Consider the following 90,244-nt stretch of genomic DNA (forward strand, 5'->3'; position numbering starts at 1 on the left):
TGATTGATCGACCAAAATAAAAATACCAGAAATAATATCCTGAAATAAGGTCTGCAACGCTAAACCAACACCAATTAATAAAGCTGCGGAAGCAGCAAACACTGCAGTCACATCTATACCTATAGAGTCAATAGACACTAAAAACACAATTATGTAAATTAACCATCGTGCGAAAGAAAATACGGTAACAAACTTAGCTTTGTCATCGTCAGGTAATTTTTGGGTCATTAATTTTCTAACCCATCGTAATACGTAGGTAGTAAATAATAATATTGCTATAACTAACAACACATACTTTACCTTTATAACACTAATAATCTCGTCGTTAGTATCGGTAAAAGTGAATAGTTTATAGTTTAAAAAATCAACAAATTTTTCCCAAGCAGAGCTTTCTATAATAGCTTCGCCTACTTTTTCTACTTCTTTTTCTATTTTATCTGCAACTTTTTCTTCTTGCATCTTGTAACTAATTAGTATTTAATCCATTTAATTAACTCTTTATAACTTGGTTTTTTACCATACATCAAAATACCAACTCGGTATATTTTTGCAGCAAACCAAACCGTAAACATAAAGGTACTTATTAAAATTAATAATGATAATAATTGTTGCCAAATTGGTACACCAAAAGGAATACGCATAAGCATAACCACGGGAGATGTTAAAGGTATAAATGAAAACACGGTAGACACCGTTCCGTGTGGATCTTCAATTACTGTAAAACCACCAACGTACACCGCTAAAATTAACGGAACAATTATAGGCATCATAAATTGTTGTGTATCTGTCTCGTTATCTACAGCTGCACCAATTGCTGCATACAGTGAGCTATATAGTAAATACCCACTTATAAAAAACAAGATAAATGCAATAATTAAATTGGTTAATGGCAAATTAAAAAACGCATTCATAAATTGTTGCGCTTTTTCCATAGACCCTTCGGAGCCTTGCATAGCTTGTTCCATCATTTCTTGTTGAGGCATTCCCATTTGACCTAAATCTATTCCAAAAATTAAGGACACTAAGACTATTAATCCGCTTCCCAAAATTATCCAGATAATAACTTGGGTAATCCCAACTAAAGAGGTCCCAATAATTTTACCCAACATAAGTTGCATAGGCTTAACAGAAGATATGATGACTTCGATAATACGACTTGTTTTTTCTTCAATAACACTTCGCATAATCATATTACCATAAATAATAATGAACATAAATAAAAGATATCCAGCAATGACACCAAATATGATTTTTATACCGCTATCTAATTTAGACGATTTTATTCCTGCAAAACTTTCTTGTTCTATATCTATATATACTTTTGAAGACTCTATAATCTGTGGGTTTACACCCAAATTTTTCATATTTATAGTCGTAAGTTCCTTCTCTATTTTATCGTCTAGACTATTAATTAATGTTAATGATGGAGAGTCTTCTGAGTAAAACCGAATACTTGTTGAAGCGTCTTTTATACTATCAAATTTTTGAATATGAAGCAGTCCGTAATCGCCTTTTTCTTTAACTATAGTTTTAGCATTTTCTAGTGTAATGGAATCATCAAGTACAGAATATTTTGTGTTTTCTGTATCCTTAAATATATCTTTAACTAAACCTGATTGATCTAAAACTGAGATTTGACGAACCTTACTATTATTCATTTGTGTGAGGTATGCGACAACCGAAATTAATCCAATAATAATTAGTGGACTTAAAAACGTCATAATAATAAAAGCTTTGTTTCTAACTTTTGCTAGATATTCTCGTTTTATAATAAGTGGAAGGTGATTCATAATTAATTATTCTTTACCGTTTGAATAAAAATATCGCTAGCACTTGGGATGACTTCTACAAAATGAGAAATCTGACCTTGGCTTGATAAATAAGCTAATAAATCGTTTGCAGATTCTTGTTCTGATAATTTAATATTTAGCTTTAAATCGTTACCCAACGTTCTAAATTCTGCAGGAGTCACACTAAATTTATTGGTTATTTCTTGTTCTAAATTGCTGTTATTTGGTTTGATACCAATTTCAAATGTGTTGCTTTTATATTGACGTTTTATATCCATTAAATTACCATCTAACACTTTGTTTGATTTGTGGATTAATGCAATATGATCGCACAATTCTTCAACAGATTCCATACGGTGTGTCGAGAAAATAACCGTTGCACCTTCATCGCGTAGTCTTAAAATTTCGTCTTTAATTAGATTAGCATTAATTGGGTCAAAACCAGAAAAAGGCTCGTCAAAAATTAATAGTTTGGGCTCGTGTAATACAGTAACTACAAATTGTATTTTTTGAGCCATTCCTTTAGAAAGCTCTTGTATTTTTTTATTCCACCAATCGCCTATTTCTAAACGTTCAAACCACATTTTAAGTCGTTTTTTGGCTTCAGATTTTTGCATGCCCTTAAGTTGTGCTAGGTATAAGGCTTGCTCGCCTACTTTCATGGATTTATATAACCCTCGTTCTTCTGGTAAATAACCTATATCTCTAATATGGTGATTCTTTAACGGTTCGCCATCTAGTAATACATGACCTTTATCTGGCATTGTAATTTGGTTAATAATCCTAATTAAGGTTGTTTTTCCTGCACCATTAGGTCCTAACAATCCAAATATACTTCCTTTTGGAACTGTAATAGATACATTATTTAAAGCAGTAAAGTTTCCGAAGTTTTTAGAGACACCATGCACTTCTAAAAGGTTACTCATATATTTTTATTATTGGTTATAACGTTAATTTTAGCACGTTTTGTAAATATAGAAAATGTTGAATGAGAAACGTAACTGTTTTGGCTATTTTTAACGTATTTACAAAAGACAGACTAGCCTAGCTAAATTAAACATCGCGAAGTGTATGTAGTTTATAAATTATTGAAAATAAACACAGAAAAGTCCTATAAAAAACAAAACCCACCCTCTAAATAAATAAAGGATGGGAAAAAATTGCTATGAAAAAGAAAAATTATCACTAGACTAGCTAGCGATAAGTCAAATATAAGATTTTTTATTTAATAAGATGTAAAATGAATTAAATAGTTAAACAAAAAGCTAAAAAAGCCCGTTTAAAACGGGCTTTTCACTTTTTATTTTTAAGATTTATTTAAGAAAACATATCTTTTACTTTCTCGAAAAACGACTTGTCACTTCGCTCTGGCTTTGGAGTAAAGTGTTCATCTTCACGCATTTCTTCGAAAAAATCTTTCTGTTTTTTGTTTAACGTTTTTGGTGTCCAAACATTAACATGTACTAATAAATCTCCTTTACCGTACCCATTAATACTTGGTATTCCTTTTCCGCGTAAGCGTAATATTTTTCCGGATTGCATCCCAGCTTCAATTTTGATACGCACTTTTCCTGTTACTGTATCAATTTCTTTAGAAGTTCCTAAAATAGCATCTGGTAAACTTACGTATAAATCGTAGTGTAGATTATCGCCTTCACGTTGTAAGGTGTCGTGTGGTTGCTCTTCAATAGCGACTAATAAATCTCCCGAAATTCCATTTCCTGGTGCTTCGTTACCTTTACCAGACACTTTAAGTTGCATACCATCCACAACTCCTGCAGGAATGTTTACTGGAATGGTTTCTTCTTTTGCAACCATACCTTGCGCATCTGCATCACTAGGTTTTTTATCTATTATTTGTCCTGCTCCACCACAAGTGTTACATGGTGCAGAGGTCTGCATGCGTCCTAAAATAGTATTTGTAACTCTAGTAACTTGTCCAGAACCATTACAAGTACTACACGTTTTGTAGGTAGTACCAGGTGCTTGGACTTTACGTTTTACTTTAATTTTTTTCTCAACACCATTAGCAATTTCTTCTAAGGTAAGTTTTAAACGCACACGTAGGTTACTACCTTTTACACGACGTTGTCCGCCACCACCAAAGCCACCACCAAAACCAGAGAAGCCACCACCAAAGATGTCTCCAAACTGACTAAAGATGTCGTCCATATTCATTCCGCCTCCACCGAAGCCTCCACCACCTTCAAATGCTTGGTGTCCGAATTGGTCGTAACGTGCTTTTTTATTCTCGTCACTTAATACCTCATAAGCTTCTGCAGCTTCTTTAAATTTAGCTTCAGCATCTTTATCATCTGGATTTTTATCTGGATGAAATTGGATTGCTTTTTTACGGTATGCTTTTTTAATCTCAGCTTGTGACGCTGATTTATCGATACCTAATATGTCGTAAAAATCTTTTTTTGCCATGTTATTATATTAGTTTTTAGCTACTTGTTGGTCACACTTAACTAAATAAACTGTATTTTTTTACTGTCCGATAATGACTTTTGGAAAACGTATAACGGTCTCGCCCAATTTATAACCTTTTTCTATGACGTCTACTATTTTTCCTTTTAGGTCTTCTGAAGGTGCGGGGATTTGCGTTACTGCTTCATGATGATCGGCATCAAACACATCGCCTTTATTAACTTCAATTTTTGCTAACCCTTTTTGTTGTAGCGTTTGCAATAGCTTGTTGTAAATTAACAACACGCCCTTACGTAGCTCTTCTGCTTCTTTGTCATCTTCTATATGTAATAAGGCACGCTCAAAATCGTCTAAAACAGGTAACATTGACACCATGACGTCTTTGTTTGCTGTTTGAAACAACTCGATACGCTCTCTAGAGGTACGTTTTTTGTAATTTTCAAACTCGGCAAAAAGACGTAAAAACTTATCTTTTTCTTGTTGTAATTCGTTTTTTAATTGGTCTTCTACAGACAGCTCTTCTTTAGTTTCCTCTTGTACTGTAGTTGTTTCCTCTTGTTTTGAAGCGGTTTTAACGTCCTCTTCTATAATTGTTTCTTTTTTATTTTTCTTGCTCATTGATGTACTTAATTTAAAATACTGTAATAGGATGGCAAAAGTACTGCCATTACTATTAATAATGTCAAAATGTCACACATTTTTTTTAACAAACTTTTAATTAGTTTCCATGGAAGATTATTTATATATTTGCATATCAAATCACTAAAATTAAAAACTTATAACATGAAAAAAATTGTATTAAATCTATTTACTGTAGCACTAATTGGATTAAGCGTTGTTGCTTGTAAAAGTGATGCTAAAGAGGCTAAAACTGGAGAAGCACAAGAAGTAGCAGAAAATAATGAGGCTGCTAAATATAAAGCAGATGCTGAAAACTCGATGATTATTTGGAAAGCTAATAAAGTTGTTGGTGGACACGAAGGAACCATACATGTCTCTAACGGTGTAGCACAATTACAAGGTGACCAATTAGTAGGAGGAAGTTTTATATTTGACTTAAACACTATTGCTTGTACAGACATTCCTGCAGAAGAAAAATCTAACGCAAAATTAGTAGGACATTTAAAAAGCGACGACTTTTTTGATGTAGCCAATCACCCAACTGCAGCTTTTGAAATTACTAAAGTAGACGGTAACACAGTTAGCGGAAACTTGACTATTAAAGGAATTAAAAAGAACATTACCTTTCCTGCAAATGTGACTGTAACTGGTGATGAGATTGCTATAACTAGTGATACATTTACTATTGACAGAACAGAATGGGATATTATGTATAATGCTGGTACCACACCAGATATAGCAGCATCTTTAGGTGACAAAATGATTAAAGACGATATTGAAATTAAAATTATGGTTAAAGCGACTAAAGCGTAATAACTTGTTTAAATATTAAAAAAAGCCACAACGTAAGTTGTGGCTTTTTTGGTTTTTTCTACTTGACTTTGTCATTTTTTTCGGCTAACTTCGTTTAACGATTGATAAAAAATATTGAAACGATTTTTTATCAGAGACATTGCCTTTAATGCAAAAAAACACCGATAAAGATTGAACTATGAATTTCGCAGAACACATTCAAGCAGGAAAAGAACTATTAGAAAAAAAAGACAAAACATCTCTACAAAGAGCATTATTTGAATTTATAAAAGCTGATGAAATGGCTGATGAAATTGAAATGGCAAAACCACAAACACTATATTATTTAGCTTTAATTAATTATTGGATTGGAAATATAGTTTTGTCATATCAATTAGCAAAAAGAGCTGAAAAAAGTATTGATATTGCAATAGATAAAAGTTCAATTAATTTTAAGGATATGAGAACCAATTTAGGCGAAAACCAGATAATTGATTTAATATCCAATATAAAACAACAATTTCCAACACTTATAAACTCAATTTCAATTGAAAATGTTGAATTTAATCCACACGAAATAGATTTCACTATGTTAGACCAAATGAACAATTTTAATGACCAAAATGATTCAGAAGAATCATCTTCTCAAGATAAACTTTCAAACCAATTAGATAACGCTGAAAAACTTGATAGTTATGTAGTAAATACATTAACCGAAAATCAAAAAAGAGGAATTTTATTTGGCTTAATTCTTTTAGCACAAGCTGATGGAGAAGTTCACAATAATGAAACTCATTTCTTAAACCAAACAGCCAACTTATTGGATTATGATATTTATGATAGTGCTTTTGAACATTTTCAATCGCTTGGTGCAGATAAATTATTTGAAACATTAACAACGTTAGACTCAAAGCAAAAAGATTGGTTCATATTTACAGCTTTTGGAATGATAAATGCCGATTTTAAGACAACAACAGAAGAAAATCAAATAATTCGAGTGATTTTTGAAAATATGGGAATTACAAGCGAAATGTTAGATGATAGTATATCAAGACTTGGTTAGAACGTAAAAGCACTAAAAGGCAACACCGTATATAATTTATTGCTGGTTCTAGCCTACTTACGAAAATCCTCGCGGATTTTCTATTCGGTATTTATTTGCTAAATTAGGTGCTTAAAACACGCAACAAACCATATACAAACACGTTAAACGAATTTATAAAAAAGCACAACTCTTAGGTTGTGCTTTTTTTTAACAATAAAATTCCTGCCTACGCAGGAATTTATTACTTTTTAGGGATCTCCTTTAAAATCTCTAATACAAAAGTCCAATATTTTTGAGCAGAACTAATTTGTGCACGCTCGTCAGGACTGTGTGCACCTTTGATATTTGGTCCAAAACTAATCATGTCCATATCTGGATAGTTTTGTCCTAAAATACCACATTCTAATCCTGCGTGGCAAGCAGCAATGTGTGCTTTTTCTCCGTTTAGTTTTTGGTATAACTTATCTAACACTTTTAAAATAGCACTATCCATATTTGGTGTCCAACCTGGATAATCTCCAGAAAATTCGACCTCGCAACCGGTTAACTCAAACGTAGCACGTAGCATATTGGCTAAATCTAGTTTGCTGCTTTCTACAGAGCTACGCGTTAAACAACCAATTTTTATGTGTCCATCTTTTACAATTACACGTGCTATATTATTAGAGGTTTCTACCAATTCTGGGATGTCTGCACTCATCCTATACACACCATTTAACGCAGCATAAATAGCTCTGGTTAACCCTTCTTGCACACCTAAATCCATTATTTTTTCTGGAGTCTCAGTTTTAGACATCACAATATCTAAATCGGGTTCCATGGTTTTAAATTCTGTTTTAATGGTGTTGGCTAAAGTCTCCATGTCGTTTAAAAAAGCAGCTTCATGTATAGCATCAATAGCTACTACTGCTCGACTCTCTCTTGGTATGGCGTTACGTAAACTTCCACCATCAATTTCTGAAATGCGTAATCCAAAATTCTCAAAACCATCAAATAATAAACGGTTCATAATTTTGTTAGCATTACCTAATCCTTCATGGATTTGCATACCAGAATGTCCACCTTGTAAGCCTTTTACTTTAATTTCGAAACCTATCTTAAATTCTGGTGTTTCCTCTTCTTGGTAGGTTCTTGTTGCAGTCACGTCTATACCACCAGCACAACCTACACCAATTTCGTCATCCTCTTCAGTGTCTAGATTTAATAGTATTTTACCTTCTAGTAATCCACCTTTTAATCCCATTGCGCCTGTCATACCTGTTTCTTCATCTATGGTAAATAAAGCTTCAATTGCAGGATGTGGTATGTCTGTGCTTTCTAAAATAGCCATGATGGTTGCCACACCTAAGCCATTATCTGCACCTAATGTTGTTCCTTTTGCTTTTACCCAATCACCTTCCACAACCATTTGGATGCCTTGCGTATCAAAATCAAAATCGGTATCTGCATTTTTTTGATGGACCATATCTAAATGCGATTGCATGACAATGGTCACTCTGTCTTCCATTCCTGGAGTTGCAGGTTTTTTAATAATGACATTTCCTACTTCATCTACTATAGTTTCTAAACCTAATTTGGCACCAAAATCTGTCATGAATTTAATGACGCGTTCTTCTTTTTTTGAAGGTCTTGGTACTGCGTTTAAATCGGCAAATTTATTCCATAATGCTTTTGGCTCTAAAGCTCTAACCTCTTGACTCATTTGTATAATTTTAATTGAATTGCAAAAGTACACAATGCTAAGACATTTAGAAACCATTTAAAAAGAAAAAGACAGTAGTCGCTACTCCTGATGGTAGTGGCATCCTTTTTTTATTTGGTTACTGAGCGTAGTCGAAGTGCCAAATAAAAAAAGATATAACGGACAGCAGGTAGAAACCTTTTAAAAAAACCACAAGGATTGGTCCTTATTTTATTTATTTTTGAATCATGCTGAAAAACAAAAAATTACTGCTTGCTTTATCTGTAGTCCCAATGTATATTTTGGTGAAGATATTAGCGAATTACCCAACTGTTATCGAGCGTTTTTACAGCAATGGGTTGTACCCATACATTTCTAAACTATTTAGATATTTATTGGGTTGGTTGCCTTTTAGTTTTGGCGATTTGGTGTATGGTTTTAGTATTATTTTTATGTTACGTTGGTTGTTTTTAAACCGAAAACGCATGTATAAAGACACTAAAAACTGGCTAATTGATGTGTTTGCAACCTTAAGTGTCGTGTACTTTGCGTTTCATTTATTTTGGGGATTAAACTACTACCGAAACCCGTTACATGTCAACTTAAATTTGGAAGATGAGTACACCACAGAACAGCTGTTAACTGTCACCAAAAAACTAATTAAAAAGTCTAATGCCATACATTTAGAGATTACTAAAAACGATAGCATTAAGGTAGAATTACCATATACAAAAAAAGAGATTTTAAGGTTGACACCAAATAGCTATCAAGCGTTGGATAACACGTTTCCTAATTTAAAATACAGTCCAAAAAGCTTAAAAAAGTCACTATTTAGTGTACCATTAACTTATATGGGATTTAGTGGGTATTTAAACCCTTTAACTAATGAGGCTCAGGTGGATTATTTGATTCCTGTGTATAAATTCCCGACGACTGCTGCACATGAAGTGGCACACCAATTGGGTTATGCTAAAGAAAATGAAGCAAATTTTATTGGCTTTATGGCTACTATAAGTAATGACGACATCTACTTTAAATATTCTGGGTACACTTTTGGATTGCGTCATTGTTTGGGCGAAGTCTTTAGACGTAATCCACAACACTATGATAAGTTGTTACCAACCATTAACAAAGGAATTTTAAAAAATTACCAAGAGGTTAAAGATTTTTGGGTTAGTTATCAAAACCCATTAGAACCTATCTTCAGATCCACCTATTCGTCTTACTTAAAGGCTAACAATCAAGCAAATGGCATGCGTAGCTACAGCTATGTGGTTGCGCTTTTGGTAAATTATCTGGAAGATAAAACCTTATAAAAACGTTAAAAGAGTATTACACTTTTGTTTAAGATAATGGTTATTGTTTATATTTAGTCATTAAACAACCTTAAACTAAATACTAATGATTAAAAAATGGGCCATTCTAAGCCTACTGTTGTGCAGTTATTTTTCTTTTGCACAAGAGTATGTTCCTAAAAATGATGGTGTAAAAACAAACACGTCTAATTACACCGCTTTTACTAACGCAAAAATTTATGTCACGCCAAATCAAATTATAGATAATGGAACTTTACTAATTAAAGATGGTAAAGTTGTGTCTAGCGGAAGCGCAGTATCTATTCCGAAAAACGCTGTTATCATTGATGTCTCTGGTAAAACTATCTATCCGTCTTTTATAGATATTTATACCGATTTTGGTATTAAAAAACCAAGTACACCATCAGGTAATAGTCGTTCTCCACAATATGATGCTAGTCGCGAAGGCTACTATTGGAATGACCATATTAGACCAGACCAAAATGCAGTAGACCATTTTGAGTTTGATAGTAAAAAAGCAGAAGAATTACGTAAAGCAGGATTTGGTGTCGTGACCTCACACATCGACGATGGTATTATACAAGGTACAGGAATGCTAGTAACTTTAGCTCCAGAAGGAAGCGATGCAACACGATTGTTAGACGAAAAAGTTGGGCAATTTTCTGGGACCTCAAAAAGCAAAACCTCTAGACAAGCCTATCCAACCTCATTAATGGGTACTATGGCTTTATTAAGACAAGTTAACCATGATGCAGAATGGTATGCAAAAGGAAATATTAAAGAAAAAGATCGTGCTTTAGAAGCTTACCTTGCTAATAAAAACGTAGTTCAGTTTTTTGATGCTGGTAAAAAAGTAAATGCTTTACGATTTGACAAAATTGGTGACCAGTTTGGTATCCAGTACGTTTTTGTTGGTGGTGGTGATGAATATGAATTAATTAATGATATTAAGGCTACCAACGCAACATTTATCTTACCTCTAGATTTTCCTGATGCTTATGACATGGAAGACCCTTTACTTGCGCAATCTGTAAGTCTTGAAGATTTAAGAGCTTGGAACCAAAGTCCATCAAACCCTAAGGTTTTTGCTGATAATAATATTCCGTTTGCATTAACGACACATCAATTAAAAGGTGCTAAAGAGTTAATGCCAAACCTGCTAAAAGCAATTGAATATGGTTTGGATAAAACAAAAGCTTTAGAAGCTTTAACAATAGTTCCTGCTAGCATCATTGGGAAATCTTCCGAATTAGGTCATCTTAAATCTGGTGCTCACGCTAATTTTTTAATAACCTCAGGAGATATTTTTGATAAAGAAACCACCATTTATCAAAATTGGATTACAGGTGTTAAAGATGAAATAAAACCAATGCACACCAAAGACATACGTGGTCATTATACATTTAATCTGGATAACACCAATTACAACTTAGAGATTTCTGGTGATGAGGATAAATTAAAATCTAAAGTTAAAACAGAAGACAAAGAATATGGCTCTAAATTAAGCTATAAGGACGATTGGATGCAATTAACGTTTGCTACAGCAGACTCAACAAAACAAGAGTTTATAAGGGTAGTTTCAAATATAAAAGATTCCAACAATTTAAATGGTAAAGCCATTTATCCAAACGGAACAGAAGTTACTTTTTTTGCAACAAAGCAAATCAAAGAAGAAAAGGAGGATGTTAAAAAGAAAGACAAAAAAGAAGATGAAACTCCTAAAATATATCCTGTTACCTATCCCAATATGGCGTATGGTATGACTACTTTACCTCAACAAGAAACTTTGTTGTTTAAAAACGTTACCGTTTGGACCAATGAAAAAGAAGGTATATTAGAAAATACAGATGTCTTAATTAAAAATGGTAAAATAGCCAAAATAGGCACTAATCTGACTGATGGAAATGCTAAAGTAATTGATGGAAAAGGAAAACACTTAACCTCTGGAATTATTGATGAGCATTCACATATTGCTACAGAAAGCGTAAATGAAGCTGGTCACAACAGTACAGCAGAAGTAACCATTGAAGATGTTTTAGATGCCGAAGATGTAGACATCTATCGCAATCTTGCTGGTGGTGTAACTAGTATTCAAATATTACATGGATCTGCTAACCCAATTGGAGGACGATCGGCAATTATCAAACTAAAATGGGGAGAAAAAGCTGAAAATTTAGTGTATAATAACAGTCCAAAATTCATCAAATTTGCTTTAGGTGAAAACGTGAAACAAAGTAATTGGGGAGACAATGCTAGAACCCGTTTTCCTCAAACAAGAATGGGAGTTGAGCAAGTCTTTACAGACTATTTCCAACGTGCTAAAGAATATGATGCATTAAAGAAAAGCGGAAAGCCTTACCGTAAAGACTTAGAGCTAGAAGTGATTGCTGAAATATTAAATAAAGAACGTTTTGTATCCTGCCACTCTTACGTGCAAAGCGAAATTAATATGTTAATGAAGGTTGCAGAGAAATACAACTTTAATATTAACACATTTACCCATATTTTAGAAGGCTACAAAGTAGCAGATAAAATGGTACAACATGGTGTTGGAGGGTCGACTTTCTCAGACTGGTGGGCTTATAAATATGAAGTTAATGATGCTATTCCGTTTAACGCTCCAATTATGCATAATGCTGGTGTGTTAGTCGCAATTAATAGTGATGACGCAGAGATGTCAAGACGATTAAACCAAGAAGCAGCAAAAAGTGTTAAATATGGAGACATCAGTGAGGAAGATGCTTGGAAGTTTGTCACCCTAAATCCTGCAAAATTATTGCATATAGATGACAGAGTAGGTAGTATAAAAGTTGGAAAAGATGCAGATGTTGTTTTATGGTCAGACCATCCATTATCTATTTATGCTAAAGCAGAAAAAACAATCATTGAAGGAAAAGTGTATTTTGATTTAGAACGTGATGCACAGTTAAGAGAAGCGATTAAAAAAGAAAAAAACGAGTTAACTATGTTGATGCTTCAAGCTAAAAACAAAGGATTAAAAACGAAGCCAATCGAGAAAAAAGAAAAAGAACTTTTACACTGCGATTCTATTGATCACCAATTTTAGTAATTAGTAATTAGTACAAAGTACTTTTAAATAAAAAATAAAATGTTACACTGAGCCTGTCGAAGTGTTTTAATTATAAGAATCATGAAAAAACTATATATATTACTCCTTGCACTTTGCTTTGCTAACTTTAGTTATGCACAGCAAACTCCTGCAGATAAACAATCACAAGCCATATCTATAGAAGGTGCTACTGCACATTTAGGTAACGGAGAGGTTATTGAAAACGCCTTAATTATGTTTGAAAATGGTAAACTAACATTTGTTGGTAGTGCCAATGCAAAAATTGCTAGAAAAGGTACAGTCATCGATGCTAAAGGAAAGCATGTGTATCCTGGTTTTATTGCACCAAATTCTACATTAGGATTAGTAGAAGTAGATGCAGTAAGAGCTAGTGATGACGATGATGAAGTTGGTACAATGAATCCGCATGTAAGAAGTATTATTGCTTACAACACCGAGTCTAAAGTTGTAGAGTCTATGCGACCAAACGGAGTTTTAATGGCGCAAATCACACCACGTGGTGGACGTATTTCTGGAACTTCAAGTATTGTGCAATTAGATGCATGGAACTGGGAAGATGCAGTTATCAAACAAGATGATGGTATACATTTAAATTGGCCAAGAACATATTCTAGAGGTCGTTGGTGGTTAGGAGAACCTAATGTTTTAAAAGAAAACAAGGATTATGCAAAAGAAGTTGAAGAATTAAATCACTTTTTTGCACAGAGCAAAGCTTATCTTGCTAGTAACAAATCCCCTAAAAACTTACCTTTTGAAGCTTTACAAGGATTAACGGAAGGTTCAAAAAAATTATTTATCCACGTTGATAATGAAAAAGGAATTACCGATGCAATCAATTTTGCTAACACACAAAACATTAAAAATATAGTAATTGTAGGTGGTTACGAAGCTAATAATGTTTCTGATTTACTAAAACAACATAATATACCTGTGTTACTACAACGTGTACACTCTAGACCAAATGGAGATGATCATGATTATGATTTACCATATAAATTAGCGACACAATTAGTAAACTCTGGTGTTTTAGTAGGATTAGAAAACGCTGGTGACATGGAACGTATGAACACTAGAAACTTACCTTTTCTAGCAGGAACAACAGTTGCCTATGGGTTATCCAAAGAACAAGCTTTAAGTTTAATTACATTAAATACAGCAAAAATTTTAGGAATAGATAATACTGTAGGCTCTTTAGAAGTTGGTAAAGACGCAACTTTGTTTATTAGTGAAGGTGATGCTTTAGATATGCGAACTAATAAATTAAGTAAAGCCTATATTCAAGGTCGTGATATTAGTCTAGAGACACATCAAACAGAGTTATATAAACGCTATTCTGCAAAATATAAGCAGTAATATAAATGAATTGAGATGAAATTGTTATTCACTTTAAGTCTAACTTTAATAAGTTATATTGGGTTTTCTCAAGAAGTCATAATTGAAGATAATCAACCAAACACTATTGATTTATCTATAAATTATCAAGGCTTTGAAGACATTTACAATAAACTTAGAGCTATAAGTGAACATATTAATGAAACAACTACCATTATTAAACGTTTTGATGAAATTAGACAGGGTCAATTAATAATCAATACAGAAAACCTAGGACGCTCTTTTGAAGGACTAAAAATGGATGCAAGACCTAGTTTGGATGTCGAGTTACAACGCATCATGTTTACTGGTAATTTTTTTAATACTCAACAACGCACACCTTTGATTGTAAATCATGAATAAGGTCTAAATTTTAATCGTTAATAATTTATGTCAGTCTGAGCGCAGTCGAAGACCTATAAACACCCTAATTTTTAATGTACTTTTATTATGTCTATATTCTAAAATGTTCTGACAACTCCTATTATACAGGAATTACAAATAATTTAGATCAAAGAATAAAAGAACACCAATTTGGAAAACATACAAATTGTTACACTTTTAAACGAAGACCCTTAAAACTAGAATTTTATCAAGAATTTAATAATGTATTGCAAGCTATATATTTTGAAAAGAAAATAAAAGGTTGGACTAGAGCAAAAAAATTAGCTTTAATTACAAATGATGCTGATATGCTTCAAATTTTATCTGAATGCAGAAATGCTACTCATTTTAAATATGAAGGAATCTAGTACTGTATTACACTTCGACTGCGCTCAGTGTGACATCCAAGTTTACATGTATATTTATAAATTACATTAAAACGAATTATTTAACAAAATTACCCTTTTCAGGTTTTTCAAATAAAGAAGCATCTGGAGCTTTTGTTGAGATTTTTACATCAGTAAACACATTTGGTGCTTTTGGTGTGGTTGGTTTATCATCTTTGTACCCATAACCTGTAATAGATTTAGGGACTAATAATCCATTTATTGTTTGCCAATCATTATAGCGTCTAAAATGAAACTCGGTAGTATCAATTCCTGGCACAAAGTTAACCGTATAACCTAACCATTCCATGACATATGTGTTAGGATTATAAAATAATAAATATTGGTCTTCTGGTGTTTCTCCCACTCCGTTTTGGTAAGTTATTTTAATTCCAGGATAGGTAACTCCTTCAAAAACCAAAGGTTCTGTTTCTGAGTAATTAATTCCGTCATCAGACAATATAAAAGGCATAGCATAAAAATAAAACATCAAATTATATCCATATTTAGGGTCGTAACCTTTATAGGCTTGTTCTGTTTTATTAAGTAGCCAAACTTGCTTACCATCAAAACCAATACTATAATTTGGTGCGTCTATTAATGCTTTTCTGTTTAAAAGATTGGTTAGTGTGACCTCTTTACCTTCTGGTTTTTGTTGTGTGTATTCTAAAGATTTCATGGACTTCCATAAATCTATTCCACCATGTGCATCAAACACTTTTGTTAAATGTTCTGGATAAATTGATGTGGTAACATCTAAGGTTTCTTTTGAATAATCTGTAACAGTTGTTGTTTCTGATTTTGGTTCATTTTTACATGACATTACTAGTAGCACGAGTAATAATGGGAAAGCTAATGGTTTCATTTATATGTTGATTTTTTTAATTATAAATCTATGTCGAATTTAATTACTCTTCTTTACAAAAAAAGCTTCAGTAATTACACTGAAGCTTTTTATTTTTAAGAGACACTTCGGTTGCGCTCAGAATGATAAAAAAATAACATGGTCTATATGCTTATTTCACAATGAGTTTTTGAATATGCTCTGTATTGCTGTTTTTAAGTTTTACAAAATACAATCCGCTTTCTAAGTTGCTAACATTAAAAGTATTTGAGGTCTCAGAATTAACTTGAGCAGATAGTACTTGTTTACCCTGAATGTCTATCACTGTCAAGGCGAAGCTTCCGCGTAAAGCGTTATTAAAACGAATAGTAACCTCTGAACTTGCTGGATTTGGATATACATTAAATGCATTAAAACTAAACTCGTCAACAGATAACTGAGGAGTTACAAAAGTGGTATTAAATGTATTTGTAACTACTGCAGCATTGAAATCGAAATAGATTTCGGCAGTATTAGGGATTACAGTTCCAACAGTATAACCAGCTACAGGTTTAATTTTATAAACCACATATCCATGACTTCCACGCTCATCTTGTATTTCTGCTGGAAGGTAGATATTATCAAATGTCCAAGTTAATTGGTTGTCTAATCTGTGCATGACCACATCGTGACTGGCATCCAACATTTGGATAGTGGTGTTGTCTAATAAAGCATCTAAAGTGTTTTCTATTCTAATATTTACCGCTTCTGCTGTTCCTAAATTTTGAAATCTAATGGTGTAATACAAATACTCATCGGTTGTTATAAAATCGTCATAAACTACGTCAGGACCGTAAGATTCTGTAATATCATTAGGATCATAAGAACCCACGACTTCTTGGGTTACAGAAGCTGAATTATTTTCTGCAACAATATCATTGGTTGTGGTGATATAGGACACACTATTGGTTAACATAGTTCCTAAAGCTACAGAAGCTGGAACAGTCAAATCTGCATACATTGTTATAGATTGACCAGGTTGTAAGTTTACAAAATCGTAAATAAATCCTGTAGCAGTTAGTGTGATGGTTCCTGTTGCTGGAGGATTCCAAACATCATCAAAAATTACCGCAGGATCATGCATAAACTCGACACTTCCAGAAGTTACTGTTGTAGCACCTAGGTTTTCTATAACCACATTGTTCCAGTATAAAAACCCTGGTACTGGAGAGATAGAAGGCACTAAATAGACTGCAACGTCTTCGCATTGCGCTATTTCTACAATAGGTATATCGACCACAGTAGTATTACCAGTTGTAGCACTAATATTTTCGAATAATGCTGTTGGTATGCTATAACAGGTTTCGTATCCGGAATTGATAGTAAAGGTGATATCGTAGCTATTAGTTTCGTCATTATTAAAAATGGTGAAGCTTCCAGTTGTAGAGTTAACGGTATTGATAATGGTATCGTCATTGACTTCGTAAGTGAAAAAACCATTAGTAAAAGGGGTGTCATTTCCATTAAAAACACCATCGTTATTGGCATCTAAAAAGGCATTTACCTGAATAAAACTTACTATTGAGGCACAAAACACATCCACATCTAAAGATGTATAATTGTTACTACTACAACTAATAGAGACATCTGAATCTACAGTGAATGATATTGAATCTCCAGTTGATGTAAAGGTTAAACCTGAAATATCTCCAGCATTACCATAAGGTGTACTTGCATTTAGATTTGTTGTTCCATCAGAATCATACACAATAAGTTCGTCAAAATTATTTTCTACTTGTCCTGCATTAAAAACTATAGTTAAAGGTAAACCATCACTACTAGTATATGTAAACAAAGTAGTATCATTATTGTCATAACAATACGTCATGTTTGCAGGTTGATTTGTAGAACAATCTACTATAAAGTTAGTTTGTGGTAGTGTGGTAAAACTGTCTAAACATACCCAATCACTAAACCCATCTGCAGCACAATCCGAACGTACACAGACTTCATAATCTGTATTATAATTTAAGCCTGTTACAACAACTGGTATTGTATTGGTTACAATTCCGCCACCAACAGGCTCTCCTGTCCCAACTGGTTGCACAACATATTCCCAAGCGGTTTCAGTGCCATTTGCTGTCCAAGAAATATCTGCAGTAGATTCTGTAATATTAGTAACCGTAATATTACTTGGCACTACACAAAAAGACCCACAAGTTTGTACGCGTAATAAGTCTATTGCAAGATCACCTTCAAAACTGTTTCCTGTTGCACCATAGCTAATTTCTATGTAAATAATTTGACCTAAATAAGCATCTAAATTAACTCCAATAGGTAACCAGTCTTCTGTTTCAGATGCTTGATACTCTCCAGCCCAAGTAAATAGTGTTGTAAATGGACCTGTAGCATCATTAGAGATTCCAACGTTTAGAGTTCCTATTTCTGCACCATAAGCATGCATATAAAATGATAATTCTGCAGACGTTAATGCATTAGTTAAATCTATTGCTGGACTAATTGCCGATGCTATTGCAGAAGAGTTTCCGCTAGCTTCATATTCTAGATGAGAATTTCCACTAAACGAGGCAAATGGTCCAGTATTTTGCGAGTTTGCATTACCAACAGTCACATCCCATTCGCCATTAGAACCCGTAAATGCTGTTCCTGTCCAACCGCTTGGTGTATCTGTTTCAAAATCTTCAGTAAAAATATATGTAGCTGGTTCAGAACCACAATTAACTCCAACTGGTGGATTAGGAATTGTTCTAGTTGTAAAGCTTTCTTCAGTACATCCAACTGCGTCTCCATTTGCATTGTATGGCACTATTGTAACGTAGTATGTTGTACTAGTTATTAAAGTTGCAGGTGTGTAAGTTAATACGTTTCCAACATCTAATGCGTTAAGCACATCTGTACCACCAGAAGTAGTCCCAATAGATAGTTTGTAACCAACTACAACACCAGTTGCAGAATTCCAAGTTATTGAGGTGTTTTCATTAACATTAACTGCAGCGTTTAATGGTGAACTTAATGTTGTACAACTAGGTACTGAAGACGTATTGACACAAAACACATCAAAATCCCATGGGCTACTGGTACAGCCAATAATAGATCCATCGGATGAAACTCCAATAGTAATAGTACTTCCAGTTGACACATAAGTTAACCCAGTTAAATCACCATTATTTCCATAAGGAGTTTGGCTATTTAAATCTGTAACTCCATCAGAATCTAAAATAATAACTTCATCATAACTATTTTCTGTTAATCCTGAGTTAAATACAACCTGTAAAGGTGAGCCATCACTACTTTCAAAAGTAAATTGTGTGGTATCGTTATTTTCATAACAGAAGGTTGTGTTTACAGATGTTCCGCAAGTTACTTGAGTAGGCGTTACAGAGCAATCGTCTACAATTAAATCAAAACTAGTTATAGAATAACAATCTGTATGATTAGGTCTAACTCTTACGTAAATGGTCTCAGTTTGTAAAGCAGGATAAGTCGTGGAATTAGGTATAGAATTGACATTGTTATCTGCATCTGCTTGAGTTAAGAAAAATGATATTTCATAAGCAAAATTTGCTGGTGCATTTTGTACAATATTAGAGGTATGACCTATCAATGAAACTGCATCATTTAAACACGCAGTTAAAGGGTTTGGTGTACTTAAAACTGGAATATCATAGCTAATTACTTCTATAGTATTTGTGCTTTGGCAACCTGTGTTTGGATCATAAATATCAACTGTATAAGTACCACCAATATTGGTGGTTATAGTAGCAGTATTTTCGCCTGTACTCCATTGATACACATAATTAGGATTAAGATTAGGGTTAAGCACGATGGATTCTCCGTCGCAAATCGCATTATCCACACCAAAATTGGCTACGGTAGATTGGTTGACATATAAATTAAAACTAGTCGTTGCAGTATTACCTGTTGTTAAATCCATAACTGCAGCATAAATAGTTTGTGGATTTGTAGTATTGGTATAAGGACTTGATAATGGATTAACAACCGAAATAGCTTCCTGCTGCGAGGTATGATAAGTTACCTGAAACGAATTTGGGTCTTGACTACCAAGAATGGTATTATCTTGAACCGTTAAATCCCAATCGTAAAAACCATCTAAATTATCATCACAAACTTCTAAATCTGAAGGTTGATTGGCTGTAACTTGTCCAAATGCGGTTATTGAAATTAAAAAAGAGGCAAACAAAAACAGTAATTGTCTAGTCATAAAAGTGAGGGTTAGATTAATGTAATTAAAACAAGTCAATCTAGATTATTCCTACTTTTCAAATAAAAAATTAAGGAATAATTAAATTGAAAAAGTAGAGACTGCAAGAATTAACTTAAATTTGTTTCAGTTTAAATATATGAATTTTAGTTATACTAATGAGTATTAAACAGATAAGCAGCACTCAAAACCCGTTAATTAAGCATCTTGTTTTATTAAAAGATAAATCTAGAGAACGAAAAAAAACAGGAACTTTTATCATTGAAGGCGAACGTGAGCTTCAACTAGCTATTAAAGGACACTATAGCATTGAAACCATTTTATTTTATCCAGAAATTTATGATGAAAAAAAGCTAAATCAATTTTCTGATGACTTGGACATCATTGAAATCTCTAAAGATGTGTATCAAAAATTAGCACATCGTGATACTACTGAAGGGATTATAGCTGTCGCAAAAAGCAAATCAAATGCTATTGAAAACTTAAATTTCAACACTAAAACACCTTTAGTACTTATTGCCGAAGCACCAGAAAAACCAGGAAATATTGGCGCCATTTTACGCACTGCAGATGCAGCAAATGTGGATGCTGTTATTATAGCAAATCCTAAAACAGATTTATACAATCCAAACATTATACGCTCTAGTGTTGGCTGTGTATTTACTAACCAAATTGCTACAGGGACCACCACAGAGATTATCACCTTTTTAAACCAAAATAATATTGCAATATACAGTGCTATTTTGCAAGATGCTGTTAATTATCACGAGCAAGATTACACACAAGCATCTGCAATAGTAGTTGGTACCGAAGCAGATGGTTTAAGCCAAGAATGGCGAGACGCGTCCAATCAAAACATTAAAATCCCTATGCAAGGAGCAATAGATTCTATGAACGTATCTGTTGCAGCAGGTATCCTAATTTTTGAAGCTAAACGTCAGCGTAATTTTAAATAATTTTATGACTCCTACTACTCTATTTTACATTATCATAGCTATAATAGTTATTAATTTTATTATTGATACTATTTTAAATGCGCTTAACGCGAAACATTTTAATGATGTTTTACCTGCAGAATTAGAAGATGTTTATGATACAGAAGAATACAAAAAATCGCAACGTTACAAAGCCACAAACTATACATTTGGTTTGCTTACTTCTGGGTTTTCTTTGGTATTGACCTTAGCGTTTTTCTATTTAGATGGTTTTGCATTTGTGGATCAATTAGCACGACAATTTAGCGATAATTCTATAGTAATTTCCTTAGTGTTTTTTGGAATTATTATGTTAGGTAGTGATCTATTAACCACACCATTTGCATATTACAAAACCTTTGTTATAGAAGAGCAATTTGGGTTTAACAAAACCACAACAACCACTTTTATTTTAGACAAAATAAAAGGTTGGATTATGATGATTATAGTTGGAGGAGCCATATTAGCTGCATTAGCCTGGTTTTACCAACAAACAGGTGAGCAGTTTTGGTTGTATGCTTGGTTACTAATTACTGTGTTTACTGTTTTTGTTAACCTGTTTTACTCCAAATTAATTGTACCCATTTTTAATAAACAAAGTCCTTTAGAGGAAGGTGATTTGCGGACATCAATTTCTGATTATGCTAAATCCGTAGGTTTTAATTTGGACAAAATATTTGTTATAGATGGCTCCAAACGCAGTACAAAAGCTAACGCCTATTTTTCTGGATTTGGAAGCGAAAAACGCGTCACACTTTACGACACACTAATTAACGATTTAGACAACGACGAAATCGTAGCAGTACTTGCACACGAGGTTGGACATTACAAGAAAAAACACATTATATTTAACTTAATAGCATCTGTAATACTTACTGGATTTACCTTATTTATTTTGTCGTTATTGATTGGTAACCCTATACTAAGTCAAGCATTGGGTATTCCTCAACCTAGTTTTCATATTGGATTGATAGCTTTTGGTATTTTATATTCGCCAATATCAGAAATAACAGGATTAATTATGAATTGGTTTTCGCGTAAGTTTGAATATCAAGCAGATAATTATGCCAAAACCACCTTTAAAGCAGAGCCTTTAATAACCTCTTTAAAAAAGCTATCTAAAAATAGCTTAAGTAACTTAACACCACATCCTGCATATGTTTTTATGCATTATTCGCATCCTACTTTATTAGAAAGAATAACCAATTTAAAGGGGTAAACTTTGTCCCTAAAAATTATTATTTAGAATTATTATAAATAATTTGGAAAATCCAAAACACTGAGATATTTTTGCCCAAAATTAACTATTTATATTAAGTCTAAATAAAAATAAATGAAAAATCTATTACTATTATTAACTGTTTTTGTACTCTCATTACCAGCTATTGCTCAAAATGCAACAATTGAAGGAACTATTTTAGATTATAGCCAATCACCATTATTTGGTGTAAATGTGCTTATAAAAAACACAACAAAAGGAACAACATCTAATTATGATGGTAACTTTAAAATTAACAATGTAACTAATGGCGATTATATAATTTCAATGTCTTACTTAGGTTTTAAAACCAAAGAAATTAACGTTACTGTAATAAATAATGAAAATGTCTCTTTAGGATTCATTACCATGTATGAAGGAAATGAAATACTAAATGAAGTTGTTTTAGACATTAACAGAAAAAACAAATTTTCTAGAAAGCAAAGTGCTTATGTTTCTAAATTACCATTAAAAAACATAGACAACTCACAAGTTTATAACACAATTACAAACCAATTATTAATTTCACAGTCTGTAAATACTTTTGAAGACGCTTTAAAAAATGCAGCTGGTATTACAAAATTATGGTCATCTACTGGACGTAGTGGTGATGGTGCAGGGTATTATTCTAGTCGTGGGTTTGCAGTACAACCACAATTGGTAAATGGTGTTGCTGGTATTACTAATGGTTTTATTAACCCATCAAATGTTGAGCGTATAGAGGTTATTAAAGGACCTGCTGGAACATTATTTGGAAGTTCTGTTTCTTCATATGGAGGATTGATTAATATTATTACTAAAAAACCATACAATAAAACTGGTGGAGAAATAACTGTATCTGGAGGATCTTTTGATTTTGCTAAGTTAAATGCAGATGTTAATGTTAGCCCAAGTGATAAACTATCATTTCGTTTAAATACAGGATTTCAACAAGAACATAGTTTTCAAGATGCTGGATTTAAAAAATCTGTATTTATAGCACCTTCAATTTCTTATAAGTTAAATAACAACTTAACTTTTAACTTTTCATATGAAGCCTCAGATAACGAACAAACCAATGAGACCTTCCTATTTCTAAACAGATATGCGCCTTTAGCATTTAACTCTATTGACGAGTTAAATTACAATACAGACTTATCATTTACTAATGATGACGTTAGTATTAAAAATATCACACAAAATTATCGTGGTGAAATCGCTTGGAAAATATCAGACCAATGGTCTTCTCAAACATTAATTTCTGGTGGACTGGCAAAGTCTTTAGGGTATTACACATATTTATGGAATGGATCTGATGCATTATTTAACTTATATGCACAAGATACAGATGCTAGAACCATAACTAGAAATTTACAACAAAACTTTACTGGTACTTTTAAAGTTGGTAACATCCAAAATAAGTTATTAATTGGAGCAGATTATTTAGATTCTAACATCATTGATAACAGCTCAAATTGGGGTTATTTACACACCATTAATATTGCTGGAGATTTAGTGTATGGTGAGCCAGAAATTAACGAAGAAAATTTAAGCACAGCTTTATCGGGTCTTGGTTTTTTAGACAGTGATGTACGTCAAAACATATTAGGTTTTTATATATCTGATGTAGCTACTATTTTACCTAGTCTATCTGTAATGGCAAGTTTAAGGTATGATAGATTTGATTATCAAGGTGACAGACAAACAGATACTGATGATGACACTGAATATACAGAGTCTACATTTTCGCCAAAGTTTGGTATTGTTTATCAACCTATCATTGATCAGTTATCAATATTTGCTAACTACCAAAATGGATTTTCTTATGTAAACCCTCAATACATTACAAATTATGATACTGGTGAAGTTACACTACAATCATATGATGTAGAACAAGCAAACCAATTTGAAGTTGGTATAAAAACAAACTTGTTTAATAATAAGCTAGAAACTACTTTAAGTTATTACAACATAAACGTAGACAACAAATACTATTGGGCTACTCAAACTCAAGATGTAGCTATTAATAGTCAAGGTATAGAATTAGAAGTAAACGCAAATCCAATTGATGGCTTAAACATCCATACTGGTTTTAGCTATAATGATTCTGAAATTACAGATTCTCCTTCTGCTAGATTTTTAGAAGGAAATCGTTACGGAGAATCTGGAGCAGATATAACCTATAACTTCTGGGCAGACTACAAATTTTTTGAAAACTTTGGTGCTGGAGTAGGATTTAATGGTCAGTCAGAATATGATACTATGGTAGACTACAAATCAGTTACAGGTAGTTTTGATATTCCAGCTTACACAATATTTAATGCGTCTTTATACTATGAAACTAATACGTTTAGAGCTAGTATAAAAGCAAACAATATTACAGATAAAACTTATTTCTCAGGATGGAGTACTGTTACTCCGCAGAGACCAAGAACACTTCTTGGAAGCGTTACATTTAAATTTTAAGTTCAATTAGTCTAATTATAAAGGGCAACTGTAACAAGTTGTCCTTTTGATATTTAAAAAAATATGACCTTTAAAAAATTCATTTTTCAATTACATAAAATTTTAGGTTTAGCAACAGGTTTAGTTGTGTTTATTGTAGCTATAACAGGTTGTTGTTGGGCTTTCAAAGAAGAAATTGAGAGCCTTTACAACGACTATAAAAAGGTAGAACCACAAGACAAACCAATTTTAACACCTACACAAGCCAAAGATTTTGCTAAAGCTGTATTACCAAATCACCACATACATGGTACCTTATTTAAAAAAGCTGATGATGCTATTGAGGTTATTTTTTATGATGCAGAACCAGAATTTTATCAGAGTGTTTTTTTAAACCCTTACTCTGGTGAAGTTATACAAGTAGATGACCATATGTCTGGATTTTTTGCTTTTATACTTAAAGGACATATGCGTTTATGGTTACCAAAAGCCATAGGTGAACAAGTTGTAGCTGCTTCAATTTTAATTTTTATTTTAATTATTATTTCAGGTTTTATTTTATGGATTCCAAAAAAGCGTAAAAACTTAAAACAACGTTTAAAATTTGACTGGAAAAAAACAACTAGATGGAAACGTAAAAACTTTGATTTACATACTGTTATTGGGTTTTACATATGCTTTTTTGCTTTAATTTTAGCTTTTACTGGATCTGTAATATCATACAATTGGCTAAAATATGTTGTGTATGTCTCTGCTGGAGGTGATAAAGTACCTGCTTTTATTATTCCTAAAAATAATAGTGAAACCACTAAAAACGATAGTATTAAGCCAATGGATTACTTGATTGTAAAACTAATGAAAGAATCTCCTGATGCTGAAAGTTTTGAATTACACTATCCAACTAATGATGAAGAAAGTATTTATGTGGAAGTCTCTAATAGTAAAGGCTTGTATTATGATTCTGATTATAGATTTTTTGATCAAAATACTTTAGAAGAAATAGAGACTCCTGCCATATACGGAAAATACAAAGACGCAAAATTTGCTGACAAAATACTGCGTATGAATTATGATATTCATATTGGAGCAATAGGTGGTATAGCAGGAAAAATTCTTGCTTTCTTGATTAGTTTACTTACTGCAACTTTACCTGTAACTGGAGTTTTATTGTGGTATGGAAGAAATTACAAAAAAAATAAATCAAAGGTCTAAATTTTAATACTCCTCTTCCAAAGCTCTTTGTAAATTGTAATGCTTAAAGTTAAATCCTGTGTCTTCAATTTTTTTAGAGCTAACACGCTGACTTTCAAATAACAAAATATACATCTCGCCTAAGATTAACTTCATAGCAAATTTTGGAATGTTAGGTAAAAATAAAGGGCGGTTTAATTGTTTTGCGATTGCTTTTGTAAGTTGCTGATTAGTTTTTGGGTTTGGTGCTACTCCGTTATACACACCTTCTAATTTATTTTCTAAAACATGCAAAAATAGATTGGCCAAATCGGTAAGATGTATCCAAGATTGCCACTGCTTACCAGAACCAAATGCTGCACCTGCACCAAATTTAATTGGCTTTGCCATTTCTGGAAGTGCACCTCCTTTGGCTGATAGTACTAATCCTATCCTAACTTTAGCGACTTTTAACTCTAATGCTTTAAAAACATCAACCGCTTGTTCCCACTGCTCCACCACTTGTCCTAAAAAGGACGTGCTTACTTCTGTGTGATCTTCAGCATAATAATTAGTAAAAGAGCTTGGATATATACCAATTGCACTAGCAGACACTAGGTGTTTGACTTGATGCGAGGTGTTTTGAAGGGTATTAAATAATAGCTGAGACGTTTGGGTACGACTGAGTAGGATTTCTTTTTTATAGCTTTCTGTCCAACGTTTAGAAATACTTGCTCCAACTAAATGGATGATAGCTTCTACTCCGTTAAGGCAATCTGTATCTATTTCGTTTTTTGAAGGATTCCAATAAAAACCTGTGTAGTTTTGGTCTTTAGACAACTTAGATTTACTGGTGGTTAAGTAATTTACTGCAATTCCATTGGCGTGACATTGCTTAACAATCTCGCTTCCAATTAACCCTGTTGCACCTGTAATTAGTATTCGCATTAGTTTTTATATAAAAATACGCAATAGTAGAGATTGTAGGTGTGGATTTAAGTTAGGTTTAACACTAAATATTAAAGTTTTGCAACAATATTAATAAGCTTTAAATACAACTAATTACTATTAACTTTTTAATATCACTTTTCACTTTTTACTACTCACTCTTTAACAGCACGTAAAATGTGTCGTTTGCTTGGTGGACCAGGCAATCTGCTAACTTTAAAACCTACACTTTGCATAGCACGTCTAGCATTGCCTTGAGCACAATAGGTCACTAAAACGCCTTGTGTTTTTAATGCAGCATACATAATTTTAAAAATTTTGGCTGTCCATAATTCTGGTTGTGCATCTGGACCAAATGCATCAAAATAAATCACATCATATTGATTAGTAATTTTAAAATTAAAGATGTCCTCTTGACGTTTTTCTAAACTAAATTGTTTAGTTAGTTGATGTTTTTCTTGCCATGATACGTCATGAATTTTATTAAAAATGTCTGTTTTGTGATTTGCCAATAACTGTTCTGGGTAGTTTAATTTTTTGATAATATTTAAAGGTACAGGATTGGTTTCTACACCTAAGTAATCAATGTTTATTGGCAAAGATTCGGTTTTAAGAAGTGTATTAAAGGCATTAAGTCCAGTACCAAAGCCAACTTCTAAAACAGAACAGGATTGTTTTATCTCTTGCCTAATTTCTGAAGACAAAACATATAACAACCCTGTGTTTATGTAAACAAAATCTGACTCTTCTATTGCTCCAAAAACCGAATGATAATGTGTTTGGTACTTTGGATGCAATAAGGTTGTAGACCCGTCTTTTGTAATTTCTATTTTAAGCTTCACTATTTAGTTTCAACTAATAGCACACCATCTGCTTCAAAAGAAAAGGTACGTTTAGGTTCTGTGATTTTTTCTACCTCCTCTTTAGTAGCACCTTTATCTTCTGCATAATGACGTTGCTCGTCAACCGGAACTTCTTTAACATAAGCTAATCCGTTAACAATCACTTCTTGCCCAGCAATATCCTTTGGCATAAAAAAACCATAGTCTTTAAACTTAACCATAACCTCATTACCATCGCCTAAATCTGCTGTCATCCAACATCCTTTGGCTTGACAAACTTCTTTAACTTTCAGGGTTACTTTGGCAGGAATACTATCGCCAACATTCATGTCTTTGTAGTGATTAAACATAGATGCAGATGCAATTGCATCATTGGGTTGAATCTCTTTTCCAAACGATTTGTAATCCACCTCAACAGTTTCTTTAACCATATCGTCTTTTACAGAATCGTCTTGTTTAGTTTCATTTTTACAAGCCATTACTGACACCAATAATGCTATAAGAATTAAATAATTTTTCATCTTATTTTTTATTAAATTATGAATTTCAAAGATAGTATTTTAAGGCGAATACAATACTTTCTAATTTATAATTCTGTATTTTTGTTAGCGAAATTTAACCACATTATATGGCAACTCTAACCAAAAACGAAATTAAAATTACTACATGTGAAACCTCTAAAATCAACTCTATCGATTTTAGTAATCTAGCATTTGGACAGGTGTTTTCTGACCATATGTTAACCTGCGATTTTAAAGATGGTAAATGGCAATCTCCAGAAATTGTTCCTTACGGACCATTAACCCTGGAACCTTCTGCTAAGATTTTTCATTATGGACAATCTATTTTTGAAGGTATGAAAGCCTATAAAGATGCAAATGACAACGTCTTTTTATTTAGACCAATGGACAATATCAAACGTTTAAATATTTCTGCAAAACGTTTAGCAATTCCAGAATTACCAGAAGCATATTTTATGGAAGGACTAAAAGCGCTTTTAGATTTGGATAAGGATTGGATTCCTACTGCAGAAGGTAGCTCGTTATACATTAGACCATTTATATTTGCTTCAGGTGAAGGATTTCACGCTTCTCCTGCTAATGCATATAAATTTATTATAGCAACTGCTCCTTCTGGCGCTTATTTTTCTGGAAAAGTCAAAGTACTTATAGAAGAAAAATACTCGCGTAGTGCTAATGGTGGTGTTGGTTTTGCTAAAGCTGGTGGTAACTATGCTGGACAATTTTATCCAACACAATTAGCTAAAGACAAAGGGTACCAACAAGTAATATGGACCGATGATACATCACATGAATATATTGAAGAAGCTGGAGCAATGAATGTATTTGTTCGTATTAACGATACCTTATTAACATCTCCTGTAAGCGATCGTATTTTAGACGGAATTACAAGAAAAAGTATTTTAGAACTAGCGGAAGCTGAAGGCATTAAAACTGAAGTAAGAAAAGTAAAGGTTTCTGAATTGGTTGAAGCTGCAAAAAATGGTAGCTTAAAAGAAATGTTTGGAGCAGGAACTGCAGCAGTCATATCACCAATCTCTGGATTTGGATTTAGAGGTGAAGATTTTGAAATCCCAGAACAGGATAACTCTTTTGGTTTGCAATTAAAAGAACGTATTGTAGCAATACAGACTAATAAAACTGAAGATCCTTATGGATGGCGAATGAAAGTATAGTTAGCAGTAGTCAGTCTTCAGTAAACAGTAATATTCATAACTTAAAAAAAGCAACTTTTGTTGCTTTTTTTAAGTTATATAAACAAATTAACGAATCCACAAATTACCTTTTTAAAATCGCCTCAATATTAGGTTTAAAATAATTTGGTCCTTTTAGTACTTTTCCATCCTCTCTGTAAATAGGTTCTCCATCGTCTCCTAATTTACTCATGTTACTGCGTTGTATTTCTTCAAAGACTTCTTCAATTTTATCTTGCATACCGTGTTCTATAATAGTACCACACAAAATATAAAGCATGTCGCCTAAAGCATCTGCAACTTCTACTAAGTCATTGTTTTTTGCTGCTTCTAAATACTCTTCATTTTCTTCACGCATCAGCTCGTAACGCAACAGGTTTTTTTCTAATCCTAAATCGGCTTTTGGTGTTTCTCTGTGTCCTATTTTAAAAGCAGTATGAAACGCTTTAACTGCGTCTATTTTATCTTGCATATAATTATTATTTATTCCTTGATGTTAGTGACTAGTTTTATTAATTTTGCTTAAAAATAAATTATGTTTAGTAAAGGACAAATGGTTTTTGGAGTTTTATTCGCAATCGCATTTATTTTAGTGCTGATTAGAATGTATCGCAAAGATTTAAACTTACATAAAATCCATTACAAAGGTGTCCTTTGGATACTACTTGCCTTTATTGGTTTTATTGGGATGATAGTTGCTATTAAAGTACTATTTAAATAAAATAAAAAAAGCCTTAATCAAAATTAGATTAAGGCTTTTTTATTTCGTACTTCGACTACGCTCAGTATAAACTCGCTGTTATAATCTTAATTATCTTCAGGTAAAAAGCTATAGTTTTTACTGTAGTCTAGCATTTGTCCATCAAATGTCTCTGGTTGCGTCACTTTGATTGCTGTAATTTCGCCATCATCATTTGTTTCAGCAACTAAAACAGGATTAACAAATCCGCTATAAGGTGCAGACGTAAATTGCTTGTTACGCTCTAAAACTTCTGCATGTATATCTTGATCTACTTTAACACCATACCCTTCTACTAAAGCCTCTACTGCTTTAAAATCGCCTTCAGATTTAATACGTTGAGTTTCGCGTAACAACTCGCCAAACAACTCGTGTAACTTATCATAATCGTTAATATTAAAATAGGTTTTTCCGTCTCGTGTAACTTTTTCAATAACATTGTTTGCTTTTCCTTTTTCAAAAGCCCAAGCACTTACCCATTGTCTGTTACGCATGTGTGCTTCTTCTACATCGTCTCCTAAATTTAATCTAATTAATTGAGTCATTAATCCGTTACGTATGTAACCATCATAAGCTGCCATTCCTATTTTTTTCCAATCGTCAACCAATCCTAATTCTTGTAATTTAGGGTTATATAAATAGTAAAGACCTACTAAATCTGCACGACCTTCTTCTAAAGTAGATGCATAATTTTTAAGTGTTTCTTTGGTTTCGCCAACCCCTGGATTTAATTGTCCAGATGCGTGACCAATAACTTCGTGTAAAGCAGTGTGTAATTTATCTGCTTGTTGTCCGTATTTTTCTTCTAATTCATACTCTTCTTCATCATGGACAAATTCTTTTAAACGACCAGTACTTCCTGCATTGTTGTAGGCGTGTATGATGTTTCCTAAAGATACCGACTTACTTCCAACTGCAGCACGAATCCAGTTAGCGTTAGGTAAATTAACACCAATTGGAGTGCTTGGTGAAGCGTCTCCAGCTTCTCCAGCAACGTTTACTACTTTATAGGTAACTCCTACAACGTTTTTCTTTTTATGCTCGTCCATTAAAGGTGAATTATCTTCAAACCACTGAGCGTTTTCAGATAATACAGCCATTTTTTGCGACATATCAAAATCGTTGATTTGCACAATATTCTCATAAGACCCTCTGTAACCTAATGGGTCGTTATACACTTCTATAAAACTATTAATATAATCTACATTACCTTCGGTAGCAGCTGTCCAAGCCACATTGTAATCGTCCCATGTTTGTAAATCACCTGTTTTATAATACTCGATTAACAATCCTAAGGCGTCTCCTTGTGCTTTATTTTCGGCAACACCTTTTGCTAATTCTAACCATTTTACAATCTCGTCAATAGCAGAACCATATAATCCTCCAGATTTATATACGCGCTCTTTTAACACACCATTCTCTTTAACTAACTGCGAGTTTAAACCAAACGATAAAGGTTTGTCTGGATTTGGTGATTTCATTTTAGAATAAAACGCTTCTACATCTTCATTAGTCACATTTGGACCATAAAAGTTAACTGCAGACAAGGCAACATTATCCACACCTTTTGCTTGATTAACTTTTTTACTATCTACATCGTTAAAAATAACATCAAAAGCTTCTCCAGCTAATGTTGTGTTAGTTGCAGACATAATTTCTTTTAAATATTCTTGAGAAAACTCAGGTTTTAGCTTGTCGTTAGAATAGTGATGATGGATACCATTACTAAACCAAACACGCTTTAAGTAAGTAGTAAATGCCTTCCAATTATCCGTATTTTTATCACCTTCGTAATTAGAGTAAATATTTTCTAAAGCTTTTCTAATTTTTAGATTGTGTCTGTAATTTTGGTCCCACATAATGTCACGACCTGCTAAACCTGCTTCTGTTAAATAGTAGACAAGTTTTTGTTCTTTTAAAGTTAAATTATCCCATCCTGGAATTTGATATCGTAAAATTTTAATATCCGCAAACTGCTCGACATTAAAGTCAAAGTCTGCTTCGGTTTTTTTATTGTCTTCATTGGTTGACTTATCGGTTTTATCATTACCGCAAGACAAAAATAGAGTTGCAATTAAAGCAACACTTAATAAGTGTTTTATTCTCATAATTAGTTATTTTATTAAAGTCAATAAATATAAGAATTTAACATATTATAATTTGATTATCTTTGAAATAACTAACTTTTTAATTTTATAAAAATGAAATATTTAAAATATATCTTATTTCTATTACTTATAGTCATAATCGCTACTGCAATTTATATTGCTGTACAGCCTAATAGCTACACTGTAACAAGAAGCAAAACCATACAAGCACCTGCTAGTCTGGTATATAATGAAGTTATTGATTTTAAAAATTGGGAAGATTGGAATGCTTGGGTTGAAGAAAAGCCAGAAATGATTTTAACTTTTCCTGAAAAAACTAGTGGTGTTGAGGGATCATATTCTTGGACTGATGATGGTGAAACAGGTACAATGAAAACCATTGCTGCTAATCCAAACACCTCTATTACCCAAGAAATGCAATTTGGAGAATTTCCAAAATCTGATGTTATGTGGGAATTTACACCCAATGAAGATGGTAGTACAGAAGTAAAATGGACCATATCTGGTAAAGATTTACCATTTGGGTTTAAAGCTTACGCAGCTTTTTCTGGTGGAATGGAAAAACAAATTGGACCTTATTACGAGCGTAGTTTAGAACTTTTAGACAGAAAAGTTGTTGAAAGCATGAAACAATTTAATATAAAAGTAGATGGTATTACAGAATATGGAGGTGGTTTTTACATGTATAAAACCACAGCAGCAACAGGTACAAATATTAGCGAAATAATGGGTAGGCAATATGGCGAAATAATGAGTTATATGGCAAAAAATAATATAGTACAAACTGGAATGCCTTTTACTATTTATAACGAAATGAATCCTGAAACTGGTAATATAATTATGAGTCAAGCTATACCTGTGATGAATAAAATTTCTGTCGAAAATGATAGTGAAGTCCTTTGTGGATATATCCCAAAAACTAAAGCTTTAAAAACAACATTAAAAGGTAATTACACTAATTTACCTAAAGCTTGGGAAGCTGCAAATAAATATTTAGCTGAAAATAATCTAGAGCAATCAGAGTTACATCCATTTGAAATATATACTAATGATCCAGGAAATGTTCCAAATCCTTCTAATTGGATTACAGAAATATATATACCAATACAATAAATGAAGCAACTTCTTTTAGTTTTTGTAGGTGGTGGGTTTGGAAGTGTCCTTAGATATATCATAGGTAAATCTTTAAATAGCTCTCAAAATGGTATTCCTTACGGAACGTTTTTAGCCAACGTATTAGGAAGTTTATTAATAGGTATTATTCTTGGTTTAGCCTTAAAAAACAATACGCTTTCAACTAATCAAACATTGTTATTAGCAACTGGATTTTGTGGTGGATTCACCACGTTTTCTACGTTTGCTTATGAAAATCATGTGTTTTTAAAAACAGGAGATTTTACCAGCTTTGCCCTATATACCATTGCTAGTTTTATAGTAGGTTTTTCAGCAGTATTTTTAGGATTGTGGGTAGCTAAGCAATTTTAATGTTTATCGTACTTTTTAACACCTGCTTCAATGTTAACATATAATCTATTTTCATCTGGTACTATTGGACAAGAATACTTTTTATTATAAGCACAATAAGGGTTGTAAGCTTTATTAAAATCTATAACCATTTGATTGTTTTCTGGTAACTTAACCTCAACATAACGACCTCCTTTATAACTTTCTTCACCATTAGTATTATCCATAAAAGGTAAAAACAAAGCTTCTTCTTCACCTAATTGCTCAACCATTTCTAGGTTTTGATAGACATTTAGCTTTAATTCTTTTCCTTTTAATGTAAACGTCACTTCACCATATTTGACATAATCAACTAATCGGTCTGTGGTGGTTTTCATTTTAAAAGAAACCTCATCTGGTGTTCTTTTAAACGAAGCAGTAAGAACGTAAGTACTATCAAACTTAAAAAAATCTAAGCCTCTAAAGTCTTTGCGATCTTGATCTGTTAATGGAGATTTTGCTGCGTCTTTAAAATTTGCATTCATTTCGCGTTGATGCTCAGTCTCGCCTAACAATGGTAATTTATCTTGTGCACAACTTAGTGTAGTGATGGTTAAAAAGAAAATAATTAGAACTCTCATGTTAGATTGTTTGTATTAATAAAATCAAAAATTTCAACTCAAAAATACAACTTATTAAAAATTTGATTAGCTTTGAGTATATAAAATCGTAAAAAATGAATGTAGTCATTACCAATACTAAGCAATATACCACGTGTACAGATACAGGTTGGTCGTCTTATATTTTGTGATGATGTAATTATCAATTAATACAATATAAAAAGTCCAACTTCTACGTTGGACTTTTTTAATTTGGTACAACTTCAAATTAATTATCCAACTCAATTAGAAATTAGACTATGTAAAAAAACAAACCACTAAAACCAATCCAACCAATGAAAACGTTATTAAAAAGATACTTAAGTAATTATAAAGGCATTGCCAAAGAAATCTGGTTTTTATCTTTTGTTACTTTTATTAATCGTGCAGGAGCAATGGTTATTCCGTTCTTGTCATTATATCTTACTGATGTTAAAAGCTTTACTTTACCAGAGGTTGGTTGGATAATGACCAGTTATGGATTTGGATCTTTAGTAGGTAACTTTATTGGTGGAAAATTAACGGATATTATTGGTTATTATAAAACTATTGTTCTTAGCTTGTTTGCTGGTGGATTGGGTTTTATAGGTATCCAGTTTTTAGACAGTTTTAATGCATTGTGTTTAGGTGTTTTCTTTTTGATGCTTGCTGTAGATACTTACAGACCAGCAATATTTGTAGCAACAGACGTTTACAGCATCAATAATAACGTGACAAGAAATATTGGACTTATAAGATTAGCTATTAATTTAGGGTTTTCAATTGGACCTGTTATTGGCGGAATTTTAATTGCTAAAGCCAATTATGCTTCCATTTTTTGGGTGGATGGTATTACTTGTATTCTTGCTGCAACCTCATTAATTGTTTTACTTAAACCTAAAAAAGGAAAGAAAAAAGAAGAAAAAGTTACTGTTGTTAAAGAAGGTGTTTCACCATATAAAAATCCTGCCTTTTTATTGTTCTTTTTTATCATGGTAGTTAATGCTATAGCTTTTGTACAGTATTTTTCTAGTGTTCCTGTATTTTATAAACAACATCATTTTTTAAACGAAGACACCATTGGTTGGCTATTGTTTTTAAATGGAGTTATGATTGTTTTCTTGGAAATGCCTTTAATTGTTTTTCTAGAAAAATTACAAATCACTAAAGTCACAGCTACTATTTTGGGTATTGTTTTTCTAGCCTTTAGTTTTATTATTTTAAACTATTCTGATTGGTTTGGAATTTTAATTATTGGAATGATTTTAATGACTTTAGGCGAAATGATTGGGTCGCCATTTGCAAATGCTTTAGCGCTTGATATGGCACCAATAGGAAGAAAAGGAAGTTATATGGGTTTGTATAGTATGAGTTTTTCCATCTCGCACATCATTGGTCATAATGCTATTATGAATACTATTGACCAATTTGGATTTAAAACAACCTGGTTTTGGCTTTTTGTAGCTTTAATTGTTGTAGCTGCAATCACTTTGTATTTACCAAAAATGATGAAATCTTTAAAAACAGAAGTGAAATGAATTTAAATCAAGTTACCATATCCTCAAAAAATTTAGACAAATCTGTCGCTTTTTATAAGCTTCTAGGACTAAAACTTATAGTTGATGCCTTACCACGTTATGCACGATTAGAGTGTCCTGATGGTGAAGCAACATTTTCTATTCATTTAAATGAAGACATGCAACCCAACCAAAATACAACCGTCTATTTTGAAGATGAAGACTTAGATCATTTAGTTTTAAAACTTAAACAAAAAGGGGTTAATTTTCTTTCAGAACCTAAAGACCAACCATGGTTATGGCGTGAAGCCCATTTACAAGATCCTGACGGAAACGCCATAATACTTTTTAAAGCTGGACAACATAGAAAGTCGCCACCTTGGGTTATTTCTTAACCTCAACAATTCTTGCATTAAACATAAACCAGTCTTGAAAAGCTTTTATCTTAGAATTAAAGGTTTCAGAGAAAATAACAAACTGTGCTTTTGGCGCGCTTTCGCTTAATCTTAAAATATAATTATGGTAGTTGTTTCTGGTAATAAAATCGGCATCATGTATAATAAACAACTTTAGTTCTCCAGAATGCACACTATTTAAATGGTACAGTTTGCTTAATCGTTTTGGTGTAGCAATTAAAATATCAACTCCGTAATAAATTTCTTCACGTTGTTTTTCTAAATCGCTTTCCTCGTAAGCACAATAAATACGTAAATCGGTATTTTTAGTGAATACCTCAAAGCGTTCTTTTAACTCTAAAGTAGTTTGCTTGTCTTGTGCAATAATTAGTGCTCTAGGCGAATCTTCAAACGCAGCAGCATCTAATTTTTGAATGGTGCTAATTATCATTGCTGTAGTCTTACCACAACCTTTTGGGCCAATTGCATACACATCACTTCCTCCTTTTATTAAAGGCATCACTTGTTTTTGAAACGCATTTGTGGTAGCAAAACCTACATTTTCAATTGATTCTTTTAATAATGGATGGTATTTTTTGAAAGACATTTGCTTTTATTTATTACGAAATTACGCATTATTAACTTGATACAAAAAACACCAAAAGCATAATGCTTCTGGTGAGATTTTTTGTTGTTATTTTTTGATTTTACACTTCGACTGCGCTCAGTGTGACACTCAGGATATGCGATTCACACACATTTTCTATGGAAAATGTGGTTCTCTGAGATCCTTCGACTGTGCTCAGGATAAGCGATTCACACACATTTTCTATGAAAAATGTGGTTCTCTGAGATCCTTCGACTGTGCTCAGGATAAGCGATTCACACACATTTTCTATGAAAAATGTGGTTCTCTGCTTACATGTTGCGTCTGTACTGACCTCCTACTTCAAATAAAGCTGAAGTAATTTGTCCTAAACTACATACTTTACAGACTTCCATTAGTGCCTCAAAAATATTTTCGTTTTTAATAGCTCGTTCTTGTAAATCTTTTAACAATGCTTTAGTGTCATTTGCTTTATGAAGGTTTTCCAAAGTTTTAATTTGAAATTGCTTCTCTTCTTCTGTTGCTCTAATAACTTCTGCAGGAATAACTGTTGGCGAACCTTTACTGCTTAAAAAAGTATTGACACCTACTATTGGGAATTCACCATTATGCTTTAAAGTTTCGTAATACAGGCTTTCTTCTTGTATTTTACTACGTTGGTACATGGTTTCCATTGCACCTAAAACACCACCACGTTCTGTAATTCTGTCAAATTCCAACAACACAGCTTCTTCCACTAAATCGGTTAATTCTTCAATAATAAACGACCCTTGTATTGGGTTTTCGTTTTTATTTAACCCTAATTCTTTATTGATTATTAATTGAATAGCCATAGCACGTCTAACCGACTCTTCTGTTGGCGTTGTAATGGCTTCGTCGTAAGCATTTGTGTGTAATGAGTTACAATTATCGTAAATGGCATATAATGCTTGAAGCGTTGTACGTATGTCGTTAAAGTCAATTTCTTGAGCGTGTAAGCTTCGTCCAGATGTTTGAATATGGTACTTCAACATTTGCGCTCTTGCATTTGCACCATATTTGTGCTTCATGGCTTTTGCCCAAATTTTACGTGCTACTCTACCAATTACTGCGTATTCTGGATCGATTCCGTTTGAGAAAAAGAAGGATAAGTTTGGTCCAAACTTATTAATGTCCATTCCGCGACTTAAATAATATTCCACGTAAGTGAAACCATTAGACAAGGTTAACGCTAACTGTGTAATTGGATTAGCTCCTGCTTCTGCAATATGATACCCAGAAATAGATACCGAATAGAAGTTACGCACATTATTCTCGATAAAATACTCCTGCACATCTCCCATTAAACGCAATGCAAATTCTGTTGAAAATATACACGTATTTTGTGCTTGGTCTTCTTTTAAAATATCTGCTTGAACCGTTCCTCTTACTTGGGCAATGGTTTTCTTTTTAATTTCTGCATAAATATCTGCAGGTAATACTTGGTCTCCTGTAACACCAAGAAGCATTAAGCCTAACCCGTTATTTCCTTCTGGTAATTCGCCATTATACTTAGGACGTTCTTTGTCTTTGTAGATTTTTTCAATTTTAGCTTCTACTTCTTTTTCCAGTCCATGTTCTTTAATGTATAATTCACATTGTTGGTCGATAGCAGCATTCATAAAAAAGCCTAATAACATTGGTGCAGGACCATTAATAGTCATACTTACCGATGTCATAACATGTGCTAAATCGAAACCAGAATATAGTTTTTTAGCATCGTCTAAACAGCAGATAGAAACTCCTGCATTTCCAATTTTTCCGTAAATATCTGGACGTAAATCTGGATCGTTTCCATAAAGTGTCACACTATCAAAAGCAGTCGATAAACGCTTTGCTGGTAAACCTGCACTAACGTAGTGAAAACGTCTGTTTGTACGTTCTGGTCCACCTTCTCCTGCAAACATACGTGCTGGATCTTCTCCAGTACGTTTAAAAGGATATAAACCTGACGCATAAGGAAACTCTCCAGGAACATTCTCTTGTAAACACCATTTTAAAATATCTCCCCAAGCTTGGTATTTTGGTAAGGCTACTTTTGGTATTTGTAAATGAGATAATGATTCGGTATGTGTTTCAATTTTTATTTCTTTATCTCTTACTTTAAAAGAATAAATTGGGTTTTTATATTTGTTTACTTTTTCATCCCATCCTGTAATGATTTCCCAGTTGTAAGGATCTAAGTTTAGTTTTACACGGTCAAATTCCTTTATTAGAAGATTAAGTAAGCTTCTTTGAGATTCCTCGTCAGTCATTCCTCCTTCTGTCGGAATGACATTACTAGTGTCATTCTGAGCTTGTTGAAGAATCTCTTCTTGATTTAATCCTAATTTTCCAATAAAAGACATCTCGACTGCGCTCGATGCGACATTAGAAACAGAACAGATAGTTTTATAAATCCCATATAGTTTTTGAGCAACCTCAACTTGCTCTGATGCTTTTTTATCGTAAGCGCGATTGTTTTCTGCTATTTCAGACAAATAGCGAGTTCGAGATGGTGGTATGACAAATATTTTTTCGCTCATTTCCTGAGAAATCTCGAATGTCGATTTTAGATCAGCGTTAGCTTTTTCGACTAATTTATCCATTACCGCTTTGTATAAGGTATTCATTCCTGGATCATTAAACTGTGACGCTATTGTCCCATATACTGGTAATTGATCTTGTGGAATATCCCACAGATTATTATTACGCATGTATTGCTTTTTAACATCACGTAAAGCATCTAAAGATCCACGTTTATCAAATTTGTTAATAGCTACCAAATCTGCAAAATCCAACATGTCGATTTTTTCTAATTGCGTTGCAGCACCAAATTCTGGTGTCATAACGTACAAGGACACATCGCTATGTTCTATAATTTCTGTATCAGATTGTCCAATTCCAGAAGTCTCTAAAATAATTAAATCGTATTCTGCTGCTTTTAAAACCTCAACCGCTTCATTTACATATTTAGACAATGCTAAATTAGATTGACGAGTTGCCAAACTACGCATGTAAACTCTAGAATTATTAATCGCATTCATTCGGATTCTATCACCTAGAAGCGCTCCTCCTGTTTTACGTTTTGAAGGATCAACAGAGACTAATCCTATTGTTTTTTCTGGAAAATCTATTAAAAAGCGACGAACCAACTCGTCCACTAAAGACGATTTTCCTGCTCCACCAGTTCCTGTAATACCTAAAACTGGAGTTTTAGAGCGTTCATTTTTTTTATGAATTTTATCTAATGTATCTTTTGCTACTTCCGGAAAATTTTCGGCAGAAGAAATAACCCTAGCTATGGTTTTAGGATTTTTTGCAGAAAGACTTTCAATATCTACATCTAAAGTGTCTCCAATTGCAAAGTCGGATTGTTCTACCAAATCGTTAATCATGCCTTGTAATCCCATTGCACGACCATCGTCAGGTGAGTAGATACGAGAAATACCATAATCCATCAACTCTTTAATTTCTGATGGTAAGATAACTCCACCACCACCTCCAAAGATTTTAATATGTCCTGCTCCACGCTCTTGAAGTAAGTCATACATGTATTTAAAATACTCGTTATGACCACCTTGATACGATGTTAAACAAATTGCATTAACATCTTCTTGAATGGCAGTATTGACTACTTCGTCCACACTTCTATCATGACCTAAATGAATCACCTCTACACCAGTAGCTTGGATGATTCGTCGCATAATATTAATAGATGCATCATGTCCATCAAATAGAGATGCTGCAGTAACAATTCTTACTTTATGTTTTGGTTTATAAGGAGTTGCTTGTATCATTCTTAAAATATAATCTATTTTGAGGTCGCAATTTACGAAATATTCAAAAAAAATGCTTGATAATACGTAATTATCTAAAAGTTAAAATACAGACCATAATCGGTACTTTTTAAAGTAAATTAGTAGTGCTATTAACTCAAATTATTTGTTGTCACAGAAAGTAAACATGAAAAAAATAACCTTACTCATTAACTGTAAAGATCGATCTGGAATAATTGCAAATGTCACAAATTTTATTGCTAAAAACTATGGTAATATTGTTTACATCGACCAACATGTAGATAGAGAGCAAAATATCTTTTTTATGCGTTTAGAAAGCGAGTTTAAAAAGGACACTTTTACTATGGAGGTTTTTAAAACTAAATTTAAAACAGATTTAGCTGATACCTTTGACATGAAATGGCGTGTTTATGCAGCAGAGGACATCCCAAAAATGGCGTTGTTTGTTTCTAAATACGACCATTGTTTGTATGATATATTAGGTAGATATAATTCTGGTGAGTTAGACGTAGATATTCCTTTTATAGTAAGTAATCATAATGATTTAAAACCTATTGCTGATAGTTTTAATATACCGTTTTACCATATTCCTGTGACTAAAGATACTAAAGCGGAAGCAGAACAAAAGCAATTAGAATTGTGTAAAACATTTGGAATTCATTTTATCGTGCTTGCACGTTACATGCAAATAGTATCTAGCAAAATTATTAACCAGTATCCTAATAAGGTGATTAATATTCATCATTCCTTTTTACCAGCATTTGTTGGTGCAAAACCTTACCATTCTGCTTATAAACGTGGTGTTAAAATTATTGGTGCTACAAGCCATTATGTTACTGAAGAATTGGATGCAGGACCAATCATAGAACAAGATGTTACTAGAGTTTCTCACACACATGCTATTGGAGACTTGATAGCCAAAGGGCGAGATTTAGAAAAAATAGTTTTAGCCAATGCCATCAAACTTCATATTAAACGAAAAGTAATGGTATATAATAATAAAACTGTTATTTTCTCGTAGTTAGAAGTATATTTACTACTTTAAAACATTCAACATGAAAAAAATTTTAACCCTTTTAGTTATTTTAAATGTTACTGCTTGTGCAGAATTAAGAGACGTTGTAAATCAATTACCACAAGGAGGTGGAGTAAGCGAATTAGATATTGCTAATGGTTTGCGTGAAGCTTTAGATTTAGGTATAGATAAACAAGTGTCTAAGCTTACTCAAACTGATGGGTTTTTTAAAAACGAATTGGTTAAAATATTACTACCTGAAGAGTTACAAAAAGTAGATAAAGCACTTAGAGATATAGGATTAGGCAATTTAGCTGATGAAGGTTTAAAAGTATTAAACAGAGCTGCTGAAGATGCTGTTGGAGAAGCCACACCTATTTTTGTCAATGCAGTTAAAGATATTACTTTTACAGACGCTAAAAATATATTATTAGGTAATAATGATGCTGCTACTAACTATCTAAAATCCAAAACAGAAACTGCTTTATATGACAAGTTTAACCCAGTCATTAAAGCATCGTTTAGTAAAGTTGGTGCTGACCAAATTTGGGAGAATTTAATTAATAAATACAATACCATACCTTTTACAAATAATGTAAATCCAGATTTGACAGATTACGTTACTGGCGAAGCATTAAAAGGGGTCTACACAATGATTGCTATTGAGGAACAAGAAATAAGAACTAAAGTAAGCTCTAGAGCAACAGATTTACTTAAAAAGGTGTTTGCATTACAGGATTAGTTATTTTCTTTTATACAATCCATCAAAAGCCACAACAACCTCTGTATTGTTTGTTGTAGTTTCCCAAAGTTGACGTACAGAACCATCATTGTTTAACGTCCAAGTAATCCTATGAAAATAGGGATTCCCTTCTTTATTTTTTAACGTATCAGATTGTAAAATCATTTGATTACCAGTTCTGTTTCCTTTTAGATGTAAAGTACCACCTTGATTATCTATCCAAATTTGTTCCCACTGACCCGTTTTTGAGTTATAAAAATTCTGGCTTGTACCTGTATAATTACCTTTAGCACTCACCCAATTTTCTTGAAGAATACAATTGTCCTGAACTTTTAAAATGGTATTATGTCCAGCTATAGATCCATCTGGATTAGTAACTTGCCACTCTCCTATCCAAAAATCAAAAGCTTGATGTTGTTCTGTACAACAAGCACAATCGTTGTTTTGTGAAATTGCATTGAAAGATATTAGCGCTAAAAAAAGTATGATGACGTGTTTCATTTTTTTAAAAGATTTGTTATAAAGCTATTGAATTTAAATAACTTAATGATAGCTTAATAATTAAATAATATTATCCGCCTTGTATTTTATGATCTTTACAACATAAAAGTTATAAAATACATTTCTTTTATTAAGAGTTAGTTTAGTTAGTTTTTTAGAGCCTATTTTAATCTTAAAATAGGCTCTTTTGTTTTTTTAAGATTTTTTTTTGATTAATTATTTTTTTTATTTAAATAAAAAAAGTAATTTAATTTACTCAAAATCAACCCTTAAGCCCATGAGTCGCCCAGATAAATTGAAAAAACACCAACGTAAGCTTAACAAACGCTACAAGCAACTTGTAGAGCAAGCTTATAACCTACGACAAACAGATCACGAAGCTAGTGATGTATCAGAATACAGAGCTATTAAACTTTTAGATAAACTAAATAAATTGAATTATTTGGTAAGAGAACAATCACAAACGCTCTCTTAGAAGCTTAAAGTAACTAAATGCTTTTATCAACCTAGATCCATACCAAGAAAAAAACTCGCCATCTACAAAAATAGTTTTAGCATGATGACTGTGTCTTCCTAGTTCAAACGCATGTTCTTCTTTAAATGGGTAAGGCTCGTTTGATAATAAGATAATTTCTGGGTCACCTTCCTTTCTAATTTTAGTAATATCAACTTCAGGATAACGCTGTAAATTTGAGTAGATGTTTTCAAATTTATTTAATTTTAAAAGATAATTAATAAACGTATTATTACCAGCTACCATCCAAGGGTTTCGCCAAATAAAATAAGCGGTTTTTAATGTAGGTTTATCTTTTATATAATTTTGAAAGTCTTTTAAATTAAAATTAATTTTATCTATTATTTTTTGTGCATTAGTACGCTTATTAAAGAGCTGTCCATACTGAGAAATCAATTCTAAGCAGTCATTAATAGTAATAATATCTGAAACATGAACATCACAAATCTCTTGGCAGGCTTCTACAATTTCTTTTGTGTTTTCTTCTTTATTACACAAAATAATATCTGGTTGTAAAGCTTTAATTTTTTCAATGTTAATTTGCTTAGTACCACCAACAATTGTTTTTGTACTTTTAAAATGAAAGGGATGCACACAGAATTTTGTAATCCCAACCACAGCATCTTCCAAACCTAAATCAAAGAGTAATTCGGTTTGAGAAGGAACAAGTGAAACTATTCGTTTTGGAGTCGAATTTAGTATTAATTGGTTTCCAAGTTGATCTGTTAGTTTCATTAATGAGATTGCTTCGTTCCTCGCAATGACGATTACATGTTTAAGATTTCTTCCATTTGTTGCTGCAATGCTTTAGCGTTATTAGCAGCAGCTTGAGCAAAATCTTCTTTGTTTGAAGCATAAATAATCCCTCTAGATGAGTTGATTAGCAATCCAACGTTGTCACTCATACCATATTTACAAACGTCTTGTAGGTTTCCGCCTTGAGCGCCAACTCCTGGCACTAGTAAAAAGCTATTTGGGATTATTTTTCTAATGTCAGAAAAATATTCTGCTTTAGTCGCACCAACAACATACATCAGGTTTTCTGAATTCTGGTAAGTTTTTGACGTTTCTAGTACTTGTTTGTATAACTCTTTTCCATCAATAGATTTTGTCTGAAAATCAAATGCTCCAGTATTTGATGTTAAAGCCAACAATATAGTATGCTTGTTTTTAAACGCTAAAAAAGGCTCGACAGAATCTTTACCCATATATGGCGCAATGGTGACGCTGTCAAACGCTAAATCCTCAAAAAACGCTTTGGCATACATGGTACTGGTGTTACCAATATCTCCACGTTTAGCATCTGCAATGGTAAAAATGTCTGGATGGTTTTGGTTTAAATATTGAATTGTTTTTTCTAACGCTTTCCAACCTTTGATTCCATAAGCTTCATAAAACGCAGTATTAGGTTTATAAGCCACACACAAATGATGTGTCGCATCGATGATGGCTTTATTAAATTCAAAAATAGGATCCTCGGTATCTAAAAGATGTTTGGGTATTTTGTTTAAATCGACATCTAATCCTATACAAAGGAAAGATTTCTTTTTTTTGATTTGGTCTGTTAGTTGTTGTGTAGTCATGATATAAAAAAAGCCTCAAAAAATGAGGCTTAGAATTAAATATGTTCGTCGCTAGCTTTTAGTTTTTCAGTATTTTCAGCTAGTTGTAACTCGTCTATAATTTTTTGAATATCTCCATTAACAATATTAGATAAATCGTATAATGTTAATCCAATTCTATGGTCCGTCACACGTCCTTGTGGATAGTTATAGGTTCTAATTTTAGCACTTCTATCACCAGAGGTTACCATAGTACCACGTAACGCTGCATCTTCTTCCATTTTTTTAGCCAACTCCATATCATATAATCTAGAGCGTAATACTTTAAAGGCTTTTTCTTTGTTTTTATGCTGCGACTTTTGATCCTGACACTGTGCCACTAATCCTGTTGGAATGTGCGTTAAACGCACTGCAGAATAGGTTGTATTAACCGATTGTCCTCCAGGTCCAGATGAACAGAAAAAGTCAATACGTACGTCTTTAGGGTTGATTTCTACATCAAACTCTTCTGCTTCTGGAAACACCATAACGGTAGCTGCACTGGTGTGCACACGACCTTGTGTTTCGGTTTGAGGGACACGTTGTACACGATGTACACCTGCTTCAAATTTTAATGTTCCGTAAACATCTTCACCAGAAACTTCAAATTGAATTTCTTTAAATCCTCCATTAGTACCTTCACTATAATCTACAGTATCTACTTTCCATCCTCTACCTTCGCAATACTTGGTGTACATTCTAAATAAATCTCCTGCAAAAATACTAGCTTCATCTCCTCCTGTTCCTGCACGTAACTCGACAACAGCATTTTTAGAATCTTGAGGATCTTTTGGGATTAATAGTAATCTTATTTCTTCTTCAAGTTTAGGAATACCTTCTTTAGCTTCGTCATATTGCATTTTAGCCATTTCTACCATTTCTGGGTCGCTACCATCTGCAATAATCTCTTCAGCTTCCTTTAAATTTTCTGTAAACTCTATATATTGTTCACGCTTGTCCATTAACAAACGTAAGTCTTTATACTCTTTATTTAGCTCCACATAACGTTTCTGATCAGTAATAATATCAGGTTGAATTATTAAATCACTAACCTCATCAAAACGTTGTTTTACTATTTGTAATTTTTCTAACATTTAATTTTTCAAAATTGTGAAACAAAAATACGATAATTTATGGATTTGCAATACTTAAACCTTGTTTGCTTAAAATTAAAATAATAGCGTGATTTTGGCGTTAAAATATCATGCTAAGTCAGTTATTCGCTATACTATTTTACTACCGCACTTTTGCATTATGGTCTTTAGGAATTAATATTTTGTTATTAATTACCGGAAGTTCAACCCTGATTTTGGCATTGATTACCAAACTGTTTTTGGTAGCTTTATTGTTTTATTTGGTTAGCGAAGCTGAAGCAAAACAAAAACTAAGTTTTTATAAAAAATTAGGAATCTCTGATTTAAAATTATTTAGTGTTTTATACCTAATTGATGCTATTATAACTATTGGATTTTTAAGTGTAATAAACGAATTTATATAGCTTCAAATTGATGTTTTTAAATTCAATTCTATGCGACACTCAGCCTAATATTCAAACGTTCCAAACTCACTTTTAATAGTCAGTTTTTTTTCTTCTGAAGCTTCAACACGACCAATAATTTGAGCATTGACATTAAAAGATTTTGATATTGAAATAATATCTTCTGCAATTTCTGGAGACACATATAATTCCATTCTGTGTCCACAATTAAAAACTTGATACATTTCTTTCCAATCTGTTTTAGATTGTTCTTGTATTAATTTAAACAGAGGTGGAATTGAAAACATATTGTCTTTAACAATATGTAAATTATCTATAAAATGAAGAATTTTTGTTTGTGCACCTCCACTACAATGCACCATTCCATGGATGTCCTGTTTATTATATTTAGCTAATATAGCTTTTATAATAGGTGCATAGGTACGTGTTGGTGACAACACTAGTTTACCAGCATCTATAGGCGAATCTGTAACAGCATCTGTTAGTTTAACTTGACCAGAATACACTAAATCCTCAGGGACAGACGCATCAAAACTTTCTGGATATTTTTTAGCTAAATACTTGCTAAATACATCATGTCGTGCAGAGGTTAATCCGTTACTTCCCATTCCGCCATTATATTCTTTCTCATAAGTAGCTTGACCAAAGCTTTCTAATCCTACTATGACATCTCCTGCTTTAATATTTGCGTTGTCTATAACTTCACTTCTTTTTATCCTTGCAGTTACTGTAGAATCAACAATGATAGTTCTAACTAAATCTCCAACATCTGCAGTCTCGCCACCAGTTGAATGTATGGTAACACCAAAAGATTTTAAATCTTCAATCAGCTCTTCTGTACCATTAATGATTGCAGAAATGACTTCGCCAGGAATTAAGTTTTTATTTCTTCCAATTGTAGAAGATAACATGATGTTATCTGTTGCACCAACACATAACAAATCATCAATATTCATGATTAGGGCGTCTTGAGCAATTCCTTTCCAAACGGAAATATCACCAGTTTCTTTCCAATACATATACGCTAAAGACGATTTTGTTCCTGCACCATCTGCGTGCATAATCAAACAATAATCTTCATGGTTAGTAAGGTAGTCTGGTACTATTTTACAAAACGCTTTAGGAAACAGACCTTTGTCTATATTTTTAATAGCGTTGTGTACGTCTTCTTTAGAGGCAGAAACACCTCTTTGGCTATAGCGTTTTGAAATTTCGGAACTCATTGTGTGTTGTTAAGCTACAAAGATATTTATAAATAAAAAGCACACAAATAATATGTGTGCTTTTATAATTAAATTGATATGAATGTGTGAATTACTTCCAATCTGGCATTTTTCCGTTTTCTAAAAATAATGTTCTATTACTTACAGAAGCAATTTCTACTTTAACCAAATTTTGCTGCGAGACACCATCATTAGAGGTGTTTACAAAAATAATTTCTGCTTCATTAGGAGAAAATTTTGGATCTAAATCGTTAGTACCTGCTGGCTTAGATGTAGATATATCTGTTACTACCATTGTATTTATATCATAAATAAACATATGCGAATCTAGTTGTCTGTATTCTGCATTTTGATTACCAGACACATCATACGTGTATAATAATTTAGAGCCATCAAAAGTATAATCTAAACCACCTGCTGCACCAGGAACACCTTGAAGTATATAATCTACAATGCCACCAGAATTAGTCATGGTATAGATTTCTACATTATACCCAACAGAATTATTAGTTTTAACTGCTAAACGTTGTGTTAATTGACACCAATCAACCTCTGTAATAAAATTACCATTTAAGGTTTGATGCACTAAATTTAAACCAGAACCATTACTATTGATTTCGTATAATTTATCAAAGTTTGGATACACTAGCTTAGTATTATTACTTTTCCATTCAAAATCTAACTCTTCTAAATTAAATCCATTAACAGATACTGTATTAGTAATTTGCATAATGTTAGATCCATTTAAATCCATAGTATAAATATGAACTTGTCCACCATTAGATCTTAAAAAAGCTAATTTATTAATATTACTGGCTTTTCTAGGTCTCCAGCTATTATTGCTTGCAGACGTTAACTGATACTCGATACCAGCATCATCTACAGAAAAAATAACATTATTTCCATTTATTTTCCTGGTGAAAAAATGCCTGTTATCTGGAAATTCTAAGGTTTTAAAATTAAATGTTTCGCTTAAAATAGGATCGTTTATATTATCTGAAGCAGAAACTTGCCAGAAATATTTAGTATTATAATCTAACCCTGAAACCGTTAAGGTGGTATCTGTTACATCTGTATACGTTAATACATCTGTATTTTGATCGTTAAAAATTTGGATTTCGTAAATCAAATCATCGTCTTCTGGATCGGAACCTGTCCAAACTAAATCTACAGTTATAGGCTGATTTACAGCATTGTTTTCAGGACTAACTAAGATTGGTGCATCTGGTGCATTATTATTTGCAGTTTCTATATCTAATTCAAAAATTACATTTACGGTATTATCGTCTGTAACTGTTGCAGGTTCAAATTCTGTTAAAAACCCTTCCTTTTGTGCTTGTACAGAATAGCTTCTAACAGGTACATCATTAATTACAAAATTTCCTGAAGCATCAGTAAAAACGATACTAGAACTTGGGTTAGTTGAAACTCTTGTATTTTCTAGAGGTATATTATCTCCTTTAGATACTACTTTTCCTGTAATTGTTCCTGTTCCGCTTAGTGTTATCTTGTCTTCACTACAACTAATTAGCAAAGTAATAATAACAATTAGGCTTATATATTTTGATAGTATTTTCATCTGTTTCAATTATTTAAATGTTAAATTAAAATTTAACAGATTAATTATTTTTTTTGTTTTGACGTTCTGCTCTTTTTTTCTCCTGCATTAACCTTCTATTTTCAAGTTTTTGAGCTTTTAACTCGGCTTTTTTAAGTTTTTCAAGTTCTTTTCTTTGGTTAAATTTGGTTGGAGGTTTGGACAGGTAATAATTAACTCCTAAACCAAATCTATAAAACATATCGTCTACACTACCAGCAACCACACCATCTAATTCATCTGTAAAGGCTAGGTTATGCTCTCCGTAAAGATATACGCCTAAGTTGTCATGTATTAAATATTCTAAACCAAATCCTGCTTGTATTTTAGGGTCTACAGCTTTAAAATAGTTAGATGCATTAGTCCCAACACCTGCAAATAGATAGGGTGTAAAATTATCGTAAGGCAATACTTTGTATTCTATATTTAAATCAAAAGACATAAAGCCTTCATTTAAAATTTCTTTATTTTCTAGATTATATTTGTTGTAAGTAAAATCTAAACTCAAATAGGGGTTTAGAGAGCGTTTAAGTCCTATTTTAGTGTTGAGTTCTGGTTGAGGGTCTGGTAAATCTCCGTTAATTAATGTACCTCCTAATGCACCAGTGATTGCATAATCACCACGACGTTCTGTTAAAAAACGCTCGTATAACTCCGTTGATATTGCTTCATCTTTTTCTGCATCAAAATCTTCAATAAGCTGTGCAGTAGACTCTTCACTTAGTCTTGGCAACCACAATTTGTCTTTTATACCTTCTATAATTAAAGCTTCCACAGCTTTTTCTATAGCTTCTTTCATGGCTAACTGTACTGGTTCGTTTTTTGTAAAACCTATTTCAGTTTCAAGTAAGCGTTGGTATTTTACATATTTAAATAAGTTAGCGGATACTGCTTGAGATAAAATTGTTTTTGAGATGTAAACGGTTTTTAAAATTTTTCCGCTTGACGTAGATACTGCTCTAAGATATACTGTAATTCTGTCTTGTCTGTATTGTGTAGAACTACCAATACCTAAATATCTTGCACCTGCTCCGCCTGTTATAATGTTTGTATCATAAGATATTATTCCACCTTCTAGTAAAACTCCCGCGTATAATAGTGGTGGTAAATTAGGCTCGTTTGGATTTTGGTTTTTTCTGTATTCGTCTCTTGTAGAACGAATGATATTTCTTTCGTTTAAAAGGTTACCAAGGTTTTCTCTCTCTATTACAGTAAACCATTTAGAATCTTCTAATGCTTTAATTAGCATGGTTGTTCCACCTTGTGATACTGCTGTACTAAAGGTGCTACCGTTTTCTACAGCTTTGTATTGCCCAGTTTGATCCTTAAAATTGTATACACCAGCTACAACTGGTTCTTGAGGTAACGGGAATTCTGTTAGTTTACTAGTAACAGGAGTAGTTTCTCCAATCCTTGCCCTTTCTTGTTTGTAAGGTTGATTAAAAAATGCACCACAACCGGTTAAAATTAAAAATAATATGACTGCAATAGCAGGTCTAAAATTTAGCATGATGTGAAGTTAAGTGATTAGTTAGGGACTATAATTTGTGTTTGTTCTCCTGTATCTGTATCCAGAATATTAATGACTAGTCCTTCTGCAGAGTCATAAATCTCTAAAGCTAAGCTACCAAAACTAAAGTTTCCTTCTTGTAACCCATCGCCTAATTGTGTTTGAAATAAAGATCTTGACAATTGACTTAAAATTTGTCTGTTTAAATTTTCTGCAAAAGCTTCTAAAGAGCTTTCGTCATTACCTAAATCGGCACTAGGATCTGTAAACGAGTTTTGTGCATTTGCAGAACTTAGTAACCATTGATAGTTAAAAGTATCTCCTCCAAAAGCAGGATTGATAGGCTTGTAAGTTAATTGCTGTCCAATACAAAAATATCCAGCTAAGAATATTATAAATGTTAATAGTTTTTTCATGACTAAATAATTAATAGCGTTTAATTGTTTTAGATTCTTTCTCTAGTTTTTTAAAATGTTTATACACATTAATTATGGCATAATCATTCATTTTGGTTAAATACTCTGTACTAGGTCTTACAAAAAACGAAAAAATCTTATCATCTCCAACTATAACTTCTATTTTCGTGTTTCTACCAATTGCTAAAATTTCTTTTATGGTAACTACTTGATTACCGTTAATGTTATTTTGAGTGTATAATGAGTAAAACAATTTGTAAAAATCTCTTCCAGGTTTTGTTTTAGTGTCTTCTACAACAATTCCTTTAAGTTCTAAACCATCTCTTTTTTGAGTGTTTATGTCTTTAGAAAGTTCTTGCTCTTGCTTTAATTTTTCTAATATTCGTTGCTTTTTGGCTTCTTCTTCTTTTAAATCCTCATTAAAAACTACTCTATCCTGTCCAACAATATTATTATCTAAATCATAGATTAATAATACCGCTATTTTCTTTTCATTGTCATTTAACTTAAATGTTATTGAAGATAAATCCGTTTTTTGATTAGCATTTAAAATAAACCGTTCGTTTGTTAATTCTTCAATGTTATTTAAACTTTCATCTTTATTAAACAACACTAATTTATAAATAAGGCTTTTAGTAATTTCTGTTTTGTTAAAGGCAGTTCCTTTTATGGTTGTAAAATCGTTTTGATTGTCTGTTTGTATTTCTGCTTCAACCTCATTGTTTATTGCTTGCGCATTTATTTTTATGGAAACATCTTCAACTTTAGCAGCAATATCTTTTAGTACTTCTACTTTATTGATGTTATTCTGACCATCGTCATTAAGTACTACTCGGTCTTTTCCTATTATATTTTCATTTGCATCATAAAGTAAAAGTAGAATAATCACTTTTGTTTTCTGATCAAAATTGATTGAGGTGGTTGATAAGTCTTTTTGTTGGTTGGAATCTAAAGTAAACTGACCGCTTTGTTCGTTTTTAGATTTGTTTTTATGTTCATCTGTTTTAAAGACAGACAATTTATAACTCAAGTTTTTAGTGTTTTGAGTTTTATTAATGGCTATGCCTTTAATATTAATATTATCGTTGTCCTGATTGATGTTAAGTTTGGCCTCAACTTCTGTATTGTATAGTTGTGCCTGAACAGTTATTGTAAAGAGAAGAATAACAACAGATATTATTGTTTTTTGGTTTACACACAAAACCATAATAGTATTGTTAAAAATTTCTAATAATTATAGATTGATCTTGTCCTTGCATAGAAATTTTTATTTTTTCTGATAAAGAATTAGATCCAAACATGGTTAAATTTTGATTGTTACCTGTTTGATTAATAGTTGCATTTCTAAGATTTGATTTAAATGGGCTATAATCTAAAAACGTATTATTATCTCCATTTTGTATAACTGTTTCTTTTAAGGTAGTACTGTTAATGTCTAATACAGTTAAATTATCATCTCCATTTTGCAGTACTGTAACAGTACTCTCTCTAGAAGTTGTTGTGCTTATTAAATTGTTATTATCACCTATTTGCGCTATATAAATAGCATTATCTGTAGTACTAACAGTGGTTGATGTTGCACTTTGATTTAATAAGAAATTTTCTTGGGAAGACTGCGTATCAAAACCAGAAATATCTGAAGTATCATTTCCAGCTTCAAAAGTTTGAGCTGTAATTGTACTACTTGAAACTAGTATTGAAATCACTATTAAACATTTAAATAAAGTTTTCATAGTCTTAAGTGTTATAGATATAATTATGTGTAAGTTATAAAATATATCTGTTATAAAAAGTATAAGAGCAAATTAATGCTCTTATACCTTATAATTATTTTAATAAAATAATTCTATTTTATAAAAGCTTCTGCTTAGTCATTTTGAGTTACAGAAGACGAGTTACTATTACCAATTTGGTCTACAGTACTTGTATGCGTAGTTCCATTTTGGTCTACAGTGCTCATGTTAAAGTCCCCTTGTTGGTTAACAGAACTATCATGCATAAACCCATCTTGGTCAACAATACTGTTGTTTAACATACCATTTTGAGTTACAGTAGATAAATGTAAGTCTCCCATTTGAGATACAGAACTATTGTTAGCCATACCGTCTTGGTCAACATAAGATTGATTATTATCACCTGTAGAAGTTACTTGACTTTGGTGGCCTGTACCATCTTGCGTTACTACAGATAAGTTAGCATCTCCAGTTTGTGTAACATTACTACCATTACCATTACCATTTTGGTCAACATCAGAACTGTTACCAGTACCCTGCTGCCATACAAATGAACCATTATTGTTTCCAATTTGGTCTACGTAAGAAATATTACTGTCTCCAATTTGATAAGTTGATGCAGTATTTGCATTACCAACTTGATTTTGAGTAGAGTAGTTAGAATCACCTTGTTGAATTGTTAATCCATAATTAAAGTCTCCTACTTGGTCAACGTCACTCTGGTTCATGTCACCATATTGTCCTACTCCAGCAGTGTTGCTATTTCCAGTTTGATCAATATCAGACATGTTAGAGTTTCCATATTGTTGATTAATACCATAGTTATTATCTCCTGACTGAGATATAGAACTTAGGTTACTATCACCCTGTTGGTCTATTTCAGCTGCATTAACATTACCATCTTGGTCAACAGTAGCGTCATTCATATCACCTAATTGATCAACATCAGAATCATTCATATCACCGTCTTGGTCAACATCTGACATATTCATGTCTCCTGTTTGATCTACATCACTAATGTTAGACTCACCGTCTTGACGTACGTTTGAATCATTATCATCACCAGTTTGAGTCACAGAAGAGTTATTACCTACTCCAGTTGCTCCATTAGTATCTTGACGAACATAAGAATAGTTATTGTCACCATCTTGATCCACAACACTTATGTTTTCATGACCATTATATCCCTGATATACAATTGCATCGTTATTGTCACCATCTTGGTCAATATCTGAATTATTGAAATTACCCCACTGGTCTGAATAAACATAGTTAGAATCTCCAGTTTGGTCTACATCAGAGATATTATCATCTCCATCTTGCCAATTATAGTTATAGTTGTTGTCTCCTATTTGAGAAACGTCACCATCATTTCTGTTTCTTAGACCAAATCCTTGTTGTCTTACATAAGACCAGTTACCATCCCCTGACTGTAAAACATCAGCATCGTTATCATCACCTACAGAGTTAACTCTACTAGTATTATTATCTCCAACCTGATTTGTCCAGCTAAAGTTACTATCACCTATTTGATCTACATCAGAAGAGTTACTATCACCAGATTGAAAAACCCATGAAGTATTAGACATACCAACTTGGTCTTGTGTTGATCCATTAAAATCACCATTTTGACTGTTGTAAGCATAGTTGTTGTCACCTGTTTGATCGATAGAGGAAGTATTATCATCAGAACCATCAGTATCTCCATACTGGTCGATGTGTCCTGTGTTGTTATTTCCGTCTTGAGAAACAGACGCAGTGTTGTTGTCATTAACTGATGCACCACCACCAAAACCTTGATGGATATCTGCTTCGTTATTGTCACCTAATTGGATAACATCACCTTCGTTATCGTTACCTAATTGGTCTACATCAGAGTCGTTAGACACACCATTCTGCATTACGTCAGAATCATTGGTATCGCCTACTTGGTCGACATCTGAGTTGTTGGTCATTCCAGTTTGTGATACTACAGAAGCATTTCCGCTTCCTACTTGATCGACATCACTGTTGTTGGATTGTGCAAACATTAGTGTTCCACACATAAGCGCAGCTGCGCTGAAGAATAATTTTTTCATGTTTAAATATATATTGATTAATAGCTTCTCAAAGATACAGAAATTATTAGCTCGAAAAATTTGTTATTTAAAAAAACATCTGTTTTTAACACTATTTTCGTTGACTATTCTTATTTATACGATAAAACGCACAAAACAATAAGTGTTTTCCTACATAATAATTTTTACTAAAAATAGGCAAAACCCTTAAAAACACTAGTAACTACGTAGAAATACGTACATATTAGATGTAATAAATTAACATTGAACCTACGCTCTAGTATTTAGTATTAATTCAATTGATTTGTAGGCATATTTTAAACTATATACATTAAAAAAGGGTTCAGTTAAAATCTGAACCCTTTTGAATATTTAGTAAGATTAAACTTTATAACATGATTAATCATTTTGAGTCACAGAAGAACCGTTACCATTACCAATTTGATCTACAGTACTTGTATGCATGTTACCTGATTGCATCACAGAACTTGTATTTAAGTCACCATCTTGTAAAACAGTACTCATATGAGACATCCCTCCTTGATCAACAAAAGAAGTGTTACCATCACCCAATTGATCGACATCAGAATCATTTAAAGCCCCATCATGTTGCCAAACGATACTAGAATTAGAATCTCCTAATTGATTGACATCAGAATTATTATCGTCTGAATTATAATATTGATTGACTTGAGAACTGTTACCATCACCAGTTTGCAACACCGTACTTGTGTTATCATCACCTGTATATCCTTGTGCTACATAAGAAGAGTTTCCATCTCCTATTTGATCGACGTTTGAATCGTTATCGTTTCCATATTGAAAAACAAAATTCGCATTATTATCTCCTATTTGGTCCACATCAGATACATTACTATCTATCCATTGACCAACATTAGAAAAATTACCATTACCACTTTGAGTAACAGTAGAAACGTTATTGTCGCCAATAGTTGTATAATAAAACCCTCCCTGAGCTACTTGTGAAATATTTGAGTCACCATTTTGATCTACATCAGAAAAATTTGAGTCTCCTTGCTGAAACATTGTAGAACTGTTAAAGTCACCAAATTGGTCTGTAATTGAAAAGTTACTATCCCCTATTTGATCTTCGTCAGAATAATTACCGTCACCAGTTTGAAAAACCCATGAAGTATTTAACATTCCATTCTGATCTTGAGTTGATCCATTAAAATCACCAATTTGACTGTTGTAAGCATTATTCCAATCTCCTGTTTGATTGATAGCAGAACTGTTGTTGTCAGATCCATCAGTATCTCCATATTGGTCAATATGACCACCATTTGAGTTACCATTTTGAGTAATAGACCCTGAGTTACCATCGTTAGCACCTGCTCCAGTACCAAAACCTTGATGAATAGCTGAGTAGTTATTATCTCCTGTTTGAGACGCATTAGCGTCATTACCATCCCCTAATGAGTCAACATCAGAGCCATTAGAAACTCCATCCTGCATGACATCTGCAGAGTTTAAGTCTCCCCATTGATCGACGTCTGAGTTATTGGTCATTCCAGTTTGTGATACTATAGAAGCGTTTCCGCTTCCTACTTGATCCACATCACTGTTGTTTGATTGTGCAAACATAAGTGTTCCACACATTAGCGCAGCTGCGCTGAAGAATAATTTTTTCATAATTAAATATATATTGATTAATAGCATTATAAATTTAAGAACTTAAAAGTTACCTATCCACTTTAGGGTCTTAAAATTTATTATACACAAGGTAATTTTCGATAAACAGAAATTTTTTCAGGGTAAAATACATTTTACTGTAGGAATAAACGCTCTTAAAATAATGTGCAACTAATTGATTTTAAGTGTTTTATGTACGTAGTTATACGTACTAATTATGAAAAACACGTCAGCAAAAAGAAAAAAAAGGCTTGATTTTTCAATCAAGCCTTTTTAGTTTAATAGATTTTAGTTACTACTAATAATTAGTCATTCTGGATTACAGTAGACGAATTAGAGTCTCCTATTTGATCTACAGAACTTGAATGTGTTGTACCAGTTTGGTCAACATCCGAGTTATTCATATCTCCTAACTGATTAACAGTACTAGTATGCATTAAACCAGATTGGTTAACATCACTAATGTTAAAGTCACCTGTAGATAATACTATAGAAGAGTTAGCGTCACCATGTTGACGCACTTCACTATGGTTATCATCACCTAATTGATCTACAGTAGAGGTATGATTATCATCAAATTGTGCAGTAAAGCTATAGTTATTGTCTCCTGTTTGTGTTACTGCACTATAGTTAAAGTCAGAGCCATCTCCAACAGGAGTATATTGATCTGTACCATTCCAGTTGTTATTTCCAGTTTGTGTAACGCTACTTATATTATTATCACTTGAAGCAGTTATAGCATCAAAAGGAGCTCCTTGATAATTATAAGAAAAGTTACCATCTCCTGTTTGTATTACGTCACTATCATTAGTATTACCATATTGCCAAACATTAGACCCATTAAAATCTCCTTGTTGCACGGTAAAAGCATTATTATTGTCACCTACTTGTGTAATAGTAGATTGACTATCGTTACTTCCTCCTCCAATATAAAGGCCATACTGATCTGTGTGAGCATAATTATTGTTTCCTGTTTGGATAGTAGCAGAATTGTTTCTGTCTCCATAAACTCCCTGATGGGTGTATTGAATATTAAAATCTCCTGTTTGAACAGAAGTACTCACGTTTTCATTACCCCATTGATCGACATCAGAATAATTTGAGTTTCCATATTGTTCAACATCACTATCATTTAAATTACCATTTTGAAATACATCAGAGTAATTAGAATCTCCGCTTTGTAATACTCTACTATCATTATCGTCCCCACTCTGTGTCATTTGAGAATAGTTCATATCACCCCATTGGTCAGTATCACTAAAATTACCATCTCCAGTTTGATCCTCATCAGAGATATTACTATCACCTAATTGGGAGACTAAACTATAATTTGAGTTTCCATTTTGATCTTGAGTAGAACTGTTTTGATCTCCATTTTGATAGTTGAAAGCAACATTACCATTACCAGTTTGGTTAATCGCAGAAAAGTTATTATCAGAACCATCAGTATCACCATATTGGTCAATGTGCCCTGTGTTACTATTACCTGTTTGCGTTACAGATGCGGTATTGTTGTCATTAACAGATGCACCACCACCAAAACCTTGATGGATATCTGATTGGTTATTATCTCCTAATTGGATAACATCACCTTCGTTATCGTTACCTAGTTGATCTACGTCAGAGTCGTTAGACACACCATCTTGCATGACATCTGAGTCATTGGTATCGCCTACTTGGTCTACATCTGAGTTGTTGGTCATTCCAGTTTGCGATACTACAGAAGCATTTCCGCTTCCTACTTGATCGACATCACTGTTGTTGGATTGTGCAAACATTAGTGTTCCACACATTAGCGCAGCTGCGCTGAAAAATAGTTTTTTCATAATTAAATATATATTGATTAATAGCTTCTCAAAGGTACTTTATTAATTTGGACTACAACATATTGTCATCCTTATACCTACATAATTATTGTGTTTTTTCGTTAAAATGAAAAATAAATTAGATGAGTAACAATTTTTAGTAGGAAAAAGACTTCGATTAATCTTCTGAAAATCAAATAATTATATACGTACTTATACGTACAAATAGCACCTATTACTCTAAAAAATTAAAATTTTCAGAAAAATAAAACATAAAAAAAAGACTCAAAATATTGAGTCTTTTTAAAAAATAAATTTTAATAATTAATCGTTTTGTGTAACAATAGATGAATTAGAATTACCTATTTGATCTACATCACTAACATGGGTATTACCTGTTTGATTAACCGTGCTCATATTTAAGTCACCATCTTGAAACACATTACTTAAATGAGAAAATCCATTTTGATCAACCATACTACTATTAGAATTTCCTAATTGTAAAGTTGTAGAATCGTTTAAGTTTCCGTCTTGAATAGTTGAAGCATAGTTACTATCTCCAGTTTGATCTGTATCATCTACATTATCATCTCCTGTTTGCGACACGTAAGACTCGTTTAAATTACCTAACTGATCTACATTAGATGAGTTGTTAATTCCTACTTGAAACACTCTAGATTCGTTATCATTTCCAGTTTGGTTTACATCTGTAAAGTTGTCGTTACCAACTTGGTCTTGATTAGAATAGTTTCTGTTACCTAACTGTGTCAAGTAAGCATCGTTACCTGCAGATTGATTAGGACCAGAACTTTGGTATTGTCTCCCTCTGTTTCTGTTTCCGTCTTGATCTGTATCTGCAAAGTTATTATCAAATCTTTGGATTTGATTAGATCTGTTACGATTTCCTAATTGGTTTGCATAAGCAATGTTATCTTCTGCAAAATTAACCCCTTGATCAATACTCGCTCTGTTACGGTTACCTTCTTGATAGATATCACCAAGGTTTCGGTCTCCAGCTTGCTTGACTGTAGCTTCGTTTAAATCTCCTAATTGATACACATCTGCATCATTAAGCTCACCACTGTTGGGATTTGTTGGAACAGCACCATACTGATCGACATCAGAATCGTTACCAGCTCCTTGTTGGAAAACATCAGCATCGTTGGAAGTACCAGATTGGTCTACATCACTGACATTGGATTGTGCAAACAATAGTGTTCCACACATTAGCGCAGCTGCGCTGAAAAAAAGTTTTTTCATGTTTAAATATATATTGATTAATAGCACTATAAATCTAAGTCAAATATTCATAGCAAAAAAGTGCTTTTGAAGAACGAGACTATTTTTTCGACAAGCTTACAATTTAATCGTTGTAATGTAAAACTTACAAACAAAATAACATAAAAAAAGCCTTTCGTATTTAGAAAGGCTTTCATAAAATAGTAATTCATTATTATTTAGTAAATAATAACTCTCTATATTTTGTGAGTGGCCACAACTCGTCATCCACCAACAATTCTAACTTATCGCAATGGTATCTAATATCATCAAATATTGGTTTAACTTTATGACAGTAGTCTATTGCTTTTTTAGTTTCGTCTTTAATAGAGTTAGCTTTTTTACGCGCTTCGGTCATTTTTGTAACATTAGAATTAATGTTAGCTATATGACCTGAGATTTCCTCTATTAAATTTAGTTGCTCTTGGGCTAATTTTTTAAAGTCGTCACCATAAATGTCTTTTAACCCTTTAACGTTATCAATTAATAGGTTTTGATATCTTACCGCTGTAGGTACAATGTGGTTTCGAGCGATATCACCTAAAACACGTCCTTCTATTTGAATACGCATAGTGTATTCTTCTATTTCAATTTCATATCGTGCTTCAGCTTCTACGGTATTCATTACACCTAGTTCCTCAAACAATTGTAATGTTTTTTTAGAGACTCTAGCTTGCAATGCTTCCGGAGTGGTTTTATTATTACTTAACCCACGCTTTTTAGCTTCTTTCTCCCAAGCTTCTCCATAACCATTACCTTCAAATAATATAGCTTTAGATTGTTTAATATATTCTCTTAACACATTAAAGACAGCATCGTCTTTTTTCATGCTCTTTTTATCTATTAACGTATCTACTTCTGCTTTAAAATCTATAAGCTGTTTAGCAACAATAGCATTTAAAACCGTCATTGGATTGGCACAATTTGCTGTAGAACCTACTGCTCTAAATTCAAATTTATTCCCTGTAAAAGCAAAAGGAGACGTACGATTTCTGTCTGTATTATCCAATAACACGTCAGGTATTTTACCAACGACGTTAAGTTTAAGGTCTGTCTTCTCTTCTGGAGATAACTTACCATTGGTTACATTTTCTAATTCGTTTAATGTCGCTGTTAATTGCGCTCCGATAAATACAGATATAATCGCTGGAGGCGCTTCATTTGCACCTAATCTGTGATCATTACTTGCAGATGCTATGGATGCACGTAGTAATTCTTCATTTTCATGAACCGCTTTTATAGTATTAATAAAAAACGTTAAAAACTGAAGGTTGCTCATAGGTGTTTTTCCTGGACTTAATAAATTAACTCCAGTATCTGTACTTAAACTCCAATTGTTATGTTTTCCAGACCCATTAACTCCAGCAAAAGGTTTTTCGTGAAATAAGACTTTAAAATTGTGTCGGTCTGCAATTTTATCCATCACATCCATTAATAGAGAGTTGTGGTCTACTGCTAAATTAGCTTCTTCGTAAATTGGCGCTAATTCAAATTGATTTGGAGCTACTTCGTTATGCCTAGTCTTTACAGGAATACCTAGTAACATGCATTCGGTTTCTAAATCACGCATAAAAGACATGGCACGATTAGGAATGGTACCAAAGTAATGATCATCTAATTGCTGACCCTTAGCAGGAGAATGACCTAACAATGTACGACCCGTTTGTACTATATCAGGTCTTGACATGGCTAAATCACGATCTATTAAAAAATATTCTTGCTCCCAACCTAAGGATGCATTTACTTTTTTGACATTTTTATCAAAATATTTACAGACTGCAACTGCTGCACTATCTACAGCTTGTAATGCTCTTAACAAAGGAGTTTTGTAATCTAAAGCTTCGCCTGTATAAGCTACAAATACAGTTGGTATACATAAGGTAGTACCATAAATAAAGGCTGGAGACGTTGGATCCCAAGCGGTATATCCTCTTGCTTCAAAGGTGTTTCTAATTCCACCATTTGGAAAACTTGATGCATCAGGTTCTTGCTGAACCAATTGTCCACCACCAAATTTTTCAATTGCCAGACCATTACCTATAGTTTCAAAAAATGCATCGTGTTTTTCTGCGGTAGCACCTGTTAATGGTTGAAACCAATGCGTATAGTGAGTAGCTCCTTTAGAAATTGCCCACTCTTTCATTCCTGTAGAAATATGATCTGCTATAACACGATCTATTTTTTTTCCATATTGAATGGCGTCCATAACACCTGCAAGCGCCTCTTTTGTTAGATATTGACGCATAATTGCCTCTCCAAATACATTGGACCCAAAAATCTCAGAGCGACGCTGCTTCTCTTTAATTACTAAGGGTTTGTGTTTTAATGATTCTTTGATTGCATGAAATCTTAATGTTGACATATCTTCTTTTTAATTTATTATTTTACGAAATTACAAATTTTTATATACCTAAAATGTTATACCCTAAAAAAAACAGGGTTATTAACAATGTTTTAATAAAAATACATTTTAGACCCTTGTTTTTTTATGGGTGATTTTAAAATTATTCTATATTTGCTGAAATTAATACCAAAACGAATTTTTATCATGAGTAAATCTAAATTAGAGTACATCTGGCTGGATGGTTACTATCCAACACAAAACATGAGAAGTAAAACTAAAGTTGAGAATGATTTTAGTGGAAAATTAGAAGATTGTCCAATTTGGTCTTTTGACGGAAGCTCAACTAAGCAAGCGTCAGGTGGATCTTCAGATTGTCTTTTAAAACCAGTAGCTATTTATCCAGATCCAGCAAGAAGAGATGGTTATTTAGTAATGACTGAAGTTTTAAATGCAGATGGAACACCTCACGTATCTAACGGAAGAGCAACTATTGAAGATGAAGATAATGACTTCTGGTTTGGATTTGAACAAGAGTATTTTATCATGGATACCAAAACACAACTACCTTTAGGGTTTCCTATTGGTGGATATCCTGCGCCACAAGGAATGTATTACTGTTCTGTAGGTGGAAAAAATACACATGGTAGAGATTTAGTTGAAGAACATGCAGATTTATGTATTGATGCTGGTTTAAATTTTGAAGGTATTAATCAAGAGGTTGCTTCTGGACAATGGGAGTTTCAATTATTTGCTAAAGGTGCAAAAAAAGCAGGAGACGAAATCTGGATTGCAAGATACCTATTGGATAGATTAACAGAACAATATGGTTACTATATAGAATATCACCCAAAACCATTAGGTAAAGATATGGACTGGAATGGATCTGGTATGCATGCCAACTTCTCTAACTCTGTTTTAAGAACATGTGGAAGTAAAGAAACTTATGAAAAAATTTGTGAAGCGTTTAGACCTGTGGTAAAAGAGCACATTGCTGTTTACGGTGAGTTTAACGACCAACGTTTAACAGGAGATCATGAAACTGCATCTATAGATGACTTTAGCTACGGAGTTTCAGACAGAGGAGCTTCAATCCGTATTCCAATTATTACAGTAGAAAAAGGATGGAAAGGTTGGTTAGAAGACCGTCGTCCAGCTTCTAATGGTGATCCATATAAAATTGCAGGACGAATTATAAAAACTGTTAAATCTGCTAATATTAGCTAGATTAATTATAGTTAAATCCAAAAAAAAACGCTTTCTAAAATTAGAAAGCGTTTTTTTTTATTATTTAATAAATAGGTCTCAAATAACAGATATAATTATTCTATTTTAATCATTTCTTGCTCTACAGTAAGACCTTCAGATACTGTTCTGCATAATATCTTGTTATTATTGATTTCCATAATTTCTATTACAAACTTTGTCCCAATTAAAAGATCCAATTTTGAATCATTTACTGCTATATAAATCATTTCATATTTACAGTCATTTAACCAATTTATTTTACTAGTTAATTCCCAACCAAAATTAGGATAATAATCTATTTGTAATGTGTCTTTACGTATTGTAATTAAATCTGAGTAATCTGGGTTTGTATATTTAAATTTACCAACTTTAAAATTTAAGCATTCTTTGTCTTGAGCCTTACCTGTTAAAGCCAATAGAAAGATTATTATAGGTAAAAGGTTTCTCATTATTTACAAACAGTTATCAATTTTATTTTTTAGATACAAAATTTTACCCTTTAAAAGCTATAAAAATAAAAATCCCATAGATTAACACTAATCCAAAGCCTTTCATTTTACCTATTTCGTGTTGTTTAGGTAATAATCCTAAAACTAATACTGATGCTGCAAAAATGAGCATCCAAAAAATATCTCGAGATAAGATTAATGGTTCTGTAACTGGAATTACTTTTATCATAGACGTCAGTCCTAAAACCGAACCAATATTAAAAATATTAGACCCAATTAAATTACCTAAAGAAATTGCTTTTTCTTTTTTAGCTGCAGCAATTACAGATGCTGCAAGTTCTGGCACACTGGTACCAATTGCAATCATGGTGACACCAATAACCGCCTCGCTAACACCTAAACTTGTAGCAATTTCTGTTGCACCTTTAACTAACCACTCACTACCAAAATACAATGCAGTTGCACCGATTAATAACCAAATTATAATTTTAAAATTGGACACCACTGACAAAGCATCATCAACCTCTTCTAAATCGTCAGTAGATTTTTGAGTTTTAATTAGATATATAATAAAGATAATTAACCCTATAAACAGCACTGCACCTTCAATAGCTATTAGTTGATTGTCATTCCACAGAAAATAGTACAATGCTATTGAAAACAACATCATAACTGGCCAAGTTAACTTATAAAAAGACTTATCTATAGCTATTGCACCAACAATTGCAGTTATACCTAACACCAAACCTATATTGGCAATATTAGATCCTACCACATTGTTGATAGCAATTGCTGGAGAACCTTTTAACGCTGCTTGTAAACTAACTAAAAGCTCTGGTGCAGAGGTTGCAAAAGACACAACCGTCATACCAATTACAATTTTAGATATGTTAAGCTTAAACGATAAGGCTACAGAAGACCGCACTAAAAACTCTCCTCCTACTACCAATAGCACAAATCCTAGTATTAAAAAAACAACACTCATAGATTAATTTTTTGCGAAGATACATTTAGAATTTTTATTAGATAAACTCCATTTCCATTTTTTCGCTGATGCGGAAACAATCTTGAAGAAAACTAAAAAAATAGTTAAAAAACTATATTTTTAGTTATATAACTATTTTTTTAGTTATGTTTGTGTTTAAGACATTCATATAAATCTGAAAAATGCAAAAACTAACAAACAAAGAGGAAGAAATCATGCATATTTTATGGAAGCTAGAACATGCTTTTGTTAAAGATGTTATGGCAGAAATAAAAGAAGACAAACCGCATTACAACACATTGTCTACCATGATTAGAAATCTTGAAGACAAAGGTTATGTTAGCTATGAAGCTTTTGGAAAAACGCATCGTTACTACCCTATTGTTAAAAAAGAAGACTATCGCAAAAAATTTATGAATACTGCTATTGACAACTATTTTAATAGCTCTTATAAAAACGTCGTGTCCTTTTTTGCAAAAGAAGAAAAAATTAGTGTTGACGAGCTAAAAGAGATAATTCGTTTAATTGAAAAACAAGATTAATTATGGATTATATTTTAAAATCTTCTGCAGTTATTATCCTATTTTATGCTTGCTATAAATTGTTTTTACAACGTGAAACTTTTTTTCAGGCTAATCGTTGGTTTTTGTTAATTGGATTAATAGTTTCGGCTTGTATTCCTTTAATTGTTATTCCAAATTATATAGAAATATTGGAAATCCCTGAACAAACTATTATTGCAAATAGTGCTACACATACTATACAACAATCAAGTTCTTCTTTTGATATATATAATGTGTTGTATTGGATTTATGTTATTGGTATTTTAGCATGTAGTACAAAACTTGTTATAGAGATTAGTTCTCTTGCTTTTCAACTTTACAACAAACCCTATAAATCATTTCAAAATTTTAAACTTATTGAAACCACCAATAAGGTCTCACCGTTTTCATTTTTTAACTGGATAGTTTATAACCCAAGTCAATTTAATAAAGAGGAATTGACTCATATTATTAACCACGAAAAAATCCATGTTAAACAACATCATTCTATAGATACCATTCTAGCACAATTGGCCTGTATCGTTTTTTGGTTTAATCCTTTTACTTGGTTATACAAAAAAGAAATACAACAAAACTTAGAGTTTATTGCAGATCAAAAAGCACAAAATAATGCCGATTGCGATGTAAGTTACCAACAAGTATTGCTAAAAGCAACTGTACCAAATTATCAATTAGCTATAGCTAATAATTTTTATAATTCACTACTCAAAAAACGAATCATTATGTTACACAAATCAAAATCAAGTACCTTAAAAGCCTGGAAATTTTTATTAATACTTCCAGCACTAGCTTTATTTTTAATGAGCTTTAACACCAAAGACGTATATGTTACTAACCCTAAAACAGACACAAAAACATTACCAAATACGTTAGGCGAGATTGAAGTTTTAATGATAAACAAAAACACAACTGATGCTGGCTTAACCAAAGCTGAAACAGAATTTAAAGACAAAGGGGTTACACTAAAATTTAAAGGTGTTAAAAGAAACTCAAGTGGAGAAATCATTGCAATTAAAATTACTGCTAAGTCTTCAACATCTAATGCTAACTTTAGTTTAGATTCTGACAACCCTATTCAACCTATAAAAATAGTGTTTGACAAATCAAAAGATAGTATTTCGATTAGCAATGGAAAGGCTTCACATGATAAAGACTACTATTTTACTAGTAAAGATGACCACACTAAAATTTTAACCCAGAAAAAAGGAAACAATGTTTTTGTTTTTTCTTCCAATAATGATAGCATCCAACATGAGGATGTCAAAATTATAATTAAAAATGATGCCGACACAACTAAACGTCATGCGCTTGTTTGGAAAAGCAAAGATTCAATTCATTTAGATTATGAAGATTTAGAAGACGAACAAATTATTATTATGGACGGGACCGATGGTAAAAAAATGAAGGCCAGAATTGTTACAAAGTATATAGACTCTGATTCTTTATGGGTTGAAAAAACACACGATAGCATTCATGTTTTAAAGCTTAAAAATGCTGATGTATCTGATAAAAACACATTTATTATTAAAAAAGAAATAACTAAAGATGGTCTAAATAAAAATGAAGATTCTAATGTGTTTATAATAAAAGACAATGACGATAAAACCGTTAAAAAAAGGATAAAAATTAAAAACTCTGATGACACTAAATTTACTTTAAGAAGTAGTAATGGTGGAACTCCGCTCATCATTATAGATGGTAAAGAAGTTGCAGAAGACCAACTAAAATCTTTAGACCCAGACCGTATTGAAAGTATGAATGTTATAAAAGGAGAGGCTGCGTTAAAGCTTTATGGAGACAAAGGAAAAGATGGAGTTATTGAAATTAAAACTAAAAAATAATACCAATTATATACAAACAAAAAAGACCTTCAATTGAAGGTCTTTTTTTTATTTTAAATTATACTTTATTCAACAATAATCTTTTTAATTAAGCTGTCGCCTTCTGCTTCAATTTTAACAAGATATAAACCACTTGCTAATTTTAAATCTACATAGCTATTGTTAATTATGGTTTGGTTTAACACTGCTCGACCTTCCGAAGAAAAAATAGCAATATCATAATTTTGTTTGTTACCAGAAATAAATAATTTATCGGTTACTGGGTTTGGATATACCTTAATGGTTTCAGTATTAAAATCTGTTACACTTAAGGGCTGACTCCAAGGGTTTCCCATTTGATTACCCCAAATATACTCTACTAAATCTGGTTGATCAATAAAAGGGTTACGGTTAAATTGCCAAGTGTAAACCACGTTGTTTCTGTTCATTTCATAATCGTCAGGTGGATCATTTCTATGCCAATCTAAAATGGTAGCTAAATCTCCCATTTGACCTGTGGTTGTTGGAAAACCATTAACCACACTTAACCCATTATATCTAATTTGCATGTACAATACACTTCTAGCAACATCGCCTTTAAAACTTCCTGCGTTACCTGTAGGACCATTATATTGACCATAATGCTGATTACCTCTTGAACTGTTTTCTGGTCCATCTGCTGCACGTAAAGCATGCGCATCACTATTACCATGTCTTAGTGAATCTGCTGTTGTATTCCAAAACACGTCTTTACCATCTCTAACCTCATCTAAGTCAATACTATTATAACCTGCTAACGATCTAGGGAAGGTGTGTTCTCTATTCCATGTTCCAACATTATTAGATGTGGTTTGATAATCTAATTTTGCTCGACCTTGTTCTGTATAGACTAACCATACCTGATTGCTATTGGCTGGATTTTGATCGGCTTCTTCTAATATATCAATCACATCATTATAAGTTTGTGCTCTAACCACACCTTCTTCAGCAATAATATCTTGTAAAGCTTGTTCTAAATTAGTACCAGAGAGACCATCTAAACTATCATAATAACCTGCTGGTTGCGTACTTTGCACTGTTAAAGGTGCTGGATTAAGATTTGGATAGGGTTGACTTGTTGGAACACCAAAAGACGCCATAGTAAAGTCGTTATCAACTACTCTAACCTCGATATTATTATTTAAAGCTAAATACGCTGTTGGTAATGCAGACACAACTATCTTTAAAACCTCGTCTCCTTCATCTGCAGTGTCATCTATTAAATTAATAGTTGTAGAGACTGAGTTTTGACCAGTTGGAATGGTTAACGATGTATTACCAGAATAATCTGAAGTATTAAAACCACCATTATTTAAAGTAAAACTAAAATTTAAATCAGAGTCTACATTTTGCTCTGTGGAAAAGTCAATATTAAAAGTATCGCCTTCGTTGTATTGCGTTTGAGCTACTGCAATTAACATTCCGTTTAACACAATACCACTACCATCGTTTAACGCTCTAGGTGTTGGAGTTGTAGAAGTATAAGTAATGCTATTTGGGTTACCTAAACCATCATCAAAACGCTGTATAGAATTGGTGTTATTTCCTGACCCTTCATTGATTTGCTCTGAAACACCTAATAATGCCATTAAAACAGTATCGTCTGCATCACTAGTATCATAACATAAGGCATCTACTAAATTAGTTTGTGTCGCGAGTGTTCCGTCAGGAAAATCTGTATCGTTACCTAAATAAATAGCAACTGCATCTGCACCATTTTGAATAGTATTTGCTGGTATAATTAATTGTGGAAAAGGGGTTACTGTATTACTACCAATTAGTAATAATCCATTGACATCTGTGGTATAACCATCTAAATCTATTGTAAAATAACTAGAATCTCCACCAGAAGTTGACCCATTAAAAAATACTAATACATAACCATCAAGTGGGAAATTGGGAGTATCTGATAATAATTCGACAAACTCTTTATCATCAATACCAGGTGTGTCACAATCTAATTCGTTAATTACAACTTGAGAAAAACTTACTGTTGTAAATAAAAATAAGACTAACACTAATACACTTTTCATAACATCTATTTTTTGCAAATATAGTATTTAATGTTGGTCTAAATTTTAATGGGTAATTAATTAACTTTTATAAATTGAAAAAACAAAAACCATAAATTTTAAACTTTTTTTAATGAAAATCCCCTTGCATTATAATTCAGTGTAAAAAAAGCCCCTACATTTATTTCAATTTAATACTTTTTTCTAATTATAGAATTACATATTATAACATAATTGAAGACAATAATTAAATTATTAAAACATATAACGTTTTATTACTTATAAAAGTAAAGTCAAATATATAGATTTAAGACATTTTATTTGGTAGTTAATATTCAAAAAATATATCTTCAAAAAACAATCCTGAAACATGGATGTATTATTAACCCTTAAAACTTTACAATTATGCTAACCCTTGCTAAACTAATAGTCGATATTTTAACATCGACTATGCTTTAAACCAAAAATGTAAAACTTAGTCTAGAATAAGTTTTACTATTTTTAAAATCTAAAGCTATATTTGGCAAACACATAATTAAAGAATAATTTTGAGGAAATAACTAATAATGAAAAAGCAAGTATTTAAAGTATTAGCAAAGCTTAATAAGTTGCTACTTCCAAGCTTTACAAAGCAAAAATTAGACCTAAGCAAAGCCACTAAATTACAGATGGCTATTTTTGGTTGGAAAGTATATGTGACAAAAAATGCATTAGACTAATTTTAATTGTCATAAAATTTTGATGTTTATATAAAAAAGAAATATATTTGCACCCACAAAAAAAGGCCTCGTGGCGCAACTGAATAGCGCACTTGATTACGGCTCAAGAGGTTACAGGTTTGAATCCTGTCGAGGTCACTTTATTAAAATCCAATTAACTGATATTAAGTTAATTGGATTTTTTGTTTTCAAAGCGATGCTTTGATAGAAATGAAATCCTTTTTAACAAGACTATAAAAAAAGCAAGCTAAATATTAGCTTGCTTTTTTTAGTTGTATTAGCTACATTTAGTACTATTATTAAATTATAGTATCATGAAAAAAAACATGGGAGCTTTAGATAAAAGTCTAAGAGTGTTAGCTGCTGCAGTTATTGCCTTATTGTACTTTCTAGATGTCATAACCGGAACAACAGCTTATATATTAATGGCTGTAGCTATTATATTTTTAGTGACAAGTTTTATTAACTTTTGCCCATTATATACCATTTTAGGTGTTAACACATGTAGAACAAAATAAAAAAAGAGCCTTTTATAAAGGCTCTTTTTTTTAAATAATTTCTGCACTAAGTCCTGCATCAAGCAACATGGTGCACCTTGGTTCTAATTCTTCATAAACACCTGTTTTGACAGTACATTTACCTTTGTAATGCACCAAAATAGAACACTGCTCTGCTTGTTCTGGTGTATGGTCGCAAGCATAAATTAGCGTGTCTATAACATGATCAAAAGTGTTTACATCATCGTTATATAACACAATTTCGTTGTTTTTTTGTTCTAATGTGTCAACGTCGTGTTGTTCTTGTATTTTTTCTCTGGTACTCATTAGTACTTTTTTTTTATAAATGTAAAAAAATATTAGAGATAAAAAAAGGCTTTTGTCGTCACAAAAGCCTTTTTAAATTGCATTATTATATTAACTAGTACATGATTTGTAATCCATTAATATCATCAATTCCAAACTCTCCATCTTCGTTACTACTAAAGCAAGCTAGCATTACAGAGTTATTAGGATCATTACCACCTAAATCAATAGCTCCAATAGACCCTTCTCCTTCATTTACATTTTGACCACAACTAGCTCTATTAAACCAATCTGTATGTCTAAATCCTACAGAGTGACCAATTTCATGTGTAATAACATGCTCTACAACATTAGTATCATAATTATCTAAACCATAAATCTGAACAAATTTGTAAGGGTTACCATTACTTGGAAAACCTGCAGATCCACCTGCTCCAGATTGATTAGGGTTATGATACACTACCATATCTTTATTAGAGTAATTAGTACCATAAGATAATTGGAATGAAATAGACACACCACTTAAGGCATTGTAATTATTTACAGCCCATTGCAAAGCAGTTCTTTCTTTGTTAGAAAGCCCATATCCGCCACCACCTGTGTAGCCAATAATAGTAATGGTTTTACCTTGAGACACTAAATTGTTGGTACGGTAATTTCGACCATTTTCAGAGACTTCATCAAGTGCTAAAATTTCTTCTTCACTCATATAAATATCTCCTTCCATTTCTATCATCTCTTTGGTAGTTCCATCTGGTAGGTAATAATCAACTAATTTTACATTATTAGTGTTTATCTGTGCATTTGCTAATTTTTCTATAAGTTCTGCAGAGACTTCTTTTGTTTGGGACATTTCTTCGTCTGTAATACTACTTTCGTCTTTTTGACAAGATTGTAACCCTAAAATAAAACATAGGCTAGCTAAAGCCATAAATTTAATTTTCTTCATTTTGATTTGAATTTTAAATTAATAAATGGTTTGCTTTACGTAAAATGTTTCACACAAATTTAAAAGTTAGTTTAAGGAATTTGCTATTAATCTTATGTGAGATAATTATCAGGTTAAAGATAATTAATTGTAAAATTAGTTTGTTGTGGTTTTAACCGCAAACAGTAGGATTACGAGTTTTTTTCTGTTAAAATTTTATGTTATTCGTCGAAAATTTTAAAGAAGAAATTGTTTAGTCTTTATTAAACTTAAGGGCTACCCAATTATTTCTTTTTAAAGTGTCTTTTAAAAATAGCTGATGAGCATTACATTCTTTTTCTATTAAAGGAATATCTGTATCATAAAAACCACTTAAGTACAAGCTACCCTTTGGATTTAAACAAGCTGCATAGGTTTTAATATCGTTTAAAAGGATATTACGATTAATATTAGCAATTACTACATCGTACTTTTTACCGGTTAATAAAGAAGCATCTCCTTCTGAGACCGAAATGTGTTTGCAATTATTACGTTCTACATTTTCTAAACTATTTAGGTAACACCAATTATCTATATCTATAGCATCTATTGCGTTAGCGCCTTTCATCTCTGCTAAAATTGCAAGTACTGCAGTACCGCAACCCATATCTAAAACAGATTTGTCTTTAAAATCATTTTTTAGGATATGCTGTATCATCATGTGTGTGGTTTCATGATGTCCTGTACCAAAACTCATTTTTGGCTCTATAATTATTTCGTATTGTGTATCAAACTGGTCATGAAATGGTGCTCTAACTGCACAGATATCATCTACAACTATTGGATTAAAGTTTTTTTCCCATTCTGCATTCCAATTAGTTTGTTCAATGTCTTCATATGTGAAGGTTATTTCAAATTCGTTTGAATTTAAAATTTGGATATCTTCTAAAATATCTTCTCGCCACTCTTCTTTTTGGATGTAGGCTGTCACACCATCTTCAGTTTCTACAAAACTTTCAAAGCCAGCATAACCTAGTTCTGCTATTAAAATTTCGGTTGCTGGTTCTATGGGTGTTACTTTAAAATAATATGCTATATATATATTATCTGACATGATTGATTATTGAATTACGAATTATGAATTACGATTGACTATTTACTAGCCTTATATGTTTACCTAAAGCATTGGTTAGTGCGTTAGCGATAGTAGCGACATCCTTTTTTGTGCGCGCTTATGCGCAAAAAAGATATAGTGGATAGCGCGACCTTTATCCTGATCTTAAATCAGGATAAGGGTAACGCCCAAAATTTTATTTTTAAAATGAGTTGACTATGGCGTAAAAATCTTCTGCGTTAAGTGATGCGCCTCCAATTAATCCACCGTCTACGTCAGGTTTAGAGAAAATCTCTTTAGCATTTGCTGGTTTTACGCTTCCACCATAAAGGATAGTCATGTTATCTGCAACGTTGTTTCCGTATTGGTTTTCTAATGTTTTTCTGATGAATTTATGCATGTCTTGTGCTTGTTCTGGACTAGCAGTTTCACCAGTTCCGATTGCCCAAACAGGCTCGTAGGCTAAAACAATATTTTTGAATGCTGATGCGTCTAAATGAAACAGTGCATTTTTAATTTGAGCTTCTACAATTGCTTCTTCGTTTCCTGCTTTACGGTCTGCTAACTCCTCTCCAAAACAGAAAATGACACGGATTTCGTTTGCTAATGCAGCATCTACTTTTTTGGCTAAAATTGCATCGTCTTCGTTAAAGTATGCACGACGTTCTGAATGTCCTAAAATAACCGTTTGGATCCCAACACTTTGCAACATCTCTGCGCTAACTTCTCCTGTATAAGCACCATTTTTAGCAAAGTGCATATTTTGTGCTATCACTTCTATATCGTCTTGTCTTAACGCTTCAAACGCGTGCCATAAATTAGTGAAAGATGGCGCTATCATTACTTCTGCTTCAGACGTTTTTATTTGTTTTTTTAAATCAGAAATCAACATTTGTGTTTCTGATAATCCGTTGTTCATTTTCCAGTTTCCTGCTACTATGTTTTTTCTCATATTAATTCCTGCGAAAGCAGGAATCTCTGCTTTCTTATTGATTAAACTTCTTTTTTATTTATGACCTAACCTTACTAGTTAAGGTATTTGGTTTATTTTTTGACTTTTAATTATCTACTAAGAGATTCCTGCCTACGCAGGAATGTTATTCCAATTTAACCTTAGGATCCAACCACGTATAGATAATATCCACAAAAATATTAATTATAATGAAGAGTAACGCTATAATTAACACAGATCCCATAATTACTGGTAAATCTAAAGTGTTTAATGCATTAACAATTTCTTTTCCTAATCCGTTCCAACCAAAAATATACTCGACAAACACAGCACCTGCTAACATGCTAGCAAACCAACCAGAAATTGCTGTTACTACTGGGTTTAGCGCATTTTTAATAGCGTGTTTTTTTATTATTTGAAACTCGGATAAGCCTTTTGCTCTTGCTGTTCTGATATAATCTTGATTAAATACTTCTAATAAAGAATTACGCATTAATTGAATTACGACTGCTAATGGTCTAATCCCTAATACGATTGCTGGCAGAATAAGGTTTTTCCATTTAATGTGCATTTTTTCTCCAAAATCATCTAATTCGTAAAGGCTACCTGTCATTTCTAAATTTGTGTATTTATGTAAGATAAACCCAAATATCCAAGCAAATAAAATGGCACTAAAAAAGGAAGGCACACTCATACCTAAAGTGCTAAATATTTGTATGCTTTTATCAATTATCGTATCTTTTTTTAATGCTGAAACCACGCCTAATACCATGCCTAATACCATTGCAATTATAATTGCTGTTACTGCTAATACAAAGGTGTTTGGTAAGGTTTCTGCTAAAACCTGACTGACTTTTTTACCTTGTTTGGTAAAAGATTCGCGTAAATAAGGAAACTTTAATACTGTAATTGTATTTCCTATTGAAAACAGTGATTTTGCAGAATATTTATTCTGACTTAAATACGTGTAATCTCCTTCTGTTTTAGAGTGAAAAGATAGTGGTGATAAATCGTTTAAATAATATAAATACTGGGTTGCTATTGGTTGATCAAAGCCATACTTTTTTTTGACGATGGCTAACTGCTTACTATCTTCATTTTGACCTAACATCATTTGTGCTGGGTCACCTGGTAAAACACTAAATAATAAAAATATAACAGTGACTACTCCAAATAAAGTGAGTAATGCATAACCGATTTTATTTAGTAAATAGTTTAACAGTGGAAATGAAATTAAGATTTAGTAATGATACTCATTAATTTAGAATAAGACTTATTATCTGATTTATTAATAGAATCTAACGCATTACCTTCTAAAACTTTACTTACAACATTAGCAACTTTAATATTATCTTCTTTAACAGCCATAAATTGATCCCTTGTTACAATAACATTGTCGATTACATAAACTACTCCATCATCTGTAACTATTGGTTCTGGTCGTTCTACTTTAGGCAACTCTAGCTCGTCAATATCATTCCAATGTACTTTTTGGATAATGGTTCCCTTTTCTAGTTTTAATATTCCTGGATTAGAGCGCACAATGGTTTTTAATGCAGTTTCATCACAGAAATAATACTCATAACCTAATTGGTATTGTTGCTTTACTGCTTCAGATTCTTCTGGTCCTGAAGCTGTTAAACCAATTACATCATAACCATTAGCTAATGCTTTGTCAGCTGCTACTTTTACAGCTTTTAAGCCTTCCGTTTCGGCTTTAGCCAAATTATAATTGACAATTAGTAAAACATGGTTTCTATTTAAAATATCTTCGGTAAAATCTTCGCCATCTTTTTCAATAGAAAAATCATGAATTGGAGGCTCATAACCTTCAGAAATGGTTTTGGTAGTTACACCAACATATTTACCAGGAGACTCCGGATAAGACCCATCTGTTATGTATTGTTTTTCTGTTCCGTTTTCGTTAAAGGTCCATGTGTATTCAATAACTGGTTTTGGAGCATCATCTGGAATTATCATTTTATCTGTAATGTTATTACCAACCTTAAATGGTCTAAAATCTATGGTTGGTAAGTGCATTAACACATGATATGCAAATCCTAAGCAAGCAATAAAACTTAATAATGAAATGATAGTAGTGGTTAACTTACCAAAGAATGGTTTGATATATTTTATTCCGAAGAAAATAATTAAAATCATAATTAGTAAAACCACGTCTTTACCGAAGCTTTCCCATGGATCCATCTTCATTGCATCTCCAAAGCATCCACAATCTTTTACTTTATCATAATATGCCGAATAAAAAGTTAAGAACGTAAAAAATACAATCATTAACAAAAGGCTCCAAATTGTAAATTTGGGCTTATATCCAATAATTAAAAAGACACCTAAAAGTACTTCTAAAACGACTACAATTATTGAAATACCAAGAGCATACGGAATTAAAAATGGTAAGTCTAAAACGGTTGGACCAAAATATTCTTCTAATTTAAAAGCAAACCCAATTGGGTCGTTAAGCTTTATAAATCCTGAAATGATAAAAAATATACCAACAAATATTCTTAAAAAACCTACTATATATTTCATAATTGTAATTAAATTTCAAATTCCAAAAGCAAAATTCCAAAACCACTCATCTTAAAAATCATTTTAATTTGTTTAATATAGCTGAGAGTATTTTTCTAATTTAGTTTGCTTCTGTTATTAATGTTTCTATTCTTTTTGATTCTGCTTTATTTAAATCTTTCAAAAGCTTCAGCCAATATTCACTTTCTTTGGCTTCTTTTCTTGAAATTTTAAGTCCTTATCTCCTAGTTTTTCATTTCCTTCAATATAATTAGCTCCAACTGAACCTGATGACCTTACTAATTGTTTACCATCCTCAATATTAGAAATTGATTTACTTAAATCCCTAACTAAAAACCTACAATCCCTTGCAAACTCATAAGTCCTATCTTCCAGATTAAACGTTTTGTTTGAATTCAACTTTTGGAATTTAGTTTTTGTTATTTGGAATTTATTGTTCAGTTAAATGAATCATCGCAAATACCGCATAGTTTATCATATCTTGGTAATTAGCATCAATCCCTTCGCTAACAATAGTTTTTCCTGAGTTATCTTCAATTTGCTTTACACGCAATAATTTTTGTAAAATTAAGTCGGTTAAACTGCTTACTCGCATATCTCTCCAAGCTTCACCATAATCATGGTTTTTGTCTTGCATGAGTTGTTTAGTCGTTTTAACTTCTGCATCATATAATTTAATAGCTTCATCTACCTCTAAATCAGGCTGCTCTACAACGCCTTTTTTGAGCTGAATTAAAGCCATAATACAATAGTTAATGATGCCAATAAATTCGCTTTGCTCACCTTCATCTACTTTACGCACATCGTTTTGTTGTAAGCTTCTAATACGTTGGGCTTTTATAAAAATCTGATCGGTTAAAGATGGTAAACGTAAAATGCGCCAAGCACTTCCATAATCAGTCATTTTATTAATAAAAAGGTCGCGACACGTTTTTATTACAGCATCGTATTGTTTTGAAGTATCTTGCATAAATGATTTACTATGAATTGAAATTTGTGTAAATTTCGTTTAAATAGTTTAAAGTTCAAAAGTTGAAAGTTGAAACTTTTAAAAACAAGTCTAAAGTTAATCCTTTATCTTTATTTTTGAGCTTAAATTAACTAATTTCCATTTTTGTTTTTTGGAATTTAGGCTTTGATTATTGGAATTTTAAAAATTATGACAATTAATTGTAAAGGCAAACTTATTGATTTAAGCACTCCAAAAGTGATGGGTATTTTAAACGTCACACCAGATTCTTTTTATGATGGAGGACGTTATAAAGACGAAACCTCAATTTTAAATCAAGTCGAATCTATGCTTCAAGAAGGTGCGACATTCATAGATGTTGGTGCTTACAGCTCCAGACCTAATGCGCCTTTTGTGTCTGAAGACGAAGAATTGCAACGACTTTTACCTATTATTAAGTTGTTAGTTAACAAATTTCCTGAAAGCACCATTTCTGTAGATACCTTTAGAAGCAATGTAGCTAAACAAAGCATCCAAGTTGGAGCAGCTTTAATTAACGATATTTCTGCTGGTTTACAAGACCAAAACATGTTGCAAACAATTGCTAAATTACAAGTCCCTTACATCATGATGCACATGTGTGGTACACCACAAACCATGCAAATACTTACGGATTATGATGATTTAATAAAAGATATTAATCTTTATTTTTCAGAGCGCATTGCAAAAGCACGCGGTTTAGGAATTATCGATTTAATTCTAGATCCTGGATTTGGCTTTGCAAAAACAACCAAACAAAATTTTGAATTACTCAACAATTTTGAATTACTAAATATTGCAGATTTACCTTTACTTGCTGGTGTGTCCAGAAAATCTATGATTTACAAAACACTAAACACTTCAGCTACTGAAGCCTTAAACGGAACTACTGCTTTACACATGGTTGCCCTACAAAAAGGTGCAAAAATTTTACGTGTTCACGATGTTAAACAAGCTCAAGAATGCATCACACTTTATAATCAACTTCATGCTGAATAGAGTACTACTTATAGGATGTCTATTTTTATTGATTTCCTGTGGAAATGAAAAAATACTGCAATTACCAGAAATACAAAATGCAGAAATCACTAAGGTTTTAGACGTCTCTCCTGCTTATATTTTTTATGATGAAACTAAAGAAGATAGTGTCGAGTTAAACCGAAAAAACTTAATTATTTCTACCAATTGGTTGGTTAATGTTGATAAACGTTTGACTTTAGAGCAAGCCTTACCATCTATTATCAAGCTACAAGATAAAAAACGAAATGCGACAATGCATAAAAACAAAAACGCACGTAATTACTATACTTGTAATGATACTAGTATTAAAAATTTAGGGTTTATTGATTTTACTGAAACAGATTATATTCAAGAATCACCTTTCGATTATTATGCTAAAATCTCAAAAACCTCATTACCACCTAAGGTGTATGTTACAATTATTGATGATTTTTCAATTGAATTAACTACAAATACAATAGATTTCAAAATTATTAAAACAACTAAAAATGATTTGATTAATGAAATTAATTTAATAACAAATTCGACTAAATTAAAATTAGAAATCATTTTAAATTTTAATAAAAATTTAAGTTTTCAAGACTATATCACAATAAAGTCTGAATTATTGAAACTAAAAAAAGATTCAATTTCATTTAGTGACACTGAATTCATTTATTAACCCAATTTTACTAAATTTACCAAAACCGCATTTACTTGGAGATATTTAATGACATTTTAAAATTTAGCTTGATTGACATTATTGATGTGGTCTTAGTAGCACTACTTCTCTATTATGCCTACAAACTAGTTAAAGGGACTGTTGCCATAAATATTTTTATAGGTATTGTAGTGATTTACTTTATCTATTTAACGGTTGAAGCTTTACAAATGGTGTTACTCACCAAAATATTAGGTGGTTTTATTAGTGTTGGTTTTATTGCTTTAATTATAGTATTTCAACAGGAAGTTAGAAAGTTTTTATTAATGATTGGCTCGACTAACTTTTCAACTAAACGTGGCTTTTTAAAACATTTAAAATTTTTACAAACCGAAGGGATTTCAACGTCAATTACAGATATAGATGCTATTATCTCTGCTTGTAACAAAATGAGTAGTTCAAAAACTGGTGCTTTAATAGTATTAGAACGCAATAATAATCTTGACTTTTTAGTCAGTACTGGTGACGAGATGAATATTAAAGTCACACAACCCATTATAGAAAGTATCTTTTTTAAAAATAGTCCCTTACACGATGGTGCTATTATTATCCAAGACAATATCGTTAAAGCGACGCGTGTAATTTTACCCGTAAATAACGAAAAGACTATTCCGCAACGCTTTGGATTGCGTCATCGTGCTGCAGTTGGTGTAACAGAACGTACAGATGCAATTGCGATTGCTGTGAGTGAAGAAACTGGACAGATTTCGTGTTTTAGAAATGGTGAATTCCTACCGTTTAAAGATACGACAGAGTTGGCTGAGATTTTAAAGAAAGATTTGGATTAAATTTAAGCCACCTTTTCTGCTTGCAAAAACTGCACTTCGTACAAGTTTTTATAATACCCATTATCTTTTTTAAGTAACTCTTGATGCGTCCCTTGCTCTACAATTTGACCAGCATCCATCACAATAATATTATCTGCTTTTTGGATAGTTGCTAATCTGTGGGCAATAACAATAGATGTACGACCTTTTGTTATTTTCTCGGTAGCATTTTGTATTAACTGTTCAGAATAAGAATCTACAGAGGATGTAGCTTCATCTAAGACTAAAATACTTGGATTAGTCACATAGGCACGCAAAAACGAAATAAGTTGACGTTGTCCAGAAGACAGCATCACACCACGCTCTTTAACATTATAATGGTAACCGTTTGGTAAACTCATAATAAAATCGTGGATTCCAATATCCTTTGCTGCTTTAACTACTTGATCTTCGGTTATATTAGGATTATTTAAAGTAATGTTATTTAAAATAGTATCTGCAAACAAAAATACATCTTGTAACACCACAGCAATTTGCTGTCTTAATGAGACTAAAGTATAATCTTTAATGTTTGTATTGTCTATGTTGATGTCTCCAGAATTTATTTCGTAAAAACGATTTAATAAATTAATAACTGTACTTTTCCCAGCTCCTGTCGCACCTACAATAGCAACTGTCTCTCCTGCTTTGACGTTAAAAGAAATTCCTTTTAACACTTCTTCATCTTTAACGTAACTAAAATGCACGTTGTTAAAGTTGATATGACCTTCAAAATTGTCTGCAATCAAATTACCTGAATTATCAATATGTGACGTGGTATCTAAAATTTTAAAGACTCTGTTTGAGGCTATCATTCCCATTTGAAGGGTATTAAACTTATCTGCTATTTGACGTAATGGTCTAAATAACATAGGAATCATAGTAATAAACATAAACAATGCACCAGGTGTGACATTACTACCTTCAACCAAAATATTTAATCCACCATACCACACCACTAGACCTGTGGTTAACGAGCCTAAAAATTCTGCTATCGGAAAGAAAATAGAGTTATACCAAACCGTTTTTAACCAAGCTTTTTTATGACGGTTATTTATTTCTTTAAAGTTTTTATATTCTGTGTCTTCACGTGTAAACAATTGTAAAATTTTCATACCAGTCACACGTTCTTGCACAAACGAGTTTAGATTGGACACTTCATTACGCACATCTTCAAACGCACGCTTCATGTAACGTTGGAAAATTTTTGTAGCAAATAACACTATTGGTAAAGTCACAAAAACAATTAAGCTTAATTGCCAATTGTAATACAACATAGCACCAGAAATAACCACCATAACTAGTAAATCTCTGATAATTGTAAATAAGCCATCACCAAAAACAGACGATATACGCTCCATGTCTGTTACTGCTCTTGTAATTAACACACCAACTGAAGAGGTGTTAAAATATTTCATCTTAAAGCTTAGAATATGGTCAAATAGTTTTACACGAATGTCTTTTACCATTTTTAACCCTAACCAAGATGAATAAAAAATAAAAAACCACTGAAACACGACTTGAGCCACCAACAAGCCTATCATTAAAATAATTAAATACAGAAAGCCTTTAAAGTCGTTTTTAACTAAATGCTCGTCAATAATTTCTCTAAGTAACACAGGAGTAGCAATACTTAAAGCTCCTAAAATTAATACTGAAATGATTAAGCTATAAAATACTGTTCTGTATGGTTTGGTGTATTTAAACAAGCGTTTAAATAAGCCTAGATCAAATATGTTTTCTTTAGTTTTTGTCATATTTACTTTTCGTAATTACGAAAATATATAAATTATTCTTCTTTTAGTCTTATGTCTTCAGGATACGCTACTTCTGTTAAATATAAACCATGTGCTGGAACAGAAAATCCTGCTTCACTCCTATTTTTTGAAGCTATTATAGTATGCATATCTTCAACTTGTAATTTACCAATTCCAACCTGAATTAACGTCCCTACAATTGCACGAACCATGTTACGTAAAAATCGGTCTGCTTTTATGGTAAAATGCAATTCGGCTTCAATGACTTGCCAATGGGCTTTCATTATTACACAATTATACGTCTTTACATCAGTATTTGTTTTTGAAAAGCATTGAAAATCTTTATACTTAAATAGAATTTCTGAGGCTTCCTGCATCTTTTTAACGTCAAGAGTCTGCTTAACGTAATAAGCAGCATCGACATTAAAAGGGTTTTTCTGCAATGCAATTCGATATAAATAGGCTCTACTTAAAGCATCAAATCTGGCATGTGCGTCTTCTTTAACTTTAAATATTGAACAAATAGCAACATCATTTGGTAAAAAAGAATTGAGTTTAAATTTAAGTGCTGTAAAATCTAAAACCAAATCTGTATCAAAATGTGCAAACAATTGTTTGGCATGTACACCAGCATCTGTACGTCCTGCTCCCATAACTGCAATAGTTTCACCTAAAATTGTTGACAATGCTTTTTCAACAACTTCTTGAACAGAAATAGCATTGGGCTGATTTTGCCAACCATGATAATTTGATCCATTGTATGAGAGTTCTATAAAATAGCGCAAGAAAGCTGTATTTTTACATTTAAAAAAGCAAAGATAATTTTATTCCTGCGAAGGCAGGAAACTTTTTAATAAAATTAAGATACTGTAAAACGTTAGTTTTAAAGATGAAAAAAATCCTGTTACTCTCAGATACACATAGTTATATTGATGACACTATTTTAAAGCACGTCAAACAAGCGGACGAAGTCTGGCATGCTGGAGATATTGGGGACTTAAACGTCACAGACCAAATTAAACAATTAAAACCTTTACGTGCGGTTTGGGGAAATATAGATAATGATAAAGCGCGTGCAGAGTTCCCAGAACACAACAGATTTACTATAGAAGGTGTTGATGTTTGGATCACACACATTGGTGGTTATCCAAACAGGTATAATATTAGAGTGAGAGATGAAATAGAAGCTAATCCACCAAAACTATTTATTTGTGGACATTCCCATATCCTAAAAGTGATGCCAGACAAAAAATTAGGTTTATTACATATGAATCCAGGAGCAATCGGAATTCATGGGTTTCATAACGTAAGAACAATGCTTCGATTTACTATAGACAATGGTAAAATTGACCATTTGGAAGTGATTGAATACCCTAGAAAATAAAAAACCCAAAGCTTTCACTTTGGGTTTTTTTCGCACTAATACTACTAAGATGTTAGGTTTAACGTAAACGATCTACAGATTTTACAAGATCTTCATCCCTCTTAATGGCTCTATTTGATAAAATCAAAAAGACGATAGAAATAACAGGAAGGAAAATCGCAACACCTTTCTCAGAAACATCATTTGCTTCTCCAGATGCGGTTAGTATTCGATACACGAAAAATCCTAGTAAAATTAAGTTTAATATCTGATTGAGTCGTCCCAACATAAATTGAGACTTTCTGTTTTTGTAACTAAATATTGAAATTAATGCTAATAACGCAGACCCTAAGAACAAACCAAAAATAACCAGTTCGTCTTTAGCAAAGATAACAACCTCATTTGCAGTGGTCCATAAATCAAAGACAAAAATCAATCCGCCAGAGATTGAAGCAACTACTAATAGGTATACTGTTTGAATGCGTTGTAACATTTTTAAAGTTTCAAAATAAAAATTGAACGACAAAAATATAGTTTCTTTTATAAATATTGAATAAAAAATTAAAATAAAAGTTGTATTATTGCAGTAACGTTATGCAACACTCACACTAGCAGAACGTTAATTCTTCAGAAGTTTATCTTATTTTCTTCAAGAAATAATCAATTCAAAAAAAACTATTTTACATAAGTTAATTCAACATCAATGTTTGAAATCTCACAATTAAAAGAAATGAAGCTACCTGAATTACAGGATATAGCTAAAAAATTGAGCGTCCCAAAATTTCGTTCACTTAAAAAACTAGATTTAGTATATAAAATACTAGATAAACAAGCAGCAGATCCAAAAGCTGTTTTAGAGGTTAAAAAGGATGATGCTCCTGCTAAACAAGCACCAGCAAAACCTGCACAACAAAAACCTAAAAGAGCACGAGTTACTAAACCTGCACCTCAAAAAGACAATGCTAACCAACCAAAGTTAGATTTAAAGTCTGAGCCAGAAACCAAAGATAAATCTCAAGATACTGCTCCAGAAAAACCACAACAAAAAAAGCCTGTGCATAATCACCAAAAAAACAAGCAGGCTAACGACAATAAAGACGATAAACAAAAAGATAATAAGCAACAAAATCGTCCAAAACACAACAATCAAAAAAATCAAAAAAATAGTAATCAAAAAAATGGTAATCAACATAATGGTAACAAAGACAACCGTAACCGTTACAGAGAACCAGATTTTGAATTTGACGCTATCATAGAAAGTGAAGGAGTTTTAGACATCATGCAAGATGGTTATGGGTTTTTACGCTCATCAGATTACAACTATTTATCATCTCCAGATGATATTTATGTATCACAATCTCAAATCCGTTTATTTGGATTAAAAACTGGAGATACGGTTTTAGGACATGTACGCCCTCCTAAAGAAGGTGAAAAATACTTCCCTTTAATAAAAGTTAGTAAAATCAATGGTCAAAACCCTAACGTGGTTAGAGATCGTGTTGCTTTCGAGCATTTAACACCATTATTCCCGCAAGAAAAATTTAATATTGCCGAAAAACAAAGTACCATTTCTACTAGAATCATGGACTTGTTTTCTCCAATAGGAAAAGGACAACGTGGTATGATTGTGTCACAACCAAAAACTGGTAAAACTATGTTATTAAAGGATGTGGCTAATGCAATTGCTGCAAACCATCCTGAAGTCTATCAAATGATTTTACTAATAGACGAGCGTCCTGAAGAGGTAACAGACATGCAACGTAATGTGCGTGGAGAAGTTATTGCCTCTACGTTTGATAAAGAAGCACATGAGCATGTAAAAATTGCTAATATCGTGTTAGAAAAAGCAAAACGATTAGTTGAGTGCGGACACGATGTAGTAATCCTTTTAGACTCTATTACACGTTTAGCTAGAGCATACAATACAGTACAACCAGCATCAGGAAAAATATTATCTGGTGGTGTCGATGCTAATGCACTACACAAACCAAAACGTTTCTTTGGAGCTGCACGTAATATAGAAAATGGTGGATCACTTACAATTATTGCAACAGCATTAACAGAAACTGGTTCTAAAATGGACGAAGTAATCTTTGAAGAATTTAAAGGTACAGGTAATATGGAGCTACAATTGGATCGTAAGATTTCTAATCGTCGTATTTTCCCTGCAATAGATTTAACATCGTCTAGTACACGTCGTGATGATATATTATTAGATGAAACCACAATACAACGTATGTGGGTAATGCGTAAATACTTAGCAGATATGAATCCTGTAGAAGCTATGGAGTTTATAAACGATCGTTTTAAACAAACCAGAAACAACGAAGAGTTTTTAATCTCTATGAATGGTTAATACTCAATTTATATAAAACACAAAGCCTTAATTTAATCGTTAAGGCTTTTTTTTTTGGGCGTTACCCTACTTCGCAAAAAAAGCTACGTAGCGTCGCGCTATCCATTACTAGTTTTGGCTCGAAGCGTACGCTCGCCAAAAGCTAACCATTACTATCACTATCGCAACTACCAAAAGACAGTATTAATTTTTTTTAACTATGACTACCAAAGTTTAAAGCAAAAAAAAACGCTTCAAATATTGAAGCGCTTATATTATTATATAACTAAAGCTAATTATAAAGCAGCTACGTGCTTTGCTAAACTAGATTTTAAGTTAGAAGCTTTATTTGCGTGAATCACGTTTTTCTTAGCTAACTTATCTAACATAGATACAACAGATGGGAATAAAGCCTCAGCTTCTTTCTTGTTATCCATCTCACGTAACTTTTTAATTGCGTTACGAGTCGTTTTGTGCTGATACTTGTTTCTTAAACGCTTAGCTTCGTTACTTCTAATTCTTTTTAACGCTGACTTATGATTTGCCATTTTGTTGTTTTTCTTTTTATTAAAAAATTGTAGCCCGTAGGGGAATCGAACCCCTCTTACCAGGATGAAAACCTGGCGTCCTAGCCGATAGACGAACGGGCCATTTTGCTATTGAGAGCGCAAATATAAATTTAATATTTAAATCTTGCAATCTTTTTCAAATAACCTTCAATGTTTCCATTGCGGATGCAAAAATACAACTATTTTTAAATGTTGCAACAACTAATTAAAAAAAATTAAAAAAAAATACATTAATATGCTTTTGCAAACAACACACGTTGCTTAGATGTCGCACCAGTAAAGACACAAGCCCCATTTTCAGGTTTTCCATCAAGAGGTATACATCTAATAGTTGCTTTGGTTAATTCTTTAATTTTATCTTCTGTTTCTGCTGTACCATCCCAATGTGCAGAAATAAATCCGCCTTTAGTTTCTAATACTTCCTTAAATTCTTCAAAGGTATCAACTTCTGTTATGTGCGCATTTCTGAAGTCTAATGCTTTTTTAAATAACGTATCTTGTATTTCGGTCATTAATCCTTCAACTTTCTCAATTAAAGAATCTAAAGACACTACTTCTTTAGTTAAAGTATCGCGTCTTGCAAGCTCTACGGTACCATTTTCTAAATCTCTAGCTCCTATAGCAATTCTTAAAGGTACGCCTTGTAATTCGTGCTGAGCAAATTTAGCTCCAGGTCTAAACGTATCTCTGTTATCATATTTAACAGAAATATTTTTTGACCTTAAATCTTTCATTATACCATTGACTACATCTGTAATAGCTTCTAATTGTTCTTCATTTTTATAAATTGGAACAATAACGACTTGATTAGGCGCTAAATTTGGCGGTAACACTAATCCTTTGTCATCACTGTGTGTCATAATTAAAGCTCCCATTAATCTTGTTGACACTCCCCAAGACGTTGCCCATACATAATCCTGCTTTCCTTCTTTTGAAGTAAACTTAACATCAAATGCTTTAGCAAAATTCTGTCCTAGAAAGTGAGATGTTCCAGCTTGCAACGCTTTTCCGTCCTGCATTAATGCTTCTATACAATAGGTTTCATCTGCTCCTGCAAAACGTTCGCTTTCTGTTTTTAATCCTTGTATTACAGGAATAGCCATAAAGTTTTCAGCAAAAGTAGCATAGACGTTATTCATTAATTCAGCCTCAGCTACAGCTTCTTTTTTTGTAGCATGAGCTGTATGTCCTTCTTGCCATAAAAACTCTGCAGTACGTAAAAATAATCTTGTACGCATTTCCCAGCGCACCACATTAGCCCATTGGTTTATTAATAATGGTAAGTCTCTGTAAGATTGTATCCATCCTTTGTAGGTATTCCATATAATTGCTTCACTTGTAGGACGCACCACTAACTCTTCTTCTAACTTAGCTTTAGGGTCTACTCTTAATTTACCTGGTCTATCAGGATCATTTTGTAATCTGTAATGAGTAACTACTGCACATTCTTTAGCAAAACCTTCAGCGTTTTTCTCCTCTGCTTCAAACAAACTTTTAGGCACAAAAAGAGGAAAATATGCATTTTGATGTCCTGTTTCCTTAAACATTCTATCTAATTCTGCTTGCATTTTTTCCCAAATAGCAAAGCCATAAGGTTTAATTACCATACAGCCTCTTACAGCAGAGTTTTCTGCTAAATCTGCTTCAACTACCAATTCGTTATACCATTTGGAATAATTTTCGGCTCTACTTGTTAGTTTTTTACTCATATACAGTATTTTGGCACAAATATTGTGATTATGTTAAATAATAAAATAGTTCGACAAAACTAACTATTTTTGTAATGTTCAACAATTAAAAACAACATGTTATGAAATTAATTAACTACTTATCTAACAAAATACCTGCTTTTATGGTGCTTTTTGCTGTATTGGCGTTAAGCTCATGTGGCTCTTACCAATATGTTGGACAAACTAGCGATGGTATTTATGAAACTTCTACAGAAATAGAAATTCAAGAAACAGAAGCAAGACCAGTAGAAAATAACAATGATTACTACACTAATTATTTTAAAGAAAAAGCTTTAGAAGCTGAAATATATAGCGACTCTGATGATGTTTTTACTGATATAGATTCGTATCAAGGTACTTACGATGAAACTTTAGATGGTGAAAACCAAAATGGTGGTTGGGGAGCCTCTAACCAAAACGTCGTGATTAACGTTTATGATAATGGCTGGAACAACTATGGTTGGGGCTGGGACTATCCTTGGGGATGGAATAGCACTTGGGCTTGGAACAGACCTTGGGGCTTCAATCGTTGGGGTTGGAATAATTGGGGCTGGAATAATCCTTATGCTTGGAATTATGGATGGGGCTGGAATGCAGGATTTGGCTTTGGCTGGAACGCATGGTGCCCACCTTATTATGGCTATGCATACAATGGATTTTATAACAATAACTATTATAGAAGAGGAATTGCTTACAACTCTGGTAGACGAGGAACATTAGCTAACAGAGGATCTGTTTTAAGCACAAGAAACTCTGTTACTAGACCAAGAACTAATACTACAACCAGACCAAGAACAAATACAACTACACGACCTAGAACAAGTACAAACACTAGACCTAGAACTAATAGTACAAGACCAAGAACTAATACAACTAGACCTAGAAGTACAAACTCTAGACCTAGAACCAATACAACTACACCTAGAAGTACTAATTCTAGACCTAGAACATCTACATCTACTCCTAGAAGAAACAACTCAACTCCTAGAACAAGTTCTCCTTCAAGAAGTAATTCTACAAGAAGTAGTTCTTCATCTAGAGGAAATAGTAGTGGTGGATCAAGAAGAGGAAGAGGTTAAAATTTAAAAAAAATAGTTTATGAAGAAATTAATTATGCTAGTCATAGGTACCCTATCTATGTCTATTAGTCAAGCACAAGATATAAATGATGCCCTAAGATATACTGATGGAACTATCAAAGGTTCTGCTAGATTTCAAGCTATGGGTGGAGCATTTGGAGCATTAGGTGGAGATTTAAGTGCAATTAGTTTAAATCCTGCAGGTTCTGCTGTTTTTACGACCAGTTTTGCATCAATCTCTTTAGGTAGCGATAATAAAGACAATAACACTAATTATTTTAATGGCAACAGAAACTCATCAAACTCTACAATAGACTTAACACAAGGTGGAGCAGTTTTTGTGTTCAAAAATCAAAATAATAATTCTCCTTGGAGAAAATTTTCGTTAGGATTAGCTTTTGATAATACTAAAAATTATGAAGACGACTGGAGAGCAATTGGTACTGGTAATACAAGTATTGGAAATTATTTTTTAGCAAATGCTCAAGGATTACGTTTAGACGAAATCTCAGCATTTGATGGAGAAACTACATCGGAAGCCTATTCAGAAATAGGTAGTGCCTATGGATACCAACATCAACAAGCATTTTTAGGATATGATTCTTATATATTAGAGCCTGACTCTTTTGATGATGATAATACCAATTACTCTAGTAATATTGCAGGTAACTCATTTCAGCAAAATTATTTATATACATCTACGGGTTATAACGGGAAAATAAGTTTTAATATGGCTGCTCAATATGAAGATGATATTTATTTAGGGTTAAATCTTAATTCTCATTTTTTAAACTATAATCGTTTTACAAGCTTATTCGAATCTAATTCCAATGTAAATTCATCTGTAAGTGAAGTGTTGTTTGATAACACGCTTACAACAAATGGATCAGGATTTTCGTTTCAATTGGGAAGTATTTTTAAATTAACTAACGAGTTAAGAGCTGGTTTCACCTATGATTCTCCAACTTGGATGACCATAAGAGAAGAAACTACACAATATTTAGAAACTTTGGTTTTAGACGATACCAATGGAGATTTTTATCAAATAGTAGATCCTAACATTTTAAATGTGTTTCCAAGCTACAGAATACAATCACCTAGTAAAATTACAGGAAGCTTAGCCTATGTATTTGGAACACAAGGCTTAATTAGTTTTGATTATTCTAGAAGAGATTTTAGCAAAACAAAATTTAAACCAACTTCAGATGCTTATTTCGATCTACAAAATACGATAATTGAAAACACACTAACTGCAGCTTCTACTTATAGAATTGGTGCAGAATATAAAGTGAAACAATTTAGCTTTAGAGGTGGTTACAGATTTGAAGAAAGTCCTTACGCAGATGGAAGTACCATTGGAGATTTAACAGGATATTCGTTAGGTTTAGGCTATAATTTTAATTCTGTTAATTTAGATTTAGCTTACAGTAATTCTAACCAAGAGCGTAACGAACAACTTTATAATGTTGGTTTAACAAATGCTGCAAATATTAATAATGACAATACGAACATTACATTGACCTTAGGTTTTAAATTATAAAATCTATACTTGAATATTTAAAAAGTCTGAACTTCTAGTTCGGACTTTTTTTGTCCATGTAATCAGTTAAATTGTGTAAACAACATCCGCTCTGTGTATGTCAAAGAACAAAGTGCTATTGTTAAAAATGATGAAGTCACTGAGTTTAGAGTAAACTTAAAACTAACT

The 90,244-nt window shown here is 32.5% G+C and carries 79 protein-coding genes, 2 tRNA genes and 2 pseudogenes (1 of these 83 running past the window's edge); 35 read left to right on the forward strand and 48 right to left on the reverse strand.

Going from position 1 to position 90,244, the window contains the following annotated elements:
* From LY08_RS10405 to LY08_RS10425, 5 genes are all read right to left on the reverse strand, one after another.
* Window positions 1–459: the 5' end (the start) of a mechanosensitive ion channel family protein gene (locus LY08_RS10405; protein ID WP_211305931.1), read on the reverse strand. 498 nt of this gene lie to the left of the window's left edge; the window shows 459 of its 957 coding nt (coding positions 1–459); it begins with the start codon at window positions 457–459; the stop codon falls past the left edge of the window.
* 11 nt (window positions 460–470) lie between these two features.
* A complete protein-coding gene (locus LY08_RS10410) occupies window positions 471–1,790 on the reverse strand; it encodes an ABC transporter permease (RefSeq protein WP_111660386.1) in 1,320 nt (439 codons plus the stop codon).
* A 2-nt stretch (window positions 1,791–1,792) separates the two neighbouring features.
* Window positions 1,793–2,716: an ABC transporter ATP-binding protein gene (locus LY08_RS10415; protein ID WP_111660387.1), complete on the reverse strand. Its 924-nt coding sequence runs from the start codon at window positions 2,714–2,716 to the stop codon at window positions 1,793–1,795.
* A 391-nt stretch (window positions 2,717–3,107) separates the two neighbouring features.
* The gene (dnaJ, locus tag LY08_RS10420) at window positions 3,108–4,220 is read right to left on the reverse strand and encodes a molecular chaperone DnaJ (RefSeq protein ID WP_111660388.1); all 1,113 of its coding nucleotides are present in this window, start codon (window positions 4,218–4,220) and stop codon (window positions 3,108–3,110) included.
* A gap of 60 nt (window positions 4,221–4,280) precedes the next feature.
* The gene (locus LY08_RS10425) at window positions 4,281–4,838 is read right to left on the reverse strand and encodes a nucleotide exchange factor GrpE (RefSeq protein WP_111660389.1); all 558 of its coding nucleotides are present in this window, start codon (window positions 4,836–4,838) and stop codon (window positions 4,281–4,283) included.
* Between the two features lie 165 nt (window positions 4,839–5,003).
* Between LY08_RS10425 and LY08_RS10430 the strand changes: the two genes are divergently transcribed.
* On the forward strand, window positions 5,004–5,654 hold the full coding sequence (locus LY08_RS10430) for a YceI family protein (RefSeq protein ID WP_111660390.1): 651 nt from the start codon (window positions 5,004–5,006) through the stop codon (window positions 5,652–5,654).
* Window positions 5,655–5,832: 178 nt separating this feature from the next.
* Window positions 5,833–6,696 (forward strand): tellurite resistance TerB family protein, encoded by an 864-nt coding sequence (locus LY08_RS10435; RefSeq protein ID WP_111660391.1) that lies wholly within the window; start codon window positions 5,833–5,835, stop codon window positions 6,694–6,696.
* Window positions 6,697–6,919: 223 nt separating this feature from the next.
* Here LY08_RS10435 and LY08_RS10440 read toward each other — a convergent pair whose 3' ends face one another.
* Window positions 6,920–8,380: an aminoacyl-histidine dipeptidase gene (locus LY08_RS10440; protein WP_111660392.1), complete on the reverse strand. Its 1,461-nt coding sequence runs from the start codon at window positions 8,378–8,380 to the stop codon at window positions 6,920–6,922.
* Window positions 8,381–8,607: 227 nt separating this feature from the next.
* On the opposite strand from LY08_RS10440, the gene LY08_RS10445 reads away from it, so the two are divergent.
* The 5 genes from LY08_RS10445 (at window position 8,608) to LY08_RS10465 (ending at window position 14,889) form a co-directional block, all read left to right on the forward strand.
* The gene (locus LY08_RS10445) at window positions 8,608–9,675 is read left to right on the forward strand and encodes a DUF3810 domain-containing protein (protein ID WP_111660393.1); all 1,068 of its coding nucleotides are present in this window, start codon (window positions 8,608–8,610) and stop codon (window positions 9,673–9,675) included.
* An 85-nt stretch (window positions 9,676–9,760) separates the two neighbouring features.
* Window positions 9,761–12,742 (forward strand): amidohydrolase family protein, encoded by a 2,982-nt coding sequence (locus tag LY08_RS10450; RefSeq protein ID WP_111660394.1) that lies wholly within the window; start codon window positions 9,761–9,763, stop codon window positions 12,740–12,742.
* An 84-nt stretch (window positions 12,743–12,826) separates the two neighbouring features.
* Window positions 12,827–14,119, forward strand: a complete 1,293-nt coding sequence (locus LY08_RS10455) for an amidohydrolase family protein (RefSeq protein WP_111660395.1) — start codon at window positions 12,827–12,829, stop codon at window positions 14,117–14,119.
* A gap of 15 nt (window positions 14,120–14,134) precedes the next feature.
* Window positions 14,135–14,500, forward strand: coding sequence for a hypothetical protein (locus LY08_RS10460; RefSeq protein ID WP_111660396.1), 366 nt, complete (start codon window positions 14,135–14,137; stop codon window positions 14,498–14,500).
* A gap of 74 nt (window positions 14,501–14,574) precedes the next feature.
* On the forward strand, window positions 14,575–14,889 hold the full coding sequence (locus tag LY08_RS10465) for a GIY-YIG nuclease family protein (protein WP_111660397.1): 315 nt from the start codon (window positions 14,575–14,577) through the stop codon (window positions 14,887–14,889).
* 76 nt (window positions 14,890–14,965) lie between these two features.
* Here LY08_RS10465 and LY08_RS10470 read toward each other — a convergent pair whose 3' ends face one another.
* The gene (locus tag LY08_RS10470; RefSeq protein ID WP_111660398.1) at window positions 14,966–15,772 is read right to left on the reverse strand and encodes a DUF6503 family protein; all 807 of its coding nucleotides are present in this window, start codon (window positions 15,770–15,772) and stop codon (window positions 14,966–14,968) included.
* 151 nt (window positions 15,773–15,923) lie between these two features.
* Window positions 15,924–19,973: a DUF7619 domain-containing protein gene (locus LY08_RS10475; protein ID WP_111660399.1), complete on the reverse strand. Its 4,050-nt coding sequence runs from the start codon at window positions 19,971–19,973 to the stop codon at window positions 15,924–15,926.
* Between the two features lie 158 nt (window positions 19,974–20,131).
* On the opposite strand from LY08_RS10475, the gene LY08_RS10480 reads away from it, so the two are divergent.
* From LY08_RS10480 to LY08_RS10495, 4 genes are all read left to right on the forward strand, one after another.
* Window positions 20,132–20,929, forward strand: coding sequence for a TrmH family RNA methyltransferase (locus LY08_RS10480; RefSeq protein ID WP_111660400.1), 798 nt, complete (start codon window positions 20,132–20,134; stop codon window positions 20,927–20,929).
* Window positions 20,930–20,933: 4 nt separating this feature from the next.
* The gene (locus LY08_RS10485; protein WP_111660401.1) at window positions 20,934–22,166 is read left to right on the forward strand and encodes a M48 family metallopeptidase; all 1,233 of its coding nucleotides are present in this window, start codon (window positions 20,934–20,936) and stop codon (window positions 22,164–22,166) included.
* Window positions 22,167–22,280: 114 nt separating this feature from the next.
* Window positions 22,281–24,650, forward strand: a complete 2,370-nt coding sequence (locus tag LY08_RS10490; RefSeq protein ID WP_111660402.1) for a TonB-dependent receptor — start codon at window positions 22,281–22,283, stop codon at window positions 24,648–24,650.
* A gap of 63 nt (window positions 24,651–24,713) precedes the next feature.
* Entirely contained in the window at window positions 24,714–25,841 is a 1,128-nt protein-coding gene (locus LY08_RS10495; RefSeq protein ID WP_111660403.1) for a PepSY-associated TM helix domain-containing protein, read from the forward strand.
* A gap of 3 nt (window positions 25,842–25,844) precedes the next feature.
* Here LY08_RS10495 and LY08_RS10500 read toward each other — a convergent pair whose 3' ends face one another.
* The 3 genes from LY08_RS10500 to LY08_RS10510 form a co-directional block, all read right to left on the reverse strand.
* Window positions 25,845–26,747 (reverse strand): TIGR01777 family oxidoreductase, encoded by a 903-nt coding sequence (locus LY08_RS10500; protein WP_111660404.1) that lies wholly within the window; start codon window positions 26,745–26,747, stop codon window positions 25,845–25,847.
* Window positions 26,748–26,902: 155 nt separating this feature from the next.
* Window positions 26,903–27,589, reverse strand: coding sequence for a tRNA (5-methylaminomethyl-2-thiouridine)(34)-methyltransferase MnmD (gene mnmD / locus LY08_RS10505; RefSeq protein ID WP_111660405.1), 687 nt, complete (start codon window positions 27,587–27,589; stop codon window positions 26,903–26,905).
* Window positions 27,589–28,110 (reverse strand): DUF4920 domain-containing protein, encoded by a 522-nt coding sequence (locus LY08_RS10510; RefSeq protein ID WP_111660406.1) that lies wholly within the window; start codon window positions 28,108–28,110, stop codon window positions 27,589–27,591. The genes mnmD and LY08_RS10510 overlap by 1 nt, the downstream gene beginning before the upstream one ends.
* 107 nt (window positions 28,111–28,217) lie before the next feature.
* Here LY08_RS10510 and LY08_RS10515 point away from each other — a divergent pair, with 107 nt between their 5' ends.
* Window positions 28,218–29,285, forward strand: a complete 1,068-nt coding sequence (locus tag LY08_RS10515) for a branched-chain amino acid aminotransferase (protein WP_111660407.1) — start codon at window positions 28,218–28,220, stop codon at window positions 29,283–29,285.
* 103 nt (window positions 29,286–29,388) lie between these two features.
* Here LY08_RS10515 and LY08_RS10520 read toward each other — a convergent pair whose 3' ends face one another.
* Window positions 29,389–29,775 carry a pyrophosphohydrolase domain-containing protein gene (locus LY08_RS10520; protein ID WP_111660408.1) on the reverse strand — a complete coding sequence of 129 codons (387 nt, stop codon included), beginning with the start codon at window positions 29,773–29,775 and terminating at the stop codon, window positions 29,389–29,391.
* A gap of 63 nt (window positions 29,776–29,838) precedes the next feature.
* Between LY08_RS10520 and LY08_RS10525 the strand changes: the two genes are divergently transcribed.
* Window positions 29,839–30,024, forward strand: a complete 186-nt coding sequence (locus tag LY08_RS10525) for a hypothetical protein (RefSeq protein WP_111660409.1) — start codon at window positions 29,839–29,841, stop codon at window positions 30,022–30,024.
* Window positions 30,025–30,110: 86 nt separating this feature from the next.
* Here LY08_RS10525 and LY08_RS10530 read toward each other — a convergent pair whose 3' ends face one another.
* Window positions 30,111–32,150, reverse strand: coding sequence for a dipeptidyl-peptidase 3 family protein (locus LY08_RS10530; RefSeq protein WP_111660410.1), 2,040 nt, complete (start codon window positions 32,148–32,150; stop codon window positions 30,111–30,113).
* A 93-nt stretch (window positions 32,151–32,243) separates the two neighbouring features.
* Here LY08_RS10530 and LY08_RS10535 point away from each other — a divergent pair, with 93 nt between their 5' ends.
* Window positions 32,244–33,263 carry an SRPBCC family protein gene (locus LY08_RS10535; RefSeq protein ID WP_111660411.1) on the forward strand — a complete coding sequence of 340 codons (1,020 nt, stop codon included), beginning with the start codon at window positions 32,244–32,246 and terminating at the stop codon, window positions 33,261–33,263.
* Complete coding sequence (gene crcB, locus LY08_RS10540) at window positions 33,264–33,635, forward strand: fluoride efflux transporter CrcB (protein WP_111660412.1); 372 nt, start codon at window positions 33,264–33,266, stop codon at window positions 33,633–33,635.
* Here crcB and LY08_RS10545 read toward each other — a convergent pair.
* Window positions 33,632–34,234, reverse strand: a complete 603-nt coding sequence (locus LY08_RS10545; RefSeq protein WP_111660413.1) for a DUF1684 domain-containing protein — start codon at window positions 34,232–34,234, stop codon at window positions 33,632–33,634. The two genes, crcB and LY08_RS10545, sit on opposite strands and share 4 nt — an antisense overlap.
* Window positions 34,235–34,548: 314 nt before the next feature.
* Here LY08_RS10545 and LY08_RS10550 point away from each other — a divergent pair, with 314 nt between their 5' ends.
* Both LY08_RS10550 and LY08_RS10555 read left to right on the forward strand, forming a co-directional pair.
* Complete coding sequence (locus LY08_RS10550) at window positions 34,549–35,769, forward strand: MFS transporter (RefSeq protein WP_111660414.1); 1,221 nt, start codon at window positions 34,549–34,551, stop codon at window positions 35,767–35,769.
* Window positions 35,766–36,143 carry a VOC family protein gene (locus tag LY08_RS10555; protein ID WP_111660415.1) on the forward strand — a complete coding sequence of 126 codons (378 nt, stop codon included), beginning with the start codon at window positions 35,766–35,768 and terminating at the stop codon, window positions 36,141–36,143. Before LY08_RS10550 ends, LY08_RS10555 begins: the two co-directional genes overlap by 4 nt.
* On the opposite strand, the gene LY08_RS10560 is transcribed toward LY08_RS10555, so the two are convergent.
* Both LY08_RS10560 and LY08_RS10565 read right to left on the reverse strand, forming a co-directional pair.
* Window positions 36,133–36,750 carry a DEAD/DEAH box helicase gene (locus LY08_RS10560; RefSeq protein ID WP_111660416.1) on the reverse strand — a complete coding sequence of 206 codons (618 nt, stop codon included), beginning with the start codon at window positions 36,748–36,750 and terminating at the stop codon, window positions 36,133–36,135. The genes LY08_RS10555 and LY08_RS10560 overlap by 11 nt on opposite strands.
* A 311-nt stretch (window positions 36,751–37,061) precedes the next feature.
* A complete protein-coding gene (locus LY08_RS10565) occupies window positions 37,062–40,547 on the reverse strand; it encodes a methylmalonyl-CoA mutase family protein (protein ID WP_111660417.1) in 3,486 nt (1,161 codons plus the stop codon).
* Between the two features lie 166 nt (window positions 40,548–40,713).
* Here LY08_RS10565 and purU point away from each other — a divergent pair, with 166 nt between their 5' ends.
* Window positions 40,714–41,568, forward strand: coding sequence for a formyltetrahydrofolate deformylase (gene purU, locus LY08_RS10570; RefSeq protein ID WP_111660418.1), 855 nt, complete (start codon window positions 40,714–40,716; stop codon window positions 41,566–41,568).
* A 34-nt stretch (window positions 41,569–41,602) separates the two neighbouring features.
* Window positions 41,603–42,304 (forward strand): DUF4197 domain-containing protein, encoded by a 702-nt coding sequence (locus LY08_RS10575; protein ID WP_111660419.1) that lies wholly within the window; start codon window positions 41,603–41,605, stop codon window positions 42,302–42,304.
* On the opposite strand, the gene LY08_RS10580 is transcribed toward LY08_RS10575, so the two are convergent.
* Complete coding sequence (locus LY08_RS10580; protein ID WP_111660420.1) at window positions 42,305–42,805, reverse strand: hypothetical protein; 501 nt, start codon at window positions 42,803–42,805, stop codon at window positions 42,305–42,307.
* A 277-nt stretch (window positions 42,806–43,082) separates the two neighbouring features.
* On the opposite strand from LY08_RS10580, the gene LY08_RS10585 reads away from it, so the two are divergent.
* The gene (locus LY08_RS10585; RefSeq protein WP_111660421.1) at window positions 43,083–43,280 is read left to right on the forward strand and encodes a Lacal_2735 family protein; all 198 of its coding nucleotides are present in this window, start codon (window positions 43,083–43,085) and stop codon (window positions 43,278–43,280) included.
* Here the strand turns inward: LY08_RS10585 and LY08_RS10590 are convergent.
* From LY08_RS10590 to prfA, 3 genes are read right to left on the reverse strand one after another with little or no spacing between them, the layout of a single operon-like run.
* Window positions 43,263–44,054, reverse strand: a complete 792-nt coding sequence (locus LY08_RS10590; protein WP_111660422.1) for an ABC transporter substrate-binding protein — start codon at window positions 44,052–44,054, stop codon at window positions 43,263–43,265. The two genes, LY08_RS10585 and LY08_RS10590, sit on opposite strands and share 18 nt — an antisense overlap.
* 32 nt (window positions 44,055–44,086) lie before the next feature.
* Complete coding sequence (gene pyrF, locus LY08_RS10595; protein WP_111660423.1) at window positions 44,087–44,902, reverse strand: orotidine-5'-phosphate decarboxylase; 816 nt, start codon at window positions 44,900–44,902, stop codon at window positions 44,087–44,089.
* A gap of 35 nt (window positions 44,903–44,937) precedes the next feature.
* The gene (gene prfA / locus LY08_RS10600) at window positions 44,938–46,014 is read right to left on the reverse strand and encodes a peptide chain release factor 1 (RefSeq protein ID WP_111660424.1); all 1,077 of its coding nucleotides are present in this window, start codon (window positions 46,012–46,014) and stop codon (window positions 44,938–44,940) included.
* Between the two features lie 110 nt (window positions 46,015–46,124).
* Between prfA and LY08_RS10605 the strand changes: the two genes are divergently transcribed.
* A complete protein-coding gene (locus LY08_RS10605; protein ID WP_111660425.1) occupies window positions 46,125–46,418 on the forward strand; it encodes a hypothetical protein in 294 nt (97 codons plus the stop codon).
* Window positions 46,419–46,462: 44 nt separating this feature from the next.
* Here the strand turns inward: LY08_RS10605 and LY08_RS10610 are convergent, their stop codons facing one another.
* The 11 genes from LY08_RS10610 to LY08_RS10660 form a co-directional block, all read right to left on the reverse strand.
* Window positions 46,463–47,641 (reverse strand): AIR synthase related protein, encoded by a 1,179-nt coding sequence (locus LY08_RS10610; protein WP_111660426.1) that lies wholly within the window; start codon window positions 47,639–47,641, stop codon window positions 46,463–46,465.
* A gap of 91 nt (window positions 47,642–47,732) precedes the next feature.
* Window positions 47,733–49,220 carry a carboxypeptidase regulatory-like domain-containing protein gene (locus tag LY08_RS10615; RefSeq protein ID WP_111660427.1) on the reverse strand — a complete coding sequence of 496 codons (1,488 nt, stop codon included), beginning with the start codon at window positions 49,218–49,220 and terminating at the stop codon, window positions 47,733–47,735.
* A 40-nt stretch (window positions 49,221–49,260) separates the two neighbouring features.
* Window positions 49,261–50,748, reverse strand: coding sequence for a CsgG/HfaB family protein (locus LY08_RS10620; protein ID WP_111660428.1), 1,488 nt, complete (start codon window positions 50,746–50,748; stop codon window positions 49,261–49,263).
* Between the two features lie 17 nt (window positions 50,749–50,765).
* Window positions 50,766–51,164, reverse strand: coding sequence for a curli production assembly/transport component CsgF (locus LY08_RS10625; RefSeq protein WP_111660429.1), 399 nt, complete (start codon window positions 51,162–51,164; stop codon window positions 50,766–50,768).
* Window positions 51,165–51,174: 10 nt separating this feature from the next.
* The gene (locus LY08_RS10630) at window positions 51,175–52,371 is read right to left on the reverse strand and encodes a CsgE family curli-type amyloid fiber assembly protein (RefSeq protein ID WP_111660430.1); all 1,197 of its coding nucleotides are present in this window, start codon (window positions 52,369–52,371) and stop codon (window positions 51,175–51,177) included.
* Window positions 52,372–52,381: 10 nt separating this feature from the next.
* Window positions 52,382–52,897: a hypothetical protein gene (locus tag LY08_RS10635; protein ID WP_111660431.1), complete on the reverse strand. Its 516-nt coding sequence runs from the start codon at window positions 52,895–52,897 to the stop codon at window positions 52,382–52,384.
* Window positions 52,898–53,031: 134 nt separating this feature from the next.
* Window positions 53,032–54,975 carry a hypothetical protein gene (locus LY08_RS10640; RefSeq protein ID WP_111660432.1) on the reverse strand — a complete coding sequence of 648 codons (1,944 nt, stop codon included), beginning with the start codon at window positions 54,973–54,975 and terminating at the stop codon, window positions 53,032–53,034.
* A 378-nt stretch (window positions 54,976–55,353) separates the two neighbouring features.
* Window positions 55,354–56,607 carry a hypothetical protein gene (locus LY08_RS10645; protein WP_158526734.1) on the reverse strand — a complete coding sequence of 418 codons (1,254 nt, stop codon included), beginning with the start codon at window positions 56,605–56,607 and terminating at the stop codon, window positions 55,354–55,356.
* 305 nt (window positions 56,608–56,912) lie between these two features.
* Window positions 56,913–58,433 carry a hypothetical protein gene (locus LY08_RS10650; protein WP_111660434.1) on the reverse strand — a complete coding sequence of 507 codons (1,521 nt, stop codon included), beginning with the start codon at window positions 58,431–58,433 and terminating at the stop codon, window positions 56,913–56,915.
* A 303-nt stretch (window positions 58,434–58,736) separates the two neighbouring features.
* Window positions 58,737–59,672, reverse strand: a complete 936-nt coding sequence (locus LY08_RS10655) for a hypothetical protein (protein WP_111660435.1) — start codon at window positions 59,670–59,672, stop codon at window positions 58,737–58,739.
* 193 nt (window positions 59,673–59,865) lie between these two features.
* A complete protein-coding gene (locus tag LY08_RS10660) occupies window positions 59,866–62,052 on the reverse strand; it encodes a glutamine synthetase III family protein (RefSeq protein ID WP_111660436.1) in 2,187 nt (728 codons plus the stop codon).
* Between the two features lie 186 nt (window positions 62,053–62,238).
* On the opposite strand from LY08_RS10660, the gene LY08_RS10665 reads away from it, so the two are divergent.
* Window positions 62,239–63,258 carry a glutamine synthetase beta-grasp domain-containing protein gene (locus LY08_RS10665; RefSeq protein ID WP_111660437.1) on the forward strand — a complete coding sequence of 340 codons (1,020 nt, stop codon included), beginning with the start codon at window positions 62,239–62,241 and terminating at the stop codon, window positions 63,256–63,258.
* A gap of 95 nt (window positions 63,259–63,353) precedes the next feature.
* On the opposite strand, the gene LY08_RS10670 is transcribed toward LY08_RS10665, so the two are convergent.
* Entirely contained in the window at window positions 63,354–63,728 is a 375-nt protein-coding gene (locus LY08_RS10670; protein ID WP_146603218.1) for a hypothetical protein, read from the reverse strand.
* Between the two features lie 43 nt (window positions 63,729–63,771).
* Window positions 63,772–64,713: a calcium/sodium antiporter gene (locus LY08_RS10675; RefSeq protein ID WP_111660439.1), complete on the reverse strand. Its 942-nt coding sequence runs from the start codon at window positions 64,711–64,713 to the stop codon at window positions 63,772–63,774.
* Between the two features lie 182 nt (window positions 64,714–64,895).
* Between LY08_RS10675 and LY08_RS10680 the strand changes: the two genes are divergently transcribed.
* Window positions 64,896–65,255, forward strand: a complete 360-nt coding sequence (locus tag LY08_RS10680; RefSeq protein ID WP_111660440.1) for a BlaI/MecI/CopY family transcriptional regulator — start codon at window positions 64,896–64,898, stop codon at window positions 65,253–65,255.
* Window positions 65,256–65,257: 2 nt separating this feature from the next.
* Complete coding sequence (locus tag LY08_RS10685; protein ID WP_111660441.1) at window positions 65,258–67,117, forward strand: M56 family metallopeptidase; 1,860 nt, start codon at window positions 65,258–65,260, stop codon at window positions 67,115–67,117.
* 65 nt (window positions 67,118–67,182) lie between these two features.
* On the opposite strand, the gene LY08_RS10690 is transcribed toward LY08_RS10685, so the two are convergent.
* The gene (locus LY08_RS10690) at window positions 67,183–69,168 is read right to left on the reverse strand and encodes an endonuclease (protein WP_111660442.1); all 1,986 of its coding nucleotides are present in this window, start codon (window positions 69,166–69,168) and stop codon (window positions 67,183–67,185) included.
* 545 nt (window positions 69,169–69,713) lie between these two features.
* Here LY08_RS10690 and LY08_RS10695 point away from each other — a divergent pair.
* From LY08_RS10695 to LY08_RS10705, 3 genes are all read left to right on the forward strand, one after another.
* Window positions 69,714–69,866 (forward strand): SsrA-binding protein, encoded by a 153-nt coding sequence (locus LY08_RS10695; RefSeq protein ID WP_111660443.1) that lies wholly within the window; start codon window positions 69,714–69,716, stop codon window positions 69,864–69,866.
* A gap of 64 nt (window positions 69,867–69,930) precedes the next feature.
* A tRNA-Arg gene (locus LY08_RS10700) sits at window positions 69,931–70,004 on the forward strand.
* Between the two features lie 176 nt (window positions 70,005–70,180).
* Window positions 70,181–70,384, forward strand: coding sequence for a YgaP family membrane protein (locus LY08_RS10705; RefSeq protein WP_111660444.1), 204 nt, complete (start codon window positions 70,181–70,183; stop codon window positions 70,382–70,384).
* 30 nt (window positions 70,385–70,414) lie between these two features.
* On the opposite strand, the gene LY08_RS10710 is transcribed toward LY08_RS10705, so the two are convergent.
* The 8 genes and pseudogenes from LY08_RS10710 to LY08_RS10745 form a co-directional block, all read right to left on the reverse strand.
* Window positions 70,415–70,690 carry an ATP-dependent Clp protease adaptor ClpS gene (locus LY08_RS10710; protein WP_111660445.1) on the reverse strand — a complete coding sequence of 92 codons (276 nt, stop codon included), beginning with the start codon at window positions 70,688–70,690 and terminating at the stop codon, window positions 70,415–70,417.
* Window positions 70,691–70,784: 94 nt separating this feature from the next.
* On the reverse strand, window positions 70,785–71,618 hold the full coding sequence (locus LY08_RS10715) for a M57 family metalloprotease (RefSeq protein ID WP_111660446.1): 834 nt from the start codon (window positions 71,616–71,618) through the stop codon (window positions 70,785–70,787).
* A gap of 232 nt (window positions 71,619–71,850) precedes the next feature.
* Window positions 71,851–72,690, reverse strand: coding sequence for a 50S ribosomal protein L11 methyltransferase (gene prmA, locus LY08_RS10720; RefSeq protein WP_111660447.1), 840 nt, complete (start codon window positions 72,688–72,690; stop codon window positions 71,851–71,853).
* Window positions 72,691–72,892: 202 nt separating this feature from the next.
* The gene (gene tpiA, locus LY08_RS10725) at window positions 72,893–73,642 is read right to left on the reverse strand and encodes a triose-phosphate isomerase (protein WP_111660448.1); all 750 of its coding nucleotides are present in this window, start codon (window positions 73,640–73,642) and stop codon (window positions 72,893–72,895) included.
* 145 nt (window positions 73,643–73,787) lie between these two features.
* Window positions 73,788–74,864, reverse strand: a complete 1,077-nt coding sequence (locus LY08_RS10730) for an ABC transporter permease (protein WP_111660449.1) — start codon at window positions 74,862–74,864, stop codon at window positions 73,788–73,790.
* An 11-nt stretch (window positions 74,865–74,875) separates the two neighbouring features.
* Window positions 74,876–76,189 carry a BT_3928 family protein gene (locus LY08_RS10735; RefSeq protein WP_111660450.1) on the reverse strand — a complete coding sequence of 438 codons (1,314 nt, stop codon included), beginning with the start codon at window positions 76,187–76,189 and terminating at the stop codon, window positions 74,876–74,878.
* Window positions 76,190–76,289: 100 nt separating this feature from the next.
* A pseudogene (locus tag LY08_RS10740) lies at window positions 76,290–76,588 on the reverse strand (four helix bundle protein).
* A 31-nt stretch (window positions 76,589–76,619) separates the two neighbouring features.
* A complete protein-coding gene (locus LY08_RS10745) occupies window positions 76,620–77,159 on the reverse strand; it encodes a DUF1599 domain-containing protein (RefSeq protein ID WP_111660451.1) in 540 nt (179 codons plus the stop codon).
* 189 nt (window positions 77,160–77,348) lie between these two features.
* On the opposite strand from LY08_RS10745, the gene folP reads away from it, so the two are divergent.
* Genes folP through cdaA form a run of 3 tightly spaced genes read left to right on the forward strand, consistent with a single transcriptional unit; the run spans window position 77,349 to window position 79,685 of the window.
* Entirely contained in the window at window positions 77,349–78,176 is an 828-nt protein-coding gene (gene folP, locus LY08_RS10750; protein ID WP_111660468.1) for a dihydropteroate synthase, read from the forward strand.
* On the forward strand, window positions 78,166–78,858 hold the full coding sequence (locus LY08_RS10755; protein WP_111660452.1) for a hypothetical protein: 693 nt from the start codon (window positions 78,166–78,168) through the stop codon (window positions 78,856–78,858). Before folP ends, LY08_RS10755 begins: the two co-directional genes overlap by 11 nt.
* 35 nt (window positions 78,859–78,893) lie before the next feature.
* A complete protein-coding gene (gene cdaA / locus LY08_RS10760) occupies window positions 78,894–79,685 on the forward strand; it encodes a diadenylate cyclase CdaA (RefSeq protein WP_111660453.1) in 792 nt (263 codons plus the stop codon).
* Between the two features lie 2 nt (window positions 79,686–79,687).
* Here cdaA and LY08_RS10765 read toward each other — a convergent pair whose 3' ends face one another.
* Window positions 79,688–81,460 (reverse strand): ABC transporter ATP-binding protein, encoded by a 1,773-nt coding sequence (locus LY08_RS10765; protein WP_111660454.1) that lies wholly within the window; start codon window positions 81,458–81,460, stop codon window positions 79,688–79,690.
* A gap of 32 nt (window positions 81,461–81,492) precedes the next feature.
* On the reverse strand, window positions 81,493–82,245 hold the full coding sequence (truA, locus tag LY08_RS10770; protein ID WP_111660455.1) for a tRNA pseudouridine(38-40) synthase TruA: 753 nt from the start codon (window positions 82,243–82,245) through the stop codon (window positions 81,493–81,495).
* Between the two features lie 104 nt (window positions 82,246–82,349).
* On the opposite strand from truA, the gene LY08_RS10775 reads away from it, so the two are divergent.
* Window positions 82,350–82,844 carry a metallophosphoesterase family protein gene (locus tag LY08_RS10775; RefSeq protein WP_111660456.1) on the forward strand — a complete coding sequence of 165 codons (495 nt, stop codon included), beginning with the start codon at window positions 82,350–82,352 and terminating at the stop codon, window positions 82,842–82,844.
* Between the two features lie 58 nt (window positions 82,845–82,902).
* On the opposite strand, the gene LY08_RS10780 is transcribed toward LY08_RS10775, so the two are convergent.
* The gene (locus tag LY08_RS10780; protein ID WP_111660457.1) at window positions 82,903–83,316 is read right to left on the reverse strand and encodes a DUF4293 domain-containing protein; all 414 of its coding nucleotides are present in this window, start codon (window positions 83,314–83,316) and stop codon (window positions 82,903–82,905) included.
* A 210-nt stretch (window positions 83,317–83,526) separates the two neighbouring features.
* Between LY08_RS10780 and rho the strand changes: the two genes are divergently transcribed.
* Window positions 83,527–85,179 (forward strand): transcription termination factor Rho, encoded by a 1,653-nt coding sequence (gene rho, locus LY08_RS10785; RefSeq protein ID WP_111660458.1) that lies wholly within the window; start codon window positions 83,527–83,529, stop codon window positions 85,177–85,179.
* Between the two features lie 275 nt (window positions 85,180–85,454).
* Here rho and rpsT read toward each other — a convergent pair whose 3' ends face one another.
* The 3 genes from rpsT to proS form a co-directional block, all read right to left on the reverse strand.
* A complete protein-coding gene (gene rpsT, locus LY08_RS10790) occupies window positions 85,455–85,706 on the reverse strand; it encodes a 30S ribosomal protein S20 (protein WP_111660459.1) in 252 nt (83 codons plus the stop codon).
* Between the two features lie 30 nt (window positions 85,707–85,736).
* Window positions 85,737–85,808, reverse strand: a tRNA-Glu gene (locus tag LY08_RS10795).
* Window positions 85,809–85,957: 149 nt separating this feature from the next.
* Window positions 85,958–87,436, reverse strand: coding sequence for a proline--tRNA ligase (gene proS / locus LY08_RS10800; protein WP_111660460.1), 1,479 nt, complete (start codon window positions 87,434–87,436; stop codon window positions 85,958–85,960).
* Window positions 87,437–87,537: 101 nt separating this feature from the next.
* Between proS and LY08_RS13485 the strand changes: the two genes are divergently transcribed.
* From LY08_RS13485 to LY08_RS10820, 3 genes and pseudogenes are all read left to right on the forward strand, one after another.
* Window positions 87,538–88,536 carry a hypothetical protein gene (locus LY08_RS13485; RefSeq protein WP_146603219.1) on the forward strand — a complete coding sequence of 333 codons (999 nt, stop codon included), beginning with the start codon at window positions 87,538–87,540 and terminating at the stop codon, window positions 88,534–88,536.
* 19 nt (window positions 88,537–88,555) lie between these two features.
* The gene (locus tag LY08_RS10815; protein WP_111660463.1) at window positions 88,556–90,076 is read left to right on the forward strand and encodes an OmpP1/FadL family transporter; all 1,521 of its coding nucleotides are present in this window, start codon (window positions 88,556–88,558) and stop codon (window positions 90,074–90,076) included.
* 75 nt (window positions 90,077–90,151) lie between these two features.
* Window positions 90,152–90,244, forward strand: a pseudogene (locus LY08_RS10820) (dodecin domain-containing protein); the annotation flags it as partial.

This window comes from Olleya aquimaris (genome assembly GCF_003259525.1).
Lineage (GTDB): Bacteria > Bacteroidota > Bacteroidia > Flavobacteriales > Flavobacteriaceae > Olleya > Olleya aquimaris.

Coding starts and splice junctions, on each gene's coding strand:
- LY08_RS10670 (WP_146603218.1), bottom strand. CDS start 63,728: ATGAGAAACCTTTTACCTATAATAATCTTTCTATTGGCTTTAACAGGT.
- LY08_RS10525 (WP_111660409.1), top strand. CDS start 29,839: ATGTTTAGTAAAGGACAAATGGTTTTTGGAGTTTTATTCGCAATCGCA.
- LY08_RS10430 (WP_111660390.1), top strand. CDS start 5,004: ATGAAAAAAATTGTATTAAATCTATTTACTGTAGCACTAATTGGATTA.
- purU (WP_111660418.1), top strand. CDS start 40,714: ATGAAAAAAATAACCTTACTCATTAACTGTAAAGATCGATCTGGAATA.
- LY08_RS10500 (WP_111660404.1), bottom strand. CDS start 26,747: ATGCGAATACTAATTACAGGTGCAACAGGGTTAATTGGAAGCGAGATT.
- LY08_RS10645 (WP_158526734.1), bottom strand. CDS start 56,607: ATGAAAAAATTATTCTTCAGCGCAGCTGCGCTAATGTGTGGAACACTT.
- LY08_RS10495 (WP_111660403.1), top strand. CDS start 24,714: ATGACCTTTAAAAAATTCATTTTTCAATTACATAAAATTTTAGGTTTA.
- LY08_RS10620 (WP_111660428.1), bottom strand. CDS start 50,748: ATGCTAAATTTTAGACCTGCTATTGCAGTCATATTATTTTTAATTTTA.
- LY08_RS10605 (WP_111660425.1), top strand. CDS start 46,125: ATGCTAAGTCAGTTATTCGCTATACTATTTTACTACCGCACTTTTGCA.
- LY08_RS10410 (WP_111660386.1), bottom strand. CDS start 1,790: ATGAATCACCTTCCACTTATTATAAAACGAGAATATCTAGCAAAAGTT.
- rpsT (WP_111660459.1), bottom strand. CDS start 85,706: ATGGCAAATCATAAGTCAGCGTTAAAAAGAATTAGAAGTAACGAAGCT.
- LY08_RS10585 (WP_111660421.1), top strand. CDS start 43,083: ATGAGTCGCCCAGATAAATTGAAAAAACACCAACGTAAGCTTAACAAA.
- LY08_RS10650 (WP_111660434.1), bottom strand. CDS start 58,433: ATGAAAAAACTATTTTTCAGCGCAGCTGCGCTAATGTGTGGAACACTA.
- LY08_RS10545 (WP_111660413.1), bottom strand. CDS start 34,234: ATGAGAGTTCTAATTATTTTCTTTTTAACCATCACTACACTAAGTTGT.
- LY08_RS10610 (WP_111660426.1), bottom strand. CDS start 47,641: ATGAGTTCCGAAATTTCAAAACGCTATAGCCAAAGAGGTGTTTCTGCC.
- dnaJ (WP_111660388.1), bottom strand. CDS start 4,220: ATGGCAAAAAAAGATTTTTACGACATATTAGGTATCGATAAATCAGCG.
- LY08_RS10665 (WP_111660437.1), top strand. CDS start 62,239: ATGAGTAAATCTAAATTAGAGTACATCTGGCTGGATGGTTACTATCCA.
- pyrF (WP_111660423.1), bottom strand. CDS start 44,902: ATGACTACACAACAACTAACAGACCAAATCAAAAAAAAGAAATCTTTC.
- LY08_RS10755 (WP_111660452.1), top strand. CDS start 78,166: ATGCTGAATAGAGTACTACTTATAGGATGTCTATTTTTATTGATTTCC.
- LY08_RS10510 (WP_111660406.1), bottom strand. CDS start 28,110: ATGAAAAATTATTTAATTCTTATAGCATTATTGGTGTCAGTAATGGCT.
- LY08_RS10415 (WP_111660387.1), bottom strand. CDS start 2,716: ATGAGTAACCTTTTAGAAGTGCATGGTGTCTCTAAAAACTTCGGAAAC.
- LY08_RS10470 (WP_111660398.1), bottom strand. CDS start 15,772: ATGAAACCATTAGCTTTCCCATTATTACTCGTGCTACTAGTAATGTCA.
- LY08_RS10815 (WP_111660463.1), top strand. CDS start 88,556: ATGAAGAAATTAATTATGCTAGTCATAGGTACCCTATCTATGTCTATT.
- LY08_RS10640 (WP_111660432.1), bottom strand. CDS start 54,975: ATGAAAAAATTATTCTTCAGCGCAGCTGCGCTTATGTGTGGAACACTA.
- LY08_RS13485 (WP_146603219.1), top strand. CDS start 87,538: ATGAAATTAATTAACTACTTATCTAACAAAATACCTGCTTTTATGGTG.
- LY08_RS10630 (WP_111660430.1), bottom strand. CDS start 52,371: ATGGTTTTGTGTGTAAACCAAAAAACAATAATATCTGTTGTTATTCTT.
- LY08_RS10580 (WP_111660420.1), bottom strand. CDS start 42,805: ATGAAACACGTCATCATACTTTTTTTAGCGCTAATATCTTTCAATGCA.
- LY08_RS10735 (WP_111660450.1), bottom strand. CDS start 76,189: ATGAAATATATAGTAGGTTTTTTAAGAATATTTGTTGGTATATTTTTT.
- LY08_RS10625 (WP_111660429.1), bottom strand. CDS start 51,164: ATGAAAAAACTATTAACATTTATAATATTCTTAGCTGGATATTTTTGT.
- LY08_RS10560 (WP_111660416.1), bottom strand. CDS start 36,750: ATGTCTTTCAAAAAATACCATCCATTATTAAAAGAATCAATTGAAAAT.
- LY08_RS10465 (WP_111660397.1), top strand. CDS start 14,575: ATGTACTTTTATTATGTCTATATTCTAAAATGTTCTGACAACTCCTAT.
- LY08_RS10685 (WP_111660441.1), top strand. CDS start 65,258: ATGGATTATATTTTAAAATCTTCTGCAGTTATTATCCTATTTTATGCT.
- LY08_RS10440 (WP_111660392.1), bottom strand. CDS start 8,380: ATGAGTCAAGAGGTTAGAGCTTTAGAGCCAAAAGCATTATGGAATAAA.
- LY08_RS10490 (WP_111660402.1), top strand. CDS start 22,281: ATGAAAAATCTATTACTATTATTAACTGTTTTTGTACTCTCATTACCA.
- LY08_RS10455 (WP_111660395.1), top strand. CDS start 12,827: ATGAAAAAACTATATATATTACTCCTTGCACTTTGCTTTGCTAACTTT.
- LY08_RS10775 (WP_111660456.1), top strand. CDS start 82,350: ATGAAAAAAATCCTGTTACTCTCAGATACACATAGTTATATTGATGAC.
- LY08_RS10695 (WP_111660443.1), top strand. CDS start 69,714: ATGAAAAAGCAAGTATTTAAAGTATTAGCAAAGCTTAATAAGTTGCTA.
- LY08_RS10435 (WP_111660391.1), top strand. CDS start 5,833: ATGAATTTCGCAGAACACATTCAAGCAGGAAAAGAACTATTAGAAAAA.
- LY08_RS10425 (WP_111660389.1), bottom strand. CDS start 4,838: ATGAGCAAGAAAAATAAAAAAGAAACAATTATAGAAGAGGACGTTAAA.
- LY08_RS10660 (WP_111660436.1), bottom strand. CDS start 62,052: ATGTCAACATTAAGATTTCATGCAATCAAAGAATCATTAAAACACAAA.
- tpiA (WP_111660448.1), bottom strand. CDS start 73,642: ATGAGAAAAAACATAGTAGCAGGAAACTGGAAAATGAACAACGGATTA.
- LY08_RS10745 (WP_111660451.1), bottom strand. CDS start 77,159: ATGCAAGATACTTCAAAACAATACGATGCTGTAATAAAAACGTGTCGC.
- LY08_RS10485 (WP_111660401.1), top strand. CDS start 20,934: ATGACTCCTACTACTCTATTTTACATTATCATAGCTATAATAGTTATT.
- LY08_RS10690 (WP_111660442.1), bottom strand. CDS start 69,168: ATGAAAAGTGTATTAGTGTTAGTCTTATTTTTATTTACAACAGTAAGT.
- LY08_RS10460 (WP_111660396.1), top strand. CDS start 14,135: ATGAAATTGTTATTCACTTTAAGTCTAACTTTAATAAGTTATATTGGG.
- LY08_RS10445 (WP_111660393.1), top strand. CDS start 8,608: ATGCTGAAAAACAAAAAATTACTGCTTGCTTTATCTGTAGTCCCAATG.
- prmA (WP_111660447.1), bottom strand. CDS start 72,690: ATGTCAGATAATATATATATAGCATATTATTTTAAAGTAACACCCATA.
- LY08_RS10565 (WP_111660417.1), bottom strand. CDS start 40,547: ATGATACAAGCAACTCCTTATAAACCAAAACATAAAGTAAGAATTGTT.
- LY08_RS10675 (WP_111660439.1), bottom strand. CDS start 64,713: ATGAGTGTTGTTTTTTTAATACTAGGATTTGTGCTATTGGTAGTAGGA.
- rho (WP_111660458.1), top strand. CDS start 83,527: ATGTTTGAAATCTCACAATTAAAAGAAATGAAGCTACCTGAATTACAG.
- crcB (WP_111660412.1), top strand. CDS start 33,264: ATGAAGCAACTTCTTTTAGTTTTTGTAGGTGGTGGGTTTGGAAGTGTC.
- proS (WP_111660460.1), bottom strand. CDS start 87,436: ATGAGTAAAAAACTAACAAGTAGAGCCGAAAATTATTCCAAATGGTAT.
- LY08_RS10655 (WP_111660435.1), bottom strand. CDS start 59,672: ATGAAAAAACTTTTTTTCAGCGCAGCTGCGCTAATGTGTGGAACACTA.
- LY08_RS10575 (WP_111660419.1), top strand. CDS start 41,603: ATGAAAAAAATTTTAACCCTTTTAGTTATTTTAAATGTTACTGCTTGT.
- LY08_RS10530 (WP_111660410.1), bottom strand. CDS start 32,150: ATGAGAATAAAACACTTATTAAGTGTTGCTTTAATTGCAACTCTATTT.
- LY08_RS10550 (WP_111660414.1), top strand. CDS start 34,549: ATGAAAACGTTATTAAAAAGATACTTAAGTAATTATAAAGGCATTGCC.
- LY08_RS10450 (WP_111660394.1), top strand. CDS start 9,761: ATGATTAAAAAATGGGCCATTCTAAGCCTACTGTTGTGCAGTTATTTT.
- LY08_RS10515 (WP_111660407.1), top strand. CDS start 28,218: ATGGCAACTCTAACCAAAAACGAAATTAAAATTACTACATGTGAAACC.
- LY08_RS10555 (WP_111660415.1), top strand. CDS start 35,766: ATGAATTTAAATCAAGTTACCATATCCTCAAAAAATTTAGACAAATCT.
- LY08_RS10520 (WP_111660408.1), bottom strand. CDS start 29,775: ATGCAAGATAAAATAGACGCAGTTAAAGCGTTTCATACTGCTTTTAAA.
- LY08_RS10680 (WP_111660440.1), top strand. CDS start 64,896: ATGCAAAAACTAACAAACAAAGAGGAAGAAATCATGCATATTTTATGG.
- prfA (WP_111660424.1), bottom strand. CDS start 46,014: ATGTTAGAAAAATTACAAATAGTAAAACAACGTTTTGATGAGGTTAGT.
- LY08_RS10715 (WP_111660446.1), bottom strand. CDS start 71,618: ATGAAGAAAATTAAATTTATGGCTTTAGCTAGCCTATGTTTTATTTTA.
- LY08_RS10590 (WP_111660422.1), bottom strand. CDS start 44,054: ATGAAACTAACAGATCAACTTGGAAACCAATTAATACTAAATTCGACT.
- LY08_RS10780 (WP_111660457.1), bottom strand. CDS start 83,316: ATGTTACAACGCATTCAAACAGTATACCTATTAGTAGTTGCTTCAATC.
- LY08_RS10635 (WP_111660431.1), bottom strand. CDS start 52,897: ATGAAAACTTTATTTAAATGTTTAATAGTGATTTCAATACTAGTTTCA.
- LY08_RS10475 (WP_111660399.1), bottom strand. CDS start 19,973: ATGACTAGACAATTACTGTTTTTGTTTGCCTCTTTTTTAATTTCAATA.
- LY08_RS10705 (WP_111660444.1), top strand. CDS start 70,181: ATGAAAAAAAACATGGGAGCTTTAGATAAAAGTCTAAGAGTGTTAGCT.
- LY08_RS10480 (WP_111660400.1), top strand. CDS start 20,132: ATGAGTATTAAACAGATAAGCAGCACTCAAAACCCGTTAATTAAGCAT.
- LY08_RS10765 (WP_111660454.1), bottom strand. CDS start 81,460: ATGACAAAAACTAAAGAAAACATATTTGATCTAGGCTTATTTAAACGC.
- LY08_RS10710 (WP_111660445.1), bottom strand. CDS start 70,690: ATGAGTACCAGAGAAAAAATACAAGAACAACACGACGTTGACACATTA.
- folP (WP_111660468.1), top strand. CDS start 77,349: ATGACAATTAATTGTAAAGGCAAACTTATTGATTTAAGCACTCCAAAA.
- LY08_RS10535 (WP_111660411.1), top strand. CDS start 32,244: ATGAAATATTTAAAATATATCTTATTTCTATTACTTATAGTCATAATC.
- LY08_RS10615 (WP_111660427.1), bottom strand. CDS start 49,220: ATGAAAATACTATCAAAATATATAAGCCTAATTGTTATTATTACTTTG.